The organism is Shewanella amazonensis SB2B, from assembly GCF_000015245.1.
GTDB classification, from domain to species: Bacteria; Pseudomonadota; Gammaproteobacteria; order Enterobacterales; family Shewanellaceae; genus Shewanella; species Shewanella amazonensis.
In genome coordinates, this window is record NC_008700.1 from 670,686 (window position 1) to 786,028 (window position 115,343).

Here is a 115,343-nt window from a genome sequence, read left to right on the forward strand (position 1 = left end):
TTTACCGATTGTAAGTTGTGGAGTGGATCAAACTTTCAGGCCGTACAGGAAGGATTTAAGGCATTTTTGTGACTGAATCCTTTCTTGACGGCATTTTTACGATAAATCGAGCAAAAACACAGCGTTGACTACCCATAAATGGGTAATTAGTGTCGACAAATTTGGTTTAACTTTAGCAGTAGTGCATATAACTGCAATAAAAGTATCAAATTTTTTGCATTAAAAAGCGGCCTGCAGGCCGCTTTGTATAGGTATTTTTATCAGATGCTTAGAAGTCTACCCGCAACCCCAGGGTGATCACGTCGTCTTCCAGGGAGACCTTGTTACCACCAAGTAACATATCCCCGTCAAATCGGGTGAAATGACCATAAACCAAAGTATTTTTGCTTAGACGATGATCGGCACCCAGGGTGTATTGCTGCAAATCGACGTTTTCGACCTGTTCCATGCCAACGTCAGAATCTCCCACCATGCGACCGACATACTTACCCAAACCTGAATCGTCCTGGCCGTAGCTGGCCTTCAGGGTGGTGTTACCCAGCTTGTAACCGGCGTTGATAAACCAGGTGTCACCTTCCAGATTGCTGTACTTATCTGCCACATGCTCCGAGTTTTGGTAGAGCGCGCCCAGTACCAACTCCCCGAATTTAACCTGTGCCACGCCGCGGTAGGCTTTAATGCCATCCAGGCCATCATTGTATGCAGCAGCAACATAGTAGTTTTGGGCCTTCAGGGCCTTGTCACCCAGGGTGGCCGACAGGGCATAGGTGTTACCGCTCCACTCATCGTCTTCACCGGGGTTGAACCAGCTACCTTCTTCATAGTTATCTTCCATGACGTAGGTGGCGTTCAGAGTGAGAATATGAGCGATTTTGGGGGAGTAGTAGGTGATGCTGTCACCAAGACGGCTCTGCCCTGCCACCAGCAGATCGATATCCGCATTGGTGTTGCCAAACAGGTCGAAGCCTCCCTCTGACTGTTTGAATACGCTGTCGTTACGGCCAATTAACGCGGTACCCGCCTGAGTTTGCAGGCCCACGAAGGTGTTACGGGTATTAAAAGTGTCGCCTGAGTTATCGAAGTTATTTACGCCAAACTCCATTTGATAAATCAGGGCGACGTTTTGGCTCAGCTTTTCACTGCCTTTGACGCCGAGCCAGGAGAAATTGTTTTCAAATACAGTGCCGTCTTTTTGGTTTTGGGTGGCGTAACCTGTATTGGAATTGGTGGCTGCCAGGTCAACACGGCCATAAAACGCAGGGCCATCAGCCAGGGTGGCGAATGAAGACAGGGCGGCACCCGTGGCAACGGCCGATGCGATCAGGGATTTTTTCATAGCGGATTCCTCACTATTGACGGGACAGGGGCGTTGGGTTATTGCCCCTTACTTGAATGCGGCAGCAGTGTGGCAGTCCGTCAAAAGGCAAAGTGTGATCACTATCACATCAAGTAAAATGAGGCGTGTTTATATCCCATTGTTTTACTTTGATAAAACAGGTTTTTATTTAAGGTTTAACCGCTCGATTTATCTTCTGGAACCTGTCGCTGACAGTGCTAACATGTCAGGCACACATGGCCTGATTTGTATCAGGCCGCTCAGAAACGTCCTGTGCTTTCGGGCTGCGGCACTTTAGGCTAGAATGCGGCGTTTTTTACGGCATGGGGATCCACAGGTGGAACAGCAGCTGACACAGTCCTATCTGGACCGATTTGGTGGTATTGGCAGACTCTATGGTCAGCAGGCGCTGGTGCGTTTTCAGCAAGCCCATGTGCTGGTAATAGGCATAGGGGGCGTCGGCACCTGGGTGGCAGAGTCCCTTGCCCGCAGCGGCATCGGTCATATTAGCCTGATGGATCTGGACGATGTGTGTGTGACCAATACCAATCGCCAAATCCACGCATTGAACGATACCATAGGCCAGTCCAAGGTGGCGGTGATGGCAGAGCGTATCCGCGCTATCAACCCTGAATGCCAGATTGACGAGTTGGAAGACTTTATCACCCCCGACAACCTTGCTGAATATCTGGGACCCACATCGGGTATCGACTATGTGGTGGATTGTATCGATGCAGTGAAACCCAAGGCTGCACTTATTGCTTGGTGCAAACGCAATAAAATTCGCATCATCACGGTTGGCGGTGCCGGTGGCCAGCTGGATCCCACGAAAATCCAGGTGACAGATCTTTCGCGCACCATTCAAGACCCCCTGCTTGCCAAGGTGCGCAACATTTTGCGTCGTGAGTACAATTTCTCCCGTAATCTGGATCGCAAGTTTGCCGTCGAAGCGGTGTTTTCCACTGAGGCGCTGACTTATCCGGGTAAGGATGGCGAGGTGTGTGCCACTAAACCTGCCGAAGGCGGCAGCATGCGGATGGACTGTGCTTCAGGCTTCGGCGCTGTGACCGTGGTCACCGGCACCTTTGGTTTTATGGCGGTGAGCCGGGTATTGATGTGGCTTAAGCAAAAAGCCTAGATATGGAATTGATACCCGTCTTTGACTGAGTCGCTGGCCTGCAGATCGTCATCCCGTTTTACCGGGATGCTCAGGACAAAGCAGGCCCCCCCCAGAGTTGACTTTCCTTCGTAACGCACACTCCCTTTAAGCAGGGTTGCTGCATTGAATGCCGCTGACAAGCCCAGCCCAGTGCCTCCCCGGGCGCGGATGGTGGTATAAAATGGCTCAAACATATGCTCGGCGACATCAGCGGCGATCCCGGGGCCATTATCCTCAAGGCGCACGACAAGGCGCCGGTTTTCCAGATAGGCCTCTACCCGGAAGAGATTTTCCCGCCCCTGTGCGAAGGCATGGGCATAGATGTTGGACATCAGATTACTCAGTATCTGGTTGAGCAGACTGTAGTTTGTTTCTACCTGTAGCTCATCGGCAATATCCAGTTCCATGTTGGCCATTGTTGGCGCATAGATAAGCTGTGTGGAGTCATGGATGTCCCGACACAGCTGGGCAATGGGAATTTGCTCGTGAGCCTCATGGCTGTTTTCCGCTGCAATGGTTTTGAATTTCTGGATGAGGTTACTGGCGCGGGTGATATTGCTGACGATGAGCTCACAGCTTTGCTGGTATTCTTCGAGAATGGCGTTGATTTCCTCCAGGGTGGCTTCTTCACTGTGAATAAGGCTGATGAGTTCATCGATGTGAGCCAACTGGGTACTGGCAGCGGTGAGGCAAATCCCAATTGGGGTGTTGATTTCGTGGGCAACACCGGACACCAAGCCCCCAAGGGCAGCCATTTTCTCCTGCTCAACCAGCGCCTCCTGTGCTCTTTTCAGAATTAACAGCGACTGTTCCAGCTCCATGGTGCGCTCTTTTACCTGCTTGGCGAGTTCTTCCTTATACGAGCGCTCCAGTTCCAGTAGCCTTTCTCTGTCTTCCAGCGCGTGTTGCAAGTCGGACTTGGACTTTTTCAAGGCACCGAAGGAACGATGCAGCTGTTCCTGCATTTCGTTTATTGCCAGGGCGACCTGATCGAACTCATTTTGAGCACCGCGCTTTTGAAACGTCAGTGGCTGATACTCATGTTCTACGCTGATGTCCTGGCAATAGGCTGCCAGAGTATTGAGGTGGCGGGTAATGTTGAGCCACACCAGGATAAGGATCATGCCAGCCACCAAAAAGGTTTTTATGGCGTTGGAGAGCAATATGATGATGGCCTTGTCATAAATGCGTTCGTACACGGCATTCAAGTCGGCCAGGATAGTGAGTTTACCCACGGAGATGCTTTCACTGCCGGAGTTGTAGTTTAGGGAAAACACCTTCTCAATAAAGTTCTTGTCGATGGGGGCACCGCGGCTCCAGTGCTGGCCGCTGTCGTCATCGATGGAGATATAGGTAATGTCGGGCAGCTGGATAAGGCCTTCGAGTTGCGTATTGATAAGGCGCTCATCAATCACCCAGATACTGGCCGCCAGCACGTCGAGGTTAACTTTCTCGATGTTGGAGAAGGCACGATCGATACGGTTAAGATCGCCGTTATAGTCGTTAAACAGCTGATAGCCGGTGGTGATGAGTGTGATAAGCGAGCTGAACAGCACGATCGAAATCATCAGCCTGCGACCGATTTTGCTGCTCACCGCCTGACGAGAAAAACCCAGCATGCTTTCTAATTAGCCCCAACCTGCATTTGAATATGTATAAGCATAGTTTGGCTAATAAAAAAACGCTGAAATTCTGCAACCTGAGTACAAATTGACATATCTGTTAAGGCTGGCATTTAACTTGCTACGAGTGATCAGAAGTTCAATTTTTTGACGGAAGAGGTGTGTGATGAAGGTGCCTGAATGGAATGTCCCGGGGGTTGAATCACTGAAAGCCTGGGGGTTTAAAAGCATGCTTTGGCTGCTGATAGCGACCCTGACATTGAAATTTGCGCCGCAATCCTGGCTGGCGACTTTGCATCTTGACCAGTGGGTCATTCAGGAATCGGCCTTGATAGGTCTAGGATTGATTGTTGCCTGTGCTTTTTTTGCATCGCTTTTGGCCAATTTTTTATTGGACGAGGCTATCAGTTACCTGGGGACCAAGCGGAAGACAGAAGTGATTGAGCATAAGGTCAAATTGCTCGATCCCGCTGAGCGTGCGCTGCTCAGAGAATTCTTTTTACAGGGAAAAACTATTCTGACCCTGCCCGTAGAAGAGTTGGCAGTGCGCAGCCTGGTAGAGACCAATATTCTCGAGTGCCTCGGAAATGTGAAGCACTATGCCATCCAGGGGTCAACGGCCGATTACAAGATAAGTATGCTGGCGAGAGAGCATCTGAACCGAAATGTACTCAGATTGCCCAATGGGGAGCTGAGTCAGGAAGATATGCAGAACCTGATAAAAGCGCGTCCTGGATTTGTAGGTAGCGTGGTATCACACCGCAAGCCACCTCAGCGCGCAGCCTGAGGCTCGAAGAAGAAAACACAGACATAAAAAGGGGGGCCATTCGGCCCCCTAATTCACTCTTGAAACATGCACAGTTAAGAACATTGAAAGCAAAAACTAAGGCTTCGCAGACTTCACAAACAGCATCCACATAATGTAGGAAATTATCCCTAAAGTGGTGAAGATCACTATCATTGACATTAACCCTATCGGGTTACCAAACATCAAATCCAGCCAAAACGCCATGATTGAAATCCTCTTTTCCGTGAAGTCGAGTTTAAGGTAACTCTCAGTTCCCTTGGCTTTCCTGATCTTGATCAATAAAGCTCCCTATTGATTAGCACTATGAAAAACAAGTGTTAATAATTTGATGTGAATCAACTTTTGCTCAATTTTGAGAGCCTGGACCATAATTGCTGTTGGGATGAACAGACAAACTGCCGGGCTCCCCCTCTTTTTGGGTAGTCGGGTGGTGAGCTTGAGGGATGCCAATGCTGTTTGAAAACAAGATGTTCCAACGACTGGGCTGGCTGTTGCTGTTGGTTGTATTGGTGCTGTTGTTGACCAAATCCCTGTGGCTTGAAGCCATGGTGCTGCTGCTCGCGGCAGTTATCATTGGCACAGGCCTTATGGGGCAGGCCAAAGCCCTGGCGGGTTTGGAGAGCGGGGTAGCCAACCTTGCCGACGGTGATTTGACACAGAGATTTGATGGTCATGTCAGTGATAACTATGCGAAGGTCGCCAAAGGGTTGCGGCGCATGAGCGAAGATGTGACCCGGACCGTGTCGGGGCTTTCGGATACCAGCGAGGCGATGAATCAGGTTGCCAGAGAGCTGAAGTCAGTCAGTGAGCTTGCTACCTTGGGCGTGGCCTCGCAGAAACAGCGTACCGAAGAGGCAGCAGCCTCCATGGCGCAAATGGTGCACACGGTGCAGGATATTTCTGCCAGTGCTGCACGTGTTGCGGCATCGGTCGACGACACCATGGGGCGCGCCGAACATGGTGGTCGGCTGGTCAATCAGGCGGTGGGTCGCATCAATTCGATGGCCGAGCAAATCAGTCAGAGTGAAATTGTTATCGAACAGCTGGCGCAGGATGCTGCCAGCATCAGCAGCATTATCGACACCATTTCTCAGGTTGCTGAGCAAACCAACTTACTGGCACTTAATGCAGCTATTGAGAGTGCCAGAGCCGGCGAACACGGTCGCGGCTTTGCTGTGGTGGCAGATGAAGTGCGCAATCTGGCCAAACGTACCTCGGAAGCGACGGTGGAAATCCAGCAGCAAATACAGGCGCTGCAAGCAGGAAGCCGTAACGGTGTGGCCGTGATGCATGCCTCTGTGGCGCTTGCGGAAGAAACCAGGGGACTGGTGAGTCAGGCCAGTGAAGCGCTCACTGTGATAGTGACGCAGGTTGGCGAGATAACCCAGATGAGCCATCAAATCGCTGCTGCGTCTGAACATCAGCAGCAAGTGGCCGAGCAAATCAACGAATCCATTGCCTCTATCTCCCACCAGGCAACCGAAAATGCCGCCAACACCAATCGCAACAATCTCGCCAGTCTTAAACTTTTCAACATGTCTCAGGAAATTGGTTCCCTGCTGCACAGATTTCATGTGGACAAGAGTCGTATTCGCCATGAGAACGCCTTTGTCAGTTGGGGACCATCCCTCGACATTGGTATGGCCGAAGTCAATCGCCAACATCAGCGACTCATTACCCTGATAAACGAGCTGCACAGGGCCATCAACGAAGGTTATGGTCTGGCGGCAATCAAGCGTATTGTGCAGGGGCTGGTGGACTACACCGCCAATCATTTCAGTTACGAAGAAGAGTTGTTCGCGCGCTTTGATTACCCCCAGAGTCAGGACCACGAAGATGAGCACAAGAAATTGGTCACTCAAGTCCTCGACTTTCAGCGTCGGGTGGGACGGGGAGAAAACGTCTCGGATGAGCTGATGGCGTTTCTCAAGGCCTGGCTTATCAACCACATTCAGGGCAGCGATAAGCAATATGCCCCATATCTGATTGCCAATGGGGCTGACTAACTGTGTATTAAACACCGTTTTTAGTTGCAGCAAATGAGATTGAAATTTGGACAATTTCGTACAATTTGTGGTTAAGCGAATTCTCAGTAGTTGTCGTAATGTAAGGAAAGACTCTCAAAATTTCATGGCGAATAACTTTTTATAACTGATATGAATCGAAGAGCTTTATCCACATTGCAGCGCTTTATGGCGGTGCTGTGTCTCTGCGGAGCGGCCTGCATAGCCAAAACAGAGGAGCTACGTACTGTAACCATGGCTGTGAGTGATTCTATTGCACCATTTTTTATTGATTCACAGCATGGTCTGCAGTACGAGCTATTGGAGGCGATATTGCAACATGCTCACTTTCGTCTGAATGAAGTTAAGCTGGCCCCCAATTATCGTGCCCGACGTTGGCTTGAAAATGGTGAGGTAGATTGTTTGATAAATGCGCCAGAGGGTATTGAGGGCGCGATTTACACTGCACCTTACAGCCAATTTCATAATGTGGTGGTTAGCTTGGAAGCATCACAACTGACGATTGATAAAATTGATGATCTCTCATCTATCAGTTTGGTGGGTTTTCAACACGCCAATCGCTTTTTGGGGGTTAATTTTGCGGAACTGACAATGCGCCACTCTAGATATTTAGAGGTTGCCAGCCAGCGCAATCAGGTGCGGATGCTACTTTTGGGGCGGACGCAGGCAATTGTAATCGATGAAAATATCCTGCATTGGCAGCTGAAAACATTGCAGTCAGGTCTGGGTGAGTCTAAAGCACTACGCTTTCATGATCTTTTTGAACCAGTCATGTTACGAATAGCATGCCTTGATCCGCGGGTTGTCATTGCGCTGAATGCTGGCATTGAACAGATAAAGCTTCAGGGACAACAACAACGCATTGTCGACAGTTACCGCCTGAAATCAGGAACCGTTAAGTACTGACTAAGATTCACTATACTGATTAGGATGCTGACAAAGGACTGAACAGGCACTCTCTGTTGACCTATGCACCAGCCGGGATGACCGGGTATAGGCTTGGGAAATGATGATGTTCAATCTCAGTCGATTAAAGATTAAGACCGTGGTTGCTGTTGGTATGGCCGGTGCGCTGTTTTGTTCCATGCTGTTTTCAACTCTGATTTATATCGGTCAATTTTCGCAGATGTTTTACAGCCAGACTGAAGAGGGGCTTTTACCAGCTCAGCTTGGTAAGGCAAGTGCCGAAATTGATACCGAGTTGACCAAATATCTCACTTTGTCGGAAGACTTAGCCAGTAATCACTTTATTAATCTCTGGCAGCAACAAGGTGAACCTGAAGGTGGTCGAGGAGATATTGTCCAATTTCTTAAAGGCTATCTGAATCAGCAGGGCGTCTTGGCTGCTTTTTGGATTTCCGTTGCCAGTGGAAACTACTATACCAACGAAGGTATTGTTAAGACGCTATCACGGCAAAGCAATCGTGATCAGTGGTTTTATGAGTTTCTGAGTCGAAATAATGACATGGAAGCGGCATTAGACACCGACGAGACCCTGGGGAAATTGACGGTTTACATCAATATTTCAGTGCGTGATACCACAGGTAAAATTGTGGCCGTTGCGGGTATTGGCGTGGATGCTTCCAAAATTTCCGATATTGTCACTCGCGCCAGCATGGGCGAATCCGGTTACATGTTCATGCTCAATGAGCATGGTAATTTTGCCGCTCACAAAGACAGAACGTTGCTGAATCGTTCGCTGTCGCAAATGACCGACTATCTCCCGGTACAGAACACGCTGAACGGAAATGCTTCTGGAGAGAGAATTCTTTCGGCTGAACTGAAGGGGGAGGAGGTTTATATAGGTGTCGTTTACCTCCCTAAGATGAAGTGGAATTTGGTGGGCATCATGCCCAAAGCGGAAATCAGTAGTCAGATAAACCAAGTAATAGGCATTTCGGTTGGGATTAGTGTGTTGATTGCACTCTTTTTTATATCGATGTCATTTTTATTGGCTGGGAATGTCAGTAAGCACATATTGGCGATAAGTGATCGTTTGCTCAGCATGTCCAGAGATGGCGGAAATATACAGCAGAGGCTGGATGACGGCACTGACAATGAAGTTGGGCAATTGGCCAAAGGCTTCAACGCCATCATGGGTAAAATAGGGAACCTCGTTGATGAAATTCAACAAGGTGAACGGGCGATTACCGCCAGTGTTGATTTGCTGAATAGCTTGTCCCAGCAAACGGTGACACACGCTGAAGCCCAGCAGCAGCAAACAGAGCAGGTCGCAACTGCCATCAACCAAATGGGTCAGACCATTGCGGAAGTATCGTCGGTCGCCCACCGTATAGCAGCCGATACCAGCTCGGCCGTGAGCGATGTGCATAACACCAGCAATGTTATGCTCAACCTGGCGGCGACCATGGAGAAGTTGTCAGCTTCAATGAATGGTACGCAATCCACAGTGAACGACTTGGCAACCCAGGCGGAATCAATCAATTCTGTCGTGGAGGTGATCAGTAGCATTTCGGAGCAAACTAACCTTTTGGCACTTAATGCGGCCATTGAAGCAGCCCGAGCTGGTGAGATGGGACGCGGTTTTGCCGTCGTTGCCGATGAAGTACGTACTCTAGCCAGTCGAACCCAAGACTCTACTTCCGAAATTCGTACGCAAATAGAAAAGCTACAACAGGCCGTAGGTCTGACTCGTCAGGCCGTTGGTGACGCAGCCAAACAAAGCTCGCTTTTGGCAACGGACGCAATCGAAGCTACCGGAGCGCTCAAAACCGTGCAGGAAAAATTTGATGATATTAACCAAGGCAATCAACAGGTTGCCGCCGCAACGGAAGAGCAGGCAAGTGTCGTTGATCATGTTAACGAATCTGCTCATGTCATCGCCGATACTGCTGGGTACATAAATGGTAGCGCGCTGCAATGCTTTGATGAAATTCGTAATTTACAGGGGCAGGCAGATAGGATGTCTCGTTTGGTAAAACAGTTTGAACAATGAAGATTGAGATACATTGGAGTGAAATTTACGCAGTCGCACTCATACAGTCAAAGAAGCGCTTTAAAAGGCTTGCCTTGACTGGAAGGCCGCGTATAATCCAACGTCATTGTCGGGTTAGAAGCCTGATAATGAGAAAATTTGTGCCAGAGTGGTGAAATTGGTAGACACAGGGGATTCAAAATCCCCCGCCCTTAAAAGCGTGTCGGTTCGAGTCCGACCTCTGGTACCAACTTAAAAGTCAGCGAAAGCTGGCTTTTTTGTTTTTGGTGTTCGGCTAGGCAAACCGACCCGCCGCGTGTCGGCTGGAAGGCCAGCCCCGTCGGTCCGAATTCTGGTATCAACTTAAGGTACCAACTTAAAAGTCAGCGAAAGCTGGCTTTTTTGTTTTTGGTGTTCGGATAGGCAAACCGACCCGCCGCGTGTCGGCTGGGTGGCCAGCCCCGTCGGTCCGAATTCTGGTATCAACTTAAGGTACCAACTTAAAAGTCAGCGAAAGCTGGCTTTTTTGTTTTTGGTGTTCGGATAGGCAAACCGACCCGCCGCGTGTCGGCTGGGTGGCCAGCCCCGTCGGTCCGACCTCTGGTACCACATTGAAACCGGCGTGAAGTGGTTGTTTGTGACCAGAAGAAGGCGTTACACGCTTTCGTCCTGGTAAGTGCTCGGTTCAAACACCTGTCTTGCTTAGCATTCTATTCCTCCACATTTAACATTCTTTGCAAGGCACTTCGGCACGGAATTCCCCATTGATTTACCCTAAAACGATGCTCAGCGCTTTGCACGTTACTCCGGCGAAATAGTCACAGTAAATACGTCCATTTCGAGCCAGTAACTGAGGAAGTTTGACTCCCATACTTGATAGATCTCCACTGCTGACTTGATGCTGTAAACACCGACCATGTTTGGGAAAACCTTGCAGTCGAAATCAAAGTCCAACTCCAACTCCAACTCCAACTCCAACTCCAACTCCAACTCCTTCGCGAGCTCCTTAGTAATATAGGATTAATGGGTGCCGGAGCAGGTTTTGCTCCATTAAATCCACCCTGCTATTTCTCCGCATTTACTGCTGCATTATTGTTTTCTGATGACAATTAGGGGGAATAGTGTTTGGAACTTTTTAACTGAGATGCTCCCAAATGAATAGAGGCAAACCATACTCTGTATGGTCCTTAGCGACATATGCAACTTTTATTACCTATTCCAGTATAAAACTTGCCAAGTTACTGCCTGAATTTTTAATGATTTATGGAGTTCAGCCATCAAATGATCAAGTTTGGATATTGCCTATATCCGCTTCCATGATACTTGCAGGAAGTGCGTTTTTTTGCCTTCGTTGTTTTAGATTCTGTACAAAATATTCAGGGCAGCTGAAAATTATGACATTAATTACTATGTTGTAAACTATGCGATTGTTACCACGATAATTTCATTGGGAACATTAATGTCTTTGTACGCATTTACATTAAAGTTTAATAGTGTCTAGAGTTGGACATGTGTAAGGGAAGCTGCGATTAAGTAGTCAGCTTCTCTAGGTCGTTGAGTGTGTCAGCCGGAACGGTAAACCCACCTTTGGTGCGCCGGAGACGTTATGGTTCTTGAGAAGAGTCCGCTGATAGATATTTAAAATGTTACTGGAAACGAAAATATGTCCGCATCATAAATGCTGTTTAAAGTGATCAGAAAACTATCACTGTCACCTTTTGAAATTCCAAAGTACTTCCTGACTGAGTCTGCGGGGTAGATCGCTAAGATAGCATCATTGTCATTTTCTTGATATTTTTTAATTATGTCACTCTGTTTTGTTCTGGTAAGGTAGTAAAGCTCATCATCCTGAATAAAAAAGCTGCCAAAATCGTTAATCGATAAATCAGTTACAATTTGGCTGAATTGGTTTGAATTTATATCAAATCGCCAAATACCATCCTCATTTGTACGAGAAACTAATAGTTGGTCATTCCCCGCTGGGATGGCATATATCTCATCAGTGAATGTTAATTGTGTGGTTGTTGATGTTTTAATATCTAACTGGTAGATGCCATTATGATTATTCTTAATCGCAGAGAAATAAACCAGGGAGCCATCGAGTGACCACGTTGGAAAAGTAGGTGTCAAACTACCCGTATCAACTCTAATTAAATGTCCATCCTGTACATTACCAATATATAAACGCTGTTTGTCATCCCCCTCTTTGACGAGTGCGGTGGCGAAATGTTTTCCATCAGGGGACACAGATGCGAAGTTTACTGTCCCTATACCATTGGTGAGATTGCGAGCCTCCTGCTCATTCTGTCTCCATAGGTCCCAATTTGCCGAACGATTTGAGACAAAGACAATATTTTCAGGATCTGAGATGAATTGACCGTATAAATCGCGATTAGAAGAGAATACTCTTCGAACGATTTGAGCACTATCAAATCTGCGCTGTACTATATATTCACTTGACTGATGTTTTGCGACAAGAAGCTCATTGGTTTTGTGATTAAAGCTCAGGCCAGAAGCACCACTTAGCTGATTTATCAATTTTAATTCAGGTGCATCTATATTATTAAAACTCAAAAGGTAAGTGGCAATTTTTCCATTTTCCGAGAAATTAACAAAAACTTGGTTATTGTCTTTGCCTCGGGTTAAACCCGTAATAGATTCTTTATAATCAAGCAAGCTTTTTTCTTGCCCTGAGGGCTGCAACAGAATCAGCTTGTATTGTTGTGCTTGTTCTCGAACTACGACAATGTCTTGATTATTTTCTAACCAAATACCCATAAAATCGCTGGTGTTTTTTTCTGGAAAACTGACTTGCGTGGTTTTCTCAGTGACAAAGTCATATTTAAAAAATGCAAAAATGCCATTTATTCGCTTTGGATAGAGCAACATTCTCCCATCGGGCGACCAATCCAACATTTTTTTGAATTCAACATAACCACAGTCGGTATCTATTAACTTTTCCTGCTGAGTGCGCAGCTGTTTGACTCTTATCTGGCATTGATTTTTGTCGTCGATGCGAACATAGGCAAGGGCGGTATCATCAGGAGACCAGATCGGCAGGGCTTCCTGGTATTTACCGGATGAAACGAGTCGCAGTGGATTCTTGCTGTCACTTAAATCTTTAATGTATAGCCCACTATGCCTGTTCTCTTGAAGCCATTGAAATGCAAGCATATTGCCGTCATTCGAAATCGCGGGATGCTCTTCCACACCTTGAAAGTTTGTCACGCTCGTCAGAGCAGGAAACTTCATGGTGTCTTCAATTTGTTCCTGTGCCGGACCAAACTTTCGGTTTTGAATAAGGGAGTAAGACGCTAGGCCTGCCAACAACATCAGTGAGATCAACACCAGCAAAGGCCATCTCCGTGTTGGGGCGGGGACGGCAAGCCGTGGGATAGGTTCGGGTGTTACTGTGAGAACGTAGCCGACTTTGGGGAGTGTTTTAAATAGTTCGTCACAGTCGGCGCCAAGGTCGGTAAATGCCTTTCGAATTTGCCACATGGCATTAATATAACCACGCTTGCCAACTCCTTCATTGCCGTTCCAAATTCGGTTTATTGCATCTTCGTGTTCAACGATATGATTTTCATTAAACAAGAAAAGTTTAAGATAATCAAAGACCTTTATGGGAAGCTTTACCGATTTATCTCCATTATCGATCGTCATGTTATGACAATCGATAATGAAGTTATTTAATTTAAATCGAGTATGGGGCGATTCTGCCATTGCCAGTCTCAATTTGATCATTCAAAAACGTTCGGCAATAGTAACACCTTAGACAGTAGTTGATAAGCGCTCGCAAAATGGGAGGCTGGTTCACTCTATCGTGACATCATTTGAATCGTAGTAAATTGTTTTTGCTTAATATTAATCTGATAGTTCAGACTCGCAACGAAAAAGGGCTTCTGTAGTCAGAAGCCCTGGGTATTCGACAAATAAGCTATTTATTTACGTCGTCTTAAAAGACCAGCGGCACTCAGTAGCAGCAAACCAAACCCCATGCTTCCGCCTGATTTACCCTGCTCAACAGGTGGCTCAATGGTGGCCTCAACGTTCACGCTAATCTCGACCGGTGCAGATTGCTTACTGCCGTTACTGCCGACCAGTTCGAAGACAATTTCTTCAGCACTTTTCAGCTCAGGTGCAGTGAAAGAGATTGCAGCCGTGCCCGCACCAACTATCGCGACTTGAGTACCAGACACCTGTTTCCAAATGTAGCTGATTTCTGGGTCACTGATCACCAAGTCGACAGGGGTTGCGGTAAGACGAACAACGTCTCCTTTTTTCGCGGTCGATTTATCTGCAACGGCTTGGAACACTGGACGTCCCTCAAACATCACAGTTTGGCCTTCAGATACCGCCCTGACAGAGTTTTCACTGGTACTGACCTGGGTTGTCACTACCGGGGTGATATCCACCAAACCTGTCACTTCGGAAGCGTCCAATACGAGGGTAAAGGTCACCGCCGAAGCACCGTCTTGCTGAGTCTGTGTCCAGGACAGTACATTGCCTTCAAACTTGTATTCAACATCACCTGTGGCCATCTGCATCGTCGAGACCGATGGTGAGTCATCCGCTATCAAGCTGGCCACAGAGACGTCTTGCGCCAGACTGATACTGATCTGGTAGGTTCGTTCCTCACCACTGTGATTGGCGGCAATTTTGATGCTGGATGTCAGTAAATCACCGTCCAGGCGAGGCTGAGCAACCGTGACATCATCTGCCCCCCTGGTCATGTTTACGCGAACGGCACCTATATTGCGTGGCAGATCCGGGTTGGTGCCCAGCCAGAATACGCTGTGGTACAAATCGCCTTCCAGCATGGATTGATCCCACTTGACGCGTGTTGCCAGTTCTTCACGTGGTGCAACAGAGTCTGCAACCTTTACCTGCATAGAGTCGTCATCATATTGTACGTTGGTTACTGCCAGCTTTACCGAATCAAAAATTGGTGCTTCAAACACGCACTCTTTGCCTTCGTCGGGCTGCTGACCCTCTTCGCACAACATCTGGTTTTCGGTTAGGGCTTCAGGGCCTTCTGCCCAGTTGTGAACCAGGATCCAATAGGTGTCGTTGGCCGGATCGATAACATCAATTTTTTCATATGCACTTTCAGTTGCAGAAATATAGCGAACAAACGGCAATTCGGAAGGGCTGCCCGTTGGTGCACCATCCAGGTCAACGTCAATCCCGACATACAGGTCCAGATCCGGTGAGCTTGTTTCCAATACCTCTATTACGAGTCGTTTACTGTCGGCTTGAATGTTCAGCGGAATCGCGTAAACGGTATCATCCATTTCGTTTAGCTTCGCCAGAATCGAACCATTAGTGGCGTCACGACGTACCTCAAACTCATAGATGTCTGCTTTGGCAATGCCCGATTTACTGACCTGGATATTGTCGCTGCCAATGGTAACAATGCCGTTTACTGCGGCGGAGTCATTATCACGGGAGGCGGTGATCTCAATAGATTCAGGCACGAGACCAGCGATAAAGTTAATGGATACAGGCAGTGTTTGAACCGGTGTTGTCTCATCATCGGGCGTCAAAATAACACGCGCGTCAACCCAGTCTTTTGCCAATGCGGAGTTGGCTTCAGCGGTGAAATGTAACGTGACTTCTTCACCTTGGCTCAAGCTAAAGGATGTTTGGTCGGCAGTCAGGGTGAAACCTTCATCGAATACATCAAAACTGACTGACCAAGTGCCATCCTTTACGGCTTTAAAGGTGCGTGTCCAGGCACACTCTATCAAGCACTCGCCTTTGGAAAGGCTTGGTATGTTCATCTGGCTGGGTTCACCATGCCAACCGGGGATCTCTTTTTGAGCCCACTCAGGTGCGAACGGATCTGCGGCAAGGTAGCCAGCTTTTGTTTCGTTCATCACCAGACCAGCTTCAATCGCCAGATTCACCCGGGCACTGCCAGCGCCAGTGGCATGATTATTGGCTCGTACCATTTCGAACTGTGCAACGCCGTTTTCATCACGCACCACATTACCTGCTTCATCAAACTGGTATTGTTTTTCGGTGACTTCAGTGACAGCTGTTGTCATCAGGGCAGATTGCATTTCCGCGGGTGTCCACTCAGGATGAGCCGCCTTCATCAGCAGATACATGCCTGCCACATGGGGGGATGCCATGGAAGTACCGGAGATTTGCATGTAGTCACCCGGCTGTTTTTCAATGTTGCCCAGCTGACTGGAGTGCATTCCTGTGCCAATGTTGCTGGCGTAGATATCCACACCAGGCGCACCCACATCCGGAACCAAATAGTCTTTGTTTACAAAATCCGGACCGCGAGAGGTAAAGGACGCTGCAATGTCCGCTTTTTCAAGATTATTGTTGAACTCGGAGTTGCCCAAAATACTGACCATATGGTTTTCACCCGTATTCAGCCATTCAAGCAGGGCATCACCATCAGCCTTGTTCAGGTGGATAGCCGGGATACCATGAAAATCACCCACCACGTCGTCGAAGTTATCATCTGAGTTAATTAAAATCAGACCTGCAGCTCCGGCATATTTTGCTGCAATGCTCTTGTTTAAACGCGATAAAGGTGCGCTGTTATACTCGCCACCACGGCGACATACCACGACCTTGCCAACCACATTGTTGGCCTGATACGACGCAGGCAGAGAACCGTTGCCATAGGCACTGGCATAGCAATAACCAGGACCACCCTGCTGCTGTTGGTAGTATTCGCTTTCAACATCACCGGCATAAACGATTGCGGTTGGTGTCTCCAATGCCAGGGTTTTGCCCTTACCTGTCATTTCCGGTAATGCACCTTCGCCACCGGAAAAGACCGCAGTTTTTTCTTCGCTGTAATCGCGGCCATGGCTAAGAGCGGCAACAGTGGTTACCCAAGGGGAGTTTCCGGGTGAGCCGACTGTTTCGGCTTCTGGGCCACTGTTACCCGCGGCTACCGCCACATGTAAACCAGCTTCCCGGGCGCTCAAAAATGCCAGGGCATCGGCCGATTGCCAAGGGGATGAGGGACTGCCGCCAACCGAATAGTTGATAACATCGACATTGTTTTCGATAGCATGCTCAATGGCTTTGATGGCCATTGAGTCGGAGCAGCCATAACCGGGTACACAGGTACGGTAAGCGATGATGTTGGCGTGGGGTGCGACACCACTCACGTTTACATTGAACATGGAGTTCGTGGTCTCCCAGCCCGGCTGTTGTGCCGTGCCTACTATCTGAGAGACGGCATAAGGCACATTCAGTACCACGTTGCCAGCCACCGTTGCGGCGACATGGGTACCATGGCCTTGGTCGTCCTGCCCGGTGTTGTAGCGCCAATCGTAACTTGGCACAGCAATTTTGTAGTCATCAAATGAGACTACACCGACCAGTTTGTCGTTACACCAAATGGCGTTTTGAACACAGTCGCCGAAGTAAACACCTTCGCCGTAGGGGTTGGTATGATCGTATCCATCACCACCGACATCGGCAAAAGCGGGGTTAAAATCGTTCGGCGTGGGCGGTCTCCAGGAATAGAATTTTTTCTTGTAGGAAGCAATGCCGGTATCAATGACACCAACAACCAATCCTTCGCCCCTGGACTTCCCCTCGAGCTCTGGATTGTTCCAGACCATGGGGGCGCCGACGTGGGTGGGCCCCACGTCTGTCAGTAATTGTTTGAAGGAATCTTTCTGCACAGCCAACACGCCGGGCATTTTGCGCAGCATGACCGCTTCGGCGTCTGATAGTTCCATCACCAGGGCGTTCAGGGCTATGGTATGAGCAGCCTGGACGGGGACTTCGCGCTTGAGGGTCGATTTGATGTTGCTGAACACCTTGCTCTGCTGATTCACCAAATAATTGGTATAGGTAATGGACTTACTGCTGTTGACGTCCAGCTTACCCTTGGCGTTCACGTTGGTATGTTTAGAGGCTTTGACATTCGTCGCGGCCAGACCGCGGATCCCACCCTGATACAGTGCCAAAGGCTCGTCTTTTAAGATGACGAAATATTTGTTACCTAACTGGGCTTCGGCCGATTTTCTATTGAGCAATTGATTTTTTGCTGTTACCGCGTAGGTCGCCTGCTCTTCTGTAGGCTGGTTAGCATGTACGGCAAATGCCAATGCTGACACGGGTAACGCCATCGCAATTTTAGAGAGTTTAAAATTCACAATTTATTCCTCAGATAAGAGGTGCTGCGCACCTCTTCTTAATCATTACTTGCGTGTTCTGCGAGCAGCCAGAGCCAGTGCTGCAAACAAAGACATCAGGAAACCGAAGCTGCCGCCCGCTGAACCTGCATCTTTATCAATCGTTTGCGCAGGCTCACTCGACACCGGTGGCTGTGTAGGTGCAGATGAACTGTTTGAAGCAATGGAAAAACTGATGCTGGTCTGCATCTGGTTGATACCATCGGTTACGGTCACGTTTGAGGAGAACTCACCCGATACGACAGGGATACCGCTGATTTCGCCCGCTCGGCTGATTAACAAGCCATCGGGTAATTCATTGGATATAAAGGAGATCCCGTCACCTTCGATATCAATAAAGGCTTTGGAAATGTTGGCAGTCAGGCTGGTACCCTGAGTTCCTTCAATTACTGAAAGGGACGCAATCTGCTGTGGTGCCATGTCATTGTTGTTGGTGACGTCAATAGTGACGTTAACCAGCTCACTGGTGCGATTGACGTGGTCAACCTGGATTTCCAGCACGTAGGACTTGTTGAGCGATTCGTAGTCAAGCGCATCCGTGTTAATGACGGTGATTTCACCCGTCGTGGACACCGCAAAAGGCGTACCCGGTAACGCATTAAGCAAGAACATTTCTGCCTTGTTCAGGTCGTCGCTGGCGAAGAATCGGGGTGATACAGTCTTTATCTGACCGACAACAGTACCATTGGCTGCATTCTCATAAACACTGAAGCTTTGGCCATCCAATGTGCTGACATCATCGGTTTCGGTGGTTGGAAATTTTGCGATTTGGTTGTTATCCAATTCGAAAATGGCCACGCCGGGAGGACAGTCTTTGTCGATGACCCAGTTGCCACTGGAGATCACATTAGGATCGCATTGCATGGTCATGGCGGCTGCTACCCTGGCGGTCTTGCCCGCGGGAATTGTCGTCATCGGTGACCAGGTCAGCTCCTGTTCGACTACCGCTTTAGGTGCAACATCGTCCGGCAGCAAAGCAGAAGCCGAAGAGCTGGCCAGGAATTTTACGGATCTTTCGATACAGTTATTTGGATTCCATTGCGTCGCCTGACAGTTGAAATCCCACCAGTTTGGATAACCGTCTTCACCTGTATGGTCGATGATTTGCTCGCTGTATTCGCCATTCAGTATCGGGTTAAAGCGCAGCATCTGATCGGTAGCGGTTGATACAGCATCGCGATCGGTACCAAATTGCCAACCCAACTTTTTATTCCAGCTGGTCAGATCTGGGTATTGTTCACGATAGAGTGCATCCATGCAGATATTGGATACCGCTATCTTGCCTCCCGGAGAAACAAAGGTATCCAGAGTGGATTGCTTGTAGCGTGCATAGGGATTCCAGGGATCGTATTGGATAGACATGTCCACATAGGTGGTCACTGGTTTACCGTTGTCATCCAGCTCGATCATCATGTAGGCCAGTTTATCCTCATCCTGTGCAATTTGTTCTGCGTAGGCAGGATCGTCCCCATTGGCATCGGAGAAGGATTCGCTGTAGATCCGGAAATGGGTCAGAACCGCAAACCTGTCTCTGTGTTCTGCCATGGCCAGTTCAAAGGGATCGAACATTTCAATGCTGACACCCAGTGCCTTACCCGAAGCACATTGCTGGGTATCTATGTCATAAATGGTCGCTCCGAGCGATTTGATAATATGCCCTTGCAGATTGGTCTTGGCCTCACTGCGTTGATGCTTGTAGTGCATCAAAGGCATGGTGATCAAAGTACGGTCACTGGCGCTGGTATTGGTGATGTCGATTTTGGAGGATTCAGCGTAGCTTCCTGCACTGCTCAGCTTTTGTTTGAACTCATCCGATTGATACGACGTGCTGGAGCTCAGCGTTGCATTTGATTTTTCAAACGGTGTGGCTTTTTTGGGCAATACCAGCCAGGCCATTTTCAGCAGGGAGTCATTCGCCTCGCTGTTTTCATTGGTAAAGGTCAGATAACCGTTTACCGAGGCTTCGGCCCACTTTTCAATGGTGAAGTCGCTGGATTTCTTCATCGGGAACGGCGACAGCAGCTTATCGTTCACTGTCAGTGTTACCGGGAAAGTAATGGCGCTGTTGCCAGGAACGCTGACTGACTCTGGGAAGATCAGTTCCACCGCCGCATTGTTGTCTTTCACACCATTTTTAGTGGCAGCCAGTCGGTAGGTTTGTGGTTCAGCAGTCAGGTTTTTCAGCGTCACATTGCGTGTTTGGCTGACGGTGCTTGCCGCTTCGATAAAACCAAAGGCCAGGCTGGGCTGGTAAGAACCCGTTTCCCAGAGCACAGACTTGGCTTTGTCGATGTTGTCCGCGTTGACCATGCCTGTGCCCATAAATGGGACTTCCGCCACCTTGGTCACGTCAATGGAGAACGCTTGTTCAACCACAGTTTCTTTAATCCCGGAAATACCATCTGCAATCGCGGTATTGGCCACCAGGGCTTTTACTTCAAGGGCGCTGAGATTACGTTCTCTTTGCCATACGCGAGCTGCAATACCGGCTGCGTTGGCTGCAGCATAAGCCGTGGTTTGGGCAAGCTCACCACTTTTATCGCCAGTCCCCACTAGGGCACCGTCAAAGCCTTCTGCCAGGGCAACCACATCGGGTTTCAACAGGGTATCGCCGCGGGTTGGACCTGCAGGGGTGAAGGATGAAAGATACAGCGCATCTTGCTCCATTCTGACCGAACCAACCGTCAATGCCTCAGGGGTCGCCCCCAGAGGTGCCATGCTGTAGTAGCTGTCGAGGTAGAAGGTTCCGGCAGGGGCGACAATGAGTGAGCCCAGGCCTGCGAGGCGGCGGATGTGGTCAATCTGCAGGGTTTCGTATGAAGTTCCTGAACCTTTCTTTTGGTAAAATGCGCCGCCACCAAACGAGTTGATCAGTACAATGTCCGGACGATCGCTGAAATCGCCATCCTGGTTGGGGTCAACCACCACATCCAGTGCGGCGTAAAAATAGTTCCAGTCATAATCCAGGGTTTTGTAAGCCAGAATTTTGGCTTCAGGCGCTTGCTTAAGCACCAACGCGGCCTGGGCTGTTCCCGATGGATAGTGATAGGTATGATTGCTTGCAGCTTCGTCATCCTGATTTTCTATCGGGTTGTAGTCGACAGTATGGTAACCCTCATAATTGGCAGAAAAGTCCAAGCCGCCAATAACGGTATCAGTTGGGAAACCGTCCCAGGCGTTGTGATTGTTTTTCCAGGCCTGTTCGTAAGCCTCCGGCGTGCCCGCACCGCCCAGATCTTTATGGGTATAATCCACACCATTACCAATGATGGCGACAGTGACGCTATCTCCCGGGTCTTTTACGGTTAAAAATGGATAGGGTTTGAATTCGTCAGCCTGCGTTAGGTTTGGCTGCGCGGAGGTTTCGACAATACTGGCAATTTCATCGTTATCTGCCAACGCGTTTGCTGCAGCATGAGTCATTTGTACATGGATGGCATTGTCGACAATGCGTACTTTCTGGACGATGACTGCTTCGGTGTCCAGGGCGTAGATTGCAGCAATAATGCGATTTTGTTGTGCATCAATTTTGGACAGGACCGAGGAACGCTTGTCACCCAGTGCCGCATAACTCTTATCCAGGGCACTCTTTTCTGACAGCTGAAGAATATAAATACCCTTGAGCTCGTTAATTCGTGTAAATGATGCCATGGCATCGGATTGTGAATTGGCGCGGTGTTGATGACTTCCGAATACTGACAACGCATCAGTATTTGAGATAGCGCGGGCGTGCACCTGGCATGCCAGCAGCGAGGAAATTAACAATGCGACCGAAGATGATTTAAAAACCATTTTAGCCTCGTAGGTTGTCTTTATTCTTCCTGTGGAAACCAATGAAAATGTGCTTACATGCGATAGCAAGATCGTATGGCAGGGACATTTAAATCAGTGTTGACAAATTTGTAATGAAATTGAGTAAGTACCACAATGCGGCCCGGGTCTTTTATCTGTGTATGCTTTATCAATTTTTTGTCAATTGATGTCACGTAAATGTCTAATTTCAATAAAAACAGATATATGGGTGGAGGGCGTGATATGTGAGTTATCAGCTTTTACGAGCCGATAACCCTATTTATCTTTAGGCTATTTGTAATTTTTATGTTGGTGTTTTTGGCTGGTTCGGATGAGAGCCACATGAATCGCCACTGATTTCCTAGACACGATTTAGTTAGATAAACTAGCTAAAAAAGAGGTGTCCATGAGTCATAAACGTTACCCCGAACAATTCAAAATCGAAGTGACCTTTCCCCGAGATTAGTACCAATCCCTTGATGAGATTTTCCAGCTTATGCTGCCTGCTTGGCATACTCAACAGGCGGCATGTAGTTCAGTGAACTATGTGGGCGAACTTGGTTGTAGTGTTCGCGCCATAGCTCGATCTCGTATCTGGCTTCGTCCAAGGTTCTGAACCAGCACTGGTTCAGACATTCGTTCCGGAATTTGCCATTCAGTCTCCACAAAGGCATTTTGCGCCGGCTTTCCTGGTGGAATAAAGCTCAGCGTGACGCCCGTTACCTTACTCCAGAAGAACATTGCCTTGCTGGTAAATTCTGTCCCATTGTCGCAAGTCACCTTGTTGGGTTTGCCTCGCTCTTCCTCAACTGGTCCAGGAATCTGCTTACCTGCCTGCCACTGATGGCTACAGAGACTAATTGACCGACCATTTCCCGCAAATAATCATCTATAACATTCAGTACCCGAAAGCGGCGACCATTGCTGAGTTGGTCTGACATAAAGTCCATAGACCAACGTTGATTCGGTGCTGTCGGCACCTCTATATTTCGACCATGTGTGATACAGGACGCTGTCAGTTCCGGCGGCAGTGCGCATTTTTGAATATTGAAATCTGGTAGATTGGACTGACTATTGGCGGGTGTCGATACTATCAGGAACACATCATGGAACTCCTTATTATCGCGCTGGTTGCCATGCTGACTTCCGGGATGACCTTCTTCTCGGGTTTTGGTTTGGGCACCATTCTGGTTCCTATGTTCGCTTTATTTTTTCCATTACCCTTGGCCATTGCCGCAGCGGCAGTGGTGCATTTCACAAACAACCTGTTCAAGTTTGCGCTGATGGCCCGGCAAGCAGATTGGAAGGTGGTGGCACGCTTCGGATTACCTGCCGCGTTGGCCGCCATTCTGGGCGCGAGTTCCCTGGCGCTCTTTGACCGCTTGCCAGCGCTGTTGCATTACTCATTGGCGGGCTTGGTTTTTGAGATTACTGCGGTGAAAGTACTGATAGGCGGTCTGATAGCACTATTTGCAATGCTGGAACTATCACATCGTTTTCAATCACTGACTTTTTCCCGGCGTTGGCTCTCTCTTGGTGGGTTCCTATCAGGCTTTTTTGGTGGGCTTTCGGGCAATCAGGGAGCATTACGTTCAGCATTTTTATTGAAAGCAGGCTTGTCCATGGAAGCCTTTGTCGCGACAGGGATTGTTTCGGCGACAATCGTCGATGTTACACGTCTCCTTGTGTATGGCAGTGCGATATCGGTAGGTCAATTCGCTCAAATTGAGACGCTGGCGTTGCCGGTGGCCGTTGGCACTCTTGCAGCCTTGATTGGCAGCCTTCTTGCCAAGCGTCTCCTGGAAAAGGTGACCTTGCCTGGTATTCAGATGTTGGTCGCAATCGCGATGTTGGGTGTAGGTTTCGCACTGATGTTGGGTGTGCTCTAGGCCGTTGAGTGTGTCAGCCGGTTGAAATTCCAACCTATTTCCTGACGATTCAGCAGCAAACGCCCACAAAAGAGCCGCACTGGGTTCAGCAGTGCGGCTCGGCAGGTTTTAACGCGAGCGATTACTTCAGCAGATAGGCGCGCATCATCAACTGCTCGGCACGACTGTTACCTTCATCTGTCATGGTCAGCTTCAGGTGTACGTAGTTTCCGGCTGCCGCTGCATTGGGGATGGTCGCTACCCACTGACCATTTTCCTGAGCCACTTCAGCGGATTGCCAGTTACTGTCGGCGAATTTCTGAGAAACGGGGCAGTACTGGAAGACGCTTGGGCTAACGGGTAAACATTCCTGTCCGTAGCCATATTGCAGGCTGACGTCCGTCAGTGTGGCAGGCCCCTTTCCATCGACAATGGCACCGAGTACGACTTTTATGGGCTCGCCGGCCACGGCAGTGTTGTCGATTGCCAATGGGATATCCAATACAGGCATTCGCCGTGGTTGAACGCCCTGATTTTTGGGATCCGTGATAAAGCTGTACACGCCGTTATAGAAGGCCCCGGGATTTTCTTGCACCGCTTTTGTTCATCCCAGAGGCGGCATCTTGGCCATTGGCGTCGCCATAGGTGTAGAACCCAAATTGCAACAGATTCGTGTCGCGGATGGCAATGTGGCTGCTCCCGTGAGGGTTAAGCACTGGGCGGCAATTTTTGAAATGCCAAACAATGGTTTCATATGGGTGAGCTGCCTTCAAATAATCTTTTTTATGAGTTGATTGCGTGTTTTTTGTGGTTTGTTTTCTGGCAGGATATTCGGTCGGTCAGATCCGAAATAATTTCCTGTTGTATCTAAAAGAAAACAATAAACAACTCTGCAACATAGGATGGTTAGTGGCAGCTTCTCAATCTGATTCGGGTAGCATTTTGTACCTGAAGCATCTGCGAAAGCTGGGCAAAAAAACGCCGCCCTGAGGCGGCAAAAGGGAAGGAACCTTGGATTTTGTAATATTGGAAGGCGCCGGAGAGGCACCCGATTAAGTTAAATCCCGGAGGCTATCGAAACAGGCACCCAGGGTGTGGTAGTCACACTTGGCACCGGCAGTGCTCTTTTCGTTGGAGTACTTGCGGTTATCGCGATACAGCACCCTGAACCAGGCGCCGTGTTCATGGTCGACAAAATGCTGCCAGGCGTAGTTCCAAAGGGCGTTATAGGCATCGAGGTATTTTTGCTCGCCGGTTTGCTGATACAGCATGGCGGCAGCGGCAAAACTTTCAGCCTGCACCCAGAAATACTTATCGTCGTCACACCAGTCGCCGTTCGGACCAAAGCCATACACCATGCCGCCGTGCTCCTTGTCCCAGCTTTTTTCGAAGGCGGTATCGAACAGGGTTTTGGCGCGGCTTATCAGCCATGGCTGATGGCTGTGGCGGGCGAGGGATAACAGCAGCTTGGCCCACTCGGTCTGGTGCCCGCCCTGGAAACCCCAGGGGCGATAGAGGTTCTTGGGATCGTCCTTGTTGTACTCCCAATTGATGGCGAATCCGGGGGTAAAGTGCTCCCAGATGATACCGCCGGTGAGCGCTGCCTGACGGTTGGCAATCTTGTCGGCAATCTCCATGGCGCGGTCGAGGAAGCGGCCTTCGCCGCTGGCCTCGAAGGCGGCAATCATGGCTTCGCACAGGTGCATATTGGCGTTCTGGCCGCGGTAGTCAGACAGCACGCCATCGGCGCCGATTTCATCGGCGTAAAGGCCGTACTCAGGCTGCCAGAAACGTTGCTCAAGCAGGTTGTAGATCCACAGCAGTTTGTTGTTGTCTTTAAGAATGCCCGATTTGCGGCAGGCCGCGAAGGCGAGCAGCGCAAAGGCATAGCCATAGGCCTGCTGGGTCATGTCTTCGGGCCGATGGCTTTTCAATGTCCAGGCGAAGCGCTCATCCGCTTGCAGATGTACGTTTAGCAGATAATTAAGGCCATGGCGGGCGTGGGCCAAATATTCGGGTTTATCCAGTATGTCGGCGGCGCGGGCGTAGTTCACGGTAATGCGGCAACTGCTGACCAACTGGCGAAACCCCGGCTCAAACAAACTGCCGTCATCATAGTAGTTGTGAAAATAACCGCCACTGGCATCCAGTACCCGTGGGTCGTAAAAGTCCAGAATGCTTTGGGAATGGGACAGTAAAAAATCACGGTTGTAGAACTTCATAAAATGCCTTGAAAAAAGGCCTTACCAACTGCGTTGGCAAGGCTTGGGTAAACGTGAGTCGTCAACGCTGATGGTGTGGAGTACATCGCCCATTGAGGCCTGGAACGCCTCGGCCTCGGCGAGTCCCGGCAGTGCCGGGAAGGCTCCCGGGCGGCTTACTGCCAGCGCGCCGCAGCCAATAGCAAAGCCGAGGGCGTCTTTGAAGGTGGTCTCGCTTTCAAGCAGGGTATCCAATCCATCCCGGGCAATGCGATGCAGCAGGCCGCCAATAAAACCATCCCCCCCTGCGGTGGTATCCACCACATCCATTTTGGGCACCGGTAAGGTCAGGCATTGTTTACCGGTAAAGGCGCGTATCGGATTGCCGCCATCTGTTATCAACAGCAGCTTGCAGCCGGAGTCTAGCAGCTGTTGGATAAAGCCTTGTGGCTCGCTGCCTGCCAGATATTCAAGTTCTTCCTGTGCGAACTTAAGTACGTGGGCCTTGTGTACCAAGCTCATCACGGTTGCTTTGCAGGCGGCGCCGCCTTGCCACAGGTTGTGGCGCAGGTTCACATCCACACTTACGGCAAGGCCAGCGGCAACGGCTCTGTCGGCCATTGTCAGGGTTGCCTCTGCACTTTGGGCCGTCGTCAGGGTATTGCTGCACAGGTGCAACACAGCGGTATTCTCAAACCAACTGGCCTCTGCGACGCTGGCATCAAACAGGGTGTCGGCGCCGCCATCGCGGTAGAAGCTGAAGCTGCGATCGCCATCATCATTCAAATGCACGAAGGCGAGTGATGTCGGGGCACTGCTATGGCGCCCGAGCAGGCTGATGTCCACGCCATAGCGCACCAGCGAGTTGGCCAGGAAATCGCCGAACGTGTCTTTTCCCACCAAACCAGCAAAGCGTGCCTGGCCACCGAGTTTGGCCACTGCCACTGCAGCATTGGCCGGTGCGCCGCCCGGGTACTGACGATAACAGGGTAACATCAGGCCATCGTCCTCATCGCTGCCGGTACATAGAAAATCAATCAGGGCTTCCCCAAAACACAGCACCCTTTTGCTCATGACGCAGTTTCTCCATTCATCCGGTTACGGGCAAAAAAGGCATACCAACAAATATAAAAATAACAAAAGGTTGGCACGATAAAGCTCAGCTGAACACCCACGTTATCGGCTACAACGCCCTGAATAACCGGCAGTAGGGCGCCGCCCACAATCGCCTGACACAGAAGCCCGGAACCACGACTGGTCAGCTCGCCCAGGCCTTCAATGGCCAGGGTGAAGATGGTGGGGAACATGATGGAGTTGAAAAAGCCCACCGCCAACACGGCCACCAAGGCCAGCTCACCGCTGGACACTATGGTGAGCATCAGCAGCAGGTTGGCAAACACCGCATTGGCCGCCAGCACCATCGCGGGATTAAAGCGGCGGGTGAGGGCTGCACCGGCGAAGCGGCCTATCATGGCGCCGCCCCAATACCAGGACACCAGCTCTGCAGCACTCTTCTCATCCAAACCGCCAATGCTGGGCTCGGCAAAGTAGTTCACCAAAAAGCTGCCAATAGATACCTCGGCGCCAACGTAAAGGAATATCGCCAGTGCGCCCAAGAGCAGGCGTTTATGACTGAGCAGCGAACCTTTATGGCGATGGTCTACCCCCATGTCGGCGTGTTTGACCTTGCCGCCGAGGAAAATAAAGCCCACCGCAATGATGCCAATCACAGCGGCCAGCAGCAGATAGGGTAACTGCACCGCTTCATGGGTACCGGCGGCCGCGCCGAAAATCAGCAGGCTGCCGAAGAGTGGCCCCAGAGTATGGCCGAGGGAGTTGAGGGCCTGGGCCAGATTCAGACGACTGGCGGCAGTGCGCTCGGGCCCGAGGCGCGCAACAAAAGGGTTAGCCGATACCTGCAGTATGGTAATGCCTGAGGCCAGCACAAACAGCGCCAGCAGGAACAGCGCATACTGTTCCAGGCTGGACGCCGGGTAAAACAGCAGGCAGCCGGTGGCCATGGTGCTCAGGCCAAAGATGATGCCCCGCAGGTAGCCGATGCGGGCGATGAGGACACCGGCCAGTGGTGATACCAGAAAGTAGGCTCCGAAGAAGCAGAACTGCACCAACATGGCTTGGGTGTAACTAAGGTCAAATATACCCTTGAGGTGCGGAATAAGAATGTCGTTCAGCGCGGTGATAAAGCCCCAGATGAAAAACAAACTGGTCATGGCGCCAAACAGCAACTGCTGGTGGCTTTGGGCTGGTGCAGCGCTGCCGTTTTGTGGGGTGGTGGATGAAACGAAGGCCATGGCTTAGTTCCCTGTCAGTGAAAATGAAGGAGGACGGTCAGTTTTGGCCTGACCAAAGGCCGGGTTTGGCTTATCGCTGAGCTTAAATTCCAGACTGGTTTTGTGGTCTATATACTCCGGCGAAATAAAGCTCTTCAGGTTTGGATGGCCATTAAGCACTACTTCATCGATATAGAGCCTGTCGTTGCTGGCGCCGGGCGCGCGAATGCTGAGCTTGCCAATCTCGGCCGCTTCAAACACGGGGGCGGCCAGTACCAGTTCGGCGCGGCCCGGCAGCATGGGGTAAAGCCCGAGTGCCGAAAACACGTACCAGGATGACATCTGTCCCAAATCGTCCTGCCCGGGAATGCCTTTTGGCGTTGGCAGCCACAGGGTGTTCAGGGTTTCGCGCACTACCTTCTGGGTTTTATAGGCGGCGCCTGTATGCAGGTACATCCAGGGGCTGTTGATGGACGGCTGATTGGACACATCGGCATAAAAGGCATCATCGCGAAACAGCACATAGCTGCCATCGGGCTTGATAAAGTGGCTATCGAGTCGCGCTTCCATAGCCGCATCACCGCCGAGCAGTGCTGACATGCCGGCACCATCAAAGGGCAGCATCCACAGATACTGAGCCGGGCTGCCTTCGACAAAGAGATGCGGGCTTGCGGGATCAAAGTCTGCCTTCCAGCTGCCATCTTTGTTACGGCCCTGAATGTAGCCCAGCTTGTCGGTGGCTTTGGGGTTGTAGAGGTTTTTCCAGTAGCCGGCGCGGGCGAGCATCTCGTCGCTCTGGCTTTGCTTGCCAAGACGTGCCGCCAGCTGCGAGAGGGCGAAATCGGCGCTCACCTGCTCCAGGGTTTCGCTGGCGCCTTCCCAGCTATTGGATTGGTCGGAAATGTAATTGAGCGACAGCCACTGATCCAGCGACGGGCGCTGACCTCGGCAGAACACCGGGCAGCCGGTGTTGCCAAGGTCAAACTGGGTCGGCTCGGTAGCAGCCTTGTACAGTGACTGATAGGCCTCTTTGACGGCAAAGTCATCGGCGCCAAAGGCGACAAAATTGGCAATGGCGATGGTGGAAGGATCGCCGGACATCACCGAGGTGGGTCCTGAATTGTGGGTCCATCTGTCCCACACACCGCCGTATTGATTGGCCTGATTGAGCATCGACTGGGCCATGTCGGAGCCAACTTTGGGCTCCATCAGGCTGATAAGTTGCAGCTGCGAGCGATACACATCCCACAGCGAATAGTTGGCGTATTGTGCCTGCTGGCCCTGACTCAGGCGGTGTACCGTGCCATCGAAGCCGGTGTACTCGCCATTGACGTCACTGAACAGATTAGGGTGGTGCAGGGCATGGTAAAGCGCGGTGTAAAAGGTGGTCAGCCGGTTTTTGGCATCCACGGGGTCGGCAGCAACGGCGACCTTGGCGAGGGTATCGTTCCAGCGTTGATTGGCCGCCGCTTCCACCGCGGCAAAGTCCTTATGGGCCTGCTCGGCAATCAGATTTTGGCGGGCATTGGCTTCACTTACGTAAGAGATACCCACCCGCATGGTGACCTTTTGCTGCACTGAGGTATCCAGCTCAAGCCACAGGCCTGAACCCTTGCCCAATTCGGGGACGCCCTTGGGGCCATAGCCGGTACCGCCCTCGCTGTAGCTGGCGCCGGGCCGCATCTTGTCATCCTGCCAGCCGCCGCTGGAGGTCACAGGTACATCGAGTTTGGCGACAAAGTGCAGGGTGTAATAGCTGTAGCGGTTGGCTTCACCCAAATAGCCGCAGAAGTTACCGCTGGTAACTGAGCCTGTGATTTCACCGGTCTCGGGGTGAAAGCGGGTGCTTGCCTTTTCGCTGCCAAGCTGGTTATAGGCGGTGCGAAACAGCAGTTTGGCGGCGGCGTCTTTGGGGAAGGCAAACTCAGCGATGCCGCTGCGCTCCGTGGCGCTTAAATTCACACCAACGCCGTTATCCAGGGTGATGCGGTAGCTGCCCGGGCGCACACTTTCATTGGCGTGGCTGTAACCCACGCTGTAGTAAGTGTCCATCAGGTCTGTGTCGGGTGAATGCTTGATAGGCTCTAAAAAAGGCAGCACAGGCACTTCGCCGGAGGCGCCAAGGCAGCCGGTGCCTGACAGGCGGGTAAAGCTGAAACCCTTAACGCGGGTGGCATCGTAGTTGTAACCGCCGGGGGAGACAGGAATGCGTACCTTTTCTTCCAGCACCCGCTTTTTCAGCCCTTCACTTTCATTCAGCAGCGCCTCGGTATAGGCGTGCTCGGGACCAAAGTTGAACATGCCAAAGGGCAGTGAGGCGCCCACAGCCACGTTGGCGGCCTGGCGATGGTTGAATACCCCCTGGCTGCCAATCAAAGGGTCAACAAAGTCCACCGGCTGTTTAATCCAGTTGGGGGCCGTTGCGTTAGCATTGGTAGTAGCGTTAACGGCAGTAGTCGCCGGGTTGGCCTGCTGGTTTCGATTTGTATCGGCTTCGCTGCTGCAGCCACTGAGCGAGATGGCGCCAAGCGCGGCAGAAACGGCGATGCCGATGAGGGTACGAGGTATGTGCATTGTCTGTCCTTGTTTGTCCTTTTCCGTTTTTGACTATGGACGTTTTTAGTTTTTGTAAGGGCTCATGGCCTTGGGGCGGGTATCAATTGCCATGCCCCAGGCTTTGTTCGGCGTAGCTGCCATCTCAAACACCAGCTCGCCACCGGCCATGATGTCATCGTGGTGCAGATAGCTTCGATTTAGCGGCTTGCCATTCAGACTGACGCTGGCAATGTACAGCTTGTCCTTGGACAGCCCCTTGGCGATAACCTTAAAGTGCTTGCCGTTACTGAGATTGAGAGTCACCTCAGGCAGCTGCGGCGCGCCAATCACGTAGGTCATATCCCCCGGCGTCACCGGGTAAAAGCCCATGGCTGAGAACAGATACCAGGCCGACATCTGACCCACATCGTCGTTACCGGCGAGGCCCGATGGCGTGTCATTTGACAGGGTATCCATGATTTGGCGGATACGTGCCTGGGTCATCCAGGGGGCGCCGGCGTGGTTGTATAGATAAGCAATGTGGTGGCTTGGCTCGTTGCCGTGGGCGTACTGGCCAATCAAACCGGCGATATCCTCATGTTCCTTGATTTTGTCGGCATGGAGCGGACGGGTAAAAAGCTCATCCAAACGCTCGATAAAGGCGCCGTCGCCCCCCTTGATATCGATAAGCCCCGCCACATCGTGGGGTACATAGAAGCTGTACTGGAAGCTGTTGCCCTCGGTAAAGGGGCCCATGTACTTGGCTTCTTCCACGTCGAAGTCTTTGTCCCAGTGGCCTTTGCTGTCGCGGCCGCGGGCAAATTTGGTTTCGGGATCAAACACGTTACGCCAGCTCTGGGCGCGCTTGTCGAAGGCTTTGGCGATGTCTGTTTCGCCCATGCTCTGTGCCATGCGGGCGATGGCAAAGTCATCGTAGGCGTATTCCAGGGTGATGGACACTGACTCGGGCAGCACATCCATGGGCACATAGCCGTATTTAAGATACTCAGGGATGGCATCGTAGTTGGGGTGGTTGGCGGTGGCGGTCATGGCATCCAGCGCCCGCTCTCCATCAAAGCCGCGAATACCCTTTTGCCAGGCGTCGCTGATAACAGAGACAGCATGGTAGCCAATCATGGTCCAGGTCTCGTGGCCCTGAAAAGACCATATCGGCAGGATACGGTCATAGCTCTGGTCATAATGGGCCAGCATGGAGTTAATCATGTCCGGCACCCGCTCGGGGGACACCAGAGTCAGCAGCGGATGCAGGGCGCGGTAGGTATCCCACAGTGAAAAAAGGCTGTAGTGGGGAAAGTCGGCCTTATGGATTTCACCATCTACACCGAGGTACTCGCCATTGACGTCCTGATACAGACTCGGTGCCTGCAGCGCGTGGTAGAACGCGGTATAGAACTGGCGCTTTTGCGACTGGTCGCCCTTGGCTTCCATCCGTTCAAGCTCGGTCTGCCAGGCGGCGTTGGCGTCGCTGCGTACCTTGTCAAAATCCCAGTGGGGCAGCTCGCTGGTTAAGTTATCCAGCGCATTACTCTTATCCACTGCTGATATGCCCACTTTTACCAAAAGCGGCGCCTGATGGGGGTTATCGAATCGAGCCAGCACCTTCACCGCCTTACCCGCAGTAAAAGGGATGCGGCTGTTGACTATGGTGGAGTGCTTGCCATCTTTCTTGTCGAGACAGCCCATGCAGCGGTAGCGGGCGTTGTCTTCGTTGATAAGTTCAATGTCGTCGAAAGGGCGGGAGAAACGGATGGCGAAGTACATGGGCCGCTCGTGCGCCCAGCCGTTGGAGCGACGCGAGGTGATAAGGGTGCTGTCGTCCACCACCCGCACATCGCTCCAAATCACCTTATTGGCAAAGTTGTAGATGCCGTGGGTCAAATCAATCAGTACATGGCCCTGATGGGTTTCGGGGAAGCTGTACCTGTGCATGCCGGTGCGAGCGGTAGTGGTGAGTTCGGCATCGATTTGATAATCGGTGAGTTTAACCCGGTAGTAGCCGGGTGAGGCTTCTTCATCGTCGTGGCTGAAACGGGAGCGATAGCCACTGTCTGGATCTGTCGCCGTGCCTGGCTCTGTGTGGGGAGTGCCTGTCATCGGCATAATCAAGAGATCGCCCAGATCCGAGTGGCCTGTGCCGCTGAAATGCGTGTGGGAGAAGCCAACTATGGTGCTGTCGTCATAGTGGTAACCGGCGCAGCGCTTGTAGATTTCGCTTTGAGGCGATACGCCACGCATGGGATTGTCGGTATCGGGGCTTAACTGCACCATGCCGAAGGGCACAACGGCACCGGGAAAGGTATGGCCATCGCCGCCTGTGCCGATGAAAGGGTCAACCCATTGAGTGAGATCTTCGGCATGCAGCTGAAGGCTGCCCAGCAGCACACAGGTCAGCAGCGACCATTTTGTTAACATTCCCATCCGCAGGGCTCCTTGCTGTTTTCTTTTTTAGGCAATGGGTTAGTATGGATAAAATGCAATTGGAACGTTCCAATTTGTGTTAATATAATTAGTGGCTGGTTATAATTCAAACCCTTTTGATGTGCTGGCGACTCTTCAGACCAGACTCAGGGAACAGGAATGCAGGCAAAAACAACCAAGAAAAACGTGACTGTGATTGATGTGGCCAAGGCCGCAGGCGTCTCCAAATCTACCGTGTCGCTGGTGCTGCAGGGCAGTGACAAGGTTAATCCCGCTACCCGCGACAAGGTGCAGGCGGCCATGGCCGAACTGGGTTATGTATACAACCGGGAGGCAGCATCGCTCAGAGGCAAGCGCTCCAATCTGGTGGCGATTGTCATCAACGACCTGACCAACCCCTACTCAGCGCAGCTAGCAGTCGGGCTTGAGGCCAATATCCGTCGTATGGGACTTTTCTCTATGGTGGTTAACTCAGGTGAAGACAAAGACACCCAAGGCCAGTTGGTGCAGAGTCTCAAAGAATACAACGTGGCTGCCTTTGTGATCTGTCCTGCCCCCGGTACAGATGCTGACTGGGTGAATCAGCTCGCGGCCACGGTGCCCGTAATCCATATAATGCGTGAGATAACGGGGGCCAAGGTGCCTACAGTGCTGCCCGATAACCAGGCCGGTACGCTGGCCTCGACCCGCCATTTGCTGAGTCAGGGTTATACCCGCATCGGATTTTTCGGCGGTAATCAGCGTATCTCAGATTACGGCGAGCGTTTGGCAGGCTTTAAGGCGGCGCTGGCAGAAGCAGGGCTTGAGCCTGCAGGAGTGTGGGAGACGGCGCTCACCAATCGCCATGGTGGCCGCCTTGCCATGGCTGAGCTGCTCGCCTCATCAACGCGGCCTGAGGCGCTGGTGTGCTTTACCGATATTGTGGCCTACGGTGCCATAGAGCAATTAAGACAACAGGGCCTGATGCCTGGCAAAGACATGGCGATAGTCGGATTTGACGATTTGGAAGACTCCAAGCTGATGACGCCGGCGCTGAGCAGTATCGCCATTGATGCCGATGCCCTCGGTGCGACGGTATGCCAGGTGTTGGAAGACATCCGCAGCGGTCAGCAGATGCAGGGATTGCAGCGACTTCCTGTGCAACTGAAAGCCAGAGGTTCCAGTCTGCGCGCGTGTTAGCCGGTCACAAGCTTAATCAAAAGGGCGCCAATGGCGCCCTTTTGATTTCTTGCTGACTAGCTTTGCAGGATTTGCAGCGGCAGACCCAGCAGGCCATCGCCCATACCGGCGAAATACCAGATGATACCGATAAAGGCTGCCAGGGTGAGGAGATACCACACGGTCGAGAAAATCTGACCGTATCTGTCCAATGGGATCAAATGGCTTTGGTGACGGGCGCGCCACTCGAATAGGATTTCTGCACTGCCAATGAGCAGCAAAAAGCCCAGCAGCGCCAGTCCCAGGCTGTAGCTCAGCCAAACCCCAAACACAGCGCCGAGGACACAAAGCAGCAGGCCTGTTTTGCTGTTCATGGAAAAGCTGATGCTCTTAATCACATGGCCACCATCCAGTGGCAAAATCGGCAGTAGGTTAAACAGGTTCAGAAGCGAGTTAAAGGCGGCAAGACCTGCGAAAAATGGATTGTCGGTTATCCACCAACCCACAAGGCAGGCCAGCGACATAAAGAGGCCGAAGGTGGGCCCCATGATGGAGATGACGACATCCTGCCAGCGAGTATTGATCTTGTCTTCCGACAGGGCCAGACCGCCCATAAAGGGAATAAGATAAAACCCTTTGGTTTTCATGCCGAAATATTTCATCGCCCGCACATGGCCGTATTCGTGTACGACCAAACAGGCTATCAGCGCCAGGGCAAACTGGAATGAGAACAGCCAGCTATAGGCGGCAAGGCTGGCCCCTGCCAATACGGCCTTAATGACCTTGGCGCTTTTCAGCAGCTTAAACCCCAGCGATGCCAGGCCCACCAGGCTCAGCTTTTGGGTATTTTGCCGGGGCAGTTCGGGTTCCTGACGCTCCATGTCTTTTTCGGTACGGGTGCCTTCGGCGAGCACCTGGTCTTCGACCAGGAGGCGATAGTCCAGCTTAAAGGGCTGCCAAATCAGATCGGTTTCGAGCCGTACCGCAATTTGCTCCGGTGCTTCCTGATTGGGTTGGTGGGATTGAAGATTGAATTCGTGTACCCGCAGGCCGTCATTCTCTATGCCTGCTGTCTTTTGTGATACCAATTGGTTATCCCAATAGAGTTCCTGCCAGCCGGCAAGTGAGCCTTCCAACCTCAAGGTTTTTCCAAGACACTGAACTCTGAGCAATTCCAAAATGCACCTCATTTTTCCCTGCGGTAAACACGCATCTGACCATCAGCATGGCCATACACAATAAATTGGCGAGCATCATAGCGGGAAATACGGGCTTTTTCAGCCCTCCAATGCATTGAGAAAATCGATGGCATCCATCACTGAATGCAGATGCATCTTGCTGGTACAACAGTGACCGAGGGTGGCGCAGTGGGCGCGAATGAGGTCATTCAAACCCTCGGGTGGCAGGGGGGCGGCTGGATGCCAGTGGGCATCTTCTTCAAGTACAAAACAGTGAAAGTTGGAATCGACCAGTTTGTCGCCATATTGCAGCAGATGTTTGGAATCAGCACAGAACCTCTGCCAGTCGTCGTTGGTTCGCAGCGGTAAGAGTTCGTTACAGCCCTGCTGTTTGAGCAGGGCTGGCCAGATTAACTGAGGATGGGGAGTTTGGCCTGCACCCATTGATCAGGGCTTGGCACTGTAATCGAAGTACACTTCCTGCCCCTGATTGGTGACTATACAGGTGCCGTGTTCCCTTTGGGTGCGGTTAAAGGCCTGACCTATATGAAGCTCGACGTTGGCAAAAATGTGTTTAAGCACTTCTACCCGATAATTGGCATAGTAATTATCAACTTCCTGTTTGAGGGCTTCAAATCGCTGTTCTTCCAGAACGCGTTCTTCTGACATGCGCTTTTTCTGCTCCATCATCATACGCACCTGTTCTAGCATAACGGGATCATCCTGCCATTCGCTCTTGGGTGGCAGTTTGCGGATCCGGGCGTCAATGTCGAGACAGGCAACCACCATGGACTTGACGCTCTCATCCAGCGCCCTGAGTTCGTTTTTCAAGTCGCTCAAATCCATGGCGCAGAAGATTTCTGTCTTGGTGCCTGCGGTAGCGCCTATGACGACGGCGCGCACCCCCTTGGCTGCATGGGCCTGCCCGCCGACCAAATCGCCCCGGCGACCATTATTGTCACTGACCAGCAGTTTACTCAGGGTGGTGGTGTTGCTGTGCAGCAACTGTTTGGTCACCTGAATATCGCCTTCGGCCACGAGTTCTGAGTATTGTACAAACTGAGCGGCAATCTGGCCCTTGGCCTTGAGCACTGTGGAGTGTTTGTTATCGGCCAGTTGGCGGCCAATAACCCCTTTACTGACGATGATGTCGCCTTCAGCCTCCAGCTGAGCCGAGTCGACAAAACCCATCACGGTAATGTCACCACTGGCTCTTACCTGCATGCCTTCATGCACATCGCCCGTAATTAACACAGAGCCCTTAAAGTTGACGTGGCCGTACTTCACATCCACTTCTTTGATTTGCAACATGTCATCCACTTGCATGCCGGTGCGGGTTTCAACCGGCTGACCTGCCACAGTGGCAATTAATTTATGGGGATCTTTGGGCGAGAGCGCCGTACCGTCACCGGGGACTAAAGGCAGGTCTTTTCCTGGGATTGGCGGCAGGGGAGTACCTTTCACGGTAAAGCCCTGTATGCCATCGGTCGCCGGGATCTTAACCATCAGGACATCGTTGGGTTTAACCGTGATAACCGAGCCCAGGTTTCGCATATCCACGGTGCCGTCTTCCCGCTCCTGTGGCTGCAGCAAACGCTCCCTCGCTAATGGGACTTTGCGGTCGAGTATCGCGTTTTCACCGTTGACCGCAGGCTTACCGATGGCAATGACCTGTTTGCAACTGGCACCGGGGGCAAGGGTGGGAATTTGTTTCAGCAGCTGCTCAATACGCACCTTACTGAGCCCCATGGAAACGCCTTCGGCCTTCAGAGCCACCAAGACATCCTGCAGGCTAATTTGTTTACCGCCATAGGCGGCGACAATCTCCATTTCAGCCTGCATTTGATCCGGGCTGACCTCGATGACGACCTTGCCATTGCGACGCTCCGCGATGGCAAAAAATTGCTCAAATTTGCCATCATCCTGACCACAGAGCTTATTGATGCTGATGACAGCCTTTTGGATAACGGGTTCGAGTGGGCAAAGTTCGGCAAAGCCGGGCAGGGCCAAGAGCTCCCTCAAATCATTTTCGCTGACAGGGCCGTGTGTTGCGGGGATCAGCCTGAGTTCCGCTTTTATGCCATCTTCGCTCAATTCGAGCAGTTCTGGAGCCAACATAATTATTACCCGTTTATCTGTTGTTATTTTTCTTCGAGCCGCCGGACGAAGACCATAAACCCCATGTCCGGCAGGGGCTTAGTCAGGGATACAGCTTCCGGAGTATAACAAGATAAACTTTCACCAAAAAAGACTTCGGTGGCTAATTTGTGCACTGATTTTCAGTTTAGTGATTTTTTTAGAGACTGGCGAATGAGGACTGGGGCGCCAAACGCCCTGATTCAGGGCATTTGGCACCGTATTATCAACGTTTTTTGTTGGCGTAGACCTTGTACTTGTTGTTTTCTGCCACCGTATTGACCTCGCCAAACACCTTGGCAATGGTATCCGAATAGGGTAGGTGGCGGTTGGCAACGATTTGCCAATTGCCACCTTTGTGCAGTTGCTTGTAACTGTCGGCCACAAAACGGGTTGCGATATCTGTGGTGCTGCTTAAACCGTCGTGAAATGGCGGGTTGGAAACAATGGCATTAAACAGGCCGTCAGTCTGCGCCAGCCCATCGGAAGCATAGACTTTCGCCTCCATGCCATTGGCCTTGAGTGACAGCTCACAGGACAAGAGCGCCATGGCATTGATATCCACACATTCCAGCTGAAGCCCGGGGTTTTGCTGCATCAGAGCGATGGCAATCACACCGGCGCCGCAGCCGAAATCCAGCACGCGGCCCTCAAGTTTGGGCAGGTTATCCAACAGTAAGGCGGTGCCCTGGTCCAGTTGCTTGTCTGAAAACACGCCCACCATATTACAGATTTGGATATCGCCGCTGGGCAGTGACAGCCGGTACCTGCTCACCCAATCTTCGGCATTGGGTTTGGTTGCCTCTGCTACCAGAGTGGCACTGTACAGCAGGCAGTGTCTGGCATTATCGATTTTACAGGCCGGGGAAAAGGCGTTGCCCAGCAGCTTATCCACTGACCTGATGCCGCCTTTGTTTTCACCGGTAATCAGCAGCGTGCCATCCGGGCGCAGGTGCCAGGCTGCGAGTGCAAATAAATAAGGTGCCAACGCTTTGGCTTTGGGGAAATACACCACCACCACATCGAATTTTTCATCCCGACTCCACTGATGACCAAATTCGCAGCGAAACCCACTTTTACCCGAAGGTTGTGCCTGAAAATGATTAAAGTCGAGCGCCAGCGCTGCGACTTCGCTGCAGTGGCGGGTCAAGTGATGTCCCAGCTCGTCCGCTTCGATGTTAATTAACATAACGCGTTGATTTTCAAGCTGCTCTATGTTTCTTGTCACGAGCTCGGAGGGGTTGGAAAGCAATGTGGTGTTCTACGTCGTGAAATTTGAGCCGATTATAGCCCATAGGCTTGCGACTCTTCAGCCACTTTTGACGGGCAAACAACGGATTCGTCACCTACGCTATAAAAGAAGGCAACAGACTACTTCGGGCCCATGTATTGGACGGCTGCGGGCGTTAGTGACCAGAAAGGGAGTGTGAATGTACCGTTTAACGACATGGATGTGGTTATTGGTGCTTAGTTTGGGAGCAAACGCCGAAATCATCACCCATGATGTGACTCTGGCCAAGGGGCTTTCAGTGTCCGAGCTGAGGTTGATTTTTTCACGGCAACGCTTGTTCTGGCCGGATGGTAGCTCTATCCGGGTGTTTATATTGCCGCCCGACTCGCAGCAGCACAGGCAATTCTGCACTGAGTCGTTAGGCGTATTTCCCTATGTGCTGCAGCGTCAGTGGGACCGCTTGGTGTATTCCGGAACCGCCGAACGCCCCGAAATCGTGGCCAGCCCTGACCAGATGCGGCGTAGAGTGATGGAAACCCCTGGCTCAATCGGTTACGTGCCGGATGAGACTACCGCAAAGGATACTGCCCATGAAAGTCACTGAATATCTGCTGCTGTCCTTACTTTACAGCGGTGCGGCCTGTGCCGGTGAATGGCAATTCAATGGCTATCTCAGCCAGGGGCTGGTGGCTGTAAGTGGCAGTGACTTTTTTACCGATGGCGATGATGTGAGTTTTTCGCTGTCTGAGGCATCCTTGATGACATCCTGGCGGCCAACTGAAACGATTCGCCTGGCTGGGGCCTTGGTTTACCGGCAACGGGGTAACCTCAGCGATGAACATTTCCACTTGGATTACTTGTTCGCTGAATACCTTTACCCCCTCGAAAATGGCTTTACCGGTATTCGCCTTGGCCGGGTAAAAAACGAAATCGGGTTTTATTCCAGCACCCGTGACGTGCCCTTTACCCGCCCTGCCATACTCTTGCCTCAATCCATCTACGCTGACTACTACCGCGATGCCCAATCACATGTGGACGGAGGTGAGCTGCTTGGCCATCACAGCTTGAGCGGTGGCATCCTTGAATGGAATGTCAGTGGCGGCGTGCTTCATGTCACCGATGATTTGAGCCGTAATATTATTGGCTCTCTCGATTATGGCCGTTTTCAGTCTGACTACTTTTATTCACTGGATATTGATTACAGCAATGACAGGTGGCGACTGGGCGGGAATCTATACCAAACCCGCATGAATTTTGAAACGGACCTTGCCAGTATGCATGGCGACGTTGAGCTATTGGCCTATGTGCTGTCTGCCCAGTATCGCTGGTCTCAGTGGGAGTTCACCACAGAGTTTTCCCGGGGCTGGCGAACCCTGAGCGAAAACATGCTGTTGGAAGAATCGGGTGCCGAGCAGCCCTATCGCGGCTATTACCTTGATGTTCGCTATCTGATGGGAGAACAGCTGGAATGGTTTGTCCGCTACGACCATTCGGTGGAAAACCTGGACGATCCCCATGGTAAACGCCTCGCACAGCAGGGATTGCCTGAGTATTTTGGTTACAGCAAAGATTGGAGCCTGGGGCTTAAGTGGCGCTTTGCAGACAGTTGGCAATTGGGGGCGGAGTATCACTGGGTGGAAGGTGCGTCCTGGGTGCCCCCTATTGTTAATAAAATACCCGCAACACAGGACGAAGACTGGTCCATTTTTGCGCTGCAACTCTCGTATCGATTGCAATGGTGAGCCTATGAATGAGATAGCACAAAGCCGTTGGTATCTGAGCCTGAGATGGAAGTTACTGGGGGCCGTGTTTACGCTGATGAGCATTCTTACCCTGGTCTTGGGCACCTTTGCCTATCAAGAGCTGGGACAGCAGCAGGCTTTTTTACTCGAGTCTCAACATCACGCATTGCAGCAACACTTGCGCCGTGCAGTAAATCAAGCGGTGGAAGATGCCGTAAGCAGCGCCCATCAGGTACTCCTTTACATGGGTCCCCGTGGGTATGCCCCGCAACTTAGCCACAAAGATCTCTCTGAGCAATGGCCAGACATGCAGCTGGCCTGGGGCATGGATACGTTTGGACGCATTGCGTCCAGTAACCACAGTGGTTTTTACCTGGGCCGCTTGCCGGGCGATCGGGAGTACAAATGGTTTCAGCGCTGGAGTAAGGCCAGCGTGCCCATCTGGCGGATTGATTGTGTGGAGCGGTGTTTACTGCAAATTCAGGTGCCGGTACTGCACAACAAAGAGCATTTTCGATATTACCTGGAATTTGAGCTGACGAACCTGCTCAGCAGCTTTCGGGCGCAGGATGAATTTGAGTTGGCGGTGCTGGGTCCTCGGGAAAACCTGGCTCAGGAATCTCTTTTCTGGGGGCGACGTCTTTTCAGTATCAGTAATCGTCAATTGAGTCTGCCCCGATTGGAGCAGGCCAAAAGCGAGTGGAACTGGCAGGAGATTTCCAACAAACAGCGCCTCTATCATCTTTCGGGTCACCCTTATGCCATGTGGTTTTTCTCTCTGGATGCCACCGAAGACGGTCCCGGAATCATAGTGATGTGGCAGTTGGATGAGTGGCATTTCCTGCTCAAGGCGTTTCAGCAAAACATGTTGGGATTGCTGCTGATAGCCTTGCTGCTCACTGGCGCGACACTGGGGCTGCTGGCCTGGTCCCCTATACGGCGCCTCGAGTTATACACCCGCATGCTGCCGCTTATTGCCGAGCAAAAGTTTGATGAAATCCGGACAAGATTGGGCACGGGGCGTGTATTGGTATCCGATGAGGTGGATGTAATGGGGCGTGCCATGATGGCGCTCACGGAACGTCAGCAAATTCTGGAGTCGGATGTCGACTCTTATACCCGAGAACTTGAGCGACTGGCCATGCTCGACATGCTCACGGGCCTGCCCAATAAATCCATGTTGTTGCATGAGCTTAATAAGGCGATTGCCTGTGTGGGGCGGGTGCACGACAAGTTGGCACTGCTGTTTTTGGATCTTGATGCCTTTAAACGTATCAATGATGCACTGGGGCACAACGAAGGCGATGAGTTGCTGAAAATCATCGCCTCGCGATTGGCCAATAGTGTTCGCAGTATGGATACGGTATTCCGTCAGGGCGGTGATGAGTTTTTGATCCTGCTGCGTGGCATACGCGACGAACAGGACGTGCGGCGGGTGATACACAAGATTTTCGCATCGTTGCAGCAGCCAGTGGTACTGGGGAATCACAAGCTGATTGTCACCACCAGCATAGGGGTGGCCATGTGTGACTCACCCAGCACCAGTGCCGAAGAGCTGATTAAGTATGCTGACCTCGCCATGTATCAGGCCAAGGATGCCGGTCGCTCCAACTTCAGAGTGTTTACCGAAGACATGTTGCACAAAGCCAATAATCGCCTGATGGTTGAGCAGGATATCAGCAGTGCTATCAGCGAGCGGCAGCTGATGCTGTTTTTACAGCCGATAGTCTCCCTGGATGGCGGCGTCATCAAGGGCTTTGAGGCGCTGGTCCGTTGGTTTCACCCCAGTCGTGGATTAATCATGCCCGGCAGTTTTATCCCCCATATTGAAGAAAGCGACGCCATTATCAGGGTGGGCAACTATGTGCTGGGGGAAGCGGTGGACATGCTTAAACGGCTCAGGCTTCAGGGGTGGGACGACCTTTACATTGCGGTGAACCTGTCGGCACGTCACTATCTGACTCCGGGGTTAAGTGATTTTATTCGTAAATTACTGACAGCCTCAGGTATTCCGCCAAAGTGCTTGCTGCTGGAAGTAACAGAAGAGAGTGTTATTGAGCAGGTAGACAAGGCCATGGAGGTGATGCGTGAGCTGAAAATGCTGGGTGTGCGCATTGCTATTGATGACTTTGGAACCGGCTATTCATCCTTGAGTTACCTAAAGCAACTGCCCTTTGATGTACTCAAAATCGACAGGTGTTTTACCGCAGGCGTATTGGAAAATGGAGCCGATACCCACATAGTCACCACAGTAATAGATTTGGCGCATCATCTGGGTAGAACCGTGGTGGCAGAGGGCATTGAAACCGAGTTACAGCGGGAGTTTTTGGAAGCCGCTGGCTGCGAACTCGCCCAAGGCTATTTATTCTCCAAGCCCATTTGTGAAGAGAGGGCGATGGAAATCCTGAAGGGCATTACTGAAGGGCGGGAGTGGCCCAGGAGCGGCGATGGCGAACTCCTGGGCAAAATGGCGGGTTAGTGAGTGGTTACGCTAATCTCAGTCTCTTGACTGACGTCAGAGCCTGGGTTGAACGCGTCATCCTGTGTTGTTTCCTGTGGCTGTGCGGTTTCCGGCACAACTGGGTTCACCAGGGGCGCTTCGCTGACAGGCGCTTCCGGTGGCAAGGTTATCGACGGGGCTGTGGGTTCGACCACAGCGGCGGCCTTTTTAGGTTTAGGTAGCAGGCTCATCATCTTCTGGGCGATTTCAGTGTTGTCCTGGTGACCGATAAAGAGTCCGGATGCGGGGCCTTGGGCAAATACCTGCACATCGAGTGCTGTGTGTCCGCCACTGGTCCAGCCGGTATAGCTGCGTTTATCCAGCATAGTTTTTATGGCACTGCTTAAAACGTCCTGCCCCTGCATTCTTGCCCGTGAAATCGCTGCTTGTTCATCTGACTCCAGGGTAAAGCCCAATTGTGTTTCAAGCTGCTCCTGCCAGACATCGCCGGCGATGATAGCCGCTGCCATGGCGTCGGGACTGGCCTTCACTCCACGCAGCAGTGCGGCATCCCACAGATATTGGTCATCTGCCCCTATGCTCAGACCGCCGGTATTGTGATCGGCAGTAATCACCATCAGGGTATCGCCACGGGTGCGAACAAATTCTTCCACCACCTCAATGGCGCGGGCAAACTCGTCCATCTCGGCCATGGCAGTCACTATGTCATTGTTGTGGCCCGCCCAATCAATCAGACTGCCTTCCACCAACAGGACAAAACCTTTGTCGTTTTGGGAGAGAAGCTCCAGCGCTTTGGCCGTGAGACGAGAAAGCTGGTGTGATTCCGGGTTATCTATCACCCAGGGCAATTGCACTTCGGCAAAGAGGCCCAACACCTTACCGCTGCTAATGGTGTCGAGCGCGCCGATGTCGGTGAGATGCTGATAGCCTTTGGCGCGGTAGTCGGCGAGCAATGACTCATCAAAATACTTTTGACCGCCGCCGAGCAGCACCTGGGCATCACTGCCCAATATGGCGCTGGCTATTTCATCGTAATTTTTGCGGCTTTCATTGTGGGCCAGAAATGCGGCCGGAGTGGCATGGTTTATCTGGCTGGAGACGGCAACGCCCGTGGCTAAACCGGCTTCCCGGGCTTTCTCAAACAGGGTGGGCAGGGGAGCTTTGTTCACATCCACCGAAATGGCGCCGTTATAGCTCTTGTGGCCGGTTGCCAACGCCGTGGCAGCGGCGGCCGAGTCGGTCACGTAGCCGGACACGGGTGCCGGGTAGGTGCTCGCCATCCCCGCCAGTAGACGGTCGAACACGGTTTGCTCGATTTCTTCGGTGTCCGGGTTGTCTTTAAAATAACGATAGGCCGAGGTGTAAGCCGGCCCCATGCCATCGCCAATCATGATGACCATGTTCTTGGGCTTGGACGGGGTTTTAAGCGGATCGGCCGCAGCGGCTGTCAGGGGCAGGGCCAGCAGCAACAGGGCCAATAATTTCGATGACATAGGGTTCCCCAAGGCAGAAGGGCGCAAGGCGCCCGCGGTTATTTCTTGTTGATACGGGCTTCGATGGCGTTCATCAGCATGCCCGTGATATCCACGTCGAAGGCCGCTTCGATTTCGCGGATACAGGTCGGGCTGGTCACGTTGATTTCGGTGAGTTTATCGCCAATCACGTCCAGACCCACAAAAATCAGACCCCGGCGCTTGAGTTCCGGCCCCAGAGCCTTGGCAATGCGCCAGTCGGCGTCAGACAGCGGCTGTGCTACTCCACGGCCACCGGCAGCAAGATTACCCCGGGTTTCACCCTGCTTGGGGATACGGGCCAGGCAATATGGAACTGGCTCACCATCCACCACCAGAATACGTTTGTCGCCCGCGGTGATTTCAGGAATAAACACCTGAGCCATGGCGTAGCAATTACCGTGGTTGGTGAGGGTTTCTATGATGACGCCAAGGTTCGGGTCGTCCTGTTTGACGCGAAAGATAGAGGCGCCGCCCATGCCATCCAGCGGCTTTAAGATAATGTCACCATGCTCGGCGTGGAACTCACGGATGCGGCCAGCATCGCGGGTGACCATGGTCAGTGGAGTAAACTCGCTGAACCAGGCGGTAAACAGCTTTTCGTTGGCGTCCCGCAGGCTCTGGGGCTTGTTGACAATCAACACGCCCGCCTCTTCGGCGCGTTCCAACATATAAGTGGCGTAAATATATTCGGTGTCGAATGGCGGGTCTTTACGCATCAGGATGACATCAAGCTCGGCCAGCGGCTGCTCAACTGCATCGCCCAATTCAAACCAGCAATCGGCGTTCTGCATTACCTTGAGGGGATGCATGCGGGCGCGGGCCTCACCCTTGACCATGGCCAGGTCCTGCATTTCCATATAAAACAGCTCATAGCCGCGACTTTGGGCGGCCATCAGCATGGCAAAGCTGGAGTCTTTCTTGATGTTGATGTCGCTGATGGGGTCCATCACTATGCCGAGTTTAATCATATTGCGTCCTCTCATGCGGGGGAGCCGGGTTTAACCCAGATCGCCAAATTTCATTTGCAGTGCCGTAATGGCGGTTAGCGCGGCCGTTTCAGTACGAAGTACCCGGGGACCGAGCAACACTTCGGTAAATTTGTGGGTTTCTGTCATGGCAATCTCTTCTGCCGACAGCCCTCCCTCGGGGCCAATAAGCAGCCTTACTCTGGGATTATCCAGCACCAGACCATTGATACCATGGTCAGCACGGGGATGAAGATTTAACTTGAGCGCGCTGGTTTGTTCGGCGCACCACTCGGCCAGATCCATTACAGGGCGAACAACGGGTACTGTGGCCCGGCCACATTGTTCACAGGCGCTGATCACGATTTTTTGCCATTGGGCAATTTTTTTATCGAGCCGCTCACCGCTGAGCTTGACGCCGCAGCGTTCTGAAAAAAGCGGCGTGATGGTGTTCACACCGAGTTCGACTGATTTTTGCAGGGTGAAATCCATACGGTCACCACGGGAGATTACCTGGCCCAGATGCAAATGCAGCGGCGATTCACTCTGGTTGTCTTCTACCGCAACAACCTTCACCGTCAGTGACTTTTTACCTGCCGAGACTATGTCAGCCAGGTAATCTTTACCATCGCCATTGAATACCCTGATCTGTTCGCCTTCACCCATGCGAAGCACCCGGCCGACGTGGGCAAAGCCATCTTCATCGAGGGCAAACTCCGCTGAGGGAGACAGGTCAAGTGGCTGGAAAATTCTTGGAATTCGCATTCGGGATCCTGAAACTGTTAATCTGCCGTTTGAACATCAAGTGCACCCGCTTTACAGCCGCGTGCAACAAAGGGATTGTGGTTACCCTGGGCGCCGGCAATAAGCTGATCTCTTTGGCACTCAATACTATCAACTGGATAGCTTTTATCCCATGCTTCAAACAACTTTAATTGGGCAGGCGCAATCTTGAGCCCATATTGAGCCTGCATGTAAAGGTAACTGCGGGCGATGGCGCCACGGCTTCGACGGGGTGGCTGTACTTGGCGAGCCTTGAAGTCCACCACCATCTCGCACTGACCATACTGGGTCGGATTTGCATTCCATTCACGGAAACGATAGTTGCTTCTGTCGCCGTTAATTTCGCCTATGGCTGGCACCAGATTATGTAAATCGGCCTCCATGCGCACGAAGGTGGTGTCACTTTGAGTACACTCCTTTCGGCCTCCCTGTTGCCAGCACTGGCGCTGGTGGCCGAATTCCCACGCAGGTACCAGATGTTCCCACTCTATCCGCTCTGCGCGTCCGGCGTTTTTGCGGACCTGATAGCCGCAGCTGTTGTGGTCAACTTCCCAGCGTTTGCCCTTGGTTTGAATGCTGCAGCCGCAGTAAAAGCTCTGCATCGGCAGTGCGGCATAGATTTTCTGGGCCGTGCGCTTGGCTTCGGCAAAGTTGGATGGAGGCGTATTCTGGGCAAAACTTAAAGACAATGGGGCAACAAATGCTGCCAAAGCAAATAGATAGCGCAATGGGTTTCCTGATACTGCTGGCCGCTTTTATTGCGGCTTTTTTGATTGGCTGGGATGTTAATCCAATGGGGTAGGGCTGACAACCTCAGAGCATGCCGCAGGGCTGGTTATCAAGGGGACACAGGTATATTCAAATTGAGTCGCGTCAGCGCGTATCGGCCTGTTGCAGGTAGTCACCGCAGCGACGGCACAGATAGCGTGTATCGCCCCTGACAATTTTATTGTGGCGCCTGACGGATAGTGGAACCGGGCCACATTGGCAGCGGTATTCGATACTTCTGCTGACGCTGCTGGTGTCCAGACTATGAGTGGTGCGGGGGGAGAGTCCAAACAGGCCGCGCATCAGTGTTTGCCACTCTTTCCCATGGGGTTTGACTTTGCCGTGGAGAGAATGGGCCAACAGATGGCAAAGCTCATGGGGAATGACTTCGGTAAAGAAGATGTCGGGGTTTTCTTCCAACAGTTTGGGATTCAAGCGGATAAGGTTGTGGCTGCTGTATGCCATACCCGCTGTTTTGCCCCGGATATCGAACCTCAGCGTGGGTCTTGGAATGTCGCGGCCAAGGCCAGCTTCTGCCCTGAGACAGGCGCGCTCGAGATGCAGGCAGGCATCTTCCTGGACTGCGGTTGCAGGCGCCATGGCATCTGTGACGAGTTGTGATCTGGCTGGCCGTTTGGACTGGCGAAAAAACGAAAACATAAGGGTCCTGAAATCAAAGGCTCTGGCATAATACCTCTGGCCCCAAGACCCAAACAAGCCTGGCGGTGTTGTTTACAGCGTTGCGGCGGCAAGCTCTACCATGGCGCGCACCTGCTCTGCTATGGCTTTCCCTGCTTCGGCGTCATATCCGGCAACCTTGGGAGTATGGATATGGCCCACGGGTAATTTGAGGCCAAACTGGTCCCTCAGCAGCACGGCACGGTAAGAAATTTCATTGGAAAGATAGCCGCCGCCTGAGCCTTCTACCGAAATGGCTTCTTGAAGTTCAGCGAGGGAAGACGCATCAAAGGTGCCTTTGCCCAGGGTGGTGACCTTGCGATTGTCATTGACCTTGTAGTTACCCGGTGCCGCCTGCATGGCTGTTACGGGTAAAGAAAATTCCACAAATTCATCGCCGTTGAGTGAGTTCCCGTTCAGCATGGGCGCTATGGGTTGGGTTTTGGTGGCACCGGTCAGTACATTCAGGTTATCCGGGGCCTCGGCGCTGCGGTTGCGGCCGGGGAAACGTTCGAGGTCGAAATCATCGCGTCCCATGCTCACGGTAAATACCGCATCAATGGACCGCTTGCGATAGAAGGGCGTCAACAGCGATTCAATCATGCCCTGATCGAAATCGGCAAAGCGCACCGGGATCATCACCGTCTCGATTTGTGCCTGCTTGCCGCCCACCTTAAATTTATAGCCATCCAGCATCAGCGCGGTGATACCCGACGGATTGCTCTGGCCTATGTTGCGGTCGAGGAAGAAGGGGTCAAAGCCGGTAAGCAGAATGCGAATTTGTACATCGTCGCCAAAATGGATATCCGAAAAACCCCGGGAGGCTGTTTCAACGGCGCGCACCAGAATGTCTCTTTGCCAGGGCACAATGGCATAGCCTGCTTTGTCCTGCTTCAAACTGGTTCGCATAGCCAGTCTGGCCCAATACAAACTGCGATCATCGATATGACCGGCCTGCACATCCCGCACCGCTTGCTGCCATAGACGAATGCCCTGATATGCCATCGCCTGGGTCACGGCCTTTTCTTCGTTACCGGCTGCCAGTTTGTCTTTGAGACCGTCAATCAGCCCCTGATAGCGGCTTGCTACTTCACCGAGGTCGCTGTTTGCCTTGGGAAGTCGCAGTTCTTCCACGTCGAGATTGGCCTGTGCCAAAAGGGGCAGAGTGCCCAGACCGGCAATGAACAGAGCAGGGAGCATACGCTTTAACATGAGGCATCCTTAACGACAAATTTCATCTTTCAGACTATGGGGTTAGCTTTAGTTTAGTCAAACTTTAGGGGTACCACAGCACGGAAAAAAAGGCGAGCTTTTCGGTCTCGAGGTGATGAATGCGCGGAGATTTTGACTGCCTTAGCCCATCATGCCAAGCAGGGATTCCTGACTGCCGAAACGCTTGATAAAGAAGTCGAGAAACACACTGATGTTGGTGGCCAGCTGTTTTCGACTGGAATAGACCCCATAGACCTTAAAGGGCTCCATGGGCCACTCGGGCAATATGGGCAACAGGGAACCGCTGGCGAGATCCTTTTTGCACTGGGCATGGGACAGCATGGCAATACCAAAATCATCCAATGCCAATTGGCGCACCATCACGGCGCTGTTAACCCGCACCTTGCGATTGAAACTGACCATGGTTTTGCGTCCCCCTTTGCCCAGAGGCCAGATGGGGGCAGAGCGTGTGGTGCCAAGTAAAATGCCGGCGTGTTGCCCCAGCTCTTTTGGTGTGGCAGGGGTGCCATGCTTTTTAAGGTAACCTGGACTTGCCACCAAAATAGGCTGACGCTCAAACAGCAATCTGGCCACATTGTCGGAAGGTTGCAGTGGGCCGTACTTGATGGCGATATCGTAACCTTCACCCACCAGACCTACATCCGAGTCGGTAAATTGGACATCGAGTTCCACACTGGGATAGAGGCGTAAAAAGCCACTGCACAAATTGGCGATTAATTCCTGGCTGAACGAGACGGGGATGGCGATACGCAGCGAGCCGGAAACGTCAGCGTGGGTATGCTCGATCACCGCCTTGGCAGCCTCGAGCTCATTCACTATGGTTTCGCAGTGCTGATAAAAAAGGGTGCCTACCTGGGTGAGGCTTAAATTGCGGCTGTCACGCTGCAGCAGTCGTACGCCAAGTTCTTCTTCCAATTGAGCAACTTTACGACTAATGGTGGATTTTGGCATGCCAATATCCCTGGCCGCCTGGCTGAAACCCTGAGATCTGACCACTGCGGCAAATAGCGCCATCCCATTCAAATCTGGCATGTTTTTTCTATCGTCTCAAAAATGGAACAAAGCGTCCAAGGCAGTTTAATGGTATTTGCAAACCGAAGGAAGGTATATTTGATGGCTAAAAATTTTCAGAGGCTTAGCAGAGGATCTCTTAATGACCACCAACAAGCAGCCCAAAAACATGACTCAAGCACAAAAGCCTGATCCGCTGTTTCTGCAAGCGGAACACCTGGCAAAGGATTTTTCGCTGTTCCCTGAGCACAGCAAACAAAGTTTATCCGAGGAAATTAAAGGTCTGTTGGACGATGCTGCCATCCAGACTAACCTCAAGTCTCTGGCAAAACTGGATGTGGACGGCTATGTCGCCAAGGTCATTCAGCCAACCCAAGACAAAAACCGCCCCGGCGCCAAGCGTATTATTGCCGATCTCAAGGGCAAGGTCATCACCGAGACCCACATGGGTTCTTTCTACAGCGCCGAAGTGGACCTGAATTTTGGCAGCCGTACCCGTCGTATCGGTTTTGTCGCCCAGGAGCGTACCACCGCCAATGGTGCCTGGATGCCTGAGCATCACCTGGCGGCCTGCAAGGCCATTCGTCATTTCGCCGAATTGTCCATGCCCATTGTTTACCTCATCGACACGCCCGGTGCGGATGCCGGTGAGATTGCCAACAGCAACAATCAGGCACACTCTATTTCCAAGGCCATCGCCGAGAGCGCCAACGTTGACGTGCCCACTGTGGGTATCGTGATTGGTGCCGGTTATTCCGGTGGTGCGATTCCATTGGCGGCAGCGAACATTCTGCTGTCTCTGCGTGATGGTATCTTCAACACCATCCAGCCTCAGGGTCTGCAAAGTATTGCCCGCAAGTACAACCTTTCCTGGCAGGAATGTGCCAAGTCGGTAGGTGTGTCCCCAGAGGAACTGTATAACGCCGGTTGCATTGATGGCATCATCGACTTCTCGCCTTCCGACCGTGATGAGCGTCAACACAATCTTCGCCGCGCCATCATCAGCTCCATCGAGGCCGTTGAGCGCGCTGCGGTTAATTTCGTTAAAGAGTCCAAAGATCTGCGTGAGCACTACGAGCGCAGTCTGACCCGCTTCCTTAATCCGTCAAACAGCCTCAAGGCACTGGAAAGCACGGCCGACATGGCGGTGGCGAGCAGCCCCACCATGCACCTGAACCTCTTCGGCAGTGCCTACCGTTATTTGCGTTACCTGACGCTGCGCAGCCGTATCCACTCCATCTCCATGGAGCAATATGGTCGTTTGTCCAAGGTGAGCGTGCCCGAGGGTGACTTGCTGGAGCGTATTCAGAAAGAGCAGGAAAAGGTATTCCAGGCTTGGTTGTCTGCCCCGGATAAAGTGGTATACGACGAAGAGCTGTCCAAGCTGTGGAACAACTTTGTTAACAAACGCAGCGAAGTCAGCACCGAGCGTAACATGCTGACTCGTTTGATTTTGGGTGAACCCAAAGAGAACTACAAAAAGGCCAAAAAAGCGCTGCTGTTCAACATCGGCTGGTCTTTGTACCATCGTTGGAAGTCCAACGCTGCCAACAACTTCAAGGGACTTATCCATTATCTGGAAACCCTGCCTGCCGAGGTGACCGAGGCCAACTGGCCAGAGCTGAACAACCTCACTGTGCTGGATGTGGTGGTGAACAAAGAACTGCGCGAAGATTTTATTTGGCAGTGCTACAACATCCTGATTTTCAATGCCCTGTACGACAACGTGGTGGGCAGCCTGGCCTCTATCGCCAAAGAAGCCATGATGAGCAAGAGTCTGTCCCGTGCCTCGGTTGACAGCCTGCTGCACAAGGCCATTGACCGCGCCCTGTCGACCCAGGACATCGCCAACGACAAGAGCAAGTTCTACAAGTGGCTGAAGTACTTCATGTCTCAGTCAAACCGTGCCGAACTGCTGACCAAAACCGAACAGTGGAAGAGCGTGGGCTTCCCACAGCTCAACGACTCGCTGTTCGTGATCCTGACGTACTTCTTTGAGCGTCTGTTGCCCGAATACTTCGACAGTGAAGACGACACCGGTAAGTACACCGGAGCCATCAACCCTGTGCGTATCGGTCGTCGTAAGGACTTCTGGAACCGCCTGACCATGGGTTATCAGGATCTGTTGATTCAGAAGGTGCTCCGCGACGAGAAGAAAGCTGGCAAGATGACCTGGGAAAACGTCATCAACAAGTTCTTCACCAATTTTGATGAGCTGAACGGCGACAAGATGACCGCCAACCTGCTCAACTTCCCAGGCTTCCGTCTGTCGATTGAAGACGCGCTGGATAAGGGCATTCGTCCTTGCGGCCTTATCACTGGTATGGCTGACTTTGAGCACAAGGGTGCTTCACTCAAGGTTGGTATCGCCGTTTCCAACACAGCCTTCCAGGCCGGTGCCTTCGATATGGCTTCAGCCGAGAAGTTCTCTGCGCTGCTGATTGAGTGTGCCAAGCGTCATATGCCGGTTATCTGCTTCATCTCTTCCGGTGGTATGCAGACCAAAGAAGGTGCGGCAGCCCTGTTCTCCATGGCCGTGGTGAACGACCGTATTACCCGCTTTATCCGTGACAACGAACTGCCAGTTCTGATGTTCGGTTTCGGTGACTGTACCGGCGGTGCCCAGGCATCCTTCGTGACTCACCCATTGGTACAGACCTATTACCTGTCAGGCACCAATATGCCGTTCGCCGGTCAGATGGTGGTTCCTGCCTATCTGCCGTCCACTTCAACTCTGTCGAACTACTTGTCGAAGGTGCCGGGTGCCATGAATGGCCTGGTGTATAACCCCTTCAGCGACACTCTGGATTCTCAGCTGTCCAGCATCGACCCTCTGATGCCAATGCCGACCCAGAAGATTGAAGAAGTCATCAAGGGCGCTATCTCTACTCTGGTGCCTGAGGCTCAGGTAGTGGACGAAGAAATCCGTCAGGATGACCCGCGCGCCCTGATGAAGCCTATCGACAAGGTGCTGGTACACGCCCGTGGCTGTACCGCGGTGAAGCTTATCCGTAAGGCTCACGACAACAATATCAACGTGGTGTTGGTGGCGTCCGACCCGGATATGACTGCTGTGCCGGCCGATATGCTGAAGGAAAATGACAAGCTGGTGTGTCTGGGTGGTAACACCTCCGACGAATCCTACCTGAACGCGTACTCTGTGCTGAAAGTGGCCGAATACGAAAACGTAGACGCGCTGCACCCAGGTATCGGCTTCCTGTCTGAGAGCCCACAGTTTGCTGCCCTGTGCGTAAACAATGGTGTTAACTTCGTCGGTCCAAGCGTGCACTCCATGACCACCATGGGTAACAAGTCCAACGCAATCAAGACCTCTCAGGCGCAAAACGTACCCGTGGTTCCAGGCTCACACGGTATTCTGTCCAACGCCGAACAGGCGGTGAACGTGGCCAGTGAAATCGGCTACCCAGTGCTGCTCAAAGCGGTACAAGGCGGCGGTGGTAAGGGTATCCAGGTGGTAAAACGCCCAGAGGATATGATCCCACTGTTTATGAAGACCTCTACCGAAGCGGCTGCGGCATTCGGTAACGGTGACCTGTACCTCGAGAAGTACGTGACATCGCTGCGCCACATCGAAGTGCAGTTGCTGCGCGACAAGTTTGGCAACGCCAAGGTATTGGGTCTGCGTGACTGCTCGGTTCAGCGCAATAACCAAAAGGTGATTGAAGAGTCAGGCTCTACCATGCTGCCACCTGAGCTGAAGCAGCAGGTGATGGCTTACACCAAGTCGCTGGGTGATGCCGTGGACTACATGGGTGCAGGTACTGTGGAGTTTATCTACAACCTGGATGCCAATGAAGTTTACTTCATGGAAATGAACACCCGTCTGCAGGTAGAGCACCCTGTGACTGAGGCCACCTCAGGTATTGATATTGTGTCTGCCCAGTTTGATATCGCTGCGGGTCGTTCCATCGAAGATCTGGAGCCTCAGGAAATTGGTTACGCCATGGAAGTGCGTGTAACTGCCGAGAAGGCCGCTCTGGACAGCAATGGCGTACTGCAACTGGTGCCAAACCCAGGCAAGATCACCGAGTGCGTGATGCCAGAGCGTGACGATGTGGAAATTATCTCCATCGCCGCCGAAGGCAAGGAAGTATCGCCATACTACGACAGCCTGATAGCCCAGATCATCATCCGTGGTGAGTCCCGTGAAGACGTGGTCACCAAGATGTACGACTATCTGGACAGCGTCGTGATTAAAGGCATTGCCACTAACATTCCGCTGCTCAAGCGTATCCTTAAGGATGCCACCTTCAACGAAGGCGTGTATGACACCAACTACCTGCCTCGTCTGATGGCTGAGCTGGATATCCCTGAGCTTATCGCCGAGATGGAAGCTGCTGCCGAAACCCAGGGCGTGGATACCGAGTCTCTGCGTGTGGGTGACTCCAACGAGCTGAAAGTATTGGCTCAGGGCGCGGGTATCTTCTACAGCTCGCCTGCTCCGGGTGAACCTGAGTTTGTCCGTGAAGGTGACATTGTGACCACCGACACCACTCTGGCGCTGACCGAAGCGATGAAGATGTTCTCCCAGGTCACTCTGGCAAGCTTTAACCGCAAGGGCGCCGTGCTCTATCCGGAAGACAAGAAGTATCGCATCGAGCGTATTCTGAATACCAACGGTCAACAGGTATCTCAGGGCGATCTGCTGTTTGTGGTCTCTCCTGTAGAAGACTGATAGCGGCTGACATAACGCCATCATGAGCCGGGTTGTAAAACCCGGTAAAAACCCGCCCCCGAGGCGGGTTTTTTATTGACTGTCCCCACAAGAAACGGTGTTTGCTACATATTATGCAAAACCGTGCCTTTATGAATGTGTTACAAATATATACAGTTACGGTTAAAGTCACTTTTGGGCAGGTCTTTCATCGTTGAACCTGCTGCGTTCAATACGGCAATGATCACAAAAAGATTCTAAGCTGTTGGTAACGCGATAGATAAAGCGCGCGATAGCCGGGGAGAGTCAATTTGCACAAATTCGTAGCAGCAGGCCTTATCGGGCTGATGTTTGCGGGATGGGCACACGGAGAAGCGGCCGTCAGGTTCAGTGGGTTTGGCAGCCTTGGCGTCATCTACAATGACAGTGACAACCTTGCCTTTCACCGCGATTACACCACGTATTCCGTGGGACAGGGGTGGTCCACCGCTGGGGATACCCTGCTGGGGCTACAGCTCAACGCCGAGATTTCTGGCAGCTTTGATGCTGTGGCTCAGATGGTGTTTAAAGACAGAGTCAGCAACAGACTTTCAGACAATCTGGAATGGTTGTTCCTGCGTTATCGCCCCAACAATAACTGGGCATTCAGGGCTGGTCGATTGGGGCTCGATCTATACATGCTTACCGAGTACAGAGATGTGGGCTACGCCTACTCCTGGGTTCGGCCCATTCCTGAGTTTTATAATCTCATCTCGTCCATCAGTCGCTATGAAGGGGCCGACATCACCTATCGGCGGGATCTAGGCGAGCTTAACTTCGAGGCCAAGTTGGCCTTTGGCGAAACCGATGTGGAACTGGAAGGGCCCGAGCAGGATGTGCTGCTGACTCTGGACAACATCATGGCCCTGACTCTGTCGCTCTCGGGCGACGATTGGCTGATGCGTGCCGCTATGGCGCAGGCCTATACGTCCGGAACCAATGCCGATACCGAAATGCTGTTGGATGCGTTGCGAGCTGTGCCTGCCACTCTTTGGCCGCAGGCCGGGGCACTGGCTCAGGACATTGCCTTTGACAATATGCTTTCGCGTTACTATGCCCTCGGCTTCCAATTCGATGATGGCCAGTGGATTGTGCAATCGGAGCTTGGATACACAGAATCCGATTGGCGTTTGCTGCAGCCCTATGTGTCGGGTTACTTCAGTGTGGGGCGGCGATTTGACGATCTTACGTTCTACGCCGTATATGCGCAGGTAGAAAACACGAGGGAGGCGCCCGAGATTGAACTGCCGACTTCATTGCCTTATTTGCCTGAACCTGAAAGGAACGCCTTGCTGACGCTGCATCAAGCCGCCCAATACAGTTATCAGGTGTCCCGTCTGGCACAGAGTACCTATTCACTGGGCCTGAGATGGGATTTTTACGAAGACATGGCGTTAAAGCTGCAATGGGATCACTCGGAAATAGACCCCAAGGGTTCGAGTCTCTGGGTTCGGGCATATCCCATGGGCCATGATGACAGGGTCAATCTGTTTTCCGTTAATCTGAGTTTTACCTTCTGACTATGAAACGATTAATCATCAGTTTGATAGCTTGGTTACTCGTCTGCTTTCCTGTCAGAGCAGACGATGCCCTGTATGTGGTGGTGAATACGACAAACGGCATTGAAAATTTGAGTCATCATGAAGTGGTAGATATTTTTATGGGACGCGACCGAACGTTTCCGGACGGAAACAAGGTCACAGTATTCGATAACAGCAGTGACACCGAGACCCGGGCATTATTCTACAGACAGCTGGTCAATCGCAGCCTGGCACAGGTAAGCAGTTACTGGGCACGATTGCAGTTTTCGGCACGAGTCACACAACCCAGGGAAATAGGCCAGCGGCAAGCCTTGCTTGAGTTGATGAACAGCACCCCCTCAGGTATTACTTTTGTCAAAAGCACTGAACTGGACCCGGCATTAAAGGTGGTATACAAATTTGATCCCTAATCGCCAGAAGCTTTATGTCAAAGTTGCTGTTGCCATCGCGGTGGGAGCCTTTCTCGCGGCAGTGGTCGCCTGCCTCTATTTTTTCTGGGATGCGCGGGAAACCAAACTCAGGGAAGTCAAAAACCAACTTGGACAAATTGCCTTAACGGTGCAAAAAACTGCCTCAGTTGCCCTCTATGTCAAGGACGTGGAGCTGGGTAAAGAAATCGTTGAGGGTCTTGAGGTCAATGATCTGGTGGCCGGCGCTTTGCTCACCGCAGACAGCGGTGACTGGGTGAGTTCCAGCGGTTTTGCCGCAGATGACTTACTGCAGGTGCTGGAATTTGACATTCCCCATCCTTTTTTTGCCGGTGAGGTGCTGGGCAAGCTCAAGTTGCTGCCAAACAACGAATACATTCAATCAAGGGCCACTGAGGTTGCACTCAAACAAGCTTGGATGTTGGTGCTTCAATCGGCATTGATTGCACTGCTTGTTTCCCTGTTGGTGCATAAAACCCTGACAGCGCCGTTAAATCGCCTGACCTCGAACTTTGAGAATATTAAGCCCGGTGACAATGACCCGCTCAACGTGCCCAAATACCATGCTCAGGACGAAATAGGCAGCCTGGTGCGGGGTATCAATCAGCTGGTGGCCAACCTGAATCAATCTATCGAAAAAGAGCGGAGCTTGCGGCAAAGGACAGAGCTGTTGGAGCGTAAATTCCGGCTCATTTTTGAAAGGGCTACCGCCGGTATTTGCCTGATAGACCCCGGCAATCATGTGCTCGTTGCCAACGAGGCATTCCAGCGTCTGTGTGGCACTGAATCCATAGATAACCAACCAGCCCTCAGCCACTGGTTTGAAGAAGAAGCCGAATTAGCGCGTTTTTTCGATGAACTCAGGGGGAATGCAAATCTCAATCACGTTGAGATGGAGCTGCAGCTGCGCAGTCAGCAAAGCGCGCAGCTCAAATGGGTTCACTGCCTGTTTTCCAAAGTGGAAGACCGCACTCAGACGCTAATTGAAGTGATGATGTATGACATCACTGAACGCACATACAGGGAACGGATGATTCGGTTTGAAGCCGAGCATGACCCCTTGACCCAGCTTAAGAATCGCCGCTCAGGTGAACGCCTGTTGGTTGATATGATGCGAAAAGTCGATCAAACCAGGACACTGATGGGCGTGCTGCTGATTGATTTGGATAAATTCAAACCTGTGAATGATATCTACGGTCATGAAGCCGGTGATTCGGTATTGAAAACCGTCGCCGAACGCCTTGTGAAGCTGGTCGGCGATGGAATTGCTATCCGTTGGGGCGGCGATGAGTTTCTGATTGGCATTACCGACGTTGATGAGGATTACAACAAGCTGCGTCTACTTGCCCAGGAAATATTGGTTCAGGTATCCAGGCCGATAGCTATTCGCGGCAGTCTTTCCTGCGAAGTGGACGCCAGTGTGGGGATTGCCATTTATCCCCACCACGGCCATACCCTGGAGGCGCTGCTTGAGGCCGCAGACGTTGCCATGTATGAGGTCAAAGAGCAGGGGCGGGGGAGTTTTCGTATTGGCAGGATTTCTTCCGGTGCTGCCTGAACAAAAAAACCGTCACGGCAACGGCAGCTTAACTCAGTGTCCGTGCAAAAAAACAGCGAATTTATTTGCCAAAGATAAACAGCTTTAAGGTTGATTTTTAACCATTTTTGGCCGCGCTAACTCTGTAGCTGCTGTTTTGTCAGCTAAAAAACGTCTAAGCAGTTTGCGCCCGACGCCCTTCCCAATTACAATATGCGCCTCAAATCCTGATGTGTGGTCTGCTGCTTTTTTGTGGCATACTCCGTCTACTTTTATAAACCAAGCAAAAAAGTTGAATCATGACCGATTTATCAAAATACAGAAACATTGGTATTTTCGCTCACGTTGACGCGGGTAAAACCACGACCACCGAGCGTATCCTCAAGCTGACCGGTAAAATCCACAAACTGGGCGAAGTTCACGATGGCGCTTCTACCATGGACTTCATGGATCAGGAAGCAGAGCGTGGTATTACCATTCAGTCTGCTGCCACCACCTGTTTCTGGAAAGGTCACCGCTTTAACGTAATCGACACCCCCGGTCACGTTGACTTCACCGTTGAAGTTTATCGTTCTCTGAAGGTTCTGGACGGCGGTATCGGTGTATTCTGCGGTAGCGGCGGTGTAGAACCACAATCAGAAACCAACTGGCGTTATGCCAACGAGTCTGAAGTAGCTCGTTTGATCTTCGTAAACAAGCTGGACCGTATCGGTGCCGACTTCCTGCGCGTAGTAGGTCAGGTTAAGAAAGTACTGGCTGCCAACCCGCTGGTAATGACTCTGCCTATCGGTCGTGAAGACGAATTCACAGGCGTTGTTGACGTACTGAACCGTCAGGCTTTCATTTGGGACGATTCAGGTCTGCCAGAAAACTACACTGTGACCGACGTTCCTGCCGACATGGTTGACCTGGTTGAAGAATACCGTGAAATGCTGGTTGAGACTGCCGTTGAGCAGGACGACGACCTGATGGAAGCTTACATGGAAGGTGAAGAGCCTTCTATCGAAGACCTGAAGCGTTGTATCCGTAAGGGTACCATCAACCTGTCTTTCTTCCCTACCTTCTGCGGCTCTGCGTTCAAGAACAAAGGTATGCAGCTGGTACTGGACGCAGTAGTTGACTACCTGCCTTCTCCAACTGAAGTTGAGCCACAGCCTCTGACTGATCCAGAGACTGGTGAAGAAACCGGCAAAGTTGCTACCGTTTCTGTAGACGAGCCACTGCGCGCTCTGGCGTTCAAGATCATGGACGACCGTTTCGGCGCCCTGACCTTCGTACGTATCTATTCTGGTAAGCTGAAGAAGGGTGACACCATCCTGAACTCTGCTACCGGTAAAACTGAACGCATCGGCCGTATGGTGGAAATGCACGCCAACGATCGTAACGAAATCGACTCTGCCCAGGCTGGTGACATCATCGCCGTTGTAGGTATGAAGAACGTTCAGACCGGTCACACCCTGTGTGATCCTAAGCACGAGTGTACTCTCGAGCCAATGATCTTCCCAACGCCTGTAATCTCTATCGCTGTTACTCCTAAGGACAAAGGCGCTTCTGAGAAGCTGGGTGTTGCTCTGGGTAAGATGGTTGCTGAAGATCCATCATTCCAGGTTGAAACCGACCAGGAAACCGGTGACACCATCCTGAAAGGTATGGGTGAGCTGCACCTGGACATCAAGGTAGACATCCTGAAGCGTACTTTCGGCGTTGAGCTGACTGTAGGTGCTCCACAGGTAGCCTATCGTGAAACCATCACTGCCGCCATCGAAGACAGCTACACTCACAAGAAGCAGTCTGGTGGTTCTGGTCAGTACGGTAAGATTGACTACCGCATCCGTCCTGGTGAGCCAGGTACCGGCTTCACCTTCAAGTCTGCCGTAGTGGGTGGTAACGTTCCTCGTGAATTCTGGCCTGCCGTTGAGTCTGGCTTCGAAGAAATGATGAGCCAAGGTCCTCTGGCTGGCTTCCCCGTACTGGACGTTGAAGTTGAGCTGTTTGACGGTGCTTACCACGCAGTTGACTCCTCTGCCATCGCGTTCGAAATCGCCGCTAAAGGTGCATTCCGTCAGTCCATGCCTAAGGCCAAGCCACAGCTGCTCGAGCCTATCATGAAGGTTGACGTGTTCACTCCAGACGATCACGTAGGTGACGTAATCGGTGACCTGAACCGTCGTCGCGGTATGATCAAGGATCAGGAAGCTGGTCTGACTGGCGTACGCGTTAAGGCAGACGTACCGCTGGCCGAAATGTTCGGTTACATCGGTCACCTGCGTACCATGACCTCTGGTCGTGGTCAGTTCTCCATGGAATTCTCTCACTACAATCCATGTCCAGCCAACGTGGCTGAGACTGTAATTGCTGAGACCAAGGCCAAGAACGCTGCCAAGAAGTAATTAATACTTCGGTCCATAAAAACCCGCCTATGTGGCGGGTTTTTTTATGCCTGTAATTTGGGTTATTCAGTTTGAATCAAGCATGGCGGCTTAGACTGTTGTCAAAAGACCCTAATTAAAGGAGGGACTCTTGATGAGTAAGGTCTTTGTGATTGCCGGACAAAATGGTCAATCAACCGAAACATTGCAAACGGCGTTGGAAATTGCCGAGGCAATGGCGCTTACACCCAAGGTTTATGCCTACGGGCACGCCTATTTTTCCGGTGCCGAGTACTATAATCCCCGCCTTGCCGGCGCAGCGAGACAAAGGCTACTCGAACGCCTCCATGATGAGCTGGAGACAACGTTGGATGCACTGCAACGGCGCGATGTGGCTTATGAGACAGTATGGAGCAAGCGTCTGCACGAGCATGCACTTCCCCATGCCGCCAGTCAGGGCTATTCGCTGATGATAAAGGGCATCGAAGGCGCAGAATCACCGGAGCCCGAAGATTGGCAGCTTATCAGGCACACCAAGGTGCCGCTGATGCTGCTTACCGCCAATCCCCTCGCGCGGGGACGATTGGTACTGATGGCGGTAGATCTGGATGCGACCAGTGAGGACAAACAGCTTCTCAATCGACTGGTGCTTGAACAGGGGCAGCGCCTTGCCAGTACGCTTAATCTCCCTTTACACCTTGCCTGTGTGGTGAGAGTGCCCAAGGTGCTGCGGGAGTTGGATATCATTACTCCCCATGAAATCCTTATTGCCGCCCATGAAAAGCACCGGGATACGCTGGCGCAATTTGGCTTGCCCCCCGAGCAAGTTCATCTGGTCGCCGGGGACCCTGCTCAGTGTCTGTATCAGCTCAGCAGCAGTTTAAAAGCCAAATACCTGGTGATGGGAGCACGCCAAAGGGAGGGTATATTCGGCGCTTCCATTGGCAGCACCGCAGAGCAGCTGGTGCACAAGCTCAGGTGTAATCTGCTTATTCTGCCGCCGGACGCGCAGTGGCTTGGCCCCTATCACGACTGAGGGCCAGAAAGGCGGCCGCCGCAGGGGTCAGGTGCAGATGACTGCGCCAGATGAGTGCCAGGTCCCAGGTGTGTCCGCCGCTTAATGGCCTGAAGCACAGCGCCTTGTCGGTTAATTTTTCGCAAATGGGCGCGGGCAATATGGCCAGCCCCATGTTGGCCTCCACCATGCTCGCCAAAAAGTCCCACTGGCCGCTGCGATAGGCGACATTCAGCTCTACTCCGGCGTTTCTTGCCAGGCTGTCGAGCAGCTTTGCCAGCGCAAAATCCTGGTTGTACATGATAAAGGGATGGGAGCCAAAGTCGCACCAGTCGAGGGCGGCTTTGTTCGCAAGCTTGTGGCCTGCCGGCAGGCAGGCGAGCAGGGGATAAGCCGTCAACGGCTGCGCGGTCAGCTCATCGGCGTGGGTTGCAGGCAGGGCGGTAAAGGCAATATCCAGATTGTTTGCCAGCAGAGCCTTTTCACAGCCGAAGCCGCCGTACTCGAACATCTCCAATCTGACCCCGGGATATCTTGCTCGAAACGCAGTGAGGAGTTCAATCACCAGGCTGCTCATCATGGGGCACACTCCCAGACGCAAGTATCCCCGTTGTACCCCGCGAAGATTTGATAAGTCTTCTTCCAATAAATGCCATTGCCCAAGCATTTCTCTGGCGTGTTCAAGCAAGAGTTCGCCCGCCTGAGTCAGTGACAGCTTTTGATTGTTGCGGATGATGAGCTGCTGCTGCCAATGGTCTTCCAGTCTTTGCAGCATCTTGCTCAGCGTGGGCTGAGTCAGGTGCAGTTTTTCGGCCGCGCGGGTAAAACTGCCCGTCTCGGCAAGGGTCACAAAACAGTGCAAGTTCTTGATTGGAATGTTCATGCCAATATGGAATGGAAGTGATGGAATAGATTCATTTTACTTATTGATGGCCGGGAGATACCTTGAGCTGCATCTCAGCTTTGGAGGAATTTTGATGAAAGCCTATCGCAGTATGTGGGTCAGCAGTATGTGGATGACAGCAACGCCTGCCCATGAAGCGCAGGAAGCCATTAAACCTTCACTGTGGCGTCGCTGGTTTGCGCGTCCGGCAAAGGTTGCATCCTGACCCCTCAACCCCATTTCATTGCCTCAATTGGGTTACTGTGCTTTAGCCCAGTTGCTTTACCCGGCTTATGCCGGGTCTTTTTTTATCTGCGGCCCAGTTTATTTGCGTTTGGGTTGCTGGCTTATCCAGATGTAGAGACCGCTCAAAGACAAAAATACAAAGCCAAGGGCGAGCAGATCCCAAAGCCAGACGCCCCATTGACCGAATATCCGGCCTGCATGCAGGTCGAGCAATACCCGTTCCCAGTGCAGGTGTGCGCTGCGGGCATCTTCCAGTAACTGTTGTTCAGCCGCCTCGCCTTCAAGCCAATGCAATGGTGCAAATGAGGTGGCGGGTTGCCACTCAATCAGATCTTCATCCGCGAGATATTGCCCATTGTCGCCGCTCAGCCACAAATGAGATTCTCCTTCGATGGCCATGGCCTTGAGGGGGGACGGTAGCCCCGTGGCTTTATTCTGGGTTTCTACCAACTGGCCATCAGCGTTGAGCAGATACAGGTTTTCGGCATCGATGGCGATGGTTTGATTGCGCCATTGGGTTGCGGCGATGAGGGAGTGTTTGGCTTCCAGCACCATAGTGCCTTGGTGCCACAGCAAATTATCCGTGATGCCATAGTCGCCAAATTGCGCGCTGTGGGAAGGGAGCTGGATACCGTAATAATCCAATAACCAGGGCAAACGCACCTTGGCGTGTCCAAGCCCTGCGTCGTCGGCGTGGTTTATCAGTACGCCGGTTACTGTCAGAAATAACAAAAACAGGCCACCGATAATGCCGATGCGTCTGTGCCAGGGGCGGATTTGTTTGCGCAGCCGGTGGCCGAGTTGTTTACCGGCTGTATTTGAAGGGCGTCGAGTCATCCGTTATGGGGTCTTTTGCACGGCAGCATCCAGATACAGGGCTATCCGGGACAACTTGGTCAGGGCTCTTACCGACAGGGTTGCCCCTGTGATGCCATCGATACTGCGATCCAGTTCAAGGGAGGGCGTCAGTGTCGCCGATTTGAACTGGTTGGTAAAGAAGTCATGCCTGACCTCATCACCGCGGCTTTCTCTGTATACCAGTACCTTGGTTTTGACTATCTGTTGATTGGCGATGTGGATGCCAACAGTGATAGGAGATTCTTTACCGATTTCGTCCAGTATCCACACCGTCTGTGCCCCATCGCGCCAGTACCTTACTCGGAGTTTGTTGTAGGCGTGGGCAAGAATGTTCTCAATGTTGGCCTTTTGGGTATCATCCAACCACAACACACTGGCCTTGGGAACTGCACCCAGCGCATCGGCGATAAAGCCTTCATTACTCTGAAAGCTGGTTTCGGTGTGCCCCAGCAAGGGCCAGCAGGCCAGCAGGGTCAGCAGGTATTTCTTCATGGTTATGCAGTCACTCAGGTAAAAGGGGGCTTACGCCCCCTTTATCTACTTGCATCAGAACTGGTAGCCAACACCCAGGTTGAAGCCATCAGAATCCAGGGCGCCGCTCTGCTTCTCGTAATCGGCCTTGAATACCACATTCTCGTGCAGCCAGTAGTTGATACCTACACTGGTGAGCTTCTTGGTGGTATCGGCATCGTTACCGGCCTCGTTATCCCACTCGTTGTAACGTGCGAAAATACCAAAGCTGTCGTTGAAGCGGTAAGAAGGCTCAATGTACCAGCCCTTCTGGCTGTCACGGCCCAGAAGCTCAGCCTCAGCACCGTCAATGTTCCACTGGGCATAAAGTGCTTTGATGGTAAATCCACCGATGCTGTAGATACCGTGGGCTTCAAGCAGTGTGGCAGAGGCTTCGTCTACGCCATCTTTACCCTGGGTCAGGTCACTTTGATACTGGGCACTTGCAGCCAGCTCAAGTCCGGCAATGCCGGTGTACTTCACGCGACCGGTGTAAGCCAGGGCATCAGCATTGGCGTTGGACACCTTTTGACGACCACTGCGTACGTTGTAATCATCTTTAACCTTGAGGCCGGAAGTGATAGCGGCATCAAATGCCAGACCTGGTGCAGCTTTCAGATTGACGGCCAGACCGCCTTCCCACCAGGTGCTGGGTACTATGTTTGACTCAACAGGATTACGTTCAACACCGTAGAAGGTGTTGGGTTCGTGGGTTTCGTTGATGATACCCACTGGCATCAGGAACAAACCGGCCTTAGCTGTGATAGCGTCGGTGAAGTCGTGCTCGATGTAAGCCTGCTCCAGCTCAACTTCACCTTTCTTGCCTTCGCCGGCCAGAGAGTGTTCCAGTTCCAGCTCAGAGAAAAAACGGGTCTTATTGGTGAATTCATGGCCAAAGAACAGTACGAAACGGTGGAAGTCCATTTCGGTCTTGTCTTTGCTGCTGTCTGCATTGTTGTCGATGTTGTTGTAGTGCAGTTCACCGTAGCCGCCGATGGTGGTGGCGCTCTTGGCACTGGCATTGGCTTCGGTGGCATCGGCAGTTTGCTCAACGCGCTTTTCAGTCTCTTCCAGGCGTTTTTCCAGATCTTTCAGAACCTGCTGCTGCTGTTCAATGATTTTACGCAGTTCGGCGGTTTCGTCAGAGGCCATGGCAGTTTGGCTGGCGAACAGACCCAGCAGAGCGCTGGCGATCAGAGTCTTTTTCATCATTTCCCTTTCCCGTTTTATTATCTGAGGGTTAAGCACGCAGCGGATTCTAACAACTGATTTAATAAATGCAAACGATTCGCATTGGGATTAATGATCCAGATCAACAAACGTAAAGCAAAAGTAAAGTTGCCTGATTTGTAATGATTTTTTAGTGCAAAGTGTTTAATGTCCAATTAATTGATTTTTAAGGTATAAATTTAAAACATGAAAAAGGCGGCTCAAAGTAAGCCGCCTTTAGAATATCAAGATTTATTATTAGAACTTGTAGGAATAACCAACGGTAATGCTTCTGGGCTTGCCAGAAAACACCGAGCCATGGGCACGGGTCGTCATATAGGTTTCATCCAGCAGGTTATCAACGGTCAAATAAACCTCCTGCTGTTTATCGATAAAGTAACGACCGGATAGATCAACCAGGGTCTTGGCAGCAATCAGGTCGTCAGCGGCAATGTCGCCCTGACCGGCGGTGGCGCGCATATCCGAGGTGTAACGGCCAGCCAGGGTCAACTGCCACTGCTCGACGCTGATGCCTGCGCTCAGATACAGCTGATGCTTGGGGGTGTAGCTGAACTCGTCACCCACCTGTACCGAACCCCAGGTTTCAAACTCCGACTCGAAACTGTTCTGGAACTCCGTACTGGTGTAGGTATACGCCAACTTCACCGGGAAGCTCAAAGCGCCATCAGTGTTGAATTGATAGCCAGCTGACAATTCCAGACCTTTCACCACCACTTCACCGGCGTTGTACTGGTTGTCCAGCTTGTCTTCATCACAACCCTGGGCGGCAGTGCAGTTGCCGTGCATGTTGCTGTAATCACCGTAGAAAGCGATAGCCTCGGCATTGAAGTTGCCGTTCACGAAACGGGTACCCGCCTCGTAGTTCCAGCTCTCTTCCTCTTGCCCGTTGGTGTTGCCGGGAGCCGCAGGGGCAAAGCCCTTTTGCACGCCGGCCAGCAGCAGGGTGCTGTCGGTCAGCTGCCAGGTGGCAGACAGTGATGGCAGCAGCGCCGAGAAGCTGTTTTCTTTAAAAGCGCCATCGCCGTTACGGCCTGGGTTGGCTTTGCCCCAGTCTTCGCGCTCCACGGTCACATCTTCGTAGCGCACACCGGCGGTGAGAGTAAAGGCGCCCAGGGTGAATCTGTCCTGAACATAAGCAGACAGGGCTTCGGCGCTGTCGATACGGTTAGAGTCGGTACCAGGTACACCAGCCTTGGTCAGGCTCATCTGCTGATTGGCGTCCAGACTGTAGGTATCGGCCCACTGGAAGCGGTCCATCTCGTCCTGATGCAGGCGCACACCTATATCCAACTGGTGATCGCCAAGGAGCAGTCCCAGCTCGGTTTGAATGCCCTGAGAAATATACACCCGGTTGTTAGCTTTCACGCTGACATCAATCGCCCCTTCGGGATTGGCGTCGAAGACGCTGGCTGCCTCAATACCACCCTTGGACAGGCTCTTGCCATCTACCTTGTCGGCTTTGTACCAGTTACGGGCAAAGTCGTTGTAATAAGCCGTAGTAGCGAGACTCACAGTACTGCTGAAATCGATAATATGGATCAGTTGCAGCTGCTTGTGCTCAGTGGTCATTTCATCTTTTTGCGAGGCCGAGTAGCGGCTGAATGGCTTGGCGGCATAATCTTCGTCAGTCAGACCCATGTAGGTCTCGTCGGAGACTTCATCGGCATACTTGAGTTTGAGTTCCAGACGCTGGGCGTATTTGGCATCTTTAGCGCTGTCGATGGCCACTTTGGCCAGCAGATCGTTTTTCACAAAACCTGTGTCACCGCCAACGCCGTTGATGTCGCGGAAACCATCGGCCTGATAACGGTACACTTCGGTTACGGCACCAATGCGTTCGCCCTGACCACCGGCGTGGGCGTGCAACTTGCCATAGCCATCCTGCCCCAGGGCGACATCGAGGGCGCCTGCCAGTTCGGCATCAGGAATTTGGCGGGAAACCATGTTCACCACGCCGCCGGTGGTGCGCGGGCCGTATTTCACGGTAGAAGAGCCTTTTAGCACTTCAATTTGCTGCATGCGGCCGGAGGTTGGGAAGTAATAGGCCGCTGGTGAAGCATAAGGCGCCGGTGCTGCCAGCACGCCATCTTCCATCACGGTGATCTTTTCTGAACGGTTCTGACCCGTGCCGCGCATGCCAAGATTGGGGCGCAGACCATAGCCTTCTTCTTCCTGAATATAGACCCCGGGCACCGAGGCCAGGGTGCGCATGATGTCGGAATACTTGAAGGTATCCAGCTCTTCCTGGCTCAGCTGATGGGCGCTGCCTGGCACTGTGTTGATGGGGTTCTTTTTACCGAAAATGCTGATCTGCTCGATGTCGGCATTGGCGGTTGCAGTGGCGGCAAAGCTTGCCAGCAGGGCGCTGGTCAGCAGGCTCAGCTTGATGGCTGGCTTGGCGATGGTGGTCATGGTGTCTCCCTTTTTGTCGATAATGACAATAGTTATCATTTGTGTTTTGAGGTTAGGGAGTAGTGCTTAAGACTAGCTTAATTTCCGATTTCTTTACCTTTGTAATAAAAAGGTAAAACCTTGCTGGCAAAGCCTTTTATCTCGCCGCTGTTGCAGGCGTTGCTTACTGGCGCAAGTCATCGGGTGAGTTAATTGTCATAATTGAGGTAGACTGCTTGGCCTAAAAAAACGACACAACAAGATTTCAGGTGTATCACTGCCTATGTTTCTCGAGCCTTTTTTTACTCAAACTGATGAAACTGTAACGATTTCCCCTTTTCAGGCCAGCGAGTTTGCCAAGCGGGTTGCAGAAGATTTCAACCCTATTCATGACGAAAGTGCCAAGCGCTTTTGTGTGCCCGGTGACCTTTTGTTTGCACTGGTGCTGAGCCACTATGGCCTGAGCCAGAAGATGCAATTCAAGTTCGAAGGCATGGTAGGCGAGGGCGTGTGCCTGAACTTCCCGGTCGAGGTGGGCGACAGCTTCCCAATCTGTGACAGCCGCGATAAGACTTACCTCAGCGTCAGCCGCCAGGGCGACGTAAGCCGCTGCGAGACCCAAATCGAGTCTTTCGTGCGCAGCTATGTGTCTTTCTCAGGGCTTAACTTTATTCATGTGCTGGTGCCCATGATGCGTGAGCACGGGGTCATGATTAACCCCGATCGTCCACTGGTGATCTACGAAAGTATGGCGTTCGATCTCACAACCCTGGATTTCGATCAGGTTGCACTCGAGCTCAGTGATGCGCGCCTCAGTGTGGATGGCAAGCGTGGTGACGTGACGCTGGAATTTGCCCTTATCAGCGATGGTAAGCAGGTTGGCACCGGCGTTAAGACCCTGGTGATGAGTGGCCTGCGAGCTCTCGATGAAGCAGCCCTCGATGGTATGGCACAGTTCTACGAAGAGCGCCGCGCCACCCTGTAACGCACAGCTTGGCTTAAATTCCCGCCAAACAGTGCGCAAAGCCTGATATGGCGCCGCTTCAAGGCCCCGTGTGATTGCCATCCACGGGGCTTTCCTTTACCTTAATAATCCTTTCCCGTGTGTGTTCGCTCCGCTCAGGTATTTACCTCTAAACGCGTGTATTCCATCCATGGGCCTTGGTCGTGATCCCGACCTCTTGCCGCCAGATTGCGGCCGCTTTGCTTTAAGGATAAAGATGTCTAGCTTGCAACGAATCGTGCTTATCGACACCCACCTGCCCGGGGTGGTCGAGCTGGCCCTCGACGGCCATACCAATATCTGTGGTACCAATGCCTCGGGCAAGACCACACTGCAGCGACTGGTGCCTGTGTTTTATGGCGAATACCCAAGCCGGGTGGTACCCTCCACCCGCGACAGTTTTGAGCGCTGGTACCTGCCCCACGACAGCAGCTATATCATTTACGAATATCGCCGCGGCGACGGCATGCTGTATCAGGCGGTATTAAGCTCCAACGGCGATGGCAAGGGTATCAGTTACCGCTTTATCGCCAAGGGCTTCGAGCTGGACGATTATGTGAAGGCCCGTAACGGCGATGCCCTGGTGTGTCACACCGCCGCCGAGCTTGGCCGTGAAATGAAACGTGCCGGCATTGCCCACACCAATCTGCTCAATACCCGCGAATACCGCGCCATTATTCAAAACGATCGCACTCTGTTGTCGAGCGGTACCAACAGGGTTGAGCTTAGAAGCTATGCCCGCCAGTTTGCCCTGTGCGACGCCGAGCACACCTTAAGACACATCGAAAAACTCGCCAAAGCGGTGCACTCCAAAGAAGGCAAGATGGAAACGGTAAAGTCCATGATTGCTGCCATTCTGGAAGAAGACGGCGTAAATCCGCCGACCTCGCGCATTAATCCGCAGCAGGTGGAAAACTGGATCCGCGAGTGCCAACTTATTGCCGGATTTGAAGAAATTCGCCCCGAGTTCGACAAGCTGGAGCAGGAGTTCAATCAACTGCTGTCTGCGGAGCTGCGTCTGGCCGGGCTGCACAAGGGCTATAAGGATGACGAAGTGCTGGAGGCCGAGCGCCAGGAGCGCTGTCAGACCGCCTCCAAGGAATACAACTTCCGCCTGCGCCAGCTCGATGACGAGTGGAAGGAAAAGCGCGACGAGCTGAACCAGGAAATCTCCGCCGCCCGTGGTGACGTCAGCAAGTTCGAGCACGAACTTGAGGTGATTGAAGATCAGCACGGCGCCTTCCTCGATGCCGATATCGAAACCGCCAAGGGCGATCTCGAGCAGCTGCCGCTGTGGCGCACCGACCTTGAAAACCTTTCCGAGCGCCATAAGCTGCTCACCGACAAACATCAGGACGTGGAGGCTGCCTATAACGCTCGCCGCTCCAAGATTGTTGAGCAGTTAAACCGTGACCTGGAAGTGCTGGATCAGGATCTGGATAAGCAGCGCGACGCCCGTGAGCGTCAGGCCGCAGCTGCCCGCAGCGATCTTGAGAAGCTCGAGCAGTTCTGGCGCGATCAGCTGGAAGCAGGCAAGAACCGTTTCCGTGAAGAAGAATATGAGCTGAAGCTCGCTGCCTCCGAAGAAAAGCTGCGCCAGGATGCTGTGACCTACACCGAAGAGGAAAAGCTCAATCTGGCGGTGTTTGATGAGCGCATCGAACGTGCCGACGAAGAGCAGGAAGCCAGCAACGCCAACGTGGAGCGTCTGGCGCTGGAAGAGCGTCGTCTGCGTTCCCGCCGCGATCAGGCCAGCGAAGCCCTGCGTCTGGCCAGCATCCGTGTCAGCGAGCGCCAGAATGCGCTGGATGAGCTCAAGACCATGCTGTTTCCTCAGTCGCACACCCTGCTGGAGTTTCTGCGTAAAGAAGCCCCCGGCTGGGAAGAGCACCTGGGTAAGGTGATTGCTCCCGAGCTGTTGCACCGCACCGATCTGCATCCTTTTAACGCGAGCAGCGGCGCCGATGGCAATAGTCTGTTCGGCATAGGGCTGGACTTAAAGGCGCTGGATATTCCCGAATATGCCCAGAGCGAGCAGGAACTCAGAAGCCGTCTTGCCAAGGCCGAAGAAGCCCTCGGCAGTGCCCGCGAAGTGCAGGAAGCCGCCGAAGAGCAGCTGGTGACAATCAACGGCGAGCTGGAAAAGCTCTCCCGCGAACTCACCTTTGCCCGCACCGCCTTTAAAAATGCCCGTGAAGACCTGCGCCGTTTATTCGATGAAAAGCGCGCCGAGCAGGACAGGGTCAACAAGGCACTGGCCGAGCGTAAGCAACTGGCCGGTAAGCGTTTGGTGACCATTGAGCATCAGCTTAAGCAGCTTGGCCGCGACCATCAGGACTGGCTGGAGGAGACCAAAGAAGAGTCCCTAGAAGCGCGGATGGAGAAGAATGCCTACTGGCAGGAAGTGGTGGGTGCACTGGATGCCCAGATTGCTTCGGTCAAGACGGGTATCGAGAGCCGCCGCGCCAACGCCAAGGCCGAAACCAAGGCCTGTGAGCAGTGGTACAAAAACGAGCTTAAGTCCCGCGGTGTGGACGAAGACAAGATTGTGGGCCTCAAGGCCGATATCCGCACTCTCGAGCGCAAGATTGCCGATGCCGAAGGCCGCCGCGCTGACGTACTGCGCTACGAAGACTGGTATCAGCATACCTGGCTTAGCCGCAAGCCACGGCTCGCCGAAGAGCTGGCCAAGGTGCGCCGGGCTCAATCGGAGCTGGAGCAGCAGCTCGCCCGACTGTCTGCTGAGGTGAAAACCCAGCGCAGCGAGCTGGAGTCGGGCCGCAAGGCTTCCGATGCCGCCCAGGTGGAAGCCTCGGAAAACCTCACCAAGCTGCGCTCATTGCTGCGTAAACTGGCCGACCTTAAGCTCGCGCCTACCGACGATGAGGCCCAGGGCAGCATAGGCGAGCGCTTGCGTCAGGGTGAAGAGTTGCTGCTCAAACGCGACTATCTGGTGGGCTCGGTGAAACAGTATGTAGAGCACTTCGATACCGTGATTGCCGCCAAGTCGGGCTCTGGCCTTGCCGAAACCTGGGAGCGAGCCCGGGAAGAGGCCACCTCCATTAACGACAAGGGCATCCGTATTCTGGATTACCGCAAGCTGGTGCCAAGTCTGGAGCAGCTTTTGAACGTGATGGTGCCCCAGTCGATTATGGCGCTGCGGGAGCAGGGCCGGATCTTCGGGGTGGATCTCACCGCCTTCTACGACGTGTTGGCGGATATTGACCGCCGTATCGCATCCCAGAGCGCCCGCATCACCCGTGAAGTGGGCGAGGAGCTGTTCCTCGATGGGGTGTCTGAATCTGCGGTACGTATTCGCTCGCGGATCAGTGAGCTTGAGTTTTGGCCTGAGCTTGAAGTGTTTGTGGCCGCCTTCCGCCGCTGGAAGAGCGATGGCTTTGCCGGTTTGCCGGACGAGCATTACACCAACAGCATGCGCCGGGCGTTGGATATCATCGGCAAGGCGGCGCTCAGTGGCGGTATCGCCAAGCTGCTGGAAATCGAGCTGCGCCTGCGTGAAGGCAACTCGGATCTGATTATTCGCACCGACCGTCAGCTGAATGAATCCTCAAGCCACGGTATGGCATACCTGATTTTGTGTAAGTTCCTGCTGGCCTTTACCCGCCTGCTGCGGGGCTCGGCCCAGGTGACAGTGCATTGGCCCATCGACGAGCTGGGCACCTTGCACCACAACAACGTGAAGAAGATTTTCGATGCCTGCGAGAACAACAATATCTCGGTGCTGGGGGCCTTCCCGAACCCTGAGTCTGAGGTGCTGAGCCTGTTTAAAAACCGCTATATCATCAACAAGCAAACCCGCAAGCTGCAGGTGGTGAAGCCCAAGAGCAACCCCATCGCCGATAAGCTGGCCAGCCGTATTTCCAGGGAGGCGGTGTAATGTCTGAGGCAAACTTTTCAGGAATTGGTACAGGTCTTGTGGGTCATGGCGCCCTGATCGAACGGCTGCTGCGGGGCGAGTTTATTTGCCGCGTGACTGACGAAGACGGCTGGCGTGCGCTCAAGTCGCCTGCCGTGCGCGAGCGTATCGAAACCTACCTCAACCAAATCAACCGCACTGTTGCCAGCGCCGGTGAAGGCGAGGTGTTCTTTTGCGGTTATGCCCAGTTGGGTGAGGCCGAGCGCAAGGTGATTTCCAGCCAGTTCAAGGATATCTGCCAGGCGCTCATTCCGCTGGTGGAGTGGCTCGTGTTGGTGCAGGAGGCCTCCGGCCAGGATACGCCCCTCACCGAAGGTGCACCAGTGCGTTTGACTGAGCTTCAGGGCCGTATCGAAGAGACCCCGGCGTTTCGCGAGCAGCTTGGCAAACTCAGCCAGTACCGGCTTTTTGGCTCCACTTCAAGTAACGTCGATGCCCAGCTTAAGCTGGTGTTCAAGCGTCTGGTGGAGCTTGGCTTCCTTACTCGCCCCAATGTGGAAAAACAAATCTACATCGCCACGGGTAAGCTTGATTATCTCTATGAAGTGATTCGCTTTATCGATGAAACTGAAGGGCTGAACCTGGAGGCGCAGGCCGAAACCGCCACCCAGAGGGAGCTGATATGAGCAGCAACCTGCACCAGTCCGGGGTGCGGCTGCTGAGGATGCTTGGTCGTCACGCCGAGACAGTGATGGATGTGTACCTGAGCGGCGCCGTGGACGAGGCCAACGCCGATGCCGGTGTGCTGAAGAAGCTCACCGAGGCCGGCATTCTGTGGCGCCCTGAGGAAGACGAGGGCCTAAGGCTGACCCGCAGCGTGCGGGCGCTGCTCGAAGAGGGCCTTAAAGATGAGCGCAATCGCCAGATTAACGCCAACGTAGGCTCGGCGCTTGCCACCATCAAGACGCTGGCTAACCACTATAAGGAGGCGCGCAGCCACTCTGACTACAGCGCCGCGGAGGCGTATCTGGCCGACCTCAGTGAGCATGTGTACGCCTTTACCGAAAACCTTCGTTATTCCATCCGTGTGCTGTGGGGGCGGATTAACAACGAATTCGGTTATGTCGGTACCATCAGCGCTAAAATCCGTGAGAACGAACTGGCCCAGAGCCAGGTGTCTGAGCTGTTGAACGGCCTGGAGCTGTTTCAGTTCAGCGAGCTTGGGGAAATCGCCTCTGATATCCGTGAGCTTCGAAAACTGCTGGTAACCACCCTGCAGGAGACCCTGAGTGACTGTACTCAGGAGCTCAGTGTGGTGCAGGCAAGGCTGTTGGAGCTGCTTGGTCGTTTCCGGCAAATTCAGGGCCGTACCAGGCTGCTCAGGGGCTGGCTTCTGTACACAGATATGCACCCTGACTACGAGCCGATGGATCATGTGGCCCACCGCAAGGTGCCCATGCTGTTTAACCGCGCAGAGGCCATGCTGGCCGATGCCCATGTGGATGTGCATAACCAGAGCCAGGAGCAGGAGCTGATGGAGATGGTGGCGCGCATCAAATCCATCAGTCGCCTCGATCTAAAGCCTGCTGTCAAGGCGGCAGAAACCAGCGTGGTGCTGAGTGCGGCGGAAGACTTCGATATTCCGGAAAATCCACTCAAGCAGGATGTGGACGACTACTTTGTGGCGGTAATAGATTCAGGCAAGCGCCAGTCGGCGCTGGTGTACCTGCAGGAAAAAGCTTTGCCATGGGATTCAGAAAGCTGGATTTATCAGGTGATTGGCGGCTTTGAGGGCCTGAGCGAAGAGCATAAATCCTTCTTCGAACTGGAGCCTTTGGGTGAGCCTCATCCTGTGTATACCGGTAACTTCATTATCCGCGACGTGGAGCTGTGGCTCAGTTAGCCCCGCAGTCTTGCCAAGGCCACCTCTGGGTGGCCTTCTTATTGGCTGTAACATGGCGTGCTGGGCTGGTGGTGGCGGTGGATGCAGAGAATTACTTAGTTGCGCGGGTCCGGCCTGGTTATATCGACTGCAAGGCTGCATATTTTTGGCTTTATCCACTGGTTGTTTTTAAGTGGTTGTTTTGGAAGTGTTTGCCATTGGTAAAATTGGCTGCGTCTGTGTAAAGGCAGAAATTTCTGCACTTGAGTGATAGCTGTTAAATTTCAGCAGGTTATGTTCAGCTTGTTATAGGGTTGCAGGATTGTGTCCATACATTTTCGTTGAAATTGCCGCTGGCATGTTTCACTATCCGGGAGCGAACGGGGCAGCAGACCCCAGACACAATAACAACACAGGCATGCAATCTATGTTCAAATCTCTGTCGGCCAGGATTTTCCTTGGCCTTGCTATCGGACTCCTGTCCGGCACTCTGGTGCAGTATGTGCTGCACGATATCAATTTCTTCTCCGGCACCCTGGTCGAAATCGCCTCTGGCCTTGGCACCATGTTCGTCAACATGATCATGATGCTGGTGGTGCCACTGGTGTTTGTCAGCATCGTTTGCGGCGTGTGTGAGCTTAAAGATCTCTCCAGCTTCGGTCGCCTCGGTGGCAAGACCTTTGGTTTTTACATCATCAATACCCTGGTCGCTATATTCGCGGCCCTGACGGTTGCGCTGTTGCTGGAACCCGGCAAGGGCGTGGACATGACCGGCGGCGGAGAGCTCGCCATTACCGCCACCGAGCTGCCGAGCCTGATGGCGCTGGTGGTAGACATAGTGCCCCGTAATCCGGTGGCAGCCTTTATGTCGGGCAATATGCTGCAGGTCATCTTTATGGCCTTGCTGCTTGGCGGCGTCATCAAGTCTCTGGGCGAGCATGTGACCGGCGCCGTATCTGCCTTCCAAACCGCCAATAAAATCATGATGAAGCTGATTTCGGTGGTGATGCATCTGGCGCCCATTGGTGTTGGCGCACTGATGTTCAAACTGGGTGCTACCCTGGAAGCCGGGGTGTTTCTCAGTGTGATGGAATATCTGGTGCTGATTCTTGGCTTGCTGCTGCTGTGGATTTTCGTGGTTTACCCTTATGCGGTGCAGCTGTTCACCCCGGTGAAAGCCAGCGTGTTTCGTGAGAAAACCCAGGAGCAAATCCTGTTTTCCCTCTCTACCGCCAGCTCCAATGCCACCATTCCGGTGACCATGCGAACCCTCACCGAAAAGCTCAAGGTGAACCGCGCCGTGGCCGGTTTTGGGGTGCCTCTGGGCGCGACCATGAACATGGGCGGTGTGTCCATTTACATTACTGTGGCGATTTTCTTTATCGCCAACGCCTTTGGTATGCCTATCACCATGGAGCAATTGCCGGCGCTTATCTTCAGTATCTTCCTGCTTTCTGTGGGCGCCGGTGGCGTACCCGGCGGCGGCATGGTGATGATTGGCGTGCTTATCCACCAGATGGGCTTGCCGGTGGAAGCCTTTGCGCTGGTGGCCGCGCTGGATAGGCTTATCGATATGGTACTGACTTCCTGTAACGTGGTGGGTGACACCGCGGTGCTGACGATTGTCGACCAAACAGAGCGCCCTCATCAGGTTGCCAGTGATGATGACTGAGCTGTGATGGAGACAGTGAGCCGACGTTAAGTCGGCTTTTTGTTGTCACTCTAAAACCACCTCCTATGGAGGTGGTGATCGTTCTAGTGGGGCTTTGCCCGTAGAATGCCCATGCTAAATACTCCCTCGGTTTGTTACCAGCAAATCAAGGAGTAAGTAGCATGAGCAGATATGAATCCGCGTCTCACGTGTTCTATCGCTGTCAGTATCACCTCGTTTGGACACCGAAGTACAGGTACAAAATCCTAAAAGGTAATCTTGGCAAAGAGCTTTATCGAAGTATCTATGTTTACTGCAACATGAAGAAATGCAGAGTCGTAGAACTGAATGTGCAGGAAGATCATGTTCATCTAGTAGTCAGAACTCCACCGAGTCTAAGCGTGTCGGACTTAATGGGTTTTGTAAAAGGAAGAACGGCAATCAGAATGTTTGCGAAATTTCCGTATTTGAGAAAGCAAAAGCTCTGGGGGAATCACTTTTGGCAAAGAGGCTATTTTGTTGACTCGGTAGGAGCGAATGAAGAGATAATCCGCAGATATGTACGGCACCAAGAAAAGACAGCCAAAGAAGAAGAGAAACGGCAGATAGCATTGGGGCTAGAAGGTTAGTTTTTAAGCCCCCTTTTAGGGGGCCGTGTCAAAGCCACCTGCTATGCAGGTGGATTTTTACTATCTGTGTTTATGATGTTTTTGTAAGGCTGTATTAGCGTGGCTTACTGTTAAAAATCGGGCGAACTTGTCACTGCGGTTTGCTGTGAATAGTACCATGAAGTTCTGACTATTAATTATTGCAGATACTAATTCAGATGTTCGTTATTTCGTCGAGGGATACGGACTAAATATTATTAGATGGCGGACTAAGCTCATTGTCCGTGCTGTTGCTTTATTATTCTCTGCAGGGATATTATTTAAAGTCACAGTTAAGTTGGCCACTGATGATTACTAGCTGGGCCAACTTATACTGACGTTTTAGTAGAACAAAATGCATCTTTTTAAACATAATCCGCGATTGCGTAAAGACAGCGAAATATGTCGAAAAAATGCATCAATGAACTGTGTTGGTTAGAGTTTACAGCTTGCTGAAAAAGTGCTGAGATTATTCTTATGTTTTTCAAGATTGAATTGTGAGATAGCCGTGTTTCCAGTTCGAAAAGAAATGGCTTCAAGGGTTAGTTCGGCGTTTTCTATCTCAGTAAGTGATTGTAACCAATCTACATTTGCTTCGCCGGTGAATTTCCTAATACTCGCTTCACCAGACAGCTTCGCGACAACATGATTGTTATTCTGAATGATAAGACTGCTCCTGTCCTGCGAAAGTGCAAACACCTTCGGCAGAGTAAGCGCAATAGACAAAGCTTGAGTAGACTTTATACAGCCCAATTCAAGTTCTAGATCTGATTGCACCAATCTAATATTATTGTCGGCAGCAAATGCCAGTTGGAGTGGAAGAATTACACTTGCCAGAGCACAGAAACTTCGAAACACTTGGTACATCCTTAATACCTGATAAAGGGATATTGGCTAAACCTAAGTAGAGGGTTTAGTCTAACAGGCGTATTTTATTGATTTTTTGACGGCAGTCAAAAGTTTGACATCAGGATGTGGTGAAATAATATTCGATATTGTGCAGTTTATTTGAGTTTCAATTGGATAGTTGATTCCGTGCACAAAAAAGCCGACCTTGAGGTCGGCTTTTTCACAAACAGCCTGATTAGGCTTGCTTGTTGTAGCGCTCGGCGCTGGTGAGGATTTCTGCACGGGCAGCAGCGGCGTCTTCCCAGCTTTCAACCTTCACCCACTTGCCAACTTCCAGATCCTTGTAATGTTCGAAGAACTGCTTGATCTGGGCCTTCAGCAGGGCTGGCAGGTCGTTCACGTCCTGAATGTGGCCGTATTCTTTGGACACTTTCTCGTGAGGAACGGCAACCACTTTGGCGTCTTCACCAGACTCGTCGGTCATTTTCAGCACGCCAACAGGGCGGCAACGGATCACACTGCCAGGCTGAAGTGGGTACTGGGTAGGTACCAGTACGTCTACTGGGTCACCATCCAGGCTCAGAGTCTGGTTCACATAACCGTAGTTGCAAGGATAGAACATAGGAGCAGTCATGATGCGGTCAACAAACAGGGCGCCGCTGTCCTTGTCCACTTCGTACTTGATAGGATCGTGGTTCTGTGGGATCTCGATGATTACATAGATATCATCTGGCAGGGATTTGCCCGCTGGCACTGCATTCAAGCTCATTTGCATATCCTTTAACGGTATTGAAATCAGATTTCAGAAAATCGGTTGGCGCGTATTATAGCGCGATTTGGCGGCTTGCCAATCAAAGGCCGCCGCCATCGGACTAAAGACTAACGCCAGTCTCAGTTGTGGTAACCCAGACAGGCATCCACCTCGTTGGCCGAGCCCAAAATTACCGCCACGCGCTGGTGAATTTCACTTGGCGCTATGTCGAGAATGGTCTCATAGCCGGTACTGGCTTTGCCGCCCGCCTGCTCAACCAAGAATGCCATTGGGTTGGCCTCGTACATCAGGCGCAGTTTGAACGGCTTTTTCGGGTCCTTAGTGTCGGTGGGGTAGGTGAACAGTCCGCCGCGGCACAACACTCGGTGCACATCACCCACCATGGCTGCAATCCAGCGCATGTTGAAGTTCTTGCCGCGCGGGCCTTCTTTGCCCTGAATCAGGTCAGCAATGTAGGCCTGCATGCCCGGCTCCCAGAAGCGCTGGTTGGACATATTGATGGCGAACTCGCCGGTGTCCTTGCTTATTTGCACCCCGTCTACGGTCAGCAGGTAGTCGCCGCTGACCGGGTCGAGGGTAAAGAGCTGCACGCCCTGGCCCGTGGTCAACGCCAGCATGGTGGATGGGCCGTAGAGCACGTAACCTGCCGCCAGCTGCTTGCGGCCAGGTTGTAGGAAGCTTTGCTCGCTCACGTCACCGCTTGGGGCCGGCAGAACAGAGAAAATGGTGCCTACCAGCGAGTTGATGTCGATATTGGAAGAGCCATCAAGTGGGTCGAAGCACACCAGAAACTGGCCGTCCTGAGCCAGTGGCACTATCTCATCTTCTTCTTCCGAGGCCAGCGCCTTCACCGAGCCTTGGGCAGCCAATGCGTCTTTCAGCATGTCGTTGGTGATAACGTCGAGCTTTTTCTGATCTTCACCCTGCACGTTTTCGGTGCCTGCAACGCCGAGTACACCGGCGAGGGCACCACGGCGCACGGCCTGGCTGATGTCTTTGGAGCTGTTGGCCAGCACGGTTAACAGGCTGGCAAGCTCCTCGCTGATCGCGCTTTGTTTAAGGGATTGGGACAGGGTCTGCATCTTGTGTCCTTCTGGTTAGACAAATTTGGGGAGGTCTTTGGAATAATTCTGGCGCTAATGATACCCGAGATTGGTGACATTTTCAGTGGCCTTTGCGATTGGCTATTACTTTGGCAGCGGCAAAGTTTTCGGGCAGAATGGTTGGCTTATCTAAGCAGTCGATAGCTGTTTTGAAATACATTCCTCACGAACCACACATGGAAAAAACAATGATTAAAAAAATCGTGGCTTCATTAATGTTGACGGGCGTGGCCGTCTCTATTCAGGCGGCCCCGGCCTTTCCGGGCGCAGGAACAGAACCGCTGGCAATTGAGCGCATGTACGCTTCTCCTGCATTGGCGGGCAGCAGCCCCCGTGGGCTGGCGCTCTCTCCCGATGGCAGCAAGGTCACCTTTTTGAAAGGCCGCGCCGACAATCAACACTTTTATGATTTGTGGGAGATGGACGTGGCGAGCGGCAAGGTAAGCCTGCTGCTGGATGCCGACAAACTGGCGGGCGGCGAGCTTTCCGATGAAGAAAAGGCCCGCCGCGAGCGTCAGCGCATTTATGGCCAGGGCATAATGGAGTACTTCTGGGCCAAAGACGGCGAGGCGTTACTTATCCCGGCCGCTGGCCAGCTGTACTACTTCACTCCCAAGAGCGGTGATGTGCGTCTGCTCGCCACTGGTGATGGCTTTGCCACCGACGCCAAGCTGTCGCCCAAGGGAAACTATGTCTCCTTTATTAAGGAGCAAAACCTCTATGTGTATGAGTTGGAAAACAATTCTCTGACGCAGCTGACCAAAGACGGTGGCGGCGCAATTAAAAACGGCATGGCCGAGTTTGTGGCCCAGGAAGAAATGGATCGCATGACCGGTTACTGGTGGTCGCCAGACGAAGCGCGCATCGCCTTTACCCGTATCGATGAGTCGCCGGTGGAGCTGGTGACCCGTAATGAAATCTATGCCGACGGCATTAAGCTTACTGAGCAGCGTTATCCCTATGCGGGCAAGGCCAACGTGGAAATCGCGCTCGGTATTGTCAGCCTTGATGGCATTAAGACCGACTGGGTGGAGCTGGGCAAAGAGAAAGATATCTACCTGCCGCGGGTAAAATGGTTGCCAAACAGCAAAGAACTCAGCTTCCAATGGCAAAGCCGTGACCAGCAGACCCTTGAGCTGCGTAAGGTTTCTGTGGACAAGCCTGGCAAGAGTCAACTGCTGGTAAAAGAAACCAGCAAGGCCTGGGTGAATCTGAATAACGACCTTCATTTTTTCAAGGACAGCGGCGATTTCCTGTGGACCTCAGAGCGCGATGGTTACAGCCATATTTACCTGTTCGAGGCCAAAGGCAAGGTGAAGCGTCAGTTGACCAAAGGCGACTGGACCGTGGATGAAATCGCCTATGTGGATGAAAAGGCGGGCCTTGTGTATTTCAGCGGCCGCAAGGACAAGGTAACCGAGCGTCATCTGTACCGGGTGAGCCTTAAGGGGGGCGAGATTGAACGGCTCTCAACCGCGGCCGGTATGCACGGCACAGTGTTTGCTGAAAACAACCCTGTGTATCTGGATTACTTCAACAGCCTGTCACAGCCTCCTCAGGTGAGCTTGCACGATGCTGCCGGTAAGCATCTGGCCTGGGTGGAAGAAAACGCCGTCAAAGCTGGCCACCCACTGCATCCCTTTGCTGGTCTGTGGCAACTGCCGGAGTTTGGCACTCTGAAGGCCGATGACGGTCAGACGCTGCACTACCGTTTGTTCAAGCCCATCAATTTCGACGCCAGCAAGAAGTATCCCGTGGTGGTGCGGGTGTATGGTGGTCCCCATGCGCAGCTGGTAACCAACAGCTGGAGCGAACAGGATTATTTTACCCAGTATCTGCTGCAAAACGATTATCTGGTATTCCAGTTGGATAACCGTGGTTCAGCCCACCGCGGTACCCAATTTGAGTACGTGATTTATCAAAACCTGGGTGATGCCGAGGTGCGTGACCAGATGGCAGGGGTGGATTATCTTCGTACGCTGCCTTTTGTTGCAGGAGATAAAGTGGCGATTTACGGCCACAGCTATGGCGGCTACATGGCACTGATGAGTCTCTTCAAGGCGCCAAACCACTTTAAAGCGGCCATTTCCGGCGCGCCTGTGACAGATTGGCGGCTGTACGATACCCATTACACCGAGCGCTATATGGGTCATCCGGAACGCAACGGCGAAGGTTATAACAAGGCGAGCGTGTTCCCCCACGTGGGCGGCTATCAGGGTGGGCTGTTGATGTATCACGGTATGGCCGATGATAACGTGTTGTTTGAAAACTCGACCCGGGTTTACAAGGCGCTGCAGGATGAAGGCAAGCTGTTCCGTATGGTGGATTACCCAGGCTCCAAGCATTCGATGCGTGGCGAGAAGGTGCGTACTCATTTGTACCGCACTCTAGCCGATTTCCTCGATACTGAGATCAAGCATTAAACCCGGTTTGACTGGGATATAAAAAGGCCTGTCGATGACAGGCTTTTTTCTTAAGTACTTATGGATTTCAAAGATTACGCTATTGGCTTATCAATAAAATGCAGCCAATAAAAAAGCCAATCCGAAGATTGGCTTATTAAAGAGGGGTTAACCCTTATTCGTCCAGGTTACCACAGAAGCGATAGCCTTCACCGTGGATGGTGGCGATGATTTCCGGTGTATCTGGCTGGCTTTCGAAGTGCTTGCGGATACGACGGATAGTCACGTCTACGGTACGGTCGTGTGGCTTGAGTTCACGGCCTGTCATCTTCATCAGAAGATCGGCGCGGCTCAGGATCTTGCCTGGGTTTTCAACGAAGTGCAGCATGGCACGGAATTCGCTGCGTGGCAGTTTGTAAGACTCACCGGTTGGGCTGACCAGAGAACGGCTGTTGATTTCCAGGCTCCAGTCATTGAAACGATAAACCTCGACCGCGGCTCTCTCTTCGACTTCGGCGCCAGCGCTATTGACGCGAGTCAGAAGATTACGGGCACGAATGGTCAGCTCACGTGGGTTGAACGGCTTGGTAATATAATCGTCCGCGCCAATTTCAAGACCCAGGATCTTGTCCACTTCGTTGTCACGGCCAGTCAGGAAAATCAGGCCAATGTTGTTGATTTCACGCAGTTCGCGTGCCAACAACAGACCGTTTTTACCCGGCAGGTTGATATCCATCACCACCAGGTTTATTTTATTTTCCTGCAAGGCTTTATGCATTTCTGCGCCATCGTTGGCCTCAGTCACCACATATCCCTCGGCCTCAAAAATACTTCTTAATGTATTACGGGTAACGGCTTCGTCTTCTACGATCAGAATGTGCGGATTTTGCATAATCAAGTACCTAAATTTAAAACAAATCTGTGCTAATCGGGTGTGTCGGCCAACTGTCAGCCAGGCCCTGCTTTTTATTCCGGCAAGACCCAAATAACCTGAGGAGGTAAAGAGACAACGCCTTGGGGCACACTCTACGACTAGTTCAATAATCATCCCTCAAAGGGGAAGCGTGAACTGTACTCACTTCGATAAAAAACTACTTGCTGAAGTTCCCAAGTCGTTATTTTTTTTCAAAGTATAAATGTTAAATTGAATATGGATCACATTTTGTACAGTTGTTTAGCCAAGTTACTGACATCAGCGGAAAATTTGTAACAGCCTGTATCAAATGAACGGCTGAATGATTTGGATGGCTAACGCTGTCAATTGTACTCGTTTTAGGCATTTGTTAACAATTGAAATGTTAACAAATCCTTTGTAGTCGCCGATTAATTATCATTAATATTGCTTATGTTATTGAAAAATATATGAACTGGTGATTATCGGAATGAGATCCAGCTCACAAGGCTAGGCAGCGTAACAGAGTCTGCTAAACTAGCTCAGGTTCTTTTGCATGATTATCACTGACATGGAAAATCATTCACAGCAGCTTTGGAACATCTATCAGTCGGCAAGTTTCTTGTTGACTCAACACCTTTCTCCCCACGCACACTTTGCCATTATCACTGCCTATAACCCTATGGGTGAGCTTCTGGATGCCTGCCAAAACCGTTTGCTTGACCGGCAACTGTTAAGGGACATAGAAGCCTTGGGCGTGCCTTATCGTGCCTTGATAGGCACCAATGAGCAGCTTTCCCACATGGAAAAAAGTTGGGCCGTGTTTATGGAACCTGACGACAGCGTTCGTTTGGCTCATAAATACCGGCAAAATGCGCTCTATTATGTGATGCGGGACGAGCTGATGTTGCTTCCCTGCCGGATGGACAGCGAACCCAAGACGTTGGGATCCTTCCGCTCCCGGGTTCGGCTGGTCCATGAATTGCCGGAGTTGGTGCCAACCGACAGGGCTGAGGGTATGCCATCATTGGGATCCCAGTTTCTGTGAACACAGCATTTTTTCAACTTGCATAATTTCGCATTGACTTGAATACCGCTTTATTGCTACTTTTTTCGTCCCTTCCCCGTGGAAGGCACAGAAGAGGAGCGCCAACTAGGTAGCAGGCTTGAGGAGCAATCACTCCAAAGACGACCTGTGAGGGAGATTGGCGCCGAGGCAAAACCACGTGCTTGAGTGCGTTTTGTCGGTCGTTCAGGCTGAATCCTGACGATTGTCACCTGTTATTTGGTGGAGAGCTTCTGGTGACGATCGCTTTTCCCTCCTTTTGGGGTGCCGTATCTTTGCACCAGGCTCTTCGAACGAAGTCAGTTCGGAGATTACTCATGAAAACCCGTTTTAGCTTGAATGTCGCTGTCTTCCACTCGCCGTCGATGGAGGTGTGCTGATGTCTCTTGTTGTAGCCAAATTCGGTGGCACCTCGGTCGCCGATTTCAATGCCATGTCACGCTGCGCCGCCATAGTGCTGGCCAATTCTGCTACCCGTTTGGTGGTGGTCAGTGCATCCAGTGGTGTGACCAACTTGCTGGTAGAGCTGACCCAGGCCACAGTGACCGATGAGCGTCGCCTGCAACTGCTCAAGCAGATTGCACAAATTCAATATGCCATCCTCGATAAGCTGGAGCGCCCACAGGATGTGGCGGCCGCGCTGGATGCTCTGTTATCGCGGATTTCTGTGCTCAGTGAGTCGCTCATCCTCAATCGCAGCAAGGCCATCATGGACGAGCTCTTGTCCATGGGAGAGCAATGTTCCGCGCTGTTGTTTTCGGCTGTACTGAGGCAGCAAGGGGCAAAGAGCAGCAGCTTCGATGTGCGTCAGGTCATGCGAACCGACAGCCACTTCGGCCGCGCCGAGCCGCAGATTGAAGATATCGCGGCGCTGGCCCGGGATTTCCTGCAGCCGTTGCTCGAACGGGACATAGTGGTGACCCAGGGCTTTATCGGTGCCGATGCAGAAGGTCGCACCACCACCCTGGGTCGCGGTGGCAGCGATTATTCTGCCGCCTTGTTGGCAGAAGCCCTGCGTGCCGATGCGGTAGAGATTTGGACCGATGTGGCCGGTATTTACACCACTGATCCACGTCTGGCGCCCAACGCCAGACCCATTGCCGAAATCAGTTTTAACGAAGCGGCCGAAATGGCGACTTTCGGTGCAAAGGTATTGCACCCAGCCACAATTTTGCCTGCGGTTCGCCAGCAAATTCAGGTGTTTGTCGGCTCAAGCCGCGAACCAGAAAAGGGTGGCACCTGGATCCGCCATCAGGTGGACAATCCCCCTATTTACCGCGCCGTGGCCGTGCGCCGCGATCAGACGCTGCTGAACCTGCACAGCCTGCAGATGCTCCATGCCCGTGGCTTTTTGGCAGAAACCTTTGCCACTCTGGCGCGTCATAAAATCTCGGTGGACCTTATTACCACTTCAGAAGTGAACGTGTCACTGACGTTGGATAAAACCGGCTCCGATTCCACCGGCAGCGGTTTGCTCAGTGAAGCCTTGCTGCAGGAGCTGTCCCAGCATTGCCGGGTTAGGGTAGAGGACAATCTGGCACTGGTGGCCATAATTGGTAACCGTATCGCCAGCACCCCGGGGATTTGCCGCCAGGTGTTTACCGTGCTCGAAAACCACAATGTGCGTATGATTTGTCAGGGCGCGAGCCCCCATAACCTGTGCGTGCTGGTAGCTGAGAGTGAAGCGGCGCAAGTCGTGAAGGCACTGCACGAGAACCTGTTTGAAGGTCAGGCATAATGCGGGTCGATAAACACGAAGTTCGGGTCGGCGAGCTGGCTGCAGGACAGCCGCTGTCTTTGCCTGTGTATCGCTTTAAAGGCAAGGGAGCTGGCCCCAGTGTCTATATTCAGGCCAACGTCCATGGCGCTGAGGTGCAGGGCAATGCGGTTATCTACCAGCTGATGAAACTCCTCGAGCACTACGAGCTTCTGGGGGATATCAGTCTGGTGCCACTGGCAAACCCCTTGGGTATTAACCAAAAGAGCGGTGAGTTTACCCTTGGGCGTTTCGACCCCATTACCGGGGTCAATTGGAATCGCGAGTATCTGGACCATGGGTTCAATATTGAAGTCTGGTATCAGGAGCATTCCCATCTGGATGACGATACGCTCATCACCGCATTTCGCGCCACCCTTGTGGAAGAATGTGCCCGCAGACTGAATAACCCCTGGGGTGTGACCACAGGGCACAGGCTGGCAGTAACCTTGCAGTCCATGGCACACAGGGCCGACATAGTGCTCGATCTGCATACCGGCCCCAAGTCATGCAAGCATCTGTATTGCCCCGAATACGAGCGCAGCGCTGCCCAGTATTTCTCAATACCTTATACCTTGCTCATTCCCAACAGCTTTGGCGGCGCCATGGACGAAGCGGCCTTTGTGCCCTGGTGGACATTGGCCGAGGTGGCATCCAGCCATGGTCGCGAACTTGGGGTGAGAGTCTCGGCACTAACGCTGGAGCTTGGCAGTCAGGAGCGCATTGATTTGGATGATGCGCTGGAAGATGCAGAAGGTATCCTGGCCTATTTGAGTCATCGTGGTGTGATTGCCGAAACCGTGTTGCCCAAACCCATGAAACGATACGGCTGTTTCCTGAAAAACTATCGCAAGTTTCATGCCCCAAAAGCGGGGATGGTGGAATACCTTGGGAAGGTGGGTGTGCCGATGAAGGCAACCGATCCCCTGGTGAATCTGTTAAGACTGGATCTCTACGGCACAGGTGAAGAGCTGACCGTATTGCGTCTGCCTGAAGATGGCGTGCCCATACTGCATTTTGCCTCGGCTTCAGTACATCAGGGCACCGAGCTTTATAAGGTTATGACCAAGGTCTTCGAGCTCTGACTCAGCCAATAAAAAACACCGGACTCAAGTCCGGTGTTTTTTTATCTCGTTATCCCAATCAGGGTTTTACCGCCCTTACTATGGGGTTTTGCAGGCTGATCAGGGTCTCGGTTGACTGAATTTCGGCGATGGACTGGATGCGATTAATCAGCACATGCTGCAGACTGTCGATGGACTGGCACATGACTTTCACGAAGATGCTGTAATTGCCGGTGGTGTAGTAGGCTTCCACCACTTCTTCCAGAGCATTGAGTTTTGAGATGGCGGCCGGGTAGTCACCGGCGCTTTTAAGGTTAATGCCGATAAAGCAACAAACATCGTAACCCAGCGCTTTAGGGTTAACAGTGATTTGGGCGCCGGTGATGATGCCTGCCTGCTTCATCTTTTCGACCCGAACGTGAATGGTGCCGGCGCTGACCCCAAAACGTTTTGCCAATTCAGCAAAGGGGGTGCGGGCATCGGCCATCAGGGCCTCGAGGATCTGGTTGTCCAACTGATCGCGCTGAAATGATGTATCCACTGCTAACTGCTCTAACTACCGAATGATTGAACAATAATTTACGGGCTTCAGTATTATTTTTCCAGTGAAAAGGTGACTTTACTGATTAGCCGTCGCCTCTGCGAAGGGGACTTCTGTACTGAAGGTCATGGCCTCACCACTGTAAGGATGGGTAAAGCTGAGACTCGCAGCATGAAGCAGCAAGCGATCGGCAAGACTCTTGGCCAGTGGGTCGGCGTAAAAGCCATCACCGAGAATAGGATGCCCCAGGGCCATCATATGCACTCTTAGTTGATGGCTGCGGCCGGTGATAGGTGTCAGTTTAACCAGGGTGGAACGTTTGCCGTAACTGATTACGTCGACATGGGTCAGGGAGGGTTTGCCAATCTCATGGTCTACTTTTTGCCTTGGCCTGTTTGGCCAGTCGCAAATCAGTGGTAAATCCACGCTGCAATTAGCTTTGACATGACCAGCCACCCGGGCAAAGTAGGTTTTGTGGGTTTCGCGGTCGCGAAATTGGCGTTTCAGTTCGACCTCGGCACTCTTTCGCAGCGCGTAGACCATTACCCCGGAGGTCGCCATATCCAGTCTGTGGACCACCTGACTATTGGGATGTTCGGCTTTGATACGGCTCCAGGCGCTGTCATGGTGGATGGGATCCCGGCCTGGTACCGACAATAAACCGCTGGGTTTATTGATCACTATGATGTCCTTGTCCTGATGCAATATGTCCAGCCAGGGGTCTGTGGGGGGATTGTAGCTGAAGTCGTCCATCATGGTTCTCGGTACGGCGTTAGGGCGCTTAAGATACCCAAGGGGGCAAACGTCGGCAAGCCTAAAGCAGGCTTTCTTGGTTCTTTGCTTCCACTCCTTCGCCGATATTGATTAAATAACACAAAAATAAAGACTGGGTCACAAAGCGAACAGCATGTTTAATAATAAAAAATACCGCCTCGGCCCCTACATGGTTATCCCAGAGCGGTGTGTGATTGCCAAAAACGGCTCTGACACCAAACTCGAACTGCGGGTGATGCAGGTATTGGTGTGTCTGCTGGAGCGTGCCGGTCGTCCCGTCAGTCGCGACGAGCTTATCAGGGAAGTGTGGCGCGGTGGTCAGGTATCCGACAATGCCATCAACCGGATTATTGCTCAGCTCAGAAGCGCCTTGGGCGACGACGCCCGCAGTCAGCAGGTTATTCAAACCGTCCCCAAGGTCGGTTATTTGCTGATAGCAGAGGTGGAACCACTTGAAGGTCAGGTAATAACACCTTCCGATTTGACACACTCTTCAGAGGTCCCAAATGCAGCGGCTCCCGTGGCGCCGATAGACATTGAAGACAACCAGCAGCGCAGTTCCTCAACAATGTCACCAGACATTAAGCCCGTGCCTGCCCAGCCAAAGCCTGCCCAGCTAAAGCCTGGCCGTCTCATCCTGGCGACTTACGCATTGGTGGGTGTACTCCTGTCTCTGTTGGCATTCATCGTCTGGGATACTTTGACCCAGAGTGACAAGTCAAAAGCCGAACCCGTGCAAGACAACATAGCTTCATTGTTGCCGTTAACCTCTCTGGAGGGGCAGGAGGTCGATCCGGTGTTATCACCGGATGGCAAAAAGCTGGCATTTGCCTTTCGGGACCTTAAAGCGAAAGAGTGGCGTGTTCTGTTACAGGACCTGACTACGGGGCAAGTCTCTCTGGCTGACAACTCGCCAACAGCCTACAACCAGCGCTATCCGGCCTGGAGCGATGATGGCGGCCATTTGGCGTACTTGAACTTTGATGGTAAAGGACGCTGCGAACTCATTCTGTTGGATTTGCTCACCCGCAACGCAAAAGTAGTCTCCCAATGTGACAAAGCCACTCAATCGAGCGCTCTGGCCATAAGGGGGCAGGAGCTCTATTTCGTGGACTCGGACGGCGTTGAAGATTTTAAAAAGATTTATCAGGTCAATCTGAATACCTTAAAGAAAGAACAGCTCAGCCGCCCGCACAGTATAGGTCGGGGTGATTATGGCCTCAGCCTATCGCCGGATAAGTCGCAAATGGCGGTGCTGAGAAACTTAAGCTGGTTTGATACTCAGTTGATGGTATTTAACTTCAGTACCGGGGAATGGCGACAGGTGCTTAAGGTGGGTTACCCATTAAAGAGCATAGCCTGGTCTGCCGATGGTAAGGGGTTGATCTATAGGGCGGAAGAAGGCCAACTGCACCGTTTCGATTTAGACACCAAAGATCGCGTTCGACTGACCAAGATACTGCAGGAAATCAACTCACCTCGCTCAAACAGCAAGGGGCAAACGGTAGCTGTCGTCGGCGAGCTAATGGAAGAAGAACTGTGGCATTGGTCAGCGCCGGGTAATACCAAACCCGAGCCATGGGTATCATCCAGTCGCCGCGATTATCGTGGTGCTATCAGTCCAGATGGCACCTTGACGGCTTTCGTCTCCAATCGAACCGGGTTGCCACAAATATGGCTGAGGCAACTGAAAGGTGAAGAAATCAAACTCACCCATTTTGACCGGTTTTCATTTATAGACGAGCTGATATTTTCCCCGAATGGCAAATTGCTTGCTGGCACTATTAATGGCGCAGCCTTCACCTTGGATATTGCCAAGTCGGCAATTCATTTTATTCCGGGCAGAACTTCGGTGAGAAATATTTCATTTGGGATGAATGATGATGAATTGGTGCTGTTTTCCTCTGAAGCTGGTAAGCGTCAACTTCAACTGGTGGATATGCGAACTGGAAAAACGCTCAATCTGTTGGCCGAAAATGGTTTTTCCGGAAAATTTGATAGAGCCTCTGGCGAGTTTTTTTATTCTAAAATGAACAGTTCGGGAATATGGAGTTTAACCCAGGGGGTGGAAACACAAGTCACCGATAAAGTCACGCCCCTCTTTTCCGGTGGTTGGCATGTGGCCCAAGGCAAAATCTGGTACCTGAAAGGTGATGAGGGAACAACCAAACTCATGGAGCTGGACGTCAATAATGACAAAGAGTTTGCGCATCCAATACAAATTACCAATGTATCTATGAACACACTCTCAATGACCAACAACAACCAAGTGCTCTTGTCTGTGTTGGCCAATGCCAATACAGATATATTTTTGGTGAATTAAATCAGTTTCTTGTGTGTTCGTCACTTTTTCATAACCTTTTCCTTGTCGCCAAATCAGAACGCCCGGGCCTAATGTTTAACTCGTCAACTGGCCCGGTTGCGCACAACAAAGACGCCTTACCCTGAGTCGCTTTGATTTGCTAATCCGCTGGTCGCAAAAGCAATGGCGCATCCCCGTGGCCGGGTCGGTTGATAATTAATGTGTTACCTGCTGAATGTGTGAGCATTTATCACTCGTATATCGATTGGTGACTGACGCACGGTATTTTGCAGCCATTTATCTACCTTGGTTCATTAAGCCCTTTTTTGGCGTGGAGAGTTTAGTTATGAAAAAGTATATCACTATGGTATCTGCAGCAGCACTTTCAACTGTATTTGCTGTGCCATTTTATATGTCGCATGTGGAGAATAAACAGCAGGAAGAAGCACCAAAACTTGCTATTTGTGAGCCATTTCCAGATTGCATTATTTATCGTGTAGATGATAACGGTGAGTTGACGCAAGAGCGTTAATCAGTTGCTTGATTCTCGTAGTCATATATTTCAAATTTTAATTAGCGAAGCATGTCGTTAATTAAATACCTGCGAAATAAAAGAAGGTAGTTTATGTGGTCTATCAGTCTATATATCGTAGGGGCACTGAGTGGATTATTTATAATCTATTACGTGTTCATCAATGTGGTTCTTGCGTCCGAGGAATCATGTTTGCTCGACCAAAAGGACGACTAAATCTCCCTTTCCGCCAAAGCCGGCACCTTGAATCTTCTTGGTGCCGCTTTTATTTCTGCTACAGACCGGCATCTTTTAAGTGCATGATGGCAAAGGTCCACACCACAAAGGCCAGGGTGCAGTGCACCAGCGCATAAAACCCCTGATCGAGACGCCGCATTCCCCGTGCATGCCAAATAAGCCAGACGTGGGCAGCCAGAATGAGTGGGTACATGGCCAGTAAGGGATAATAAAAGACCGGGCTGCCCAGGCCTGCGATGGCTCGTCCCACAAGTGCCCAAAGCACAATGAAGCCTGTCATCAGCGGCGGGATGGCATTACGGTATTGGTCTGGGTAAGGAAACATAGTTAATCCAGAGGTTTACGGCAGATTATCGTGGCTTTATAGGCGCCGCTGCCAGCGGGAGTCGCGGGTGTTTCCTCACGATAATACACTTGTTCCCAGTCAGTAAAGCGTTCTCTGAGTTCGTTTTTGCCCAGCAGGAACGCTGGATTTTTGGGTCTGCCGATACTGGCTTGGGCTTCGGTGAAGGTTTCATAGACCACCAGACCGCCAGGTAACACTGAATCTTTGATCCATGGTATGAGCGGCCTGTGCAAGTAATTGAATACCAATACCATGTCAAACTGCCCCAGTGGCACAGTATCCCCTTGCTCCAAATCCAGTTGGAAGATGTGGGCGAGTGGATCGTGCTTTATCTCTGGTGGCAGTGCACTGGTATCCAGATCGACAAAAGTCACATGATGCCCTCGCTCCAGAAACCAGACGCCATTACGGCCTGAACCACAGGCTAAATCAAGCACCCTCAGGGGCGTTGCCCGGGTAAACCAATCTGGATACGCATTGAAAAGTGATGAGGGTGTCAGGGTCATCCTTTGATTTCCTTGCGGCTTTCTATGCGCCGTCTGTGCCAGATGGAGTAATGCCTGAGCCCGGCAGGTCCATGGGATACCAGCACAGAAAGCAGCAAAATGACCACAAACAACGCTGCTTTGTGTTCAGGAAAGGGGATAAACAGACACAGCAGAGCTAATTTTGCCAGGGTGAGCACGCCTTTAAGTTGGATAAGCCAACGCCAGTCCCGCACAATTTCCCATCCCATCAAGAGGCTACCGCTGACCACTGCCAAGAGCCAAAAGTCTTGCCATTCGGCCCTGGCAAGATGGAACAGCACACCACCACCCACACCACAAACCCCGAGTAAATGCAGTGCTCGGAGGCTGGTTTTACCTATTCGCTGGATCCAAAAACTGGATTCGGAGAGCTCTTTATTGGCCATGTGTTGAATCTGCAGACATTGATAAGTGCAGCATACCAGTTGTGCTCCCTACAGGGGAGTTCAGCGGCTATAAACCAACAAAACCGATGCTCTTTTATTGATAAAGTGTTGCCTGGTCGACATTTTTCCACAGTCAGCTGTGACCGGCCTCAATCATTGACTGGAAAGCTTGCTGGCACCTGCAATTAACGATTGGCATGGGATTTTTGGTGGAAAGACTGTGACTTACTCTAAAAAATACCCCTTTAGATAGTGCTACTATTTTTGCGGTGGCCAGTGTTTTGCTCCGAATATCAACAGTAATTAAGTGTAAAACACGCCATAAAAATACCTCTTTATAAGTAGTTTTTTGGAGGAACACTTATGTTCACGGGAGCGATGAAAAAAACGGTACTGGCGGCACTGATCTCCGGGATCATGGCGGGCACTGCATGGGCGGGTGCCGATAACCTGGCCGATTTCCACGGTGATAACGGCTGCGACAGTTGTCACCAAAGCGATAAAGGTCCCAGCAACGATAATCTGACTTTTGAAAATGGTCAGTGCGTTAGCTGCCATGGCAGTCTTACAGAGGTAGCCGAAGGGGAGCGCGAAGGCATAGTCTCTCCACATAAATCACACCTGATAGGTGATATTGCCTGTACCAGCTGCCACAAAGGCCACGAAAAGTCAGTTACTTACTGTGATGCTTGCCATAACTTCGGCTATGAGATCCCCTTCGCCGGCAAGTGGGAGCGCAAATTTGTGCCCGTGGACGCCGACAAAGCCGCTCAGGATAAGGCCATTGCCGCAGGTCCCCGTGAAACCACAGATGTGGTCATCATAGGTTCCGGTGGTGCAGGGCTTGCGGCCGCTGTTTCTGCCCGCGATGCCGGTGCCAAGGTCGTGGTGCTTGAAAAAGAACCCGTTCCCGGTGGTAATACCAAGCTTGCTGCCGGTGGTATGAATGCCGCCGAAACCAAGCCTCAGGCCAAACTGGGTATTGTTGATAAAAAGCAGATCATGATTGACGACACCATGAAAGGTGGCCGCAACATCAACAATCCTGAGTTGGTACAGGTTCTCGCCAATAACTCTTCCGACTCTATTGATTGGCTGACAGCGCTGGGCGCCGATATGAATGACGTTGGCCGTATGGGGGGCGCCAGCGTTAACCGCAGTCACCGTCCAACCGGTGGTGCCGGTGTGGGAGCACACGTGGCGCAGGTTCTGTGGGACGCTGCTGTGGCCCGTGATGCCGATATTCGCCTCAACAGCCGTGTGGTTCGCATTCTCGAAGACGGTGCCGGTCAGGTGACCGGTGTGCTGGTACAGGGGGCCTATACAGGTTACTACGTGATTAAGGCCGATGCTGTGGTGGTAGCCACCGGCGGCTTTGCCAAGAACAACGATCGCGTTGCCAAGTACGATGCCAAACTCAAAGGCTTTAAAGCCACCAACCACCCCGGTGCCACCGGTGACGGTTTGGATGTAGCCACCCAGGCCGGTGCTGACACAGTGGATCTGGAATACGTGCAGGCTCACCCCACCTACAGCCCTGTGGGCGGTGTGATGGTGACCGAAGCCGTACGTGGTAACGGTGCGATTCTGGTTAACCGCGAAGGCAAGCGCTTCGTGAACGAAATCACCACCCGTGATAAGGCATCTGCCGCTATCCTGGCCCAGAAAGGTGAGAGCGCGTATCTGCTTTTCGATGACTCTGTACGTAAGAGTCTGAGCAAAATTGAGGGTTACGTGCACCTCAAGATTGTAAACGAAGGCAAATCGGTGAAGGAACTGGCCGACAAGCTGGGTATGCCCGCCGCTGAACTCGAAAAAACCATAGGGACTTACAATGGTTTTGTGAAGAGTGGTAAAGATGAGCAGTTCGAGCGTGCCGACATGCCACGTGAACTGGCGAGCGCGCCTTACTATGCCATTGAAGTTGCACCGGCTGTTCACCACACCATGGGCGGTGTGAAGATTGATACCAAGGCCGAGGTTGTGGGCAAAGAAGGCAAGCTCATCAGGGGCATGTACGCTGCCGGTGAAGTAACAGGTGGTGTCCATGGTGCCAACCGTCTGGGCGGTAACGCCATCTCCGATATCGTGACCTTTGGTCGTATCGCAGGTGCCGAAGCGGCCAAGTTTGCCAAAGACAATTGATCTTCCTTAGCACGCAGTGGGTGTGATGATACCCTGTCTGAGGCGGCCCAACCGGGCCGCCTTTTTCTTATCCCGGATTTTAAGTAAAGGTGATCCACATCACCCTTTGCGCAACGACAGTCGGCTTATTTTGGCTTACACTGCGGCCATTCAGGCTTTTTCCAGGAACGCCCACCATGAAAATCGGATTCTTCAGCGCCAAACACTACGACATGCAGCACTTTGACCGCACCAATGCCAGTTTCGGTGCTCATATTGAATATTTTGATTCCAGACTGTGCATGCAAACCGTCAAGCTGGCTTATGGCTTTGAAGTGATTTGCGCCTTTGTAAACGACGAGCTGTCGGCCGAAGTCCTGAATGAACTCCATGGCAACGGTACCCGCGTCATAGCCATGCGCTGTGCCGGTTTCAACAATGTGGATTTGGAAGAGGCCAAACACCTTGGTATGACGGTAGTCAACGTACCCGCTTATTCGCCGGAGTCAGTCGCCGAGCACACAGTGGCCCTGATGTTGACCCTGAACCGCAAAATTCACAAAGCTTACCAGCGTACCCGGGATGCCAATTTCTCTCTGGAAGGGCTGGTGGGATTTAACATGCACGGCAAAACCGTCGGTGTCATAGGGACCGGTAAAATTGGCCTTGCGACTATTCGTATCCTGCTGGGCTTTGGTTGCAAGGTGGTGGCTTTTGACCCATTCCCCAGCCCTGCGGTAGAAGCCCTTGGGGTGCCCTATCTGGAACTGGATGAATTGCTGAAGCTGTGTGACGTAGTGAGCTTGCACTGTCCGTTGACCAAGGAAAACCATCACCTGCTGCGCGCCGAGACCTTTGCCAAAATGAAGCCCGGTGTCATGGTCATCAACACCAGCCGTGGTGGCCTGTTGAACGCCTTTGATGCCATGGAAGCGCTGAAGGTCGGCCAGATTGGCGCCCTCGGGCTCGACGTGTATGAAAACGAAAAAGAGCTGTTTTTCGAAGACAAGTCCAACGAAGTGATTCAAGACGATGTATTCCGCCGTCTGTCGGCTTGCCACAACGTGGTCTTTACCGGTCATCAGGCGTTTTTGACCGAAGAAGCGCTTGGCGCCATTGCGACTACGACCCTGACCAATGTGCAAAAAGCCCTGGCCGGTGAGCGCTGCGGTAACGAACTTTTCTGATACGCGGCGCTGACAGCGGCAACGGGGCTTGCTAGATTGAGTGCAGTTTCTCTTTCAGGAGGTCCCGATGCGCGTCTGTGCCGAACACCATGTTATCAATACTGCCACCGGCCCCATGGGCACCCGGGTTTATCGACCCGCAGGGCCGGGTAGCTATCCCGCAATTTTGTTTTATTCTGAGATTTTTCAGGAAACCGCGCCCATCAGCCGCATGGCCACAGTGCTGGCAGGGCACGGGTTTGTTGTCTTGGTGCCGGAAATCTTTCACGAGCTTAACCCTGCCGGGACCGTGCTCGGTTACGATGATATGGGGAAAGACAAGGGCAACAGCGACAAGGCTACCAAGCCTCTCGAAAGCCACGACTCTGATACCGCAGCCATGGTGGACTTTGTTCGCCGTCAGCCCTGGTGTCAGGGCAAAATTGGCGCCATGGGTGTGTGCATTGGCGGTCATCTGGCGTATCGCGCTGCGGTTAATCCGGATGTGGCAGCGGCCTTTTGCCTGTATGCCACTGATATCCACTCGGGCACCATACCCAGTCAACCGGGCAATGACTCACTCAGTCGTACCCGCGATATTCGTGGCGAACTCTATATGGTGTTTGGCAAACAGGACCCCCACGTGCCGGGCGAGGGCCGCAGGCTCATCCAGCACAATCTGGAGCAACACGGAGTGAATCACAGCTGGCTTGAAGTGAATGCCGAGCATGCCTTTATGCGGGACGGCGATGCCCGTCACGACCCGGCACTGGCGCTGGTAATGTACCAAAGCGCCATAGCGCTGTTCCAGCGAACCCTCTAATAGAAAAAGCGGCCAAGAGGCCGCTTTTTCTTTCTGTTTGTTAATTTACGCAGTTGTTCTTTTGGGGCGGGTTAGGGCGCCTTGGGTTGTGACTTTTGCTCAGCGGTTTCTTTGGCGATGTCTTTAAGCGCCTCATCGGTTTTGGCTGATGCCATCGATGTGGTCTCAACGGCTTTGATATCCAACGTTTTGGCCTCAGTGGCCTTGTTGTCATAAACCTCGGGGTTCAGTAGCTTAATCACCGATTTTTGCAGAATCTGACTGTTGGGGTAAGTGATGAGGTTGCCATCATCCCGCTGAATAAGCACATGAAAAAGGGCAATCTCTTGAATAACACCGCGGATATCTTCGTCCTTGTCCACCACCTTGATGCGATCGCCAATGCGGTAGGGGAACACAAAAAAGATCAGTACGCCTGCGGTGAGATTACTGAGAATGGACCATTGAGCGACCAGGGCCACGCCGAGCACTGCAAAGGCTGATGAGACGAAGAGTGCGACATCGTGGTAGCCCAGCCCCACCGACACGGCCATCAGTGACAGAGTGATAAAAAACAATACGGCCGTTAAAAAGCGGCTGACGAGGCTGGTTCTGGCTGCGCTGACCTGCTTCTTTTCGGCCAGCGCATTGATAACCCGCTTGAGATTGCGCTGAATAATGTAAAAAGCCAGCAAATAAAAACAGGCAAGCAGTATTTGGTTTGTCATAATAGCCCTTTGAAAACATCTCGGCAGAAACCCCTATTCTAAAGGGCCACACCGGGACCAGTGAAGGGCCATTCAGGGGCCGGGATGTAAAATTTTGTCTGAATTTTCGGTTATCTATCAAACTTCCGATGCTATTGGCCCCATCCGGGTGCTCGACAATGGCGAGTCGCGCATTCTTGCCTTTGGCGACAACGATGAGCAAAGCAAGCTCAACAAAAAGACGCCCCACGTGCCCAAACACTCCTATGTGCAGGTGATGCTGGAGTCGCTGATGTTTGCCAGCCCCAAGAGTGCCATCGTACTGGGCTTGGGGGGCGGCGCCCTGGTACATGCCCTGCGACGCTTTGACGGTGCGCTTAAGTTGACCGCTGTAGAGCTTAGGGGGGAGGTGATTGATATTGCAAAGAAATATTTTTATCTCCCCATAGGTAAAAAGCTCAACCTGATTGAGGCCGACGCCGCCGTTTTTGTCAGCGACGCTGACCACAAAAAAGTCGACATTATTTTTGCTGACCTGTACGGCGCCGATGGTGTCGACGCCAAGCAGCTCACCGACAGCTTTATTCAAGGCTGTGTCAGACTGCTCAAGCCCGGTGGTATGTTGGTGCTCAACTGCTGGAAAGAACACCGTCAGAGATTTGATGTCCGCGAGCAACTGCAGCAACACTTCTGCGACGTGTATGGCAGCCTCAGCAGCGGCGGCAACTGGGTGGTATTTGCCACCTTAACGCCGGGCGTGCTTAAGGAAGATGGCTTGAAACAAGCCAGGGCCGAATTGTCAGCCAAATTGGAGTTCAATGTTGGCAAGGCTTCGCTGGGATTTGGCCCCTGGCTGGACTGACGGCCTGGTTAAGCTGACGTTGAAAATTGTAAGTCTCTGTTAACCCGGCGTAAGGTCGGGTTACCCCTCGAATACTCCTTTGTTATTCTTGCCAGTCCCATAATAACAAGGTGTGTTCTCATGCTGAAAACCTCTAAATCCACTCTTGCTGTGCTGTTCGCCTCTTTACTCTCGTTGCCTGCAATGGCCGATAAGGTGAACTTTTCCTCCGAGCTGACTGCCAGTGGCGAAACCCTGGTGCTGTTTAAGGTGAAGGATACTGACTTCCCCGGTGCGCGCGTGCTGAGCGACGGTAGCCTGACGCATCTTGAGCGTGCCATGCAGGTAAATGGTTTCGACGGTGGCGAAGGGGAAATGCTGGAAGTGCTTGCCCCTGCCGGTAGTCAACTTAACCGGATCCTGGTGATGGGGCTGGGTGATGGCAAGCTGACTGATGGTGAACTCAATACTCTGGGGGCCAAGCTCGCCGACAAGATCGCGGCTCACAAAGACACCCGCATTACCTTGATTGCTGAGGGTGCTCCGGACGCAGCCAATCTGGCAGCAGAAGTTGCCCATGGCTTTGATTTGAAACGTTATCAATTTGGTCGCTATACCAATAAGACGCAGGATGAACGTGAACTCAGCTTCGCCCTCTCCGACGCCAAAGCCGCAGCCACCGAATATGCCCGCTTAGCTGCCGTCGATGCAGGGGTGGTGCTGGCAAGAGATTTGGTGAATACCCCCGCAGGGGATATGACCCCGGAAGACTTTGCCGCCGAGGCCCGTAAGCTCAAGAGCCTGGGCGTAAAGGTGACAGTGCTGGATGCCAAAGGCATTGAAAAGTTGGGCATGGGCGCCCTGGCCGGTGTCGGTAAGGGCAGCGAGAGTGGGCCGCGTCTTGTGGTGGCTCACTGGGAAGGTGCCAAAGGGGCTCCCATCGCCATGGTCGGCAAGGGCATTACCTTTGACTCGGGCGGTTACAACATCAAGGCTTCGGGGGATTCCATCTCCCACATGAAATCAGACATGGCCGGCGCTGCTGCCATTTTGGGTACGGTTAAAGCCATGGCCATGCAAAAGGCCAAGGTGAATCTGGTGGCCGTGTTGCCGCTGGCGGAAAACATGGTTTCCGGTGATGCCCTGCGTCCGGGCGATGTGCTGCGTACCGCGCAGGGCCTGACGGTGGAAGTGATGAATACCGATGCCGAAGGCAGGCTCATTCTGGCTGATGGCATGTGGTATGCCAGAACCCATTATCAGCCCAGGGTGCTGATTGATGTGGCAACCCTCACCGGCTCCAAAGTGCGCGCCTTGGGCCGGGAGTATGCGGGTATTTTCAGTGATGAAGAGTCGCTGGTGTCAGGTTTGACTGCCTCCGGCGCCGCCGTGGGTGAGAAGCTCTGGCGCTTGCCGCTGGATAAGGCCTATGGCGATGAACTCAAGTCCAACATCGCGGATATGAAAAATACCGGCGCCGAAGGCAGTGCCGGTGCCTCTTCTGCCGCCATGTTCCTAAAGCGTTTCGCCGCAGATGTGCCCTGGGCGCACCTGGATATTGCCGGTAATGCGTTATCTTCATCGGAAAAACCACTGAGCCCGGCAGGCGCCACCGGTTTTGGGGTGCGTTTACTTAGTCACTGGTTGGCCGGGCAGAGTGCTGATTGACCCCAATGCGGCCCGGCACTGATTGATGCGTAACGAAAAAGGGAAAACTTGGGCTTTCCCTTTTTTCGATTGGTTCAAATAAAAAATCGATTAAGGTGATAGTTTTTATCCGTTATCAATGATTGAAGTCCTTGGCTAATATGCTCTCCATCGACGGGCATACAACCATTGCCCTGACAAATTCACTGAACCAAGCGTTTGTTTATAAAGGAGCAAAACATGACTCAATCCATCATCAACAGCACCATCAAGCCATTCAAAGCCACTGCTTTCCACAAGGGCGAATTCGTGCCTGTGACCGAGCAGGATCTACTGGGCAAGTGGTCTGTGGTGTTCTTCTACCCAGCCGACTTCACTTTCGTATGTCCAACTGAACTGGGCGACATGGCTGACCATTATGCCAAGCTGCAGTCCATGGGCGTTGAAGTGTACTCAGTGTCTACCGACACCCACTTCACCCACAAGGCATGGCACGACACTTCTGACACCATCAACAAGATTGAATTCCCAATGGTGGCTGACCCAACCGGTATCATCAGCCGTAACTTCGGTGTGATGATTGAAGAAGAAGGTCTGGCTCTGCGTGGTACCTTCGTAATCAACCCAGAAGGTCAGGTAAAAGTGGCTGAGATCCACGACCTGGGCATCGGCCGCAGCGCCAGCGAGCTGGTTCGTAAAATTCAGGCTGCCCAGTACGTTGCTACTCACGATGGCGAAGTTTGCCCAGCCAAGTGGCAGCCAGGTGATGAAACTCTGGCTCCATCTCTGGACCTGGTTGGCAAAATCTAAGCCTTAACCCGCATCACCCCTTGCTCCGGGCCTCCCCCTGATTTGGCCCGGAGCCTTTTCTCAGCGTTATTTATCTTTGCTTGCATCTGGAGCCACCATGTTAAACGCGGATTTGAAACAGCAACTTAAGACCTATCTGCAAAATCTACGGCAAGACGTCAGACTCGTGGTGTCTGCCGATGACAGCAAAAAATCTCAGGAATTGCTCGACCTGGCCAATGACATCTCCTCCTTGTCTCCGTTGGTTTCAGTGACCCAGGCCAGGCTCGAGCGCACCCCTGAAATGCAGGTAACCAATGCTCAGGGGACCGACATTCGTTTTGCCGGTTTGCCCATGGGCCACGAATTTACGTCGTTGGTGTTGGCACTGCTGCACACAGGCGGTCATCCCCTCAAGCTGGATATGGCTGTTATTGAACAAATCAAGGCGCTGCCACAGACCCTGAAGTTTGAAACCTTTATCTCCCTGAGCTGCCAAAACTGTCCCGATGTGGTGCAGGCTCTGAACATGATGGCCGCGCTGAATCCGAACGTCAGCAGCACCATGATTGATGGGGCCCTGTTTCAGGACGAGGTGGAATCTCGGCAGATCATGGCCGTACCCTCGGTGTTCCTTAATGGTGAACTCTTTTCCCAGGGTCGCATCAGCCTGAAGGAGATTCTCGCCAAGGTGGATACCCAGGCTGCAGCCCGAGAAGCCGATGCCCTGAGTGAGAAAGCCCCTTACGAAGTATTGGTAGTGGGCGCAGGCCCCGCCGGTGCCTCTGCCGCCATTTATTCGGCCCGTAAAGGCTTGCGTACCGGTCTGGTTGCCGACCGATTTGGCGGTCAGGTGGCTGAAACCGTGGGCATTGAGAACTTTATTTCAGTGAAAGCCACTGAAGGCCCCAAGCTGGTGGCAAACCTTGAAGCCCACGTTCGCGATTACGAAGTGGATGTGATGGAAAACCAGAAGGCTCTCAAGCTGACCAAAGACGGTCTGTATCAGGTGGAGTTGGCCAATGGTGCTGTGTTATCGGGTAAAACTGTACTGATTGCCACCGGTGCACGCTGGCGTGAAATGAATGTGCCCGGTGAAAAAGAATACCGTGGCCGCGGCGTGGCTTACTGTCCTCACTGTGATGGCCCCTTGTTCAAAGGTAAACGCGTTGCCGTGATAGGTGGCGGTAATTCGGGTATCGAAGCTGCCATCGACCTGGCCAACATAGTTGAGCATGTCACTGTGCTGGAGTTTGACAGCAAGCTGCGCGCCGATGAGGTGCTGGTTCGCAAGGCTCGCTCTATGGGGAATATCCACATCATCACCCAGGCACAAACCACCGAGGTGGTGGGTGACGGCAACAAGGTGACCGGCTTGGTCTACACCGACCGAGCTACAGGTGATGTACACAGTGTTGAGCTGGCGGGTATCTTCGTACAGATTGGTCTTGTACCCAACTCAGAGTGGCTTAAGGGCACACTGGAACTGACCCCGCGCGGCGAGATCATAGTGGATGAGCGTGGCCAAACCTCGCTGCCGGGTGTATTTGCCGCGGGAGACGTGACCAACTCTGCCTACAAGCAAATCATTATTGCCATGGGCAGTGGTGCTACCGCGAGCCTGGGGGCGTTTGATTACCTCATCCGTCACAGCGAGGCAGATGCTTCAGCTGCCGCCTGATAGCTCACGTCGCAAAAGCCGGCATTTTGCCGGCTTTTTTGTGTCTTCTTCATGCTTGCGTACACCTAGAATGGTGCGCTGCACATGCTATAGTCATTCCATCATCTTCGTAAGTATCGGAAATCTTAGTGGATAAAGAATCACTGTCGTTTGATGAAGCGCTTAAGGACGAATCGCGCCAATACATGCTGGCAAGCTTTCAATGGTTGAGTTTTACCAGCCTGGTGCTGCTGACTGCCGTTGGTCTCAATATCGCCTTGGAACCCGGCCTGAATTTGGGGTTGGATACGGCGTTTACCATGATGCTGCTGCCGGGCTCTCTCTGCCTGCTGTATTTGGGGCTCAGATTCGCCAGGGTTCCCTGGTCTAGAAACCTACTATGGAACCTCTTCTTTTTAGCGGCGCTGGTCATCAGTTGGTTGATATCCATGTCGTTGCTGCGAAGCGCGGGTCTGCTGGTGTTGCCGGGCATTGAAACCCTCAGTGATGTGCTCAGCCTGGCCATGGCCGTGGCGCTCTTTCCCAGTATAAAGTTGACTGCCGCGACGGTAGCGCCTTTTTTACTTTATTCAGCTTTTTATCGCTACGAAGTCTACCCGGAAAGTATTTACTTTACTGTCCTGCGTACTCTGTTCATGTTTTTGATCATCATGAGTGCCCAGCGGGTGATTTTTAAATGGTTTAAAAAGGCCGTGCGGCGCAATGTGGAAAAACGGCGGTTGCTCAAGCATTTTCGCCGCATGGCCTTGCTGGACGGTCTCACTGGCCTCAGTAACAGGCGCCATTTTGATGAAATTCTGGATCAGGAAATTCGGGCCTCGACCCGGACCGGGCATCCGTTAAGCCTTATTCTGTTGGATATCGATTTCTTCAAACGGCTCAATGATGCGCTCGGACACCAGGCCGGTGACGACTGCTTGCGGCAACTGGGGCAACTCTTGTCGGATGTGGCTGCCAGACCCAGGGATCTTGCTGTGCGCTATGGCGGTGAAGAGTTTGCGGTGCTGCTGCCAGAAACCACACTAACAGGCGCAGTGGAAGTGGCCAATCGTATTGCGAAACTCCTGGCCAAAGCGGCCATACCTCACCCGGATTCTCAGGTTGCTTCGCATATTACTGTTTCTCAGGGTTTGGTTCAGTGGCAGCGGGGAATGGATGCTGAAGCCTTGTTGGAGGCAAGTGATGCCGCGCTTTACCGGGCCAAAGAAAGTGGCCGTAACTGTTATGTACAAACGGTTACGCCAGCGGGGGATAAGGCCGGTTAGACAGGCATTTTTTGATATTGTTCATAAAAGTTGTCTTAAAAGTTGTCAATTTGTTACTCAAGCCTAAGCTTAAAGTCGGATACACCTGACAAATAAAGGGTTTTGTATGAAGCACAAATTGGCTATCTGCCTTGGCACGCTGCTGCTTTCAACACCGGCGTTGGCTGAGATTAATATATCCGGGTTTGCCTCTGTAGTCGGTGGCAAGGTGTTGGAAGGCAGTGGGGTAGAGGAGTTTGGACTCGAACCTACCTTTCTGGCCGATTATCCCCTGGTGGGCGCCTACACAGAGGAGTTCAGCTTCGAACCCGACACCCTGTTTGGCCTGCAAATTTCTGCTGACTTATTGGACGGACTTTCCGCGACGGCGCAAATCGTCTCCCGGGGGGCCGACGACTTTTCTGCCAGCTTTGAGTGGGCTTATCTCTCCTATGAGCTTAATGAACACTGGACAGTGCAGGCCGGTAAAAAGCGCCTGCCGCTGTACTACTACAGCGATTTCTTTGATGTGGGCTACGCCTATCCCTGGATTAGGCCACCAGCAGACAATTACACCTGGCAGATTTTTAACTATACCGGCGTGAGTGCACTCTATAACTACCTGATAGGGGACTGGACGTTGACTGGTCAGGTGTATTTTGGCCGCGAAGATGATGAGCCCAACAAGCTGCTGTCGGAATTCTTTTTCGGCGAGTCCACCCGGGAAATCTGGAAAGACATAGGCGGCGTAGTGGTGCAGCTTAACTATGAATGGCTGGATATTCGTCTCACCCATATGCAATACACCAACGAGCGCTACATTGGTGGTGAACAGGTGGAATGGGACGGAGAAACCGAGCGTGATGGAAAATTTTATGGTTTGTCGGTCAACATCGATTGGAACAATCTGGTGGTGCTGACTGAAATCAATCGCTTGACGCTTCAAGACTCGGATCTCGATACCTATTTGGTCACTCTGGGTTATCGCATTAAAGACTTCATGCCCTTTGTATCTTATTCCGACTTTGATGATGGCAGTGAAATCCACAACACCACTTCAGTCGGGCTGCGCTGGGATTTCCACCCATCCGCGGCCTTTAAAATTCAATATGACGATGTGCAAGACGACGGAACCGGAGCCGGTACCGACGACTCCTGGCGGGTTGCCGGGGACTCCAAGTCAATCAGCCTGGGCGTAGACCTGGTATTTTAGGAGAGAGCCATGAAAATCGTGATTTCTGCCATCCTTTTATGCCTGACCGCCATGCAGGCCTGGGCCGGTGTTGCCGTGATAGTGCATCCTGCTAATGGTGACGCTATTGATAAAAAGGCGATTGAGAATATTTATTTGGGAAAAACAAAGTCCTTCCCCGGCGGCAGTCAGGCGGTGCCGGTCAACATAGAGTCCGGGCCGATTCGGGAAACCTTCGACAGCAACGTACTTGGCAAGTCATCCAGTCAGCTCAAGTCGTATTGGTCTCAGAAGGTCTTTACAGGAAAGGGTACGCCCCCCAAGGAAGTGGCCAGCGCCGAAGAAGTGCTGGGGCTGGTGTCCTCCAACCCCAACATTATTGGCTATATTGATAGTAGTCAGGTAAATGGCTCGGTAAAGGTGGTTGCTGAGTTCTAACTGGCGGTGCCGGCCCAGGTCGGCACCCCTTTCAAGGGGTTGTCTATGACATGGTTTAATAACCTTCCCATCTTTAAAAAAGTCGGTGTCATCTTCATCATTTCGGTGATCATCTTTGCGGTGAATCTGGCCATCAGTCTGGTCTCTATCAATAAAAATCGCGAAACCCTGGGATTTATGGAAGAGAAGATTTACCAGCGGGTTGAACTGGCCAACCAAAATTTGATGTTGGTGCAGCGGCTTGAGGAGGTATACACCCAGGCGGTGTCATTTGCCGATGAAGACCTATTGGAGCAAGCCGGCAGCCTGCATGACAACCTTGCCGCCAACCTTACGTTGTTACAGAGCTCAGACATAAAAGAAACCGACACGCTTCGACAGATGCTGTCGCAGCTCGCCAGCTATAACCAAATAACCTCTGGCCTGGCAAAGAGCATGTTGGATGGAACTGCAGACATGGCCAACATAGGCGCCATCAGTCAGAAAAAGTCCGCTGTGTATGAAACCCTGCTGGGTCATGTGCAGCAATACAAGCAGGCCAAGGTATTGGAGTTCAAAAATACCATCAAGGAGGCAGCAGACAGATCGCAAAACAGTCTCTGGTTGACCATGGTGGTGGGAGTGGTGCTGCTGCTGTTTATGGCCATAGTGACCATATCCATCGCCCGTGCTATCAGCGCCAGTGCTAAAGGGGTGGCCCATTCCCTTGGTGAACTCGCCGATGGCAAGGGAGATTTGCGCCACCAACTACCAGCCAGCAGTCGGGACGAACTCGGGCAGGTATCCGGTAACTTCAATCGCTTTTTGGGACTCCTGGCAGGCTCAATCCAGAGGGTGGTGAATGTAACCTCGCCGTTACTCAACAACGCCCATGATTTGAAAGACAAGATGGAAACGGCAACGGGCGCTACCCAGCGTCAGAGTCATGATGCTCAAACCGTTCAGGCATCTATGGAAGAGATGCGGCTGTCGGTAATTGATATTTCCCATAATGCCAGTCAGGCGGCAGATGCAGCGCAAATAGCAGAGCGTGAAGCCATGGACGGGATGGCGGTGGTGCAGCGTACCATGGACATCTCCCTGGAGTTGAACCGCGAAATTGAACATGCGGCCAACGCCATTAATGAATTGGCAAAAGATACTGAAAGTGTCAGTTCGATACTGAATGTCATCACCTCCATCGCCGAGCAAACCAACCTGTTGGCACTGAATGCGGCCATTGAGGCTGCCCGCGCCGGAGAGCAGGGCAGAGGTTTTGCCGTTGTAGCAGACGAAGTGCGTGCTCTGGCTTCGAAAACCGCCGATGCCACCAAGGAAATTCGTGAGGTGCTGACCAGGCTCAAGGGCGCCGCAGAGTCGTCAGTCAGTACCATGACGGTGGCCATGTCCAAGTCGAGTGAGAACGAGGAGCATGCCCAGAAGACGGGGTTGGCACTCAAGACGATTCAAGAACAAATTGTCAGTATCAATGCCATGAACACCCATATTGCCAGGTCAACCGATGAACAGTCTCAGGTGGCCTCCAGGGTGGTGGATAATGTGGTGGATATGAATGCTTCATTCGAACAAACCCTGAGTATTCTGGATCAAGTGCATCAGGTCTCGTCGGAATTGTCAGAGTTTGCCGAAGAGCTGCAAAGCGCCACGTCTCAATTTAAGCTTTAACGTTGAACCGCGGAAACAGAGGGTGGAGGTGCGCTTTTTAACACCAAGCGTACTCCACCCTCTGTCGTCTCTGTCCCAGCCTGTGTGAAGGCACGCCTTGTGTCGGTATGTGTTGAATCTTTCTCTGTTCTGGGTTGGGCCTGGTTGCCCAAGGCTCTTTCTGAGTCAAGGGTGGCAGTTGATGGTATTTCGCCTCTCGAGGTCGATATGATGTTTGAAGGCGTGAAATTACCTATTTCACTTTGGTGCCAGCAGAGTAAAAACATAAAGGATATCAAGCACGTCATTCTCAAATCTATTCGCGAGCAAATGCAAAATTACGCCCAGAATGACGGATAACCAATTCTTGTCTGCAAGGCTAGTACAGGCTAGGCTTTGCCCGCTGTAAAGCTGCTCTGTATGAGCCAATTTTACTTGTCAGTCAGGCTCAATTCAGCCTGTACCTGATATCTATGTCAGCCACTGTGCGTATAGGAGCAAGAATGATGATAACTATGCTACCCAAGCCTCGGATGCTACCCAAGCCCCGGATTGCAGTTGTGCTGATGTTGGCTTCTTTTTCAGGTGGCTGTGCTCAGGCGCTGTGTGATTTACGCACCGACACTGACCCTTATGATCCCCACAGTGACAGGCGCCAGTGTGAGCGGCAGGTTGAGCAATACATGGAGACTCGGGCCGCAGAAAAGTAAAAGCGCCAGGATGCAGAGCAACAGGCGCTTTTGAATGAAGCCTTATCTGGACGGCGGACGCGCTAGGCGGCTGCTTCCGGGCTTAGGCGGTGGTATCGATATTGTGGCCAATGTTGCCAACGGGTTCGGCTTTCGGAGCCGGCGCAGTGGCGGCAGCAATCAGATCGACGGCAATTTGCCCTTCCACTTTTTGCTGATCTTTAGCCAGTTGTGCCACCTTAACACCGATGGCGCCATGGCTGAGATTGGGTTCAATGCTGTTGATGCTCATCGACGGAAAATTCCTCCAGACTGCATGTGGTCGATACCTGCTTATCGGCCACCATGCAGTAAACTTTAGCGCCACGGCTGCTCATTGCAAGGGCCCATTGCAAGGGATTGTGGCGCCCCAGGTCTCAGCCTTGACGGGCGGTAAGTAACTTTCGCCCAATAATCAATACGCTGGTAATGCCGATGGAACCCAGGATTAGCGCAACCGCCAGCACGACATTTTGCAGTGAGGTGGGATCAAGTACCAGCATGCCACCCAAGCCCACCATCATGATGCCTGACATCAGCTTGAGGGTTTGTCCCTCCTTCTCGCTCAGTTTGCGTTTACCCAGTGTCAGGGCAAACACCAGCACAATCAGTGCCAATGGGATCACGTAGACGATGTTGTACATCACCAGATAAAAATACCGCTCGGCTGCGGGCAGCTCGTGCATGGCCAGCACACTGGTATAAATCATCGGGAAGCCGGCAGTGCACAGCAGCTCGTAGGCATTGGCCAGAATCGCCAGCACTGTGGTGCCCAATATCATGGCGGTCATGGAGCTGGCGCTGGACAGCTTACCCATGCGTTTAATCAGGCCAGTGCGCTTTTCGGCCGACATAGATAAGGTCACTTCGCCTTTCTCAAAGAAGAAGTCTTTGACGTTGATGGTACCGGCCACCAGTGCCAGCAAACCCGCAGCGAGAATGATGTTACCACCATCGCCATCGGCGCCCAGCAGTTCAAACATGTTGAGCCAGGCGGTCATAAACAGGAAGTAAATAAAGCCTGAGAAGAACACGAAAATGCCGCCGACGACCAGCATACGACTCCGGCTCTTGGCATTGACCATAATGGACAGCAAAAACAGCAGCACGAAAAAAGCGCAGGGATTAAAGGCATCTACACCAGCCAGAACCAGCGTCAGCAGCGGCAGTGATAACTGGTCCGGTGTGACTACCCCAATAAAGGGCAGCTCAACCGGCTGCACATCACTGCTGGCAGTGACCTCTGCACCCAAGTCACAGGTACCCGCCTCAGATGAAGAGTCGCAGGTGCCAAACAGTGGCTGCTCACCTGTGCTGGCTGTATGTATGGCCGGACCATCATCACCGACTGTGCCTCCAAGGCTGCGATAGCATTCCTTTAGCCGTCCGACCAGATATTGCCCGGTAACATCCGCACTGCTGTAACCCACGCTGGCTTTTCCGCAAATGGCAAAAAAGGGCACAGAACGGGTGTCCGTGCCTGTGGCTTTGGCAATGGTCTGCCATTTCTCCCGGGCACCGGGCGCCGTGATCATATAAGACTCGAGGGAAATCCAGGGATACTGCTCTGGCAATGCATCGATAAAAGGATGGGCTTCGGCGCAGTGAGGGCAGGTCTTGGACCAGAAAAAGTAGAGCTTTACCACAGGTTTGCCATCGGCATCGGTCTGATGCCAGACCGGCGATGTGGAGAGATCTTCTGTGGCTGAAAATGCCGGAACTGACAGGAGCATCAGTAATGAAAGCAAGATTGCGCGGACCATATGGCCTCCAGACCCACCTGTGGTGGGAAGCAAAGACAAAACCTCTGACTCTACTTTACTGAATTCCCCATGGCGGACTAAATCATGCTTTCAAAACTGTAAAACACATCAGAAAAACACCGGAATTGAGATCAAGATGCCTCTTGGTTCACTGACAAGGTCTTTGATTTCAAAGACGGTGTTCGGCGACCGAGGCATCGGCCAACATTTGGCCTTGGTCTTCATCACTTGCCTTGCACCATTGCAATGCCAGGGCGCGACTTTCGGTATCCACCGCCGTACGAATACGGCTTACCATCATAGCGCCGAAGCCTGCGTTGATTAGGTAGCTTTTTACCCTCTCGATACGGCGCTCGGCGAGCCACATATTGTATTTTTGCAGCTCATCGTCACCGGCATTGCGGTTGAATGCAAATTCAAGCAACAGATAACCATTACCTGTGTCGGCACTGGTTTGTTGGGTCTCAAGCAGTTGTTTCAGGGTCGCAGTGCCCGCCGCATCGAAGTAGGAGCTGTTTTTGTCGAAATTCACAGCACCGAGCTCTGTACTGCCTTTACAGTTGGCGTTGGCGCCCAACACTGCAAGGCTCATTATCATAGTTATATATTTCAGCATCCTTCACCTTTAAAGAACAAAATCCTGTAAAACCTGGGTTCTTTAGGCCTGCCACTGTAAGCGAAAGCCCTGTGGAATTCAATTTGTAGACAGAGCCAAATACGGTGATTTCAGTTGCCGGAAAAACGTCAGAAAACCAACGCCGCAACCCGGCTGTCTCTGTTTCTCTTTTTGGTGTTTGGGTGTCAGTAAATTGGCTGAGACAATTTGAATTTTTTCACTGAAATTGACTCGCCACAGGGTCGTTTTTTTTGCTATAACACAACTAATTTGTGTGCAATATAAATCGATGTGAGGCTTCAGGTGCAAGATACTCTGGCTTTGGACCGACAGGTCTGCTTTTCGCTCTATCGGGCGAGTAATGCGATGATCCGCGCCTATCGTCCCATACTGGATGGGCTTGGACTGACATATCCCCAATATCTGGTGATGCTGGTGCTCTGGGAAGAAGAAGGCCTGAGCGTGAAATCGCTGGGTGAGCGGTTGCATTTGGATTCGGGCACCTTAACGCCACTGCTCAAACGCCTGGAGCAGAAGGGCTTGGTCACTCGTGGCCGCTCAGAGCAGGACGAAAGAGTCAGGGTGCTGCATTTGACCGATGATGGCCGGCTGCTCAAACGCGGCGCCCGGGATATTCCTGACAGAATGCGCTGCATGGTGGGGACCGGGCTGGAAGAACTGGCCGAGCTGAAAAGATTGTGCGACAAAGCGGCCAAGTTATTGGAGCGGGAGTCCTAGCATGAAGCGAGTGGACGTGCTGGTGGTGGGTGGCGGCATTGCTGGCGTGGGCATAGCCCAGTTTGCTGCTGCGGCCGGATATTCGGTGGCCTTGATTGAACGGCAGCGGATAGGTGAAGCGACCTCCGGCAATTCCAGCAAACTCATCCATGGCGGCCTGAGATATCTGGAGACTATGCAGTTGGACCTTGTGCGTAAGTCGCTCAAAGAGAGACGCGCACTGCTACAGCTGGCGCCGTCTCTGGTGACGGCCGTCCCCTTTTATTTTCCTGTGTATCGCAACAGTCGCCGTGGAGCACTCACTATCAGGGCGGGCTTGTCCCTGTATGGGCTCTTAAGCGAGTTCGATGCCCTCGGCCGCTTTAAAACTCTGAGCAAGTCTCAGTGGTCCAGGTTACAGGGATTAAACAGCGCCGGGCTTGAGACTGTGTTCCAATATTGGGATGCACAAACTGACGACAGGCTGCTGTGTGAGGCGGTGGCGCACAGTGCAATCCTGCTCGGAACTGATGTGTTCGAATGGGCTGAAGTGGAACACATACAGCACAGTGGTGATGGCTGTCAGGTGAGTTTTACACAGCAGGGACAGCAGCATGACATCCAGGCGGGTGTGGTCATTAACGCCTGCGGCCCCTGGGTGAATCAGCTGCTGGAGAGGGTGACTCCAACCGTATCGGCGCTGGAGATTGACTGGGTTCAGGGAGCGCACCTGCTGCTGGACATACCGCCGGTCGACGGTGTGCTTTACCTTGAGTCCCCCATCGACCAGAGGGTGGTGTTTGTTATGCCCTGGTATGGCAAAACCTTGGTCGGCACCACAGAAACCCGGTTGACCCATTTGGACAACAAGCCCGCCGTCACCGAAGCGGAGAAACGCTACCTGTTGGCGCTCTACGCCCACTATTTCCCCGATGCCGGCAAAGTGGATGAGCTGGAGAAAAAAGTGACTGATACCTTTTGCGGGGTCAGGGTGCTCCCCCGAAGTGGCGGTGATGCTTTTCACGCCCCGAGGGATACCCTGATGCACACTTGCCGCTCTCACCCAAGACTGCTGAGCCTTTACGGCGGTAAACTGACCACATTTCGCAGCAGTGCGGCCGAAGTGCTGGATTGGGTGAGGGCACAACTGGGGGATAGAGCCGCGATTGCCGATGTGGATAAGCTGCCGCTGACCCGTCCGGTAAACCGGGATGATTTTATGGCGCAAACAGGCTAAAGTGTGCGCCGTTTTTTAGATGTGGGAGCCGAACGTGAGCTGTGACTATTTCAACCGGGGACTCTGTCAGTCGTGTCGTCTGATGTCCAAGCCAGTGACTGAGCAGTTGCTGGAGAAAGAAGCCAGGCTCACCCACCTGCTGGGCGGTCTGCCGGTAGACGAACGTTTGGCTCCGGTATCCGGGCCCGAGTTTGGTTTTCGCAACAAAGCAAAAATGGTGGTGATGGGCGCGGCCCACGCCCCTGTGCTGGGTATTCCGGGTCCCGATGGTCAACCCGTGGACCTCAGCCATTGCCCCCTCTATCCACAAGACATGCAGGCGCTCTTGCTTGAGCTGACTTCCTTTGTGCGCCGTGCAGGTATTCCGCCTTACCGGGTCGATAAAGCCAAGGGCGAGCTTAAGTTTATTTTGCTGACCCGCAGCGCCGTGCGCGGTGAGTTTATGCTGCGATTTGTGCTTCGAAGCAAAGATGCCATTCCCCGTATCGAACGTGAACTGCCGAAACTCTTGGCCGATTTCCCGGCCATTAAGGTGGTCTCGGTGAACCTGCAACCGGTGCACATGGCAAGACTGGAAGGTGAAGAGGAAATCTTTCTTACCCAAGCCACCCGCCTCGATGAGGTATTCAACGGGGTGCCACTCTTTATCCGCCCCAAAAGCTTTTTCCAAACCAACCCTGAGGTGGCCTCGCGTCTATACGCCACAGCCGCCAAGTGGGTTGATGAATTAAGTCCAAAGAGCCTGTGGGATCTTTTTTGCGGTGTAGGCGGCTTTGGGTTGCACTGCGCCAATGAATCATTGCCGGTGACAGGCATTGAGATTGAAGCCGAAGCCATCGACTGCGCCAAAACCTCGGCAGCGGCCATGGGACTGGATAATCTGTCGTTTGCTGCGCTGGATTCCACCGACTTTGCCATGGGCCAGCAGGCACAGGAAGTACCCGAGGTCATCATAGTGAATCCACCGCGCCGGGGCATTGGTGAGGAACTGTGTGAGCGTTTGTCGGCCTTTGGGCCGAGAGCCATCATTTATTCCAGCTGTAATCCCGAGACGCTGGCTAAAGATCTGGCCCTGATCTCGGGCTATCGCATCGCCCGGGTACAGCTGTTCGACATGTTCCCCCACAGTGACCACTTTGAGGTGCTGTGTCTGCTGCTCAAGGAAGCGGCCTGCGCCAGCGCAGACTGATGGAGGCACCGCCAAGTTCGGCCGAGTTTTCCACCGTCAGTTTGCCCTGATGCCAGATGGCAATTTTGCGGACAATATAGAGGCCCAGGCCAAATCCGGCACTTTGCTGTTTACTGCCCCGCTGAAACGCCTGGCGCAAGTCTTTGCCCGGCTCCTGTATGCCCGGACCATCATCTTCCACGGTTAGCCGCCAATGGCGGGTCTCTGCGACCAGCGTCAGCTTAATATTACCGCTGGCGAATCGCAGGGCGTTGGCTATCAGGTTTTGGCTGGCCAGATCCATACTCAGTGGGTCAATCAACACCTTGTCGTCACTGAGGGCGCAGTCCACCTGACAGTGCACCCTGTATTTGGGGGCATACACGGCAAAATTATCTGCCACGGCATTGATAAATTCAGGCGCATTCACCCATTCGCGCTGTTGGTGGGGCTGCTGGTGCTCAACCCGTGCAAACGACAGGTAGCTCTTGGTCAGGGCCTCGATTTGATTGATGTCCTCTTCCAGGCGGGCGCTGTGTTTTTCAGACAATTGTGCTTTGGCCAGCTCGAGAACAAACCGCATCCGTGATAAGGGCGTGCGTATCTCGTGGGACATGATCCGCGACAGATCCCGGTGCAGCTCCAGAAAGTCGACGATTTGCCCTGTCATGGTCTCAAAGCTCTTGGCGAGGGGATAAATTGCCGAGCGGTGCCCGATGCCGATTTTAATCCGCTTGGGGTGCGCACCAAAACTCAGTGCCTGTGACTGAAGCAGACTCAAATCCTTGAACACCCTTCCGATCAGCAGCAATATCGCCAGCGCAAGCGAGGCGTAAAGGAGTGGGATCAGGGTGTTTAGCTGGTTGTGCTGCGCCTGGGGATTGACGGGCCCCATTTCCCGGATGTGGCCATTATCGAGAAGCAGGTAATAAAACTCTTTGCCATCCTGGTGGGTGAGGGAAATGACTTCACCACTGTCTAGACGGGTCTGTAACTCGGGGGCAAAGGCAATACTGCCAGGTTGCAGCTCGCGAAACCCCAAACGCCCCTGTTTCAACAGGGCGTCGGCATCCAGACTGTAGCCATATGCCTCGTCGGACGCGCTGTAAATAAGGTTAAAGGACCAAACGATAAAGGCGCAGGAAGCAATGATAAGAACAAACAGCCGGATGAGCTGAGGCTTCATATCTCGTCAGTCGCAAAGCTCAGCAGATAACCCCGGCCGTGCACGGTACGAATGGCCAGACCCGGGATACCGATGTTTTCCAGCTTACGTCTCAGGCGGGAGATTTTCAGATCCATGGCCCGGTCAAGGCCGTCGTACTCGCGACCTATGATTTGCTCAAACAGGAATTCGCGGCTTAATACCTGCTCCAAATGGTGCACAAAGACCCACAAGAGTTCGGTTTCCTGGGTCGTCAGCGGGTAATTCTGATCTGCAAAGCACAGTTGTTGATGTGCCTTGTGCAGGATGAGGCCATCCTGCTCCCAAATTTGGCTGTTACTTTGGGGGGATGGCTGACGACTGAGTCGGGCGCGGATGCGCGCAAGCAGCAGGTTGGGCACCACGGGCTTGCTGATATAGTCGGCCGCACCGAGCTCCAGACCAAAGATTTCATCTTCCGGTGCGGCCAGTGCCGTCATAAAAATAATGGGTGCAGGAACCTTTTTGGACAAGGTCGGAAAGGCGCTGAAGCCGTCCTGTCCGGGCAGCATCACATCACAGAGCACCAATTCTATGTTCTGGCCCTGGCTTTTGGTAAAGGCGTCTTCGATGGACTCGGCATGGATAACAATGAACTCCTCGGCCTCGAGAAAATCCACAATGAGTTCTGCCAGGGGCAAGTCGTCTTCAATCAGCAGCAGTTTGTGTTTTACAGCAGATCCCAATTCAGCCCCCTGCGTTTGCGTTTTTGCGGTGGTTGAAACAAGACCACCGACACCTGGGTTGAGAGCAGTACACGGGAATTCATGTCCCGGATTTCGATGGTGGCATCTTTCTCCAGTGCCAGCGAGAGTTCTTCACTGAGCTCTTTCATCCCCGTGTAACAGCGACGGGGCTGTGCTTCATGTTTAAGCCACAGACACAGATTCTGCTCTGTCTCTGTTTGGTAATGTACCGAAATACTGAAACGGCAGGGAAGTGCTTCACTGCTGGTGGCGCAGGCTTTGGGGGCAACATTCAACTGATCTGCCATGGCCAGGGGGACTATGCAAAGCTGCGACAGCAAGAACAACAGTGACATACGCTTTCCCATACCCGCTCCTAGAAACTGTAGCTGACGCCGGCAAAACCCGAGAAAAGATCGTCTCTTTCTATCAGAGCGCTCTCTCTAATGGCTTTACCCAGGCGGGTATGATTGACAGTGAGAATAAAGTTCAGACTGTCGCTCAGGGGAATATTCAGCACGCCTTTAACGTGCCAATTGGTGGCCGCCTCAAGCGGCTTGGGTGGGC

General features: G+C 52.4%; 90 protein-coding genes, 1 tRNA gene, 2 pseudogenes and 1 riboswitch (1 of these 94 only partly in view). Of the genes and pseudogenes, 46 read left to right on the top strand and 47 right to left on the bottom strand.

From position 1 onward, the window contains the following. Positions 1–268 precede the first annotated feature (268 nt). Entirely contained in the window at positions 269–1,336 is a 1,068-nt protein-coding gene (locus SAMA_RS02905) for a porin (RefSeq protein ID WP_011758665.1), read from the bottom strand. Positions 1,337–1,685: 349 nt separating this feature from the next. On the opposite strand from SAMA_RS02905, the gene tcdA reads away from it, so the two are divergent. Further along, positions 1,686–2,474 carry a tRNA cyclic N6-threonylcarbamoyladenosine(37) synthase TcdA gene (gene tcdA, locus SAMA_RS02910; RefSeq protein ID WP_041410066.1) on the top strand — a complete coding sequence of 263 codons (789 nt, stop codon included), beginning with the start codon at positions 1,686–1,688 and terminating at the stop codon, positions 2,472–2,474. Here the strand turns inward: tcdA and SAMA_RS02915 are convergent. Beyond that, positions 2,471–4,114 carry a sensor histidine kinase gene (locus tag SAMA_RS02915; protein ID WP_011758667.1) on the bottom strand — a complete coding sequence of 548 codons (1,644 nt, stop codon included), beginning with the start codon at positions 4,112–4,114 and terminating at the stop codon, positions 2,471–2,473. The genes tcdA and SAMA_RS02915 overlap by 4 nt on opposite strands. A 169-nt stretch (positions 4,115–4,283) precedes the next feature. Here SAMA_RS02915 and SAMA_RS02920 point away from each other — a divergent pair, with 169 nt between their 5' ends. Further along, positions 4,284–4,904, top strand: coding sequence for a superinfection exclusion B family protein (locus SAMA_RS02920; RefSeq protein WP_011758668.1), 621 nt, complete (start codon positions 4,284–4,286; stop codon positions 4,902–4,904). A gap of 96 nt (positions 4,905–5,000) precedes the next feature. On the opposite strand, the gene SAMA_RS19310 is transcribed toward SAMA_RS02920, so the two are convergent. After that, on the bottom strand, positions 5,001–5,129 hold the full coding sequence (locus SAMA_RS19310) for a DUF3149 domain-containing protein (protein ID WP_011758669.1): 129 nt from the start codon (positions 5,127–5,129) through the stop codon (positions 5,001–5,003). A 245-nt stretch (positions 5,130–5,374) separates the two neighbouring features. On the opposite strand from SAMA_RS19310, the gene SAMA_RS02930 reads away from it, so the two are divergent. The 4 genes from SAMA_RS02930 to SAMA_RS02945 all read left to right on the top strand — a co-directional run bounded on the left by SAMA_RS02930 (position 5,375) and on the right by SAMA_RS02945 (position 10,134). Further along, on the top strand, positions 5,375–6,931 hold the full coding sequence (locus SAMA_RS02930; RefSeq protein WP_011758670.1) for a bacteriohemerythrin: 1,557 nt from the start codon (positions 5,375–5,377) through the stop codon (positions 6,929–6,931). 186 nt (positions 6,932–7,117) lie between these two features. Continuing rightward, complete coding sequence (locus SAMA_RS02935) at positions 7,118–7,855, top strand: substrate-binding periplasmic protein (protein ID WP_198134294.1); 738 nt, start codon at positions 7,118–7,120, stop codon at positions 7,853–7,855. A gap of 100 nt (positions 7,856–7,955) precedes the next feature. After that, entirely contained in the window at positions 7,956–9,905 is a 1,950-nt protein-coding gene (locus SAMA_RS02940; RefSeq protein ID WP_049757775.1) for a methyl-accepting chemotaxis protein, read from the top strand. A 142-nt stretch (positions 9,906–10,047) separates the two neighbouring features. Then, positions 10,048–10,134 (top strand) — tRNA-Leu (locus SAMA_RS02945). A 551-nt stretch (positions 10,135–10,685) separates the two neighbouring features. On the opposite strand, the gene SAMA_RS02950 is transcribed toward SAMA_RS02945, so the two are convergent. From SAMA_RS02950 to SAMA_RS02970, 5 genes and pseudogenes are all read right to left on the bottom strand, one after another. Beyond that, positions 10,686–10,868, bottom strand: coding sequence for a DUF2787 family protein (locus tag SAMA_RS02950; RefSeq protein ID WP_041409657.1), 183 nt, complete (start codon positions 10,866–10,868; stop codon positions 10,686–10,688). Positions 10,869–11,522: 654 nt separating this feature from the next. Further along, positions 11,523–13,610, bottom strand: a complete 2,088-nt coding sequence (locus SAMA_RS02955; protein ID WP_198134295.1) for a PD40 domain-containing protein — start codon at positions 13,608–13,610, stop codon at positions 11,523–11,525. Between the two features lie 218 nt (positions 13,611–13,828). After that, complete coding sequence (locus tag SAMA_RS02960) at positions 13,829–18,028, bottom strand: S8 family serine peptidase (protein WP_011758674.1); 4,200 nt, start codon at positions 18,026–18,028, stop codon at positions 13,829–13,831. A gap of 45 nt (positions 18,029–18,073) precedes the next feature. Then, on the bottom strand, positions 18,074–21,718 hold the full coding sequence (locus SAMA_RS02965; RefSeq protein WP_198134296.1) for a S8 family serine peptidase: 3,645 nt from the start codon (positions 21,716–21,718) through the stop codon (positions 18,074–18,076). 635 nt (positions 21,719–22,353) lie between these two features. Continuing rightward, a pseudogene (locus SAMA_RS02970) lies at positions 22,354–22,827 on the bottom strand (IS3 family transposase); the annotation flags it as partial. 138 nt (positions 22,828–22,965) lie between these two features. Between SAMA_RS02970 and SAMA_RS02975 the strand changes: the two are divergent. Beyond that, on the top strand, positions 22,966–23,748 hold the full coding sequence (locus SAMA_RS02975; RefSeq protein WP_011758676.1) for a TSUP family transporter: 783 nt from the start codon (positions 22,966–22,968) through the stop codon (positions 23,746–23,748). A 121-nt stretch (positions 23,749–23,869) separates the two neighbouring features. Here SAMA_RS02975 and SAMA_RS02980 read toward each other — a convergent pair whose 3' ends face one another. The 6 genes from SAMA_RS02980 to SAMA_RS03005 all read right to left on the bottom strand — a co-directional run bounded on the left by SAMA_RS02980 (position 23,870) and on the right by SAMA_RS03005 (position 33,193). Further along, positions 23,870–24,322: a hypothetical protein gene (locus SAMA_RS02980; protein WP_011758677.1), complete on the bottom strand. Its 453-nt coding sequence runs from the start codon at positions 24,320–24,322 to the stop codon at positions 23,870–23,872. Between the two features lie 457 nt (positions 24,323–24,779). Beyond that, the gene (locus SAMA_RS02985) at positions 24,780–25,949 is read right to left on the bottom strand and encodes an AGE family epimerase/isomerase (protein ID WP_011758678.1); all 1,170 of its coding nucleotides are present in this window, start codon (positions 25,947–25,949) and stop codon (positions 24,780–24,782) included. Between the two features lie 21 nt (positions 25,950–25,970). Beyond that, positions 25,971–27,002, bottom strand: a complete 1,032-nt coding sequence (locus SAMA_RS02990; protein ID WP_011758679.1) for a carbohydrate kinase family protein — start codon at positions 27,000–27,002, stop codon at positions 25,971–25,973. Next, positions 26,999–28,240 (bottom strand): sugar MFS transporter, encoded by a 1,242-nt coding sequence (locus tag SAMA_RS02995; RefSeq protein WP_011758680.1) that lies wholly within the window; start codon positions 28,238–28,240, stop codon positions 26,999–27,001. The genes SAMA_RS02990 and SAMA_RS02995 overlap by 4 nt, the downstream gene beginning before the upstream one ends. Before the next feature lie 3 nt (positions 28,241–28,243). Next, on the bottom strand, positions 28,244–30,793 hold the full coding sequence (locus SAMA_RS03000) for a GH92 family glycosyl hydrolase (protein ID WP_011758681.1): 2,550 nt from the start codon (positions 30,791–30,793) through the stop codon (positions 28,244–28,246). A gap of 45 nt (positions 30,794–30,838) precedes the next feature. Continuing rightward, a complete protein-coding gene (locus SAMA_RS03005) occupies positions 30,839–33,193 on the bottom strand; it encodes a GH92 family glycosyl hydrolase (protein WP_011758682.1) in 2,355 nt (784 codons plus the stop codon). Between the two features lie 159 nt (positions 33,194–33,352). Between SAMA_RS03005 and SAMA_RS03010 the strand changes: the two genes are divergently transcribed. Continuing rightward, on the top strand, positions 33,353–34,372 hold the full coding sequence (locus SAMA_RS03010; RefSeq protein ID WP_011758683.1) for a LacI family DNA-binding transcriptional regulator: 1,020 nt from the start codon (positions 33,353–33,355) through the stop codon (positions 34,370–34,372). A 56-nt stretch (positions 34,373–34,428) separates the two neighbouring features. Here SAMA_RS03010 and SAMA_RS03015 read toward each other — a convergent pair whose 3' ends face one another. The 4 genes from SAMA_RS03015 to SAMA_RS03030 all read right to left on the bottom strand — a co-directional run bounded on the left by SAMA_RS03015 (position 34,429) and on the right by SAMA_RS03030 (position 38,917). Beyond that, positions 34,429–35,541, bottom strand: a complete 1,113-nt coding sequence (locus tag SAMA_RS03015) for a site-2 protease family protein (protein ID WP_011758684.1) — start codon at positions 35,539–35,541, stop codon at positions 34,429–34,431. 87 nt (positions 35,542–35,628) lie between these two features. After that, on the bottom strand, positions 35,629–35,973 hold the full coding sequence (locus SAMA_RS03020; RefSeq protein WP_011758685.1) for a DUF4144 domain-containing protein: 345 nt from the start codon (positions 35,971–35,973) through the stop codon (positions 35,629–35,631). A gap of 3 nt (positions 35,974–35,976) precedes the next feature. Beyond that, positions 35,977–37,647 carry a DUF342 domain-containing protein gene (locus SAMA_RS03025; protein WP_011758686.1) on the bottom strand — a complete coding sequence of 557 codons (1,671 nt, stop codon included), beginning with the start codon at positions 37,645–37,647 and terminating at the stop codon, positions 35,977–35,979. A 244-nt stretch (positions 37,648–37,891) separates the two neighbouring features. Then, positions 37,892–38,917, bottom strand: coding sequence for a class I SAM-dependent methyltransferase (locus tag SAMA_RS03030; RefSeq protein ID WP_041409658.1), 1,026 nt, complete (start codon positions 38,915–38,917; stop codon positions 37,892–37,894). A gap of 178 nt (positions 38,918–39,095) precedes the next feature. Here SAMA_RS03030 and SAMA_RS03035 point away from each other — a divergent pair, with 178 nt between their 5' ends. From SAMA_RS03035 to SAMA_RS03045, 3 genes are read left to right on the top strand one after another with little or no spacing between them, the layout of a single operon-like run. After that, entirely contained in the window at positions 39,096–39,500 is a 405-nt protein-coding gene (locus SAMA_RS03035; protein ID WP_011758688.1) for a hypothetical protein, read from the top strand. Next, on the top strand, positions 39,487–40,638 hold the full coding sequence (locus tag SAMA_RS19665) for a porin family protein (protein ID WP_011758689.1): 1,152 nt from the start codon (positions 39,487–39,489) through the stop codon (positions 40,636–40,638). The genes SAMA_RS03035 and SAMA_RS19665 overlap by 14 nt, the downstream gene beginning before the upstream one ends. 4 nt (positions 40,639–40,642) lie before the next feature. Continuing rightward, positions 40,643–43,117, top strand: a complete 2,475-nt coding sequence (locus tag SAMA_RS03045) for a putative bifunctional diguanylate cyclase/phosphodiesterase (protein ID WP_011758690.1) — start codon at positions 40,643–40,645, stop codon at positions 43,115–43,117. Here SAMA_RS03045 and SAMA_RS03050 read toward each other — a convergent pair. From SAMA_RS03050 to SAMA_RS03080, 7 genes are all read right to left on the bottom strand, one after another. Next, positions 43,114–44,592, bottom strand: a complete 1,479-nt coding sequence (locus SAMA_RS03050) for an alkaline phosphatase (RefSeq protein WP_011758691.1) — start codon at positions 44,590–44,592, stop codon at positions 43,114–43,116. The genes SAMA_RS03045 and SAMA_RS03050 overlap by 4 nt on opposite strands. Before the next feature lie 38 nt (positions 44,593–44,630). Further along, positions 44,631–45,581 (bottom strand): glutathione synthase, encoded by a 951-nt coding sequence (gene gshB / locus SAMA_RS03055; RefSeq protein ID WP_011758692.1) that lies wholly within the window; start codon positions 45,579–45,581, stop codon positions 44,631–44,633. 30 nt (positions 45,582–45,611) lie between these two features. Then, entirely contained in the window at positions 45,612–46,343 is a 732-nt protein-coding gene (gene rsmE, locus SAMA_RS03060; protein WP_011758693.1) for a 16S rRNA (uracil(1498)-N(3))-methyltransferase, read from the bottom strand. A 17-nt stretch (positions 46,344–46,360) separates the two neighbouring features. Continuing rightward, the gene (locus SAMA_RS03065; RefSeq protein WP_011758694.1) at positions 46,361–47,089 is read right to left on the bottom strand and encodes an endonuclease; all 729 of its coding nucleotides are present in this window, start codon (positions 47,087–47,089) and stop codon (positions 46,361–46,363) included. Between the two features lie 145 nt (positions 47,090–47,234). Continuing rightward, on the bottom strand, positions 47,235–47,789 hold the full coding sequence (locus SAMA_RS03070) for a SprT family zinc-dependent metalloprotease (protein WP_011758695.1): 555 nt from the start codon (positions 47,787–47,789) through the stop codon (positions 47,235–47,237). Between the two features lie 72 nt (positions 47,790–47,861). Next, positions 47,862–49,019 (bottom strand): C15 family peptidase, encoded by a 1,158-nt coding sequence (locus SAMA_RS03075; RefSeq protein ID WP_011758696.1) that lies wholly within the window; start codon positions 49,017–49,019, stop codon positions 47,862–47,864. A gap of 141 nt (positions 49,020–49,160) precedes the next feature. Further along, on the bottom strand, positions 49,161–50,072 hold the full coding sequence (locus SAMA_RS03080; RefSeq protein ID WP_011758697.1) for a LysR family transcriptional regulator: 912 nt from the start codon (positions 50,070–50,072) through the stop codon (positions 49,161–49,163). 121 nt (positions 50,073–50,193) lie between these two features. Between SAMA_RS03080 and SAMA_RS03085 the strand changes: the two genes are divergently transcribed. The 6 genes from SAMA_RS03085 to SAMA_RS03110 all read left to right on the top strand — a co-directional run bounded on the left by SAMA_RS03085 (position 50,194) and on the right by SAMA_RS03110 (position 61,676). Then, positions 50,194–54,747, top strand: a complete 4,554-nt coding sequence (locus SAMA_RS03085) for an ATP-binding protein (protein WP_011758698.1) — start codon at positions 50,194–50,196, stop codon at positions 54,745–54,747. A gap of 290 nt (positions 54,748–55,037) precedes the next feature. Then, positions 55,038–56,285, top strand: a complete 1,248-nt coding sequence (locus SAMA_RS03090) for a hypothetical protein (RefSeq protein WP_011758699.1) — start codon at positions 55,038–55,040, stop codon at positions 56,283–56,285. 2 nt (positions 56,286–56,287) lie between these two features. Further along, positions 56,288–56,716, top strand: coding sequence for a type 2 periplasmic-binding domain-containing protein (locus tag SAMA_RS03095; RefSeq protein ID WP_011758700.1), 429 nt, complete (start codon positions 56,288–56,290; stop codon positions 56,714–56,716). After that, complete coding sequence (locus SAMA_RS03100) at positions 56,706–58,292, top strand: diguanylate cyclase domain-containing protein (protein ID WP_011758701.1); 1,587 nt, start codon at positions 56,706–56,708, stop codon at positions 58,290–58,292. The genes SAMA_RS03095 and SAMA_RS03100 overlap by 11 nt, the downstream gene beginning before the upstream one ends. 278 nt (positions 58,293–58,570) lie before the next feature. Continuing rightward, a complete protein-coding gene (fusA, locus tag SAMA_RS03105) occupies positions 58,571–60,661 on the top strand; it encodes an elongation factor G (RefSeq protein WP_011758702.1) in 2,091 nt (696 codons plus the stop codon). Between the two features lie 133 nt (positions 60,662–60,794). Beyond that, complete coding sequence (locus SAMA_RS03110; protein ID WP_011758703.1) at positions 60,795–61,676, top strand: universal stress protein; 882 nt, start codon at positions 60,795–60,797, stop codon at positions 61,674–61,676. On the opposite strand, the gene SAMA_RS03115 is transcribed toward SAMA_RS03110, so the two are convergent. Next, on the bottom strand, positions 61,630–62,538 hold the full coding sequence (locus tag SAMA_RS03115; RefSeq protein WP_011758704.1) for a LysR substrate-binding domain-containing protein: 909 nt from the start codon (positions 62,536–62,538) through the stop codon (positions 61,630–61,632). The genes SAMA_RS03110 and SAMA_RS03115 overlap by 47 nt on opposite strands. A 94-nt stretch (positions 62,539–62,632) precedes the next feature. On the opposite strand from SAMA_RS03115, the gene SAMA_RS19835 reads away from it, so the two are divergent. Continuing rightward, positions 62,633–62,764 (top strand): hypothetical protein, encoded by a 132-nt coding sequence (locus tag SAMA_RS19835; protein ID WP_269571957.1) that lies wholly within the window; start codon positions 62,633–62,635, stop codon positions 62,762–62,764. A gap of 98 nt (positions 62,765–62,862) precedes the next feature. Here SAMA_RS19835 and SAMA_RS03125 read toward each other — a convergent pair whose 3' ends face one another. The 4 genes from SAMA_RS03125 to SAMA_RS03140 form a co-directional block, all read right to left on the bottom strand. Then, positions 62,863–63,621: a PepSY-associated TM helix domain-containing protein gene (locus SAMA_RS03125; RefSeq protein WP_011758705.1), complete on the bottom strand. Its 759-nt coding sequence runs from the start codon at positions 63,619–63,621 to the stop codon at positions 62,863–62,865. A 3-nt stretch (positions 63,622–63,624) separates the two neighbouring features. Next, entirely contained in the window at positions 63,625–64,134 is a 510-nt protein-coding gene (locus tag SAMA_RS03130) for an FMN-binding protein (protein ID WP_011758706.1), read from the bottom strand. A gap of 54 nt (positions 64,135–64,188) precedes the next feature. Then, on the bottom strand, positions 64,189–65,361 hold the full coding sequence (locus SAMA_RS03135) for a porin (RefSeq protein ID WP_041409660.1): 1,173 nt from the start codon (positions 65,359–65,361) through the stop codon (positions 64,189–64,191). 258 nt (positions 65,362–65,619) lie between these two features. Next, positions 65,620–67,794: a TonB-dependent receptor family protein gene (locus SAMA_RS03140; RefSeq protein WP_041409661.1), complete on the bottom strand. Its 2,175-nt coding sequence runs from the start codon at positions 67,792–67,794 to the stop codon at positions 65,620–65,622. Between the two features lie 262 nt (positions 67,795–68,056). On the opposite strand from SAMA_RS03140, the gene SAMA_RS03145 reads away from it, so the two are divergent. From SAMA_RS03145 to tnpA, 6 genes are all read left to right on the top strand, one after another. After that, positions 68,057–68,758, top strand: a complete 702-nt coding sequence (locus SAMA_RS03145) for a DUF3581 domain-containing protein (protein ID WP_011758709.1) — start codon at positions 68,057–68,059, stop codon at positions 68,756–68,758. 235 nt (positions 68,759–68,993) lie between these two features. Next, entirely contained in the window at positions 68,994–72,674 is a 3,681-nt protein-coding gene (locus tag SAMA_RS03150) for an ATP-binding protein (protein ID WP_011758710.1), read from the top strand. Beyond that, positions 72,674–73,339: a hypothetical protein gene (locus SAMA_RS03155; protein WP_011758711.1), complete on the top strand. Its 666-nt coding sequence runs from the start codon at positions 72,674–72,676 to the stop codon at positions 73,337–73,339. The genes SAMA_RS03150 and SAMA_RS03155 overlap by 1 nt, the downstream gene beginning before the upstream one ends. Further along, on the top strand, positions 73,336–74,556 hold the full coding sequence (locus SAMA_RS03160) for a hypothetical protein (RefSeq protein ID WP_011758712.1): 1,221 nt from the start codon (positions 73,336–73,338) through the stop codon (positions 74,554–74,556). Before SAMA_RS03155 ends, SAMA_RS03160 begins: the two co-directional genes overlap by 4 nt. Before the next feature lie 406 nt (positions 74,557–74,962). Further along, positions 74,963–76,207, top strand: coding sequence for a dicarboxylate/amino acid:cation symporter (locus tag SAMA_RS03165; protein ID WP_011758713.1), 1,245 nt, complete (start codon positions 74,963–74,965; stop codon positions 76,205–76,207). 161 nt (positions 76,208–76,368) lie between these two features. After that, the gene (gene tnpA / locus SAMA_RS03170; protein WP_011758714.1) at positions 76,369–76,815 is read left to right on the top strand and encodes an IS200/IS605-like element ISSham1 family transposase; all 447 of its coding nucleotides are present in this window, start codon (positions 76,369–76,371) and stop codon (positions 76,813–76,815) included. 453 nt (positions 76,816–77,268) lie between these two features. On the opposite strand, the gene SAMA_RS03175 is transcribed toward tnpA, so the two are convergent. The 3 genes from SAMA_RS03175 to SAMA_RS03185 all read right to left on the bottom strand — a co-directional run bounded on the left by SAMA_RS03175 (position 77,269) and on the right by SAMA_RS03185 (position 79,536). Continuing rightward, complete coding sequence (locus SAMA_RS03175) at positions 77,269–77,700, bottom strand: hypothetical protein (protein ID WP_011758715.1); 432 nt, start codon at positions 77,698–77,700, stop codon at positions 77,269–77,271. A gap of 217 nt (positions 77,701–77,917) precedes the next feature. Next, positions 77,918–78,451 (bottom strand): inorganic diphosphatase, encoded by a 534-nt coding sequence (gene ppa, locus SAMA_RS03180; RefSeq protein WP_011758716.1) that lies wholly within the window; start codon positions 78,449–78,451, stop codon positions 77,918–77,920. 122 nt (positions 78,452–78,573) lie between these two features. Then, entirely contained in the window at positions 78,574–79,536 is a 963-nt protein-coding gene (locus SAMA_RS03185; protein WP_011758717.1) for a class 1 fructose-bisphosphatase, read from the bottom strand. Positions 79,537–79,772: 236 nt separating this feature from the next. Between SAMA_RS03185 and SAMA_RS03190 the strand changes: the two genes are divergently transcribed. Further along, positions 79,773–81,980, top strand: coding sequence for a S9 family peptidase (locus tag SAMA_RS03190; protein ID WP_232280538.1), 2,208 nt, complete (start codon positions 79,773–79,775; stop codon positions 81,978–81,980). A 154-nt stretch (positions 81,981–82,134) separates the two neighbouring features. On the opposite strand, the gene arcA is transcribed toward SAMA_RS03190, so the two are convergent. Beyond that, on the bottom strand, positions 82,135–82,851 hold the full coding sequence (gene arcA, locus SAMA_RS03195; RefSeq protein ID WP_011758719.1) for a two-component system response regulator ArcA: 717 nt from the start codon (positions 82,849–82,851) through the stop codon (positions 82,135–82,137). 556 nt (positions 82,852–83,407) lie between these two features. Here arcA and SAMA_RS03200 point away from each other — a divergent pair. From SAMA_RS03200 to SAMA_RS03210, 3 genes are all read left to right on the top strand, one after another. Next, positions 83,408–83,899 (top strand): DUF3293 domain-containing protein, encoded by a 492-nt coding sequence (locus tag SAMA_RS03200; RefSeq protein WP_011758720.1) that lies wholly within the window; start codon positions 83,408–83,410, stop codon positions 83,897–83,899. A gap of 83 nt (positions 83,900–83,982) precedes the next feature. Continuing rightward, positions 83,983–84,158: riboswitch (Lysine riboswitch) on the top strand. Positions 84,159–84,296: 138 nt separating this feature from the next. Beyond that, entirely contained in the window at positions 84,297–85,655 is a 1,359-nt protein-coding gene (gene lysC / locus SAMA_RS03205) for a lysine-sensitive aspartokinase 3 (RefSeq protein WP_011758721.1), read from the top strand. After that, entirely contained in the window at positions 85,655–86,758 is a 1,104-nt protein-coding gene (locus tag SAMA_RS03210) for a succinylglutamate desuccinylase/aspartoacylase family protein (RefSeq protein ID WP_011758722.1), read from the top strand. Before lysC ends, SAMA_RS03210 begins: the two co-directional genes overlap by 1 nt. A 58-nt stretch (positions 86,759–86,816) precedes the next feature. Here the strand turns inward: SAMA_RS03210 and asnC are convergent, their stop codons facing one another. Both asnC and rluA read right to left on the bottom strand, forming a co-directional pair. After that, positions 86,817–87,278 (bottom strand): transcriptional regulator AsnC, encoded by a 462-nt coding sequence (asnC, locus tag SAMA_RS03215; protein ID WP_011758723.1) that lies wholly within the window; start codon positions 87,276–87,278, stop codon positions 86,817–86,819. Between the two features lie 78 nt (positions 87,279–87,356). Beyond that, complete coding sequence (rluA, locus tag SAMA_RS03220) at positions 87,357–88,031, bottom strand: bifunctional tRNA pseudouridine(32) synthase/23S rRNA pseudouridine(746) synthase RluA (protein ID WP_041410077.1); 675 nt, start codon at positions 88,029–88,031, stop codon at positions 87,357–87,359. Positions 88,032–88,287: 256 nt separating this feature from the next. Between rluA and SAMA_RS19905 the strand changes: the two are divergent. From SAMA_RS19905 to SAMA_RS03230, 3 genes and pseudogenes are all read left to right on the top strand, one after another. Then, positions 88,288–88,425 (top strand): annotated as a pseudogene (locus tag SAMA_RS19905) (winged helix-turn-helix domain-containing protein); the annotation flags it as partial. Between the two features lie 54 nt (positions 88,426–88,479). Beyond that, positions 88,480–90,375 carry a hypothetical protein gene (locus SAMA_RS03225; protein ID WP_232280517.1) on the top strand — a complete coding sequence of 632 codons (1,896 nt, stop codon included), beginning with the start codon at positions 88,480–88,482 and terminating at the stop codon, positions 90,373–90,375. A 325-nt stretch (positions 90,376–90,700) separates the two neighbouring features. Next, entirely contained in the window at positions 90,701–90,886 is a 186-nt protein-coding gene (locus SAMA_RS03230) for a hypothetical protein (RefSeq protein ID WP_041409663.1), read from the top strand. Positions 90,887–91,160: 274 nt separating this feature from the next. Here the strand turns inward: SAMA_RS03230 and SAMA_RS03235 are convergent, their stop codons facing one another. From SAMA_RS03235 to SAMA_RS03245, 3 genes are read right to left on the bottom strand one after another with little or no spacing between them, the layout of a single operon-like run. Beyond that, a complete protein-coding gene (locus SAMA_RS03235; RefSeq protein ID WP_011758726.1) occupies positions 91,161–91,448 on the bottom strand; it encodes a hypothetical protein in 288 nt (95 codons plus the stop codon). 2 nt (positions 91,449–91,450) lie between these two features. Beyond that, positions 91,451–91,975: a methyltransferase domain-containing protein gene (locus SAMA_RS03240; protein WP_011758727.1), complete on the bottom strand. Its 525-nt coding sequence runs from the start codon at positions 91,973–91,975 to the stop codon at positions 91,451–91,453. Beyond that, positions 91,972–92,382, bottom strand: a complete 411-nt coding sequence (locus tag SAMA_RS03245; protein WP_011758728.1) for a hypothetical protein — start codon at positions 92,380–92,382, stop codon at positions 91,972–91,974. Before SAMA_RS03245 ends, SAMA_RS03240 begins: the two co-directional genes overlap by 4 nt. A gap of 363 nt (positions 92,383–92,745) precedes the next feature. On the opposite strand from SAMA_RS03245, the gene fccA reads away from it, so the two are divergent. From fccA to SAMA_RS03260, 3 genes are all read left to right on the top strand, one after another. Then, positions 92,746–94,527, top strand: a complete 1,782-nt coding sequence (fccA, locus tag SAMA_RS03250) for a fumarate reductase flavoprotein subunit FccA (RefSeq protein WP_011758729.1) — start codon at positions 92,746–92,748, stop codon at positions 94,525–94,527. A gap of 176 nt (positions 94,528–94,703) precedes the next feature. Continuing rightward, positions 94,704–95,693, top strand: coding sequence for a 2-hydroxyacid dehydrogenase (locus SAMA_RS03255; protein WP_011758730.1), 990 nt, complete (start codon positions 94,704–94,706; stop codon positions 95,691–95,693). A 67-nt stretch (positions 95,694–95,760) separates the two neighbouring features. Beyond that, positions 95,761–96,495 (top strand): dienelactone hydrolase family protein, encoded by a 735-nt coding sequence (locus tag SAMA_RS03260; RefSeq protein ID WP_011758731.1) that lies wholly within the window; start codon positions 95,761–95,763, stop codon positions 96,493–96,495. A 71-nt stretch (positions 96,496–96,566) separates the two neighbouring features. Here SAMA_RS03260 and SAMA_RS03265 read toward each other — a convergent pair whose 3' ends face one another. Continuing rightward, complete coding sequence (locus SAMA_RS03265) at positions 96,567–97,202, bottom strand: mechanosensitive ion channel family protein (RefSeq protein ID WP_011758732.1); 636 nt, start codon at positions 97,200–97,202, stop codon at positions 96,567–96,569. Positions 97,203–97,296: 94 nt separating this feature from the next. Here SAMA_RS03265 and SAMA_RS03270 point away from each other — a divergent pair, with 94 nt between their 5' ends. The 9 genes from SAMA_RS03270 (at position 97,297) to SAMA_RS03315 (ending at position 107,367) form a co-directional block, all read left to right on the top strand. Next, on the top strand, positions 97,297–98,043 hold the full coding sequence (locus SAMA_RS03270) for a spermidine synthase (RefSeq protein ID WP_011758733.1): 747 nt from the start codon (positions 97,297–97,299) through the stop codon (positions 98,041–98,043). A 120-nt stretch (positions 98,044–98,163) separates the two neighbouring features. After that, positions 98,164–99,690: a leucyl aminopeptidase gene (locus SAMA_RS03275; protein WP_011758734.1), complete on the top strand. Its 1,527-nt coding sequence runs from the start codon at positions 98,164–98,166 to the stop codon at positions 99,688–99,690. Positions 99,691–99,909: 219 nt separating this feature from the next. Next, a complete protein-coding gene (gene ahpC, locus SAMA_RS03280; protein WP_011758735.1) occupies positions 99,910–100,479 on the top strand; it encodes an alkyl hydroperoxide reductase subunit C in 570 nt (189 codons plus the stop codon). 97 nt (positions 100,480–100,576) lie between these two features. Beyond that, positions 100,577–102,139 (top strand): alkyl hydroperoxide reductase subunit F, encoded by a 1,563-nt coding sequence (gene ahpF, locus SAMA_RS03285; protein WP_011758736.1) that lies wholly within the window; start codon positions 100,577–100,579, stop codon positions 102,137–102,139. Positions 102,140–102,267: 128 nt separating this feature from the next. Beyond that, positions 102,268–103,404 carry a GGDEF domain-containing protein gene (locus tag SAMA_RS03290; protein WP_011758737.1) on the top strand — a complete coding sequence of 379 codons (1,137 nt, stop codon included), beginning with the start codon at positions 102,268–102,270 and terminating at the stop codon, positions 103,402–103,404. A 106-nt stretch (positions 103,405–103,510) separates the two neighbouring features. Continuing rightward, positions 103,511–104,596 (top strand): porin, encoded by a 1,086-nt coding sequence (locus tag SAMA_RS03295; protein WP_011758738.1) that lies wholly within the window; start codon positions 103,511–103,513, stop codon positions 104,594–104,596. A 9-nt stretch (positions 104,597–104,605) separates the two neighbouring features. Next, positions 104,606–105,013: a type 2 periplasmic-binding domain-containing protein gene (locus SAMA_RS03300; protein WP_011758739.1), complete on the top strand. Its 408-nt coding sequence runs from the start codon at positions 104,606–104,608 to the stop codon at positions 105,011–105,013. 45 nt (positions 105,014–105,058) lie between these two features. Then, positions 105,059–106,678, top strand: coding sequence for a methyl-accepting chemotaxis protein (locus tag SAMA_RS03305; RefSeq protein WP_011758740.1), 1,620 nt, complete (start codon positions 105,059–105,061; stop codon positions 106,676–106,678). 482 nt (positions 106,679–107,160) lie between these two features. Then, on the top strand, positions 107,161–107,367 hold the full coding sequence (locus SAMA_RS03315; protein WP_041409665.1) for a hypothetical protein: 207 nt from the start codon (positions 107,161–107,163) through the stop codon (positions 107,365–107,367). 82 nt (positions 107,368–107,449) lie between these two features. Here SAMA_RS03315 and SAMA_RS03320 read toward each other — a convergent pair whose 3' ends face one another. From SAMA_RS03320 to SAMA_RS03330, 3 genes are all read right to left on the bottom strand, one after another. Further along, positions 107,450–107,638 carry a hypothetical protein gene (locus SAMA_RS03320; RefSeq protein WP_011758743.1) on the bottom strand — a complete coding sequence of 63 codons (189 nt, stop codon included), beginning with the start codon at positions 107,636–107,638 and terminating at the stop codon, positions 107,450–107,452. A 124-nt stretch (positions 107,639–107,762) separates the two neighbouring features. Then, positions 107,763–109,148: a TlpA family protein disulfide reductase gene (locus SAMA_RS03325; RefSeq protein WP_011758744.1), complete on the bottom strand. Its 1,386-nt coding sequence runs from the start codon at positions 109,146–109,148 to the stop codon at positions 107,763–107,765. Between the two features lie 169 nt (positions 109,149–109,317). Beyond that, on the bottom strand, positions 109,318–109,764 hold the full coding sequence (locus SAMA_RS03330; protein WP_011758745.1) for an OmpA family protein: 447 nt from the start codon (positions 109,762–109,764) through the stop codon (positions 109,318–109,320). A gap of 303 nt (positions 109,765–110,067) precedes the next feature. Here SAMA_RS03330 and SAMA_RS03335 point away from each other — a divergent pair, with 303 nt between their 5' ends. From SAMA_RS03335 to rlmC, 3 genes are read left to right on the top strand one after another with little or no spacing between them, the layout of a single operon-like run. Beyond that, positions 110,068–110,502 (top strand): MarR family winged helix-turn-helix transcriptional regulator, encoded by a 435-nt coding sequence (locus tag SAMA_RS03335; protein ID WP_011758746.1) that lies wholly within the window; start codon positions 110,068–110,070, stop codon positions 110,500–110,502. Position 110,503: 1 nt separating this feature from the next. After that, complete coding sequence (locus SAMA_RS03340; protein ID WP_011758747.1) at positions 110,504–111,718, top strand: glycerol-3-phosphate dehydrogenase/oxidase; 1,215 nt, start codon at positions 110,504–110,506, stop codon at positions 111,716–111,718. Positions 111,719–111,737: 19 nt separating this feature from the next. Further along, positions 111,738–112,907 carry a 23S rRNA (uracil(747)-C(5))-methyltransferase RlmC gene (gene rlmC / locus SAMA_RS03345; RefSeq protein ID WP_041409667.1) on the top strand — a complete coding sequence of 390 codons (1,170 nt, stop codon included), beginning with the start codon at positions 111,738–111,740 and terminating at the stop codon, positions 112,905–112,907. On the opposite strand, the gene SAMA_RS03350 is transcribed toward rlmC, so the two are convergent. The 4 genes in view from SAMA_RS03350 to SAMA_RS03365 are tightly spaced (at most 20 nt apart) and all read right to left on the bottom strand, a layout consistent with a single transcriptional unit that may run on beyond the window. Beyond that, on the bottom strand, positions 112,876–114,072 hold the full coding sequence (locus tag SAMA_RS03350; RefSeq protein WP_011758749.1) for a sensor histidine kinase: 1,197 nt from the start codon (positions 114,070–114,072) through the stop codon (positions 112,876–112,878). The two genes, rlmC and SAMA_RS03350, sit on opposite strands and share 32 nt — an antisense overlap. Continuing rightward, positions 114,069–114,776, bottom strand: a complete 708-nt coding sequence (locus SAMA_RS03355; protein ID WP_011758750.1) for a response regulator transcription factor — start codon at positions 114,774–114,776, stop codon at positions 114,069–114,071. Before SAMA_RS03355 ends, SAMA_RS03350 begins: the two co-directional genes overlap by 4 nt. Continuing rightward, entirely contained in the window at positions 114,761–115,132 is a 372-nt protein-coding gene (locus SAMA_RS03360) for a DUF3019 domain-containing protein (protein WP_198134297.1), read from the bottom strand. Before SAMA_RS03360 ends, SAMA_RS03355 begins: the two co-directional genes overlap by 16 nt. Positions 115,133–115,152: 20 nt before the next feature. Then, positions 115,153–115,343, bottom strand: partial view of a MipA/OmpV family protein gene (locus SAMA_RS03365; protein ID WP_011758752.1) — the 3' end only. It continues 646 nt past the right edge of the window; the window shows 191 of its 837 coding nt (coding positions 647–837); its start codon lies off the right edge, out of view; it ends in the stop codon at positions 115,153–115,155.

What these genes read in the sequence shown, in the direction of transcription:
- SAMA_RS02905 (WP_011758665.1), bottom strand. Translation starts at nt 1,336, where the DNA reads ATGAAAAAATCCCTGATCGCATCGGCCGTTGCCACGGGTGCCGCCCTG.
- SAMA_RS02915 (WP_011758667.1), bottom strand. Translation starts at nt 4,114, where the DNA reads ATGCTGGGTTTTTCTCGTCAGGCGGTGAGCAGCAAAATCGGTCGCAGG.
- SAMA_RS02920 (WP_011758668.1), top strand. Translation starts at nt 4,284, where the DNA reads ATGAAGGTGCCTGAATGGAATGTCCCGGGGGTTGAATCACTGAAAGCC.
- SAMA_RS19310 (WP_011758669.1), bottom strand. Translation starts at nt 5,129, where the DNA reads ATGGCGTTTTGGCTGGATTTGATGTTTGGTAACCCGATAGGGTTAATG.
- SAMA_RS02930 (WP_011758670.1), top strand. Translation starts at nt 5,375, where the DNA reads ATGCTGTTTGAAAACAAGATGTTCCAACGACTGGGCTGGCTGTTGCTG.
- SAMA_RS02935 (WP_198134294.1), top strand. Translation starts at nt 7,118, where the DNA reads ATGGCGGTGCTGTGTCTCTGCGGAGCGGCCTGCATAGCCAAAACAGAG.
- SAMA_RS02940 (WP_049757775.1), top strand. Translation starts at nt 7,956, where the DNA reads ATGATGATGTTCAATCTCAGTCGATTAAAGATTAAGACCGTGGTTGCT.
- SAMA_RS02955 (WP_198134295.1), bottom strand. Translation starts at nt 13,610, where the DNA reads ATGGCAGAATCGCCCCATACTCGATTTAAATTAAATAACTTCATTATC.
- SAMA_RS02965 (WP_198134296.1), bottom strand. Translation starts at nt 21,718, where the DNA reads ATGGCATCATTTACACGAATTAACGAGCTCAAGGGTATTTATATTCTT.
- SAMA_RS02975 (WP_011758676.1), top strand. Translation starts at nt 22,966, where the DNA reads ATGGAACTCCTTATTATCGCGCTGGTTGCCATGCTGACTTCCGGGATG.
- SAMA_RS02985 (WP_011758678.1), bottom strand. Translation starts at nt 25,949, where the DNA reads ATGAAGTTCTACAACCGTGATTTTTTACTGTCCCATTCCCAAAGCATT.
- SAMA_RS02990 (WP_011758679.1), bottom strand. Translation starts at nt 27,002, where the DNA reads ATGAGCAAAAGGGTGCTGTGTTTTGGGGAAGCCCTGATTGATTTTCTA.
- SAMA_RS02995 (WP_011758680.1), bottom strand. Translation starts at nt 28,240, where the DNA reads ATGGCCTTCGTTTCATCCACCACCCCACAAAACGGCAGCGCTGCACCA.
- SAMA_RS03000 (WP_011758681.1), bottom strand. Translation starts at nt 30,793, where the DNA reads ATGCACATACCTCGTACCCTCATCGGCATCGCCGTTTCTGCCGCGCTT.
- SAMA_RS03005 (WP_011758682.1), bottom strand. Translation starts at nt 33,193, where the DNA reads ATGGGAATGTTAACAAAATGGTCGCTGCTGACCTGTGTGCTGCTGGGC.
- SAMA_RS03010 (WP_011758683.1), top strand. Translation starts at nt 33,353, where the DNA reads ATGCAGGCAAAAACAACCAAGAAAAACGTGACTGTGATTGATGTGGCC.
- SAMA_RS03015 (WP_011758684.1), bottom strand. Translation starts at nt 35,541, where the DNA reads ATGAGGTGCATTTTGGAATTGCTCAGAGTTCAGTGTCTTGGAAAAACC.
- SAMA_RS03020 (WP_011758685.1), bottom strand. Translation starts at nt 35,973, where the DNA reads ATGGGTGCAGGCCAAACTCCCCATCCTCAGTTAATCTGGCCAGCCCTG.
- SAMA_RS03025 (WP_011758686.1), bottom strand. Translation starts at nt 37,647, where the DNA reads ATGTTGGCTCCAGAACTGCTCGAATTGAGCGAAGATGGCATAAAAGCG.
- SAMA_RS03035 (WP_011758688.1), top strand. Translation starts at nt 39,096, where the DNA reads ATGTACCGTTTAACGACATGGATGTGGTTATTGGTGCTTAGTTTGGGA.
- SAMA_RS19665 (WP_011758689.1), top strand. Translation starts at nt 39,487, where the DNA reads ATGAAAGTCACTGAATATCTGCTGCTGTCCTTACTTTACAGCGGTGCG.
- SAMA_RS03045 (WP_011758690.1), top strand. Translation starts at nt 40,643, where the DNA reads ATGAATGAGATAGCACAAAGCCGTTGGTATCTGAGCCTGAGATGGAAG.
- SAMA_RS03050 (WP_011758691.1), bottom strand. Translation starts at nt 44,592, where the DNA reads ATGTCATCGAAATTATTGGCCCTGTTGCTGCTGGCCCTGCCCCTGACA.
- gshB (WP_011758692.1), bottom strand. Translation starts at nt 45,581, where the DNA reads ATGATTAAACTCGGCATAGTGATGGACCCCATCAGCGACATCAACATC.
- rsmE (WP_011758693.1), bottom strand. Translation starts at nt 46,343, where the DNA reads ATGCGAATTCCAAGAATTTTCCAGCCACTTGACCTGTCTCCCTCAGCG.
- SAMA_RS03070 (WP_011758695.1), bottom strand. Translation starts at nt 47,789, where the DNA reads ATGTTTTCGTTTTTTCGCCAGTCCAAACGGCCAGCCAGATCACAACTC.
- SAMA_RS03075 (WP_011758696.1), bottom strand. Translation starts at nt 49,019, where the DNA reads ATGTTAAAGCGTATGCTCCCTGCTCTGTTCATTGCCGGTCTGGGCACT.
- SAMA_RS03080 (WP_011758697.1), bottom strand. Translation starts at nt 50,072, where the DNA reads ATGCCAGATTTGAATGGGATGGCGCTATTTGCCGCAGTGGTCAGATCT.
- SAMA_RS03085 (WP_011758698.1), top strand. Translation starts at nt 50,194, where the DNA reads ATGACCACCAACAAGCAGCCCAAAAACATGACTCAAGCACAAAAGCCT.
- SAMA_RS03095 (WP_011758700.1), top strand. Translation starts at nt 56,288, where the DNA reads ATGAAACGATTAATCATCAGTTTGATAGCTTGGTTACTCGTCTGCTTT.
- fusA (WP_011758702.1), top strand. Translation starts at nt 58,571, where the DNA reads ATGACCGATTTATCAAAATACAGAAACATTGGTATTTTCGCTCACGTT.
- SAMA_RS03110 (WP_011758703.1), top strand. Translation starts at nt 60,795, where the DNA reads ATGAGTAAGGTCTTTGTGATTGCCGGACAAAATGGTCAATCAACCGAA.
- SAMA_RS03115 (WP_011758704.1), bottom strand. Translation starts at nt 62,538, where the DNA reads ATGAACATTCCAATCAAGAACTTGCACTGTTTTGTGACCCTTGCCGAG.
- SAMA_RS19835 (WP_269571957.1), top strand. Translation starts at nt 62,633, where the DNA reads ATGAAAGCCTATCGCAGTATGTGGGTCAGCAGTATGTGGATGACAGCA.
- SAMA_RS03125 (WP_011758705.1), bottom strand. Translation starts at nt 63,621, where the DNA reads ATGACTCGACGCCCTTCAAATACAGCCGGTAAACAACTCGGCCACCGG.
- SAMA_RS03130 (WP_011758706.1), bottom strand. Translation starts at nt 64,134, where the DNA reads ATGAAGAAATACCTGCTGACCCTGCTGGCCTGCTGGCCCTTGCTGGGG.
- SAMA_RS03135 (WP_041409660.1), bottom strand. Translation starts at nt 65,361, where the DNA reads ATGAAAAAGACTCTGATCGCCAGCGCTCTGCTGGGTCTGTTCGCCAGC.
- SAMA_RS03140 (WP_041409661.1), bottom strand. Translation starts at nt 67,794, where the DNA reads ATGACCACCATCGCCAAGCCAGCCATCAAGCTGAGCCTGCTGACCAGC.
- SAMA_RS03145 (WP_011758709.1), top strand. Translation starts at nt 68,057, where the DNA reads ATGTTTCTCGAGCCTTTTTTTACTCAAACTGATGAAACTGTAACGATT.
- SAMA_RS03150 (WP_011758710.1), top strand. Translation starts at nt 68,994, where the DNA reads ATGTCTAGCTTGCAACGAATCGTGCTTATCGACACCCACCTGCCCGGG.
- SAMA_RS03155 (WP_011758711.1), top strand. Translation starts at nt 72,674, where the DNA reads ATGTCTGAGGCAAACTTTTCAGGAATTGGTACAGGTCTTGTGGGTCAT.
- SAMA_RS03160 (WP_011758712.1), top strand. Translation starts at nt 73,336, where the DNA reads ATGAGCAGCAACCTGCACCAGTCCGGGGTGCGGCTGCTGAGGATGCTT.
- SAMA_RS03165 (WP_011758713.1), top strand. Translation starts at nt 74,963, where the DNA reads ATGTTCAAATCTCTGTCGGCCAGGATTTTCCTTGGCCTTGCTATCGGA.
- tnpA (WP_011758714.1), top strand. Translation starts at nt 76,369, where the DNA reads ATGAGCAGATATGAATCCGCGTCTCACGTGTTCTATCGCTGTCAGTAT.
- SAMA_RS03175 (WP_011758715.1), bottom strand. Translation starts at nt 77,700, where the DNA reads ATGTACCAAGTGTTTCGAAGTTTCTGTGCTCTGGCAAGTGTAATTCTT.
- ppa (WP_011758716.1), bottom strand. Translation starts at nt 78,451, where the DNA reads ATGAGCTTGAATGCAGTGCCAGCGGGCAAATCCCTGCCAGATGATATC.
- SAMA_RS03185 (WP_011758717.1), bottom strand. Translation starts at nt 79,536, where the DNA reads ATGCAGACCCTGTCCCAATCCCTTAAACAAAGCGCGATCAGCGAGGAG.
- SAMA_RS03190 (WP_232280538.1), top strand. Translation starts at nt 79,773, where the DNA reads ATGTTGACGGGCGTGGCCGTCTCTATTCAGGCGGCCCCGGCCTTTCCG.
- arcA (WP_011758719.1), bottom strand. Translation starts at nt 82,851, where the DNA reads ATGCAAAATCCGCACATTCTGATCGTAGAAGACGAAGCCGTTACCCGT.
- SAMA_RS03200 (WP_011758720.1), top strand. Translation starts at nt 83,408, where the DNA reads ATGATTATCACTGACATGGAAAATCATTCACAGCAGCTTTGGAACATC.
- lysC (WP_011758721.1), top strand. Translation starts at nt 84,297, where the DNA reads ATGTCTCTTGTTGTAGCCAAATTCGGTGGCACCTCGGTCGCCGATTTC.
- SAMA_RS03210 (WP_011758722.1), top strand. Translation starts at nt 85,655, where the DNA reads ATGCGGGTCGATAAACACGAAGTTCGGGTCGGCGAGCTGGCTGCAGGA.
- rluA (WP_041410077.1), bottom strand. Translation starts at nt 88,031, where the DNA reads ATGGACGACTTCAGCTACAATCCCCCCACAGACCCCTGGCTGGACATA.
- SAMA_RS03230 (WP_041409663.1), top strand. Translation starts at nt 90,701, where the DNA reads ATGAAAAAGTATATCACTATGGTATCTGCAGCAGCACTTTCAACTGTA.
- SAMA_RS03235 (WP_011758726.1), bottom strand. Translation starts at nt 91,448, where the DNA reads ATGTTTCCTTACCCAGACCAATACCGTAATGCCATCCCGCCGCTGATG.
- SAMA_RS03240 (WP_011758727.1), bottom strand. Translation starts at nt 91,975, where the DNA reads ATGACCCTGACACCCTCATCACTTTTCAATGCGTATCCAGATTGGTTT.
- SAMA_RS03245 (WP_011758728.1), bottom strand. Translation starts at nt 92,382, where the DNA reads ATGGCCAATAAAGAGCTCTCCGAATCCAGTTTTTGGATCCAGCGAATA.
- fccA (WP_011758729.1), top strand. Translation starts at nt 92,746, where the DNA reads ATGTTCACGGGAGCGATGAAAAAAACGGTACTGGCGGCACTGATCTCC.
- SAMA_RS03255 (WP_011758730.1), top strand. Translation starts at nt 94,704, where the DNA reads ATGAAAATCGGATTCTTCAGCGCCAAACACTACGACATGCAGCACTTT.
- SAMA_RS03260 (WP_011758731.1), top strand. Translation starts at nt 95,761, where the DNA reads ATGCGCGTCTGTGCCGAACACCATGTTATCAATACTGCCACCGGCCCC.
- SAMA_RS03265 (WP_011758732.1), bottom strand. Translation starts at nt 97,202, where the DNA reads ATGACAAACCAAATACTGCTTGCCTGTTTTTATTTGCTGGCTTTTTAC.
- SAMA_RS03275 (WP_011758734.1), top strand. Translation starts at nt 98,164, where the DNA reads ATGCTGAAAACCTCTAAATCCACTCTTGCTGTGCTGTTCGCCTCTTTA.
- ahpC (WP_011758735.1), top strand. Translation starts at nt 99,910, where the DNA reads ATGACTCAATCCATCATCAACAGCACCATCAAGCCATTCAAAGCCACT.
- ahpF (WP_011758736.1), top strand. Translation starts at nt 100,577, where the DNA reads ATGTTAAACGCGGATTTGAAACAGCAACTTAAGACCTATCTGCAAAAT.
- SAMA_RS03295 (WP_011758738.1), top strand. Translation starts at nt 103,511, where the DNA reads ATGAAGCACAAATTGGCTATCTGCCTTGGCACGCTGCTGCTTTCAACA.
- SAMA_RS03300 (WP_011758739.1), top strand. Translation starts at nt 104,606, where the DNA reads ATGAAAATCGTGATTTCTGCCATCCTTTTATGCCTGACCGCCATGCAG.
- SAMA_RS03305 (WP_011758740.1), top strand. Translation starts at nt 105,059, where the DNA reads ATGACATGGTTTAATAACCTTCCCATCTTTAAAAAAGTCGGTGTCATC.
- SAMA_RS03315 (WP_041409665.1), top strand. Translation starts at nt 107,161, where the DNA reads ATGATGATAACTATGCTACCCAAGCCTCGGATGCTACCCAAGCCCCGG.
- SAMA_RS03320 (WP_011758743.1), bottom strand. Translation starts at nt 107,638, where the DNA reads ATGAGCATCAACAGCATTGAACCCAATCTCAGCCATGGCGCCATCGGT.
- SAMA_RS03325 (WP_011758744.1), bottom strand. Translation starts at nt 109,148, where the DNA reads ATGGTCCGCGCAATCTTGCTTTCATTACTGATGCTCCTGTCAGTTCCG.
- SAMA_RS03330 (WP_011758745.1), bottom strand. Translation starts at nt 109,764, where the DNA reads ATGCTGAAATATATAACTATGATAATGAGCCTTGCAGTGTTGGGCGCC.
- SAMA_RS03340 (WP_011758747.1), top strand. Translation starts at nt 110,504, where the DNA reads ATGAAGCGAGTGGACGTGCTGGTGGTGGGTGGCGGCATTGCTGGCGTG.
- rlmC (WP_041409667.1), top strand. Translation starts at nt 111,738, where the DNA reads ATGTGGGAGCCGAACGTGAGCTGTGACTATTTCAACCGGGGACTCTGT.
- SAMA_RS03350 (WP_011758749.1), bottom strand. Translation starts at nt 114,072, where the DNA reads ATGAAGCCTCAGCTCATCCGGCTGTTTGTTCTTATCATTGCTTCCTGC.
- SAMA_RS03360 (WP_198134297.1), bottom strand. Translation starts at nt 115,132, where the DNA reads ATGTCACTGTTGTTCTTGCTGTCGCAGCTTTGCATAGTCCCCCTGGCC.